This is a genomic window from Paenibacillus sp. FSL F4-0236 (assembly GCF_038000135.1).
Classification (GTDB): Bacteria; Bacillota; Bacilli; order Paenibacillales; family Paenibacillaceae; genus Paenibacillus_AQ.
This window is the reverse complement of record NZ_JBBOBK010000001.1, coordinates 1-115,343: the sequence shown is the minus strand read 5'-3', so window position 1 is coordinate 115,343 and position 115,343 is coordinate 1. Positions and strand designations below refer to the sequence as shown.

The window sequence follows — 115,343 nt, the reverse complement described above, 5'->3', positions numbered from 1 at the left end:
ACAGCTGATAAATGCCACAGAGCAGCCCATTTCTATAGAAGTGGCATTTAATCAAGCATCTGAGCAGGGGCGTTCACAGATTGTGTTAGCGGATCGTCTGCTTGCTTCATTATCCTCTTCTGCTACCTATTCACCAGCGGTCAAAAGAGTACGCCTAGCTCTTCCGCTTCCCAAAGTTTCAGAATAGGAGGGACGTTTCCTATGACCACACCCGATATCACACTTTGTATGATCATTAAGAATGAGGCGAACCACCTGGAGAAATGCCTGTCTTCTGTGCAAGGAATCGTATCAGAAATCATCATTGTGGATACCGGGTCTGAGGATAATAGCATAGACATAGCAACTAAGTTCGGTGCAAAGATCATCGATATGACTTGGGAGAATGATTTCTCGAAAGCACGAAACCTAAGTCTGAAGCATGCAACTTCCTCTTGGATTCTAGTACTTGATGCCGATGAGGCTGTAGATCATTGGAGGAGGGAGCAGCTCCAGCACCTGCTGGACGCAGCGCATATTCACGGATATTGGCTACCCATTATCCACTATATCGGTGACGCCCCTGAAGCGGATTTTGTTACCGATCATGTCTGCCGCCTGTTCAGAAACGATAAAAGAATCATCTTTCGTGGAATCATTCATGAGGAGACGGCCAGCAGCATTTGGGAGCTTCCTGCGGGGGAGATCGCTTACGCTGAATTGCGTATTTATCACTACGGTTATTTAGAGGATGAACTACAGCACAAAAATAAATACCAGCGCAATTTAGCTCTCATCAATAGTGGTCTGCAGCTTCAACCGAACCATCTAATCCTTCGTTATGCACTAGGGGTAGAGCATTATCAACAGGAACAATATCATGCAGCGGCAGATGTACTTCTTCCATTACTCGCTGATGTTCCAACCCAATCCGGGTATGCCTCCGATATTTATCTAAAGACTGCCTATGCCTTACAACGATGTAACAGGCAGCAGGAATCTGAGGAAGTCTTTCATGCGGGGAGCTTATTGTTTCCTGATTTCACTGATTTATTAGAGGGCTATGCTGCTTTGTTGCTCGAACAAGGACAGCTTAGACAAGCTAGACACTTCTTGCAGCAAGCACTGAAGAGCCGGGATACAGCACATCCATATCCATCTTCTTCGGGAAGTGGAACGTATCGAACAGAACTACTAGCGGGCAGAGTATGCGAGAAGTTATTTCTATATCCAAACGCGCGGAAACACTACGAGGCTGCTATACAATTCAAACCAGATTATACGGATGCGTGGAAACAGCTTGTCCCACTAAGCCTGCTATCTGGAGAGAGGTTAAGTATGATCGCATTGACCCGCTGCCATATCCACGCTCTCTCACCAATTACCTTAGGCTGTCTTGTGCCCGCGGCGCTCAATGCTCGTGACTTTGAATGGCTGGTCACTCTCTCTTTTGCTTCGCAGCTACCGTTAGCCGTTCAAACCATTGTGCAGGCTTTCCTTGATTGTACTCAGCAGCAAGAGGGGGAACACACCCTAGCACCGCTTGAGCAGCTGCTTCATAATCCATCTGTTCTCTCCGAACGTTCATCTATACTCGGTTATCTCTGGGCTTTGTCTTGCCGTGCTGGAGATACTGAATCAGCCATGAAGTGGCTTATCTCCATATCGCCATACAGACCGGGGATGCTAACAATTCATCATATCTTAACAAGCCGTTCTGACATTAAGCCTGCTCTTCCTGATCTGAGCTACGCTATACAATTGCTGCTTCAGGTCGGTGCTTGGGATAGTGTATTATCGCTTTATCGACAATCAGAGGGCTCTTTATTCCAGTGGTGCAAGCTGCCACAGCCCTTATACTATGGATTGCTTGAGGCTCCTATCCCCGTAAAGAAACAGTGGTGTTCCATCTATCTCAGTCAAACCCCTCATTATAATGCTTCGACGGACTGCGCCGAATGGCTATTATATGTGGCAATAGCTTACTCCTGTGGGGAAACTCCAAAGATCGCTCAATCAGATGAAATGGCTTTGGGCAGAATCGGGGGAACTACCGCTGCAGTCGGTCTCTCATACTACAAGCTCATACTCGCGGCAAAAGCTTATCCCCATGGGATTTCCACAGGTCAAATTCCATGGGGGCTGCTCGTTAGATCTGCCAGTCAGACCTAACCGACTGGCAGATTCGGATTTGAGAGCTATTCTTTCCATTCGATCAAATGGGGCTGCTCATCTAGAATGGACTGGTACTGCTCCAGACTCCCCCAGCGCCCCTCTGGATCAAGCTCCATATAACGCGAGTATTTAAGTCTAAGCTCTTCCGGCGGAACCGCCCATCCATAATGCTTCACCCGCAGTTCGGCAAGAAAACCCGGCAATACAGAGTAAGAAAGCGGCAGCCTAGGAACATGATGATCCATTTTCGGGAAGAAATAATGAAAATTCGGCAAATATCGGACAAGTGTACGAGTATGCTTCGTATGGATATTCCAATGTTCATCTTCACGATAATGGGTGGTGCCCCCCCAGAAATCAAATAGCCGGAAAGATACCCAGTCATACACATCCTGATCAATCAGCCGTCTCATCTCCCGTTTAGCTGCCTCTTCATAGAACTCATCAGCGTCTACAGACAGGAGCCAATCCGGATTCGTAGATACCGCCAAATCCCATAATATCTGCCTTAGCTCCCACTCCCGATTAAACAAGGAGGTCTCCAGTGTCACAAGCTTCGTAACCTTGGCAAAAGAACGACATAACTGTGCCGTATGATCTGTACTTCCATCATCAACAACTACAATATCATCCACAAACTCACTCAGTTCTTCAAGTACCTGCTCCAGATACCTTCCAGCTTCGTTTCGAACCTGCATCATAGCGGTCAAGCGGTTACCTGCTGTTTTGCGGAGAGGCCATCTATGACTACTCATTCCTCCACTCTCCTTTTCAATCGTTTTACCGCCTCTTCTAGATCTGCCATCTCTGATAAAAGCGGCCACGCCTGATTGTCTTGCCCTGCCGCATTCAAGAAGCTGCGTATAGCCTCATGTCGTCTGCCATGTAGCAAGTGTATTGTGCCTTCTATAACCCCATCTACACTTCCCTCCAAATCTTGCTGAAGCTCTAGCGCTTTCTCCCATTGGAAGGTCCGAATATAATTCTGAATCAATAACATCTTCGCCTCTGAGGTAGTGAGCGAACTCAGAATCCGTACTGCCGCAGCTTCATCCTCATTCAAGCGAAACAGCTCTGCCCGGACAAGTTCGTACTGCCCGGAGTGAAGCCAGCCCCGCAGCCTTTCCGCATCCCGCTTCTCCTCAGCTGTAAATGCCGTAATCGTATATTGTTGAACAGCTGTTTCCAAATCCCCAGTCTTACCCTCTATAGCCGAAAAAAAGCGAAAATGTGAATGAAGGCAATCTAAATATTCATACAGCACCATGAGCTCAAAGGATTGCGCCAGATAGCGGTTTGCTACGGAATCCCCCAACAAGTACAGATAGGAAGCTGCCAAGTAATGTACAACAGGTTGACTGGGCAGCTTAGCACACATGGAAATGTAATAGTCCGCCCGCAACTCAAGCTGTATAGTAACCCAATCAGCAGGTGATATCGTTGAATCCTGCCACAAGTTCACTATGGCCTTCCTCCACAGCACCTCATAATCCGTAAGAAAATACAGCCGATCTCCCTGAAAGGTAGCTCCATAGGATTCCTGCTGATCCCCGCCGAGATAGAGCACACCTTCCCTGCGTAAGCTCTGCTCTAGATATATCCGTTCAGATCGGGTGGCTACAAGGTCAGCTTTTGCGCCAAGCAAACCGCTGTATTTATCCCATAAACACTTCTTTTCTTCTTCCGGACAACGTTCTAGTAGAGCCACTACATAAGCTGCCTGCAAGGAGAGAACCTCTGAGAGCCAATAAGGAGAAGAGACAAGAATCGTGTATTGCTTCATGTTCAAAGAATAAATATCTGCAGCCGCAACTGCCCTAATCTGATTGTTAGTCTGCTGCTCATTGGTCATTCGTCCAGCAAAGCAGACCCCTTCCCGGTCGGGAAGAAGTTCTAGCAATCTTTTATATTCATAGTCCTCCCAAGAACCTCCGCTTAGAATTAAATATTTCATGGGTGTGCCTCCTTGGAATCGGACAAATCCCCAATATAGCCTATTACCAGAGAGGCATTAGGGTGAAGCAGCAATTGACGGGAAGTAAACTTCCTGTTGCTAATCATCCCAGGCACGATCCCTCCTTTGTAAGCAACACGTTCAAGAGGTAGTGTGAACGCTGAATCTCCCCCTGCAAGCAAATGAACCCCCGCTTCCTCCATTTCAGTCGATAAACTTACGATCAGATCAGCGGAGCCTTGGGTTATGGCCTTCACCACCCGCTCAATATAATGTTTCTCATATTGGATAGAAGTGGACAAATACAGAATGATCTCACTCTCATATAATGCAGATGCGTTCTTTAACGCCCGTAGCCATACATCCTCACCATGAACCGTTATCACTACATCATGTTCGCTAACCGGAAACTCAGGAGCAGCGTCCACCAAAGTATCTCTGATCCAAACCCAGCGAATATACTTGTAGCTCTGCTGCTCCCGTGCAGCTATCCATTGCTCCTTCAGCTCATCACAATCCCAAGCTTCATCACAATACACTATGGCCGTTACCAACGGAGAAGCCAAGGGTATCCTGCCCAATGGTATAACCGGCTGTGGAGATTTTAAGGATTCAGTAGGCGGTACTAAAAGTCCTTCGTTCTCTATCCCGCTTTCAAGTGCCCATTTCTTGTAGTATGTCTGCCAGCCATTCGTCTGTTTGGATTCGTCCTTCGTTCTCAGGTATCTATCCAGTGACTGAATAGCATGAACATACACAGCTTCACTCAGTGCCAGTTTCGCTCCAATCTGCCGCGCTCGGAGACACCAGTCAGCTATCATGAGATGCCGCGCTTGAAGCGAGGTGTCAAAGCCGCCAATTCGCTGAATCAATTCCTTAGTGAATAGAAGACAAGATCCGGTTAGCACTTCCACCTCGCGCCATTCGCCTTGATACCGCCCAAGACTGTAGCTTACATGCTCAGCTAATTCATGATGAGTACCAAAGTGAAGCCGTTTCTTCCCTTCCCCTCTCTCGGTAGAAGAACGCGGAGCAATGACTCTAACGGAAGCATCATCAAAGGAAGCCCACATTAACTCGCTTAACCAGCCAGGCGATACCATAATCGAATCTTCAAGCAGAACAGCAAAGGTGGTCTCGATATGGGCCAGAGCTAGGTTGGGCATATACTCCTCCTTCTCATAGGGTAGGAAGAGCACTGGTTCCTCTGGCGAGAACTGTCTTGCTAATACCTCCATGGGGAAATCGGGCGTCATTGAAACAGCAATAATGCGCACAGCCACTCCTGAGTAGCGCAGCAACAGGGGTAAACAGACCCTGGCACATTCCATACGGCTAAGCTCAACTACAATAGAAATCCCATCTTCACTTGGCAAGGGTAAAAGTCCGGCACGTTCAAGGAAACCATATCTCCCTGCCAAGCGTTCCATATTCAGCGATTCATGTGACATTTGGACTCACGCTCCATTTATTTAAAGCAACTCTACCTATAGTCTATGAGCGGTTAAGCACGATATCCCTTAATTCCCTCCATTTACACCTTTGCCGCCTTCTTCTGTATGAGCTGCGCCTGTATTCGAAGAATTGGGTGCAGCTGGTGATGAATTGCTATCCTCTTGGCTATTCCCAGGGGTATCCTTGCTCTGATCTGATACTCCATTTTTATCTCCACTTACAGATGGTGCAGGAATAGCAATTCCCGGGGCACTGCTGCCATTAGCTCCGACAGGCTGACCCTGATTATCGTAGTAATACATAGGCACGTCTCCGACGACCATCAAATATGACACAGGAATTTCCGTATCCACTACTTGGGGCTCCATGTCAAAAGGAATAACCACCGCTACCTCCGTAACAATATGGATATAGACCTCAACTAAAATCATATTAATTCCGGCATTTTGCTGGCGAGTGCTGAGTTCAACCTTAACAGCACCTTGCGGTTCAATCTTGATCGGGATATCAGGTCCATAAGAGGCGATGAGAGGACTACCTAGTGCCTGACCGAGCGGAATATATTCTGTCTGATTATGCAAATCCTGCAACGTGGTCTGGATTACCTCTGCTGCTTGCGAAGTAATACGCATATGCTCCGCATAGTTCAACATAAAGCCTGATATTTTCCCGTTCTTATCGGTCTTCCAGTCAATCAGTTCCTCCGCATTTCCTCCGTTCGCAACTTGTGAAGTAATCGCTTTATTTATCGACTCTGTTGCGATTTGCTTCACACGAATTTGCGCTAAATGCAAGATAGGTGGCTTCATGTGCAGCTCCACGTATCGCAGTGCTTGTAGCACAAGCACAATCAATACCAACGATGCAATCAACCAAAATTTGCGCCGGCTTCTTGGCTTGCGCGTGTTTCCGCCGGAAACGGTCATCTTTCTCTCTGCCCTACTGGATGATCTCATATGACTTCTACTTCGCTTAGCTTCAAAGCGTGCACTCTGTGGTCTTGCCGCTGCCCTACTAGGTTTTGACTTGAACGCGGAGCTTCTTCCAGAGAACCTCGGCGTCCCGCCCCCATTTATTTTTGGCAGCCGAAGCTGACCTAGATCAGGTAATCTTAGCCCTCGGTTCCCCCATTTTCTTAATCTCCCCATTGCGATAGTCCCTCCCACCTTACGTAGAGGTCAAGCCACCTCCACTTAGTTTAAGGTATTCGGAAAGAAGACAAAAAAGAAGAACGTTCCCTCCGGCGGATAATGCCAAAGAAACGTTCTTCATTTATTAAATGATCAATTAATATTAGTGCATTCTACTCCGTTTATCTTCCTGTAGATGGTCCCAGTGCCGCCGTATAAAGATACCGATTAGAATAGCGATAAACACGGCATACCAAGTAATATATCCATTCCATTCTTCCCTAGGGACAATTAGACTTGAGCCGATCGTACCGAATAGCCAAATGTAAGACAGATTCCCAAGCACGGTTCCCCAAATAAAAGATGATGCTTTTATCGGTGAAACAGCGGACATAAAATTGATTACATTGTTCGGAATAATGGGAATCGTACGTAGAAGGACCAGCGTCCAAATTCCATATCGGTCCAAGTAACGCTGCCATTTGTCATACCTTTTCAGCTTGGACCTCCATTTTCGATCAAACCAATTGTAAAGGTATCGTCGAATGAGGAAGTACATCAGTATTCCACCCAGATTACAAGCCAGCCAACTAATTATCATACCTCCAATAACGTTAAATACTGACACATGGAGGACAATCAAAATTACGAACGGAAAAAATCCTAATATACTCTGCAACAGCGCCAAAGGAATCGTCACAAATAAAATAGAGGGTCCACTAAGGCCAAGCGTTTGCAGCAGCCAATCTATCCAGGTATTTATGGTCTCTGTCATGAAGCAGTCTCCTCTCTTGACTCCTTGCAGCAGCTGCCTCCTGATTTACTTCGCTAAAGCATAAGTGTGAGCATTAAATATATGCAAAGTATAGATATTCCTTTTAATACTTTGCTTATATTCCCAAGAAAAACACCCCTTCCGGGGTGTTTTATTGAATGATTTTGCTTATGAAGTGCATTTGTAAAGAACAGTGGTTAGCGTACAAGTTACACTTTTGTAATCCATTGATTCTTCACATCATACCACAGAATTCTATCTACTTACAATTCTACACCTTGAATCCACGCATTCACTTTATCCGGGTTGTTTTCTACCCAAGTTTTAGCAGCTTCTTCTGGTGACTTCCCACCTTGAACCTCAACCATTACTTTCGCCATGTCTTCTGCTGTCCACTCGAATTGATCCAAGAACTTATAGACATTCGGCATGTCTTCTTTCAGACCTTGACGAACCATCGTATGGATTTGCTCATCCGCACCATATACACCTTTTGGATCTTCCAGATATTTCAGGTCCATATTGGCGAACATCCAGTGTGGTGTCCAACCCGTTACAACGATAGGCTCGTTGTTGTCATAGGCTTTTTGCAGCTCCTGAGCCATCGCTGCCGATGAACTTTCTAGAAGCGTATATTCACTAAGACCATATTCCGCAATAGCCTTTTCAGTCGTCGTCATAATACCAGCACCAGGCTCAATTCCGATAATTCGATTGCTCAATTTACCTGCCAGGTCACTGTTCTTCAAGTCTTCAATAGAATTAATATCCATGTACGCTGGAACCGCTAAACCAACTTTAGTTCCGTTCAAATTAGCACCTAAATCTTCGATTTTCGAACCATACTTCTCTAAATAAGCTGCATGCGTGCTTGGTAGCCAAGCTGCGACCATAGCATCCGCACTACCATCAGCAACCCCTGCCCACATTGGGCCTGCATCTACCTGTAGCATTTCAACGGTAGCTCCAAGCTTAGTTTCAAGTACTTCTTTAACAACATAAGTACTCGCAATTTCGGAATCCCATGCCACATATGCCAATTTCACTTTTTCTTTACTAGTGGATGAACATCCGGCAATAACAGTAATCATCATAATCACTAACAGGAATATACCTATATTTTTTTTCTTCATATCTATTTAAAACCCCTATCTCTGTTTTGGTTTTAGTGCGTTCTGCGTTAAACGGTCGAGTAGAATAGCTATAATAACGATAGCAATCCCCGCCTCGAACCCATCTCCTGTCTTAGCCTGCGATACCGCGCGGTATACATAGGCACCTACACCTTGCGCACCGATCATAGATGAGATGACAACCATCGAGAGTGATAACATAATCGTCTGATTGACGCCTGCCATAATCGTTGGCAGTGCGATCGGCAGCTGCAATTTAACCAGCTTCTGAGTTGGTGTTGAACCGAAAGCATCGGCTGCTTCAACTAACTCCTCTGAAACTTGACGAATACCGAGATTGGTCAAACGAATTGTCGGTGGAATCGCAAAGATGATCGATGCAATTACACCTGGAACAACCCCAAGTGAGAAAAAAGATACCGCTGGCAATAAATACACAAATGCCGGCATCGTCTGCATAAAGTCCAAAATAGGCGTAACTGTATTTCTAACCGCATTTCTCTGCGCACACAAAATACCAATCGGTACGCCGATTACTACAGCCAATATCGAGGCGGTTAGAACAAGGGCTAAAGATTGCATCGAAGGTCCCCATAATCCGAGATTATCGATTAAGAGCAGTCCGATTACCGCAAATAAAGCCATGCGCCATTTCCCAATCCAATAAGACAAGGCTGCAATAAGTACGATAAGCACTAATGCAGGCAGGAAGGTCAGCGCACCTTCAATTGCAGAAACCATTCCACCGATTATTGTAGCGATAAAGTCAAACAAGGGGCCACAATACGTAGTTAGCCAGTTTTCCAACCACTCGAGGGCCTTTCCTAAAGGCAGTTTTGGAATGTCCATTAAGATCCTTCTCCTTCCGGTACCGCGTTACCCGCGAGTGCGGAAAGAACGGCTCCCTTAATCACAATGCCTTTTAATTTATCCGCTTCATCTACGACGGCTACAGGCAAATGTGTCTCAGATATTAGTTCAAAGAAATCATTGAGCAGTGTTTCTGGATATACACGAGGGATCTCCCGCCGTGTAACCTCTAGGATGGATTTATTATCCTTTAGTGCCTGTGCTGCGTCCTCAGCTGTAATAACACCCAAGAGCTTGTTTTCTTTGTCTACCACATACAAGCTGAATATGCCGCTATCACGCATTAATTGAAGTGCTACCCGAGGTCCACGCTCAGGTCTAACCGTTTCCGGTTGCCGCATCACATGAGCTGCTGTTAGCACCTTGGACAAGTCCACATCCTCCACGAACCGCTCTACATATTTATTGGCAGGTTGAATGAGAATCTCTTCCGGTGTACCAATCTGCACGATAACACCGTCTTTCATCAATGCAATCCGATCACCAATCCGCAGGGCTTCGTCTAGATCATGAGTGATGAACACAATCGTCTTCTTCACTCTGGACTGCAATTCCAGCAGCTCCTGCTGCATGTCTTTACGAATCAGCGGATCCAGTGCACTAAAGGCTTCGTCCATGAGCAGGATATCAGGGTCATTAGCAAGCCCTCTTGCTAGTCCTACACGCTGCTGCATCCCTCCGCTGAGTTGATCCGGGCGATGATTCTCCCATCCCTTTAGACCCACTAGATGCAATGCCTCCATGGCCCGTTCAGTTCTCTTCTTTTTATCTACGCCCTGAACCTCAAGTCCGTATTCCGCATTCTCCAATACCGTCCGGTGTGGAAACAATGCGAACTTCTGAAACACCATGCCGATGTTCTTGCGCCGAAATTGCCGAAGCTCCTCCGGGTTCATTTTAACAACGTCTTTTCCTTTAAAAAGGACTTGTCCCCCTGTAGGCTCAATCAAACGGTTCAACAAACGAACCAACGTTGACTTACCGCTGCCGGACAATCCCATAATGACGAATATTTCTCCTTCTTCAATGCTGAATTCGGCTTTGTTGACTCCGACCGTCAACTTTAATTCCTGAGCGATCTTTTCCTTCGACCACCCTTGCTCTAATAATGGAATCGCCTTTCCCGCATCATGACCGAATACTTTGGTTAGCTTTTTCACCTCTATAATAGCCATGCCGTCCTCCTTCTCCCGAAAATATATCCGGGTTTAGTTCACTTATAGTAGTGTACCGGACTATTGAAAATTCATGCAAACACCATATACGGATAAAATTTAGTGTACAGTTTTAACTTTACGTACTTTATGTATAGAATACTCTGTTTTACACCAAATTCCTTTCTTCATGATTTCTTTACTTATGGAGGGGGATTTGATTACAATACATTGTATAAGGTTGCAGCAGTCTATCGACCTATTCCTCAGGAGGGACATCATGAACGATTTAGAAGGGTTAACACCCGAACAAATAGAGAAGATTAGTAAGGCCCGTGAACGCGTGATAGACTCTATCGGTAAAAATATGGACCTATACGGCATCACTTTATCCATTGGGCATTTATACGGTTATATGTATTTCAATCAAGGTCCAGTGACACTGGACGAGCTTAGCAAAACAATGGGAATGAGCAAAACGTCCATGAGTACGGGAGTCCGTACCCTCCTAGATCTGAAAATGATCGATAAAGTTTGGGGGAGAGGGACTCGCAAAGACCTGTTTACCACTGTGCCTGACTGGCATCAGAATTTCAGTGATTACTTCTCTATTAAATGGAGAAAAGCCGTCGAAGGAAATATGATTTCACTAGCGAAATCACTTGCAGAAATTAACGATATGAAAAAAGAGTATAGTGACGATAGTAAACTTATGCAGCTCTTAAATACAGATGAAGAGAAGATTACCGAATCCATTAATTACTACCGCTGGTTGCTAAAATTAATAGAATCCTTTGAGAATGGTAAGATCTTCGAATTTATCCCTAAAGAAGAATCTTAATTCCAAAACAAAAAACGACAGTGCTCCTGTAAAAAGGAAAACACTGCCGTTTTTTTCGTTTAACCTTCGATTAAGCTTACATCATCCAAATAGATCGTGCTGCCCGCACTAATTTCATTATTCGTCTCCGTACTGTTTCCATCAATAAGCCCTAGTAAAAATACCAAATGAGCCCCTGCGTCTGTCGCACCGTTCATGGTAAATGTGTAGCTGAATTCTTTCATACTCTGGGTCAAAGCTATAAGCTCAGCTTCCATATATTTGTTGTAGTCCCTGCCTTTATGCTCCACAGCTACCTGAATATTACGGTTTACCGTAGAACGGGCCTTAAACTTCAAGGTGTACGTCTTTCCCTGAACAAGCTTGAGGTTTTCGTAATCCACTTGTGCGCTGTAGGCAGCTTGCCCTGTGCCCGTCAGATCTATCGCAAATTCCCCATCTTTTACAGCAGCAGATCCAGTTCCATCAAAATACTGGCTCCACCCTTTAGAATCCACATCAAAGGTTCCATTATCCAGCGTACCGCTTGGTGGGTTCACTGGCGGACCACCTTGTACCTCCCGGACCACAATATCGTCAAAAGAAATCGTATGTGGCGTACTGTTAGCCGTAGGATCAGTGCCCAGCGATTTGCCGATCAGATAATTCAGCTTCAGCGGATTGCTGTTGGACACCATAAATTGTGCGCCATACGTTGCCCAATCGGCAGTAATATCAAACTTAGCTTGAGCGGAAGCTGCAGAAGTATTGGAGTATTCTAGGATGATCTGCCGCGGAACCGTTGATTTCGCCTTAAAGCTCACCTCATACGTTTTTCCGCCTTCCAGTAGGATACCCTCTTGGTAAAATTGTGTATGCCACGCCTCCCATCCTGCTGACGTAATCAAGATTTCTGCCACGCCATCCTTTACCTCAAACGCAGAAACACCACCTTCTCCAGACCATGTAGACCAACCCGTCTTACCACTGCCGAACGAGCCATTTATGACTAGATTGTTATCGTTAGCAAGTATCGTCTGAAGCACAGATCCATTTGCGTAATGGTCAGCTTCTACAGTGATTGTATAGCTGCCCTCGGATGGAAATACTGCTGCATCGATTGTGATTTTTCCAGGCTCAATGGTGTACTGTTCGGTTTCAAGTGTTATACCATTAACCTTCACTGCAATGATTTTCTTTCTCCAATCCTCATGGTCTATGAAGGTTAGCTCAATCGGCTGCGAAACTCTGTTATTGCTGCTATCGCTTAGTAATTCCTGCGGTTTGGCCGGTGCATTTTTGATTTCAAATTTCACATTATCGATGATAATATCATGGCTTTGAGGAATACTAATTCCCTCAACCTTTCCAAGCAGGAATTTAAGTGACAATGTGTCCTTACTGCCTTGACGGAATTCGAATGTGTAATGATTCGTTGCTGGTGTGAGCTCTACAATTTTTGTAAACGAAGCCTGATAAGACGCATTTTCAACATTCACACCGATTTTTCGGGCAATGGTTGAACTGGCATCAAACTCTAGCACATAATCTATTCCGCTTGCAGCTTTCAAGTTATTTTGAAACAACATCACGGAATATGGCTGACTTCCCGTATTCGTAATGTTAAACTTCGCTGTACTCTCTGTAGCGGTGGCACTGCTCTGACCGCCTTGCTCCGTCAGTAGACGATCCCAGGCATAAAATTCAGCGTTGAATTCACCATTTACCAGCGGGTAGTAGACAAGTGATGGATCATAATAAAAGCTCGTACGGAGCAACTTGAAGTTATCCAAGATGATTGTATCCACAGCACCATTCAGAAGTAATATGAATTGTCCCTCATGATCTGTTGTACCTGTAAGGTTGGTGAAGCTGGCTTTTATTTCTTGTTCACCTTGGGCTAAGTTAACCGATTGCTGTGCATGTACGCTGCCGTCTTTTCCAAGAAGTTGAACTGTGGCTGTACGTGCAGAGGATATTGCAGCATTAAAGGTAAGCTCATAATCTTGGCCCTGTATGAGCTGAATTCCCTTCTGAAGCAACCGAACTTCGCCACTTTCGCTGCCGCCAATTTTCACATTCAGCTTGCCTTTTTCATCTACTTTAGCGGCGGCCGTTGCACCATTGGCTGTTTCTATGTGCCAATAGCTCATCCGATTGGGCTCACCAAGATCGAAAGTGCCATTGTACAGATGATTACCGCTACCGAGCGGTGTCTTTATTCCGTCATGATCAAAAGGAATACTATCTACCTCTTCCAGACGGACATTACCTAACCAAACTGGAGAAGCGTTAGTTCCCATGTTGAACTCTAACCGTGCTGCAATATCAGAGTTATCCTTCATTTGAAACATAGTTTCGTAATGAGTCAGATCGGAAGTCAGCTCTGCCTTAAGCGCCGGAGAATAAGCGGCAAAGCCACGTGATTCTCCCCCCGTTAATTTAACGCTAATATTACGTGATACATCTGTTTTCGCATCGAAGCTGAGCTTATAGAATCTACCTTTAGCAACAGATACGATCGCTTGAGGTTGAACGGAATAGACATTGCCTCCAGCATTACTGATATTTACCTTTACGAAGTTTTGTCCTCCAATCGATACAGTGGATACTGCAGCATCAGCTCCTGGTTCTTTAAACAAAACCCAATGTGAAGTATTCGGTATACCCATCCCAGTATCTCCCGGAACCTGCTCCGTGAAGTTGTTATTATAGACAAGGTTACCGTCAGGAAGTGCTAGCTTTGAGCCTTCTAAGTAAGCTTCCTTCTCCAGCGTTACTGGCACCGGCTCACGATACTCACGGCCTGTCAGTTCATAGACTCTGACATAATCAACCTGCATTGATTTTGGAAACACGGTTTCTGGTGTTGGATCACCATCAAAGTTGCCGCCAACAGCCAGATTTAACAGCAGGTGGAACTCCTGATTGAATGGTGCTGGATAAGCATTATTCGCAGGCTGGCCATTGCTGATGCTGTACCAGTCATTTTTGGTCAAGAACAGCTCACCATCTACATACCAGCGAATTTCTCCCGGTTCCCACTCAATGGAGTACGTATGGAATTGTTCTATCGTGGAGCCTTCCGGGAACACGTACTCTTTGCCAGAGTATACATTGTTAGGCCATTCGCCGCCGTAATGAATGGTACCCGCTACCGTATTAGGACGGCTGCCCCAGCCCTCCATAATATCAAGCTCACCAGAGGAAGCCCAATTTCCGTACTCGTAGTTCTCCGGCAGCATCCAGATCGCTGGCCAGTATCCTTTTCCGGTAGGCGCTTTAGCCCGAATCTCGAATTTCCCATATTTCTTGCTAAACAGACCTTTCGTTTTAAGTCGCGAAGAAGTGTACTCCTTGCCACTTACTGCTTCTTTACGCGCGGTAATCACTAGATTACCATCCTGTACCTTTGCGTTCTTCTCATCACTTGTATACCATTGCTTCTCGTTGTTGCCCCAACCTGGATTGTTAAATTGCGAACCATCTCCAAGGTCATAGGTCCATTTCGTAGGATCAATGCTTCCTTCATTGAATTCATCTCCCCAAACCAGCGTCCACGGATCATTGGTTGGTGTTGCCGTTGGTGTTGGTGTTGGTGTTGGCGTTGGCGTTGGTGTTGGTGTTGGTGTTGGTGTCGGTGTCGGTGTCGGTGTCGGTGTCGGTGTCGGTGTCGGTGTCGGTGTCGGTGTCGGTGTTGGTGTCGGTGTCGGTGTCGGTGTTGGTGTTGGTGTCGGTGTCGGTGTCGGTGTCGGTGTTGGTGTTGGTGTCGGTGTCGGTGTCGGTGTCGGTGTCGGTGTCGGTGTCGGTGTTGATGTTGATATTGGTGTTTCGGTTGGTGTAGTAGTTGCTGTAGCTGTTGCTTCAGGTGTAGAGGTTGGCGTTGATATTGGACCAACATTACCAGAACTGCTTGAGGCTGAAGTTGCTACTGGCAGTGTCGTTTTACTAGCGTTTCCTTTCTTTAATGGCGAGCCGCCAATCGTTACTCCATCGGCTTTGTTATCTATTGAGGTTACGCTTCCGCTGCCTTGAATCGCTGTGCCTCCAGCGCTCGCAGTCAGGATTAACGCGGCCACCTGTGCATTATTCTCCAGAGTCAATTGCGTTGAGCTGCCCACCGTAAGACTGGCAACAGTTCCTGAGATTCTTAGCAAAGAACCGCTGACTGCTGAGTCTGTCGAGCGAACCGCTGCAAATATCCCTCGAAGTGAGATAATATGAGGAACGACGTTCATCTCAACATCCCCAAAGCCTGCTCCCGTAAGATCGCTACTCTCTTCCAAGATTGCTCCGGATTGCAGCTGCACAGTACCCATAGCTGTTGAACCGCTGGCATAAATTCGAACCTTCCCGTTAGGTTTGGCTACTTGAAGCGGCCCAAGAGAAGTATTGTGTAAGCCAATACTCTGCTCACCGCCACCTCGTACAAACGTAGTCCCTGTTACCTTTACCCCTTCAAGCTTCGCATTCCCTTCGGCGATGCCCTCGGTTAGATAAAGATTACCTTGGATGACCGTGTCTTTAAGAATCACATCGGCCTGATTAATGACTACATTGCCCTTTACTGTTCCAAGCGAAGTCTCTCCAGATTTTAAGATGAGTCCCGAAACCATTCGATCAGCAAGCTGAGCAAGCTCTGCACGTGTAATTCCGCCCTCAGGCTTAAACAAACCTCCTGGATAACCTTTAATAAAGCCAGCACCCGATAGGGCTGCTATCGCTTTCGCAGTTTCATCACTGACTCCGTTCAAATCAGTGAATGCTGCTGTGCTACTTTTGTCCGTATTGAAACGAAACACTTTCTCCAAGGATAGTGCCGCCTCAGCACGCGAAAGCGCATGTGAAGGATAAATATTGTTATTCTTATCACTGCTTAAATATCCAGCTGTAATCCCTTTGGCAATATCACTCTTATACCAGTCTGTAGCCAGCACATCCGCTGGAAGCTTATCCGATTGCTCCTGATAATTAAATATACGGTTCATAATAGCCGCGAACTCTGCCTTTGTGACTTCCTTACCCGGTCGAAACGACCCATCGTCATATCCACTTATAATCCCATTTGCGTTCCAACGCTGTAATGGACCTGCAGCCCAATGGCTTGGAGATACATCCGTAAACGCTTTCAATACATCGATTGTTTCATTTTCCACTTTCGTTGCCGCTGAATCAGGTGAGTTTCCCTTTAATGGCTCTGCCGCTGAAGCATTCATGCTCCCAACCGGTGATAGCAGCCTGGTGACAAGGAGCATAGCAGCTATTGCTGCCGTGAAATTCCTCTTCATCCTAAACATCACTCCTCGAATTTCGTAATATTCGTAATTCAAGCGAAGAATCGAAATCGGTTTCGACAATGTTATTGTTGCTTAGATTTCCATATTTGTAAAGATATAATTTTGAATTTTTTTACATTATTTTTTTCGGAATATATCTCAGTATTAAAATATCCGTTTGACTTGTTTCGGCAATAAGAATAGACTTAAAATAACTGTTTTACTCTTCACTCCATTCAAAAAAACTCATAAATAACCGCTCTACTACAGTCTTTCCCCCATATTCCAACTATTAAGCGGAGGGTGGCTTATACTACATATGAATATCAAAATGATTGCCGAAATGGCGGGCGTTTCTGTCTCGACCGTTTCGAAAATTATGAATAATTACAGCGATGTTTCGGAAAAGACCAAGAAAAGAGTCCTGGAGATCATCGAGCAAACTGGATATTCACCATCCAACTCCGCCAAGACACTTGCAACCAAAAAATCGAATCTGATCGGTGTGATTTTTGCGGGTGAGCTTAATGTAGAATTTACGCACCCTTTTTTCGTTGAGGTATTAAACTCCTTCAAAAAACAGATGGGTGTACTGGGATACGATCTCATCTTCTTTTCAAACGAAAAATTTATTAGCAGCGGAGATTACTTCGCGCGCGCTGTTCATTTTAATGTGGATGGCTGTGTCATTATATCTGGACAGAAGATGGAGCCAACGATCCACGATCTGGACATGAGCAGTATCCCTTGTATCGGGGTAGATCTCGAACTAAAAGGGAAGAAGTCAGGCTTTGTTATGTCAGATAACTTTCAAATATCCTCTAAGGTCGTAGAGCATTTTTACCTTCTTGGTTATAGGGAGCTTGGTTTTATAGGAAGTGCCGCGGATTCTGAAATATCCAATCTACGGGAAGCAGGATATACCAAAGCTATCGAAAGTTTCGGTCTCCCTTTGAACCGGCTTTGGTTTGTACATGGCGATGATTTCTTTGAGTCCAGCGGGTATACGGCTATGCAACAATTAATTCAAAGCGGCAGTTTACCAAAGGCCATTTTTGCTGCCTCTGATTTGCTGGCTTTAGGAGCCATCCGTGCATTAAAAGAACATGACCTCCGGGTCCCTGAGGATATCGCCATCATCGGCTGTGATGACATCGAAGCCTGCAAATATACTACACCAAGACTGTCTACCATCCGTCAGAACAAACAACGACTTGGTATCCTCGCTGCCCATATGCTCTATGACTTGATTAACAATCAGTCAGGTGGTGGTTCATTTGTTGTGGAGCCCGTACTTGTTGTGCGCGAGTCCTGCGGAAGCCAATTGAAATTTTAAGGTATAACATAAATAAATCCCCTCAAAGTTTACAACGTCTCAGACCTCGATAAGATGTCTAAGCATTGTCTAAATTGAGGGGATTTTTCATGTAGGGAACTTACAATTTCATTTTAGAATTTCGCAAGTAGATTTGAAATACTTTGAGCTGCCTCGGCACGGGTTGTCATCGATTGCGGAAGGAAGTTACCATCCTGATGACCCGTCAGAAGCATAGCTTCTAGCGCACCTTGTACATAGGTTACTGCCCAAGAACTAACTTTAGAGCTGTCATTAGTCGCATGGAATGAGCTTGCTTCCGGCTTAACGCCCGTACGATATGCATAGGCTCTTACCAGCATAGCTGCCATTTCCTCACGGGTAATCTGTTGATTAGGGTCAAAACGATCCTCGGATACGCCTTGAATAATACCTGCTTCAAAGGTTGCATTGACCGCCTCTTCGTACCACGATCCAGCAGCTACATCTTGGAATGAAGTCGGACGATTCGCAGTTAAGGAAAGCGCTCTGCTGAGGAGAGCTGCATATTCTGCTCTTGTGATGGAACCCGATGGGTTAAACATAGAGTCAGATTGTCCCTTCACAATTTGTTTAGCAGATAGTTCCTGAATAGTCTTGTATGCCCAGTGACTTTCAGGTACATCTCGATAGCTGCTTTGGAACGAAAGAACAACGTATTGGCTAAAATGATTCAAATCTACGGTAAGACTGGTTTTGGATGGATTCATCGTCCCCCCTAGATAGGTAAAGCTGCCATTTTCCTCAATACGATAAATACCCGCTAGAGCTGGATTGGTTCCATTTAGAATCGGTAGTGTTATCTTCACGGGTACTGGGAATTGCTTCAGTGAATATTTATTACCAGACTCATCTGACATGATTAATGAGAAGTCCATGATGTCACTAACCCGTGAATACGGTGTAGTTATTGTAAGTTGATTCGATTGAATGGCTTCCATCTTCAAAAGTATTGTTGCTGTCTTCGCAGTTGATGGCAGAAGCTTACGAAGCTCGTTCAATACTTTGGAGGACATAATGGCACAAACCCCATTCACTTGAATCTCTAGATCCCTATTGCCGATCTGATCGAGTTGATCGATCGGAATCATAACTTGATTCTTATCCGCTTGAAGCTGCATGATGATGTTTCCTTCAGCACTCTTCGTTAAGAGTTCATCTGGGATAACAACCGCCCCTGCAGGCAGCTCCGGCTTCACCACCACTGGCGGCGTAACGCTTGATCCTGGGTTCCCCCCACCCGTTGGTGGTGTTGTCGAGGTATCATTTTCGCGCATAACAGCAATAGTGTAAATCTGTTTGGTTCCATCTTGAGCTGTCACAGTTACGGTGATCATATTAGTGCCGACATGTAAATCTCCACTGCCTGTTATCGATACAGTAGCCATAGGATCCGCTGCTGTATAGGTTACTCGCGTAACGGTTGTCGAGTAAGGTACAGTCAGTTCGTAGTTGTATTGCCCAGAGGCAAATCCACGAATCGTAGTTCCATTAACGCGAAGATCTACCAGATCTGCATTGCTTGAAGACTCCGCTTCAGGCTGACGCGTAATGATGATCGTATAAATATTTTGTAATCCGTCTTGAGCTGTCACGGTAACCTTCACGACGTTCCTACCAACCTCAAGGGCTCCACTACCCGTAATCTTAACTACGCTAGTCGGATCGTATGCCGTATAGGTAATATCCGTTACCGACGTACTATAGGGAACCATTACGTTATAGTTCAACGTACTAGGTGCAAAAGCTGGTAGAGTTTCCCCATTCATTCGTAGATCGGACAGCAGAATTTGGTTAGGTAAGGATTCTGACTCACGGATGACGATAATGGTATACACATTCGAGCTGCCGTCTGGAGCTTGGACATGCACTTCCACCAGATTCTCGCCTACTTGCAGAGATTTACCACCTATGACATGAACGCTTAGTAAAGGATCTGCTACCTTATAAGTGACCTCTGCGACCGAAACATTATTCGGTACACGAATCGCATAGTTCATTTGATCCGGTGTGAAGCCGATCAACGATTGACCGTTTACCTGAAGATCTACTAGTGTTGCCTGAGAGATCTGTACTTCTTTAGTTGCAGTGGTCAAATTCGGCATCGTTTCATGCCCTTTCACATCTGCAATCATCGCTTGCGTAATTTGTACAGCAGTAGCCTTTTCTTGTGGTGATACTCGTAGCTTAAGAATCGGAGCATCTGCTTGAATGCCATTCGTTGAGGTTAGAATGATTCTTGTCATTCCATTAACCGTCTCTTTGCGCACAATCTTAACGCCAGGTTGAGCCGGTTCAATCGATGAGAAGATGAGACTGCTGGAGTCTACATTCAAATCGATGGCTGTCAAATCTGAAGTCGCATTGTTGATTGATACTTCATAACCGTTAACCTTTTGTGTAGCAGCATCAACTAATTTTGTGAATCGCAAGTCCGCAGCACCCGATTGTTTCTGTTCGGTTTGAGGTATGAACATACCGTCAATGACATGAGAATCTCCAATGGATGGGTTCAGGCCAAGTGCAGTTAGAACTGTTGCAGCCAAGTCTCTTGTATTCCCACCTTGCAATAATTTTTCCTTCCCGTCTTCGGTGGCTACTGTTCTACCATTCGCCGCGAAGAAGATTGTGGTGGCAAGGGGCTCATCTTGCCCATGACTTGTTGCCATGCCCAAAGTTCCGTCTGCATTCTCTTTACCCCCACCATGGTCAGGCAGCATGAGGATGAGCGTGTCTTCCAACAAATGATTGTTCTTTAAAGCATCATAGATGGTCTGGATGTTCTTATCCGTCTTCTTTATTTGCTCATAATACGACTTCGTATAGAATCCATCACCATGGCCCGCCCCATCCATATCATCCAATTGGAAGAAAATTAACGAGGTATCTTTCGCTTTGCCGCTAGCAGCGTATTGCGTGAACGCCGCTACATCAGCTTCATCTCCTAGGGAATAACCTTCGACACCAACAGAAGGTTCAATATGCCCCTGAACGATGTTGCTCCAGGTGGAGAATACCGTTTGCTTAGTAGCAGGCAATGCCTCCCTAATTTTTTTAAATACCGTTGGGTAGTCCCATGATTCACTGTATGTGTAGGCTGCGGTATCGTCATTATATAGACCATGCTTTTCATAACCAACACCATTAATCATCGAACCCCAGTTTGGAGATGAGCTGGAAGGTAAAGTAGTTTTAGCCGTATAGCTAATAGCTCCATGCTCGATAATGTTCCGAATGGCTGGAATTTGCAGGCGATCACCTACCTTTTCTTTCTTGGAGCTAGGCGTCTCCCAATAAGGCGCATCCTTGGAGACCGCTACACCCCCACCATCAATCCCGATGACAACTACACGTTTATAGGGCTGGTATTGGGCTTGGGCTGCCATATCTGCCAGCTCTTCATCCGAAATGCCTTTCGCAAGTGAAAGGTCACCTATCGTAACATAACCATCTGCATTAAGATCTTCGGAAGCTTTAGCATGGATCTGAATAACGGCAGGCGCCGAATCAAATGCCTTAATCGTTAGTTTTGTTGATCCAGTATAGAAATCCGCATGCTTAACTTCAATGATGCCTTGGCCGGAAGCACCAAGCGTATTGAATTTGAGCTCCGAGATTCTGGACTTTGCATACTCCAGCGGATTCTCGATGTTATAGACATTACCTCCTGGTAGTTCTAGTCTAACGATACCAGGGATCGAAGCGTCTGTCTTCGTTGCGCGAGATGCGCTGACAAATTCGAACTGTTCTGGATCATAGGCTATCTCAACGACAGCTTTGTCCACTTTAGTCGTCATATCAGGTGTACGCAAATCTAGATTATATCGGAATTGCGTACCTTGAACCGTGTGCTTAGCTCCAATCAGATTTAATGAACCTGAAAAATCCTCAATGGAAGCAAGCGGTGGAGCACTGTTATACATATTAGAAACTTCCTGCGCGGTTAATGTTCTTCCATACATATGAAGCTCATCAAGCTGTACTTGCAGCGCATTGCTGTAATTGCCTGTACCATCATTTCCGATCATGGTTGACAATCCTGTATCCAGCGTACCCGTTCGACCTGCAATGGTCATGGTGCTTGCTATACCCTGATAGTTCGTGCCATTAACTTTGGTCACATTTACAGGAACACCATCTTTATAAAAATCAACTCGCCCTGAAGCACGATCATGCGATATGGCGATATGATGCCAGGTGCCATCTACAACATTTGGAATTTGGGCATCTGCACGCGATTCGCCGGATGTATTAAAGTTCCATTGGAGTGCACTTCCCTTCAGCGCTAAGGCATAACCTACATTTGCACCGGAATCCCAATTTTTGTTGGATAGAATCGCAGGGTCTCCTGAGACAGAAGGCGATTTAACCCAAAATGCGAACGAGAAGTTCTTGTCCTTACCGAATTGCAGACTTGTTGGCTTGCCAAGATCAACATATTGCAGCGCTGAGCTCTTGGAATCGATACTCAAGGCTTGTCCGACGCGACCTTTCACGAACTGTGGATCTTTAACCGGTGTTGCCGGTATAGCATTTACAGATTGATCCTCCAAATTATTCTCGAAGGACATCTGTAGAAGTGTATCCGCAGAGAGCACTGAGCTACCAGTAAAATCGATTTCACTCATACTGGTGAATAAAGCGGTTGGGTTATAGGTGCTCGTGACAACAAATTTCACATATCTACCTTGTATCGCTTTATCCAAAATATTGAAGTCTTGATAGCTCGTGCCTTTCCAGGTTTTCTGGAATGTGCCGATCGCTTTATTCGCCGGATTGCTCAAGTACGCCGGATCGGTCAAATCCGATAATTGATCCGAGGCGTAGAGTTCAAAATCCTTTGGAAATTCCAGAGCCGTCTGACTTAAGCGGCTAGTGCGCCCAATACCAGTTAAGTTCTTACTACCCTTCATGTCGATAATCACCCAATGTGGAAATGAGGCTGCAGGCTCCTGCCATTTGGAATGCCAAATCGTAGCGGTATCGTTATCTAGGATGTTCGCAGCATTGGCATTTTCATTGTCCGCATAAGAACTAAAGGAGTTGATAGTGAATGCGTTCTTAGGAATAAAGGAATATATTGCTGCCTGTTGTATTTTTTTATAGACCCACTGAAGCTCGACATAAGCAAGGTCAATTTCGGTTGGGCTATTACTTGCCGTCAGTTGTCTGGCTTTCTGAATTTGCTTCGCAAGCTCGTCTAGCTGTTCTTTCGGGTAAGATACACCACTGACTTTATCGCTGTTCTTTTGGAAGGATGCAGCGTCATGAATTAATGTGGTGAGCTGTTCAAAGGTAAAGAGCTGAACACCCTTATAGGAATCCGACAATGCTTTGTTTTCCGTAGCTGTGAGCGATCTCTTCCAGATTCTCAGATCATCTATGGTAATCGTTGCTCCGCCATTTCCTTTGTTGCCATCCACACCAATCAGCGTGTTAAAGGTTGTATCTACACTTTGAGTACCAAGCGAGGCAATACTCCCCGATGCCTTCTCCGTCCCATCTACATAAACTTTTGCTAAGTTTTTTGTTCTGTCCGCCGTAATGGTAAAGAGATGCCACTCCGTTCCTACACTTGATGCTGTAATATCCGCTCTTTTCGTTCCATCACTAATATTTAAGGTCATACCATTGGTGGAGGCAGGTCCAATATACCAACCTAGATTACCGCCACTATTCCAGTTTTTATTGGAAAGGATAGTCTGATCCCCGGAAAGATTGCCTTTGTGCCAGAAAGACACGGTGAAGCTTCCTGCTCCGAATTTCAAATCATCACGCTTGCCCAAATCAATATAATTACTATTACCCGCTGCAATGAGCGCAGCTTTATTGGATTTACCATCGACATACGTTACATTGCCTGCTAGACTTGCAAGCCCTGTCACGTCTTTAGCTTCATCGGATAGGTTACCATCCAATTTCATATCGACCACTAGATCCTTCCACATGGTCGATGGATCAATTGGCGTCAGTTCAGGTGCTTCATTGCCGGGTGTGAACGATTGCTCTAGCGTTGCAGAGCGATTCCCGTAGGCATCAACAGCTGTCACTTGAACAATGTATGAAGTTTGAGGCGCAAGTCCTTCGAGTGGAATATTCATTGCATTCGGAATCGGGGAAAAGTAATAGTCAGAGAATACATTCACAGATTTGCTGCTAACTCCGGATCTTTTATCGATGACATTGATTTCATAATGATGCATAGATTGATCATCTTTCGCTTGCTTAAAGGAAAGTAAAGGTACCGTATCCTGATTCGTTATGTCGAGCTCACTATTGAATACAGGAGCAACCTTATTACGGTTAGCCGTCGTGTACTTGAAATTGCTCTTAATAGCTTCATTCGTCGAGCCTTTTAGCTGAATGACCCACTTATCTCCAGCAACTGTACCCGCACTGTTGAATGGAGGCTGCGGCTCAGCCGTCCACTTACCGTCTGTGTAGATATCTCCAGGATCTGCGTTAAACGCAATCCGATCCACTTCAACCCGATCCGCATATACCTCAACGAAGTCGGCCTGACTGACAGGAAATTCAAAACGTCCTTCAAGTCCCTTCTTAGTCACTTGGGAGTAACCGCGATCGGATTCAATGTAAGACATGGAGCCAAGGTTAACTGAAGTGAAATCCTTCTGGTAAATGGAGCGATCATCACTAATATTCAGATGGGAATGTCCGGAGAAGGTAATCACTTGAGGATAGTCTTTGAGATCCGTATAAAGATTAGGATTCGATGCCTGTTGCCCATCCATTACCGTATTCGATATAGGTTGGTGCACATTCACGAAGATGGGGGTATTCTGATTCTTCGGATCAGCTGTAAGTTCTGCAAGTCTACCCTTTAGCCAATTACGCTGACCTGTATCTGAGTTGTAGTTGTTCCCGTTTAAAAATAAGAAATGATAGCCACCGATTTCAGATTCATAATAGCCATTCGGCTGGCTTGTGAACCAGTCCGTGGGATAATGTTCGTTGACTTTAGCAACGGTGGAATCGTGGTTACCTATAGCCATTCGGATCTGGGTGTTATTCCACTGCTTTCTAGCTAAATTTTGTTCAAAAATTTCGCGAACCATCACATGGTCATTAGGCTTGTCGTTCCCATTATCATTAATCATATCGCCAACGACGAGTATCGCATCCGGGTTCGGGAAAATCGACCCTATCGTATCAAAGAATTGGGTATAACGTGCATCTGCTGAAGCATGTGAGCCCACATGTACGTCTGACATCGCTACAAACTGGAGCAATGGCTTTTCTTTGGTCTTGATGATATAAGAGAAGGTTACTCCTTTACTTGCCACACCATTTTTGATCGCAATGGCTGACAAATTCGTTGTTTTGGAGATCGAGATCGGCCCGTTATATTTCAAACTATGAACATCCGGAAGCGTGCCGTCGAGTGTATAGTAAATGTCAGCATTCTGCGTTGCAGTTGTGAGGTGGATCGTCTGTGCTTCTTCATATCGGCCGGTGGGTACAGAAGTCGTTGGTCGATCTACAGATAGAATCTCAGATTCTTCAGCTGCAAACACAGGGGTGATATTCGGCATCGTAGAACAAATCACTGTGAGTGCCAGTAATAATGCAACAAATTTCCTACCTTTTCTGAACAAAATCATCTCTCCCAAGCATTATTTTATAGTTTTGAATCCCATGAAAACTCTCCATCAACAGATGAGCTAGCTACCCTTATCTCGGATATATTCGATAACTCCTCCTTTCTTCATCCCATTCAACCCATACTTTTTTTGGGTAGACTGGAGTCTGCTGTGTATATTGTAGGTATGGTTTATTTGCCTAGCATTAAATATCTGTAAAATTCAAAAGATGCATCCTAAGACTGTGATATGGGTCAAAACGCCTAACTCAATCCCAAAAGATGCCTAATAAATGAATAACATCTGCATATCATTAGCCGAATATGATCACAACAGTAGCCTAATACATGCATAATATATGCCAAAAAAATACTTTTAGTAATGAAACAAAAACGACCATCCCTCGGAAAAATACCGAGAAATGGTCGTTGCTTTAACAATGTTTTATTATTTATGTTTACCTGAACAACTCACAATAAAGTCGGCTCCCCTGCTTGCTCATCCAAGTTCAGCTCTACCAGTTGACCGGCCTGCGTCAGCCCCGCACCAAAGCCATACATCAGAATCTTGTGCCCGTTCTTTACTTTGCCTTCACGAATGCCCAAATCAAGAGCTAAGGGAATTGTTGCGGCAGAAGTATTGCCAAAATTCACAAGACTATGCAGCACTTGCTCCATCGGATAGTTCATACGCTCGCAAATCGGCTCAATCATTCTCATATTTGCGCTGTGTGGAATAAACCAATCGACTTGCTCCAGACCCACTTCTGCTTTTTCAAGCAGCTGCTGTACACCGAGAGGAACGGTTCTGACCGCCCAACGAAATACCTCGCGTCCGTTCTGTACGAGCATCTGTGTATCTACCAGTTCAATATTATTCACCGTATGGGCTAGACCCGTGCGATACACATGATGCGCGCCGCTGCCATCACTAGCTAGCTGAAAGCCTAAAAATCCCGTCGATTGCTTATCACTCTCCACAAGCACTGCACCGGCCCCATCACCAAAAAGGATACATGTACTGCGATCAGTATAATCTGTAATCTTGGAGATCGTATCCGCACCAATCACTAGAACCTTACGGTGCATCCCTGAAGCAACATAGCTATGAGCCGTATGAAGTGCATATACAAAACCCGCACAGGCTGCACTCAAATCCATAGCTCCAGCAGTCTGCGGAATATTTAAGCGATCTTGAATCAAAGAAGCTACTGAGGGAAAGGAAAAATCAGGTGTACTAGTAGCTACTAGGACCATATCCACATCCTCAACGCTTTTTCCATAACGTTTCATTAGATCCTGTACTGCGGCTACACATAAATCGCTTGTGTATTCATCCTGCCGACTAATTCTGCGTTCACGAATTCCAGTCCGCCCCACAATCCACTCATTATCAGTATCCACCATCTGCTCAAGATCGGCATTGGTCAGTCTTTTAGCCGGGACATAAGTTCCGATAGCTGTAATTTTTGCACCTGTCATTCCAATCACCTCTTCATTTAGTATCTGATATTAGTACTTGGTACTAATTATAACTCTACACCTGCTATAAAGTAAAGAAAGCCGGTAAAGCAGCATGGCTTCCCGGCACTATCAATACATATCTCGAATCACTTAAGCACGATTTACTTTACGGTGTTTTCTTTTTCTGACGAAAAATAGAATCGCAGCAATGATCACCACCACTAGGATGATTAACACAATCACTATATTCCATACATTTGGCACATAAAGCTGCATTTTGATCGGCTCCGTATCCCCCAGGGAAACATTCCAGGTAAGTGTTCTGCCTTCATCAACAACTGCATTATTATCACCAATTAGATCTATTGGCAACGTTAGTATAAAATCAAATGCCAAGTTTTTCAGCACCGCCCGAATAATCGGCTTTGATAAACTCAATGTCCCCATGTTATCCATAATGGTATCCATATAACTATTAAATTGAGGCTGTGCCTCAACATCATACGTGGTATATAACAAATTCTTTTTAGTAACGAGCTGTAGATCCACAATATCCAGCCCCATAGAGGTTGAACCTATATCCTCAAATGAAGCGTAATTTTTCTGGATTTCATAGACTGTAGACTTACCTTCTTGTCGTTTTTCTAGCTGAATCCCTTCCTCCTTCAGTTTGTCTGTCAGACTCTTCTCCATTTTATCGCTGATCAATGCTTCTGTTCGGGAATCCAATTTCACATTCATTGCTAAATCTACGCTTTGATTCTTATTCACCGTGACATGAACGGTGCCATTAGAACATCCCGATATTAGTATCATCATTAAGAGCAGTGTTAGGATCGTCAAGCCTTTCCATTTTAACGGCATTTTCCTCAAACCCTTCAGTAGTATGTATTCATAAAACAGGTACCTATGCTCTAAAGGCTAACTCATTTATATCATAGAATCAAATTCTATATGAATGAATAATCAAATTTCAGAACCATCAAACTTAAATTTTATACTCGCACAAAAAAGAGGCTAACCCTTAAGTAATTATTTACTCATGGGTAGCCTCTCTCCAAAAACATCCCCCAACACCCACAGCTCGGTGGGCGATTGCGCAGCAGATGGGGATTGGTGCTGGGCGCACTTAGGGTGCTCAGTGGTGCTTGGAATGCTTGATGTTTGTTGTCGCTCGATGTTACTTGCAGTTCTCAAACTTTCTATTGGACTCGAGAGTCGCTATTTTCGAAAAAACGGCTCTTTTGGGCAACTATCGGACCCCAGAGACACTATTGCTATTGGTGCAAAAAGACATCATTACACTCCATTGCCCACCATGGTCGGCTTATAGAGTCCCGCTCATATAGTTAACGAAGTACTTCTTTTCCCGGCTCCATGTAGTGAGGCATTCCCTTCACTCAAACCGATATCCGCCTGACGGATAACTTTCCTCCCTCTCCAGCGCATTAGAACAAGCATCCCCCGCACAAATTCATCAGCAATCATACAGCAGTAGATCCCTGTGAGCCCCCAGCCTAAGCTGATTCCAAACCAGTAAGAACATCCCACTCCAATAATGGACATAGACACGATGGAAGTATACATCGTATAACGGGTATCGCCGATGGCGTTCAGCGCATTACCCATGCCCATATTCAACATTTTGCAAGGTTGCAGTAGGAGATTTAGGGCCAGTAGGGAAATCCCAATCGCAATAATCCGCGGGTCGGAAGTAAAATAACCTAGTAGATTCCTACCGAAAAGAAATAGCAGTAACATGTTCGCTGATACAATAGCCAAGCCGATATACAGCGTGCGATATGCACTACGATAAGCCTCTTTCAGCTTCCCCGCCCCGAACAAATGCGCGATCTGTATCTGTCCAGCCAGCGCGATTGCATACCCTAACGTGAAGCAAAAGGACTCTAAGGTATTGAGATAAGTCCGTGCGGCTAACGCTTCAGCCCCCAGTGCGGCTAGAAAGGAATAGACAATCAACTGCGAGAACACCCAGCAGGAAGAATTAATCCCTAGAGGCCAAGCAATCCTTATAATTTCCTTGAATAGCTTGCCGTTGAATATACGGAAGTCCCTAAGTCTAATCTTAATCTCGAAGGAACCTCTAAACATGGTATACAGCATGATCACACCGACCAGTCTACTGATAATACTTGAGATTGCGATTCCCGCAAGCCCTAGCTGTGGCAGACCGAACATCCCGAATATAAAGGTATAGTTCAGAATAATGTGAATGACATTTATGATGACCCCTGTGTACATTGGTCCTCTGGTGTTCCCTGTATTACGAATCGCTGTTCCAAGGGAAGCAATCATCCCCACCAAAAACAGACCGCCACCGACATACGAGATATAGATATTGGACAGTGATAATAGCTCAGGCGATATATTTAGAATCCCCGCTATTGGACCCGCATAGAAGAACAGGATGATACTCACGACAATACCAAGAATGAGACTAACCGATACGCCCATAATTGCAATCGTACGTGCTTCGCTGAATCGTTTTGAACCCATTCTTTGCGCGATTAGGATCCCCGCCCCGCCCGCAAAGGTGGTAAAAAGTGTGGTCAACGCACCGAACAATTGATTTGAAATGCCGACTACGGCGACTGCATCGTCTGAAATACGGCTGACCATGAGTGTATCTACCGTACCTAGCAGGGTCTGAAGAAACACCTCTATAAATATAGGCCAAGCCAATACCCATAGTCCAAAGCCCTGTCTTTCTTTTTTCACTAAATAAACCTCCCCTTAAACCAAACATGCATACTGGACCTATGAAACAGCATATTTTTTCTTTAGGTCAGACTAAATTATAGATGATATACTTTTGGTGATGGTACAGATTTCAAACCAATAATTTCATTATTTCAACCTCATAAAAGGAGATCTCTCCATGAACATTATTAATTTCACCGTCCCGCCAATGCCCTATTATATCGTAAGTGGATTGCACACCTTCTCACCAGGGCATTACCACATGAGCCGCCACAATATCAAGGTATTTGACTTACTTGTAGTCAAGCAGGGCTGCCTATATATGAATGAAGGAGGTCTTACCTTTCAGGTACGTGCAGGTCAGGCACTGCTTCTTCGTCCAGATAGCCATCATTTTAGTACGGACAGCTGCAAGGAACACACCTCTTATTATTGGCTGCATTTTCAGACAGTGGGCGATTGGAATATCTCCGAGGCTACGGCTACAGCACCAGAGACAGAACACAACAGAGTGGAGCATCCTCTTCATTCAGACGAATTTAATATACGCACTTTTACCTTACAGCTGCCCCAATATACCTCTCTGCTGCAACCGTCCAAGATGGAAGAACTGCTCTCGCAGCTGAATCAACTAGCGCCTAATTCCCATTTGAGCGATACTCCATTTCAGCAGCAGCTGCTATTCCAAGAGGTTCTCCAGCAATTATCTGCCTCTCTGCGCCATGAGCGTCCCTCTCCCTCCAAAATATGTGCAGAGCAAGCTGCCTCCTACTTGCGTAGTCATTTCCGTGAGCGTATCACAGCACAGCAGCTAGGGGAGAACCTGAACTTTCATCCTGTATATATCGCTCGTTGCATGAAAAAGGAATACGGCTGTGCACCTATGGATTACCTGCTGCACTACCGAATTCAGCAGAGTAAGCTATTGCTGATGCAGACCAGTTACACGATTGCCCGGATCGCCGAGGAGGTCGGCTTCAATCAAGCGCCTTACTTCAGCTCCAGTTTCGTCCGCATTGAGGGAACCACTCCGCGGGAATTCCGCCAGCGCTTCTCGTAGTCTCCTAAAATACAAAAAAGGGATGCTCCCCGCCTTTATGGCTTAAGGAACATCCCTTGCTCTTTTTATTACAGACCCTTCTCCTGTACATAAGCATTCCATTGCTTGATATATTCCGCCTGAATTTTCTCAAGGCCGGCTTGCTTAGCCTTCTCCATAAAAGTAGCTAGACCCGCATCAACATCCTCTACCAATCCGGCTTGCAGCGGATACAGGTATTGCTTTTCTACCTGTTCCAACGCCGCTTTTTCAGCCTGATAAGAGGTGTAATCTTCTGCAAATCCTGTGAAGATATCCGGCTTCTGAATCTTATCAAGCTCAGCGAAAATCTCTTTGACGCCATCATAGGATTTGTCGAATAACATAAATTCCGGGTTCCGCCATGCCCAGCCGTTCATCCCTTCACGAGTGAAGCCGTTCGTAGAAGCATCTCCAATAAGCTCATAATAGCCGTTTGCATCAACCTTATAATTTTTTCCCTCAACACCGTATTGTGTCAGCTGGTTATAACGTTTATCCAAAACCATCTTCTCATAAAAGGCTAATGCACGTTCCGGGTTCTTGCTGCCCTTCGGAATAGCAAATCCATTATGAATAGGATGCACCGGTGTTGCGTAACCGATCGTTTTACCATAAGGATAGTAACCCAACTCCCAATCTGGATGAGCTGCTTTAACTTTCATCAGCGTATCGTTGAAGCGAGTCGGGTTATCACCAAAGATGGATGCCGCTTTACCCGCAATAACCGGAGCCTGAAGAGTGTCCTTCACGTTCAATACATTTTTGGAGATTAGGCCTTTTTCCTGCCAACGTCTCATGGTCAGCAGTTCTTCTTTATGTTCCTCCGAGCCCCAGTAAAGATAAGCCTTCGAAGGATCGCTGTACTTGATTCCGATACCATAAGGCAGCGGACTTCCGACCATCGCGGTAAGTGTAGTGTAGACATCATGCAGATTGCCCCTCACATCACTGTTAAAGGATGCCGGCGACATCTTCGGTTCATTCTTCTTGATCCCTTCCATATAAGCCTCATAGCTGGCCAAGTCTGTTGGCTCAGGCAGATTGTATTTCTTACGTAGATCCTCACGCCATACGAAACCGTTAGTTACATATTCCTTATAGGTCGCAGGCACAGTGTAAATCTTGCCATCAATCTTAACTGCATCCCACATATCCTGCGGTACAAATTGCTGGAGCGCTGGAGCAGCCGTCGGCAGCAAATCATCTATAGCCAAAAAAGCTCCTTTTTTAGCATAAGCTTGATACTGTGTCCAATCCGCAGTAAAAATCAAATCAATCGATTGTCCAGAAGATAGTAGCAATTTGTACTTCTGATCCCAGTCTGTCCAAGTTGTATAGTTGAATTTAACGGTTGCATTCAGATCTTCTTCAGCCATCTTGTTAATTTGCGATTCAATACTTGAAAGATCTTTCGGAGCATCGCCCAGCATATAAAACTGCAGCTCGACCTTCTTCGATGTATCCAGCCCCGACTTCTCCTCAGTCTCAGCATTGGTGCTCTGAGCCGTATTCCCGCCGCTATTACTCTCTTTTACCGCTGCATTTTCCCCGTTCGTGGAACTAGAATTCCCCCCACAGCCTGCCAGTAGAGCCAAGCTCAGTACTGACGTGAGCAGAATAGACATGCTTTTGCCCCGTAGCTTATTCATCTGAATCCTCCCTTTTCACTATGCTTCTATGTTAGCCGACTTTACCTAAACCCGGGTAGGGGTAAGGTTACGGTTCTAACCTTTTACAGCTCCGATGGTCAACCCTTTGACGAAGTAACGCTGAACGAATGGATACAGAAATAGAATTGGTCCAGTCACAACAATCGCCATGGCCATTTTGGTAGACTCAGCAGGGACTTCTGTAGCCAGAGACACCCCAGTTCCAGCGCCCATCTGTGCAATGAACTGCGCTGAATTGATAACATTGTACAGATAGAACTGCAGTTGATATTTATGGGTATCATTAATAAACAGTGAAGATGTGAACCAGTCATTCCAGTAATACAATGCAAGGAACAATCCGACTGTAGCAATCCCTGGCATGGAGAGCTTGAGGACGATCTGCCAGTAGATTCTGAAATCACCGGCCCCATCGATTTTCCCAGAATCAAATAGCTCCTCAGGGACTGCTGATTTAACGAAATTCTTCATTAAAATAATTAAGAACGGTGTCATCAGGCCTGGTAGCACCAATACAGCATAGGAATCCAGCAGACCGAGGTATTTAGTAATCATGATGTACCAAGGAACAAGTCCTCCACCAAACAAGGTCGTAAAGTATATATAGAAGGAAAAGGTATTGCGGTATTTGAAATCCTTGCGGGCCAGCACATAACCAGCCATCGTCATGAAGAAGAGTCCTAATGTCGTTCCCACTACAGTGGTGACGATGGTGACCGTGTAAGCACGCAGTACTTCATCCGGGAAAATGAACACCGTCTTGTAGCCTTCAAGAGAGAACTGCCCCGGAATCAGATGATAGCCATCCCGGATAATAGATTCATTGCTGGTTAATGATGCGGATATAATTAGCAGAAAGGGCAGCAGGCAAGCAACCGACAGTCCAATGATGACCACATAGGCGATTGCATGAAGCATCCGTGTATATTTATCCTTTTGAATTTTCATTTCTTGTCCTCCTAGAACAGGGCGTAGTCATCATTTATTTTGCGAATAATATAGTTAACCGTCATGATGAGGACAAAACCGAACAAGGACTGATAGACCCCGGCAGCAGTAGCCATGCCCACATCAAACGTTACTTTAAGCGAGCGATAGACGTAGGTATCGAGAATATCCGTCGTATTATAGAGAAGCCCGTTGTTTCCTATTAATTGATAGAACAGATCAAACTGCCCTTTCATAATACTTCCGAGCGCAAAGAGCAGCAGCACCACAAAGGTTGATTTCAGCATTGGCACTGTAATATACCAAATCCGCTGAAAAATATTAGCGCCATCGATCTTAGCCGCTTCATAATATTCATCGCTGATCCCCGTAATCGCTGCTAGATAGATAACCATGCTATAACCGAGATTCTTCCATAGATAGAAGATAATAATCAGAAAAATCCAAGCCCAGGGTTTGCTGTAAACGTCCACCGGATCAAGCCCAAATTGTGTAAGCATTGTATTTAAGAAACCGCTGTCATAATTGAACAGGTTGTAGACAATAACACTTAGAATGACGAAGGATACGAAATATGGTAGAAACATTATCGATTGGCTAATCTTTTTAAACCATTTCCCATTCAGTTCACTTAAGAGAATCGCACAAGCAATCGCCAGCACATTCCCAAGTACAATAAAAGCGATGTTGTAACCTATCGTGTTCATCGTCAGCTTCACCAGTGTGCCGGATCTCCAAAGAAACTCGAAATTCTGCAAGCCGACGAACTTGGAATTAAACATACTGCTGTTGAAGTCAAATTGAGTGAACGCATAATAGATACCTACCATTGGAAAATAAGAATTCACTAAGAAAAAGATCAAGGTGGGCAGCAGCATCAGAAACATCATCCGATTGTGTATCAGTTCATAAATAAATCCCTTCTTCTTTCTTGTCGTCCGTAAGCGTGCTCTTCCATCGGCCTGGATGCCAAGTTCGACGGTTGAGATTCCTTTGGATGAGGTTTGGCTCAAGGTCTCTCACTCCCTTTAATGTAGAAACTGCATAATTCCACTATAGGGTGGTTCTTTTGAACACAGAAGTGAAGCTTCATAGCTTTCCTGCACAAACTGGAGAAATCGCTGTTGAACAATAAGGATGTTTATGAAGAAACGATGAATAGTGTTAATGCCAGTGTACATAGGGGAATGCACTCGAATATCCCGAAAATAATGATGATAAGTGCACAAATATTTATTTTCTTCACAGCTATATATTGGTAAAATACAACATTCTAGTGTTACTCCACTGTTCTGTTCACTCTAGGGCAATTATAATAAGAGGACTTCATATCTAGAGTTCATCCAGAGCCTTATCCAATAAGCCGCATATATTTCGGGGGAGGGCTATTATGAAGAATAATGATATACGGAGAAAAAGACTGCTGTATGGCAAGCTGCTAACAACGATTACACTATGTATTTCGTTAACTCTTCTGGTCTCTACAATCGTGTACTATACATACTACATCGGCGTCGAAAAGACTCAGACCTTCCGTTCCGATCTAAAAGATCTAACTCAGACTGGCAAAAAAGTAGTCAACATGGCTGAAGTAGCTCAAACGCTTTCATTTCAGCTGTACAGGACCTCCACTATTTCCCATCTGTTGTTCTACAACAAACCTTCCATTTACGAGGTTACGGCTGCAATGTCGGATCTCGGAAACTATCTGAACTCCATGCCATACATTGAATCCATCTATGTTTATAATCCAAATAATGACACTATATATATCTCAGCGGCGCAAGGGCAGAATGGTGTGTACTCCACAGGAGAGTTAGAGGACACTGAAATCATACAGATGTTGAATCATTATCAGGATTACAAAACATTCACTCCGATCCCACGCACCTATTCCATCGGCGAACCCAAATCAGAAGCTATCGCTGTCTATACTTATCTCTGCTATGATGCGATCAACTGGGACCGTGCCATCAATTCTGCAGTTATTGTTAATATATCAGCAGCTTGGATAAACAAGGAGTTGGCTAACAGTAATACCGCCGGTAGTGGTAATACTTATCTTCTTGATGACCAAGATCGGTTTCTATCGGGGAACAAGCTGACATTGGAGAAGCTCTCGGGGGATGAAAGCAGTTGGATAGAGAATAAAGTTAAAGCCCGCTCCGCAGGTTATTTCACAGCTCCTTTTAAAGGCCAGAAATCATTAGTGTCCTATACTTCACCAGATTCTCTTGGTTGGCAGTATGTTCGCATTACTCCATATAATGTGATCACAGAACAGACCAACCAAATCCGTAATACAACACTACTGATTTCTTTGATTATTTTAATATTCGGACTTATCATTTCTAGAATGCTATCCAAACACCTCTACCTTCCTATTGATTCCATTGTAAGCCGAATGAATAGCCTTGAAGCTGACAAGCGCAACAGTATGTTTACGATTAGACAGAATTCTTTACGTAATCTTGTTCTCGGTATTAAATCACCCCACAGCAGCCGGCCAAGTGATTTGGAGCAGCTGAGTATTGCCTTCGGCTTAAACGAGAGTTATCGGCTAGTATTGCTGCGTATTGATGAATACAATACCCTGCGACAAGAGCGAGGTGCTTATCTACTAGCATACAAGTTCGCGATCATGAATATCGCTTCGGAAATTTGCGGTCAGACTTATCAAGTGGAAAGCGTAGATATGAACGATGATAGTGTTGTTATGCTGCTTAGCAGTATGACGTCCACTGAACATCTCGATTCGGAATTAATCGAAGTGTTGCTAAGGCAAATACGTGTGGCTTGCTGCGATTATCTGAAAATAGGATTATCGCTAGTGTACAGTCCCGTTAGTGATAATCAAGATCGATTGAACCGCCTATATAACCAGGCCAAAGAAGCTTCTAAACATAGACTTTTTTATGGGCATGGCTGCCTAATCAACGCGGAGAAGATTAACGAATTGCAGAATAACCTATACTCTTACCCTGCGGATAACGAGAAAAAGCTGGTCGATGCCCTCACCAGTGGTAGAACAGACGAAGCCCGTAGCCATTTCTCTGACATCGTGCGCGAATTGGACCAATACCCCTACCATGTACTAGAACTAACGCTATCCAGGGTGACGCTAACGATTAAGAGAATCATCGATAATATCAAAAAGCTCAGCTCTACATCTGTGGAAGATATCCTCAAGATACCTTCACTTGAGAATTACGAGACGATGAAGGAGCTTGAAGAAGCTTTTTACCAACTCTTCGATGATATTCAGGAATTACAGGTCGATAAACGTAGCTCTAAGCAAAGTGATCTGATCCGTCAAATTAACCAAAAAATCAATCAATCTTACACGGACCCCAGCCTGGGCCTGAACCAGATTGCTGATGAGCTTAACCTGTCACCTATATATGTCAGCCGTCTTTATAAGCAGCAAACAATGACAGCTATTGTGGATGTCATCATGGATGTACGAATGCAGGAAGTATGTCGCCTCTTGAAAGAGAGCGATCTGTCCGTATCGGATATTGCTGAAATGACCGGTTTCACGAGCAGTTCTTATCTCCATCGGATGTTCAAACGCAACTTCAGCATCACGCCGATGGAATACAGGCGTTCTAATACTCGTTCATAAAACTGAAGGCTGAGTGAGAATGCGAACGGAGTACAGATCAATAACACTACTAAACTACTCTATCAAAAAGGCAGGCTACTGTATTAGCGGTGGCTTGCCTTTTTGATGTGGGTTCATGTGCATCGACTTCCAGCGTGATTACTGTAACAACTCAAGCTTCTCAGAATATGCTGATTGGGCAGGTTCCCAATTTTTAAAGGTATGAAAAGGAGAAGCTCAAGGAGGAGATACAGAAACATGTCGGATCATTATCATAGACCATTCAAAGGTGACGCTATCCTAAACAAACAAGGAAGAATAAGCAGTCCTGTTAGAAAAAGAGAGTGTGCTGCACTATTAAAAATAGTCACAGAGCTTGCTACAGTGGTCCCCCCCGCACTTACGAATCCCACTACACTTCATATTTCCAATCTTCAAAGAGTGTTAAGAGAGCTCATGGAATTCTTGCATGAGGCTAGGATATGCAGCCCTTTTAGAACGGAGCTTCTTTCTGTAGTAGAAATAACCATTGTATCTTCTGAAGTCAGTCCCTTCTCCGTCGTGAGCGTGAGTACTAATCTTCAACAGCTGTTAGCCGAGTTACTATCTTTTATTCTAGCTACGAAGATTGACCCTCATTGCAAAGATCAGTTGGTAATTCAAATCAGACATATTCAAGCTTCTATTACACAAGCGCTTGGCTTACCTATTAAAGGTGCGACGGGGCCACAAGGTCCTCAGGGACCCCAAGGACCTCAAGGATCTCAGGGTCCTCAAGGAGCCACTGGTGCAGGGCTGCAAGGTATTGTAGTCTTTAATCCGGCACAAAGCCCATTGTATCCAGCGGGTCAAGTAGTAACCTTTAATGGCAGCACTTATATAGCTACTGTTGCTGGACCCAAAGGAACTCCAGGTAGTTCATTAGATTATTTACTAATTGCTGGTGGAGCAACAGGTGCGACTGGTCCGCAAGGACCTCAAGGGGCGCAGGGTCTTCAGGGTCCTCAAGGTCTTCAAGGTCTTCAAGGTCTTCAAGGTCTTCAAGGTCCTCAAGGTCCTCAAGGTCCTCAAGGTCCTCAAGGAGAATATGGTGTTGGCGGGACAGGCGCGACGGGTGCGACTGGGGCGCAAGGTATACAGGGACCTCCAGGTCCTGGAGCAGGGGCAACTGGAGCGACAGGCGCGACAGGTACTGCCGGGCTGGCTGGCGCAACGGGCGCTACAGGTACAGCTGGAATTGCTGGACCGACAGGCGCGACAGGTACTGCCGGGCTTGCTGGACCGACGGGTGCGACAGGTACTGCCGGGCTTGCTGGAGCTACGGGGGTTACGGGTACTGCTGGACTTGCTGGACCGACGGGGGCTACGGGTACTGCCGGGCTTGCTGGACCGACGGGGGCTACCGGAGTTACAGGAGTTACTGGGGCAACCGGTGATGGCGCAATCATTCCACTGGCATCTGGTGGACCAATTATTATGACCACGGTTTTAGGTGGTTTGGTGGGAACAACAAGCCTTATAGGCTTCGGAAGTTCAGCCACAGGCATTTCTCTTGTTGGTGGAAATATAGATTTGACAGGTACTGTTCTTGGACCTCTTATCAACTTTGCAATGTCCGTTCCTCGTTCAGGAGTGATAACATCTATTGCTGCATACTTCAGTAATACCATTGCTTTATCGCTTCTTGGTACTACGATAAATGTAACAGCGCAATTGTACCAATCGGCCACACCAAATAACACATTTACTCCTATTCCAGGTGCAATAGTACCACTTCCATCTATCACTGGTACTATTAATTTAGGAACTTTTGTCAGCGGAATTACGAATGGTATCAATTTTGCTGTGACACCGCAGACACGTCTACTTATGGTATTCTCAGCCACTGCTACAGGTCTTACCCTTGTAAATACAGTCACTGGTTATGCAAGTGCAGGCTTTACTATTGTATAATCACTAACACAAACAAAAGCATCTGCCCTCCCCACTAAAGGAGTAACAGATGCTTTTGTTATAATATTCGATTAAAATTTCTTAATCTTTCGATCCGGAGAGACGCTATTGAGCAAACTTAGCTATCCCTGGCAATCCACTCACAACAAAAACTCTTTCAGCTTACCGCTAACCTCATCGATCTCCGCTTTAGTCGTATACCGTCCCACACTAAAACGAACCGCTCCCTGCCCAATACTTGCTGAGACATTCATTGCCTTTAGAACAGGTGAAATCAATGTTTCTCCAGAATGACAAGCTGAGCCTGTTGAGGCAGCCACATCTTCCAGCGAAGCAATCACTTCGTGACCCACCGCTCCAAGAAAACTAACGTTAAGCGTGTTGGGCAATCGCTTATGCCTATGACCATTCAGGTGAATTCTGTCGCCAAATGCCTTCTGCAATCTATCGTAGAAATAATCCGCTACTTCTTTCACACGCTCTCTGGATGCAGAGTCCGAAGCAAGCTCACAGGCTTTTCCTAATCCAATAATATAAGGGGTGTTTTCCGTTCCGGCACGTCTCCCCTGCTCATGCCCTGCTCCGTGAATTAATGGCTCGATGTGAATGCTCTCTCGGATGTACAATGCTCCAATCCCTTTTGGCGCATATAATTTATGGCCTGCCAGCGTTAGAAAATCCACCCCTAACTCAGCCACATCAAGCTCTACTTTTCCAGCGGACTGCGAAGCATCGGTATGTACAAGGACACCCCATTCATGGCAGACCTCAGCTATTTCTTTGATCGGCTGAATCGTGCCCGTTTCGTTATTAGAGTGCATAATGGAGACTAGTATAGTTTGGTCTGTAAGCTGATTTTTCACATCATCTACCTGCACCATTCCATACGCGTCAACAGGTACATAAGTAATCGTGTAGCCCAACTGCTCCAGATACTGACACGGTTTAATTACCGCAGGATGCTCCACAGCAGACACAATAATGTGATTGCCTTTATGTCGATACGTTTGGGCGACGCCCTTGATGACGGTATTATTCGACTCGCTGCCCCCGCTTGTAAAAAGCACCTCACCCGGCGTACAATTCAGGAAATTAGCCACCTGTGTTCTTGCTCGCTCGATTCCGACTTTAGCTTTTTGTCCCAAAGAATGACTGCTTGAAGGATTGCCAAAATGACCATAAAGATAAGGAATCATAACCTCTGCTACTTCCTTATCTACAGGTGTTGTAGCGTTATAGTCTAAATAGATCATTTGTTAAGCCGAGCCTCCTCTAAACCCCTCATACTTTACGGTACATAAAGCTTATACCTTCTGATTACTTAAAAAAGAGATTACCGCAGCCTCAGCTTCATCCAAATTGTTCACCTTAAAGGTAACTCTCTCAATGCCTTCATACTGAGTAGACGTATAATCGTATTTAGGATCATAGTAGTATTCTAACAGCAGCGCAACAGCCTCTCCGAACATATCAGCTTGCAAGCAACGCTCGATTTCCGTCGCAATGGGGATATGAATTCGCGATTTGATACTTCGAAATGCTGAAATGCACTGTTCTTTATATTCTTCTGGTCGATAATCCTCAAGGATTTGCTGCACTCTGGCTTGTAGTGGCATCTCAATCCAAATTTGTGTTCCAATCTCCTTCTGCTCGGCCATGAATGGGGGCATTACGACCTTCCCAATCTTTTTGCTCTCCGCTTCAAACAGTACATAAGGAGCATCCCCAAGCTTAATTAATTCCTCCATAAGAAGACTATCGAACGTTTTTTGATTGTTTGCATGAAGTCCGATCTCGCCAAAGATAGAACCGCGGTGACCTGCCATTCCTTCCAAATCCAAAACAGGATAGCTCTGTGCCTTCAGGCGGTGCAGCAGGTTTGTTTTACCTGTACCCGTATTTCCATGAATGACATAAGGCTTCGCCTTGAATTCATAGGACTCCAGTTCATCGAGTACCCATTTACGGTAAGCTTTATAGCCGCCAATCAATCGGTAAGCGTGAATATCCATTAAAGAAAGTACGGTCGCAGTTGTACGGCTGCGCATACCTCCCCTCCAGCAGAATACAGCCTTGTCCCCTTGAATCGCAGCAAATTCTTTGACAAAGGAAGGTAGCTTCGCAGCAGCAATCTCCAAACCGCGTTCTTTCGCAGCCTGCACACTTGTCTGTTTATACAACGTACCTACTTCAGCCCGTTCCTCATCATCAAAAAAGGGAATATTCAAGCTATCCGGCAGCGTTGCATCTTTATATTCAGAAGGAGATCGAACGTCGATAACGGTGATCTGCTTCTTATTCTTTAACACTCTTAGTTCTTCCAATGTAATATCCTGAAACAATGCGCTCTCTCCTCTGGTGGCTAACTTCTTAGGTCGCCTCTAAGCTGAACTCCAGCGTTATTGCGCAGCTATAACTGCAATCTGACCCGGATGTTCTTCCGTTACCTCTCCGATCAATGCTGCTTCTACACCTGCATCTACTAACTCTTTTAGCAAATCCTCACTTTGTTCAGGAGCAACAGAGATCAGCAATCCACCGGAAGTCACAGCATCACACAGAATATAGCGGCTTAATTGGTCCATCTCTTCCGGATAAAGAATACTGCCCTCCAAATGGGCAAAGTTATTCTTAGTGCCGCCTGGAACAAAGCCCTGCTCCGCGAGCTCTCTTACTCTTGGCAGCATCGGTACATCGCCTTGACGAATAATCAGTCCGTGATTGCTCCCCTTTGCCATTTCCGAGGCATGTCCAAGCAACCCGAATCCGGTAACATCTGTACAAGCATGTACATCATAGGGCTCCATGATTTCAGCCGCTTTTTTATTCAGTGTAGACATGACTGTCGTAAGGCGTGTAGTTTCTTCTGGGGATAGCTGATCCTTTTTAATAGAAGTCGTTAAGATGCCCACACCGATAGGTTTGGTCAAAATCAGCTTGTCTCCTACCTGCGCACCTGCATTCGTTCTTACTTTGTCCGGATGCACAAGGCCCGTAACGGCCAATCCAAATTTAGGCTCTTTATCGTCGATGGAATGTCCGCCCACAAGCGTTGCTCCTGCTTCCTGCACTTTATCTGCTGCACCGCGCAAAATGTCACCGAGAATGCTTTTGTCCAGAACAGAAATAGGGAAGGCCACAATATTAAGCACCGTAAGCGGCTTACCGCCCATAGCATAAATATCACTTAACGCATTAGCTGCTGCAATTTGCCCAAAGGAATAAGGGTCGTCCACGATCGGCGTGAAAAAATCAACAGTTTGCACTAACGCCAGATCATCACTTAATCGATATACCCCAGCGTCATCACTGGTATCCAGACCCACAAGTAGATCCGGATTAGGAACGGTTGGTGGTAGACTGCGAATAACCTGCATGAGATCGGCGGGACCGATTTTGCAGCCGCAGCCCCCTTTTGAAGATAATGAGGTCAATTTTATGGTTTCGGCTTGAGACATCATGACTCAGCTCCTTTAGATAGTTAGTATCGAATAACTTTAATCTTACATCAGTAGACAGCATTGTACAAAATACAGACATACAGAAGAACGCCCCGTAGCCAGTACATACTCCCCGGCTATGGGACGCCTCTCATTTCTCACTTACCATTAAGATTAACTAATCTGCTGAGTTTCCTGCTGTTTCTCCAAAAACCGCTGAAGTATAGCATTAAATTTCTCCGGCTGACACAGATTACTAGGATCTAATGCGTTAGGGATAATCACTAACTGAGCATGTGGCAGCTGAGACACCATATCCTTCATACAATTAACTCCAAATTCACTAAAGTCACCTACAATACATAAGGCGGGACGCTTAAAAGACTTTAAGCATCTAGTGTAATCCACATGGCTCGTAGCCAGCCTTTGCCGATACAATTCCCTTGGACGTTTATCGAGAAGTCCTCTTCTAATCTCGTTATAAGCCAGATTCCAGCGTTCCCGGTACATCATACGAATCGAAGGCAGTACAAGCTCACTTGGAGCGTAATACATTAACCAGCTACAATAAGCAGCCATAAGCTGGATTTTACCGATTATCGTTGACGCCTGACTTCTACAAAAGCTATCCGCGACAACAATCGCTTTTACTCGCTCTGGATATTGTTTCGCAATATGCTGAACGACGAGCCCCCCATAGGCACTCCCAACAAAAACAGCCTCACGAATACCCAAATCATTTAATAGCATTATTATATCTAGACATTGGGTTTCAATAATCTCGTTTGGGGCCTGCAGTAATTCACCTGATTTGCCATTCCCCCGTAAATCACACAGAATCACTTTATATTTATCAGAAAAATACTCTAATTGTGGCTTGAACATACTATGTGTTAATCCATGTCCATGGATAAACACAACCGGAGTCCCTGTTCCATTGATTTCGTAATAGAGCGAAGTTCCATTCAGTTTAGCAATAGGCAAAGTTAACACCTCTTTCATAGATAGGTTCTACAACTATATCTGCTTTTTAACGCAGCAAAAAACCACAGAGGGATTCTCTGTGGCTATTCATCATCAAATACGCCATTCATCCTCTCTCCATACGCTTACGAGGTTAGCTGTCGGATTCGGGCAGTGAGAGTTGCCCTACCTGCATGGATGCATTTATGCACCTGGAACAGGATTCACCCCATAACTAGTACCGATTGTTACACTGGTTCCCAGTTGTTGGTTCCCCCGCTTTCCTTAACGGAAATTAAGCGGACTTCTTATGTAATTGTCAGTTATGTGATGAATCATACTCCGTGTAAGGTTTCTTGTAAAGTTGAGCCGTGGGCAAAATAATGTTGAAAGCCATGCTTTTCATTTCATATTGAGCATACACTTCGTTTTCTCTTTCTTTTACTCTTGTTTACTCAATATATCTAAAAAAAGCCGAGCGGCCATCAGAGATCAATCCCTGAACCACTCGGCTTCGTTATACAATCATATGGCTACAACAGATCGGCGTTTTTCAATGCATGCTCCCAGCTCGGAAAAAAGAACAGCGCACTTCTCATAAGATCAGGATCGCTTTGCTTCACTTGTTTTTTGCTGATCGAGCTTCCATCAGTTTGAAGCTTTTTGATACGACTTAACACTTCATCAGCCTCCAAAGGAATTTCCATTGAAGCACTCCTTTCTCAGTGACCTGGTTTCCAATCATTTTCTCCATAATATGCAAATTTATTCTTCATTTCGGTTTATACGAATTAAACCAGCTGATAGACCGGTTGTTCAGCAATAAAATAAGTGGGAATCATTGGGTATTTATGTGCCAGAACTTCAGCTAAATATTTCATTCCTGGAGCTTCACTTTCCGCATGACCTAACATAATCAGCGCTTTTGATCTGCCTTGGTGGACAGCATCCCTCACATATTCTGGAGTTTCCCATTCGGGGCCCTCGCCAGCAATAATTAAATCAAGATTGTGCTGATTAAAAAGAGGAATAGCCATCGTCCCACCTCCTCTGTAACCTACTAATATCCCCACATGTCTGCATATCTGGGATAGGTCTCCGGCAGCACGTACATAGGAGATGCCTAGCTTTCTTTTTATATACAGAGCCGCTTCACTTACCGTCATAGCTGGAATCGATAGGATTGTAGCAGTGGATTGCTGCTCAACCACATAGGCTGACCATTCAAGCTCTCGTAGCAAGCCCACCATGATCCCATCCGGTTGATGCCGATGCCAATAATCATGATAACGAAATATAGCCAGTTCAGAACGCTCAATCAAACTCCGTTTCGCGCGATATACAGGGTCATCCTCTAACCACTTGTTCGTCTCATGATGACTGTAAAACACACCTTCATGTGTGATCATCAAATTGGCGTTCATAGCAATCGTTCGTCCCACAACATATTGCGTAGCGCAAAATGCCGTAACCATCCCTGTAATCACCATTTCCGGATTCCCCGGCTTAAGAGTATCCACAGTCCCATCTATCTGTTCCATGGCTCCTATTAAATCTTCCAGAATCCTTCTAATTGTCACGCTCACTTTAATCCGCCCTTTGAGATCTATTCTACCAATCTATCAACGTATAAATAACCCGCCCTTAATCGATATAAGGACGGGTTCACAGTTCATTATTTGAGCAGCTTGCCCACTCTATGATTTCGTGGCAGAGGTGATAATTCGATGGAAAGCTGGCTTCGGCTTATGCCCTTCATCGAATAGGAACGGCCAGTTCTTCCGCCCACGAACAGGGAAATCATCCAGCCAGGTATAGTCATCCGCTGCTCCCCAGAACGTAACCGAACTAATCACGTCCCGGTATTCTCTCAGCAGTGCGAACATCGCTTCATATCGATCTGCTTGAAGCTCGAGCAGCTCAGCAGGTACTGTCTTTAAGTCCATTCGTCTATCATCGAAACGGAACATGGATACATCCAGCTCTGTCAGTTGGAGCTGAAGTCCTAACGATGCATATTTTTCGATCGCTGCACGAATATCATCCAGACTAGGATCGTATAAATTCCAGTGTGCTTGCAATCCGACGCCATGGATTGGCACGCCTTCTTCCAGTAGCGACTTCACCAGTTTATAGATTTTGTCACGTTTTAATGGATGGGATTCGTTATAGTCATTGTAGAACAACAAAGCCTTTGGATCGGCCTCATGCGCGAATTCAAACGCCTTGGCGATAAAGTCTGGGCCCACAATGTCGAGCCACTTCGACTGGCGAAGAAGCTCTTCTCCCTCATCAGCGATTACCTCGTTTACAACATCCCAAGCATAAATTTCTTCCTTATAACGTCCTACAACGGTCTGAATATGTGATTTAACTCGTGCAAGCAGAATCTCTTTGCTTACAGGTCCTCCGCCCTTATCCTCAAACAGCCAGTCCGTAGTCTGGTTGTGCCAAATCAAGGTATGTCCGCGCATCGCCATCTTATATTTCCTGGCGAAGGCAACCAGCTGGTCTGCCGCCCTAAAGTTATAAATATCCTCAAGTGGATGTAGACTTTCAAATTTCATCTCATTCTCAGCGGTTATACTGTTGAAATGATAAGCAAGCAAGTGCTCCTGTGATTGGATAGTTAATGGGTTAACGGCTGCGCCAATCTTGAAATCCTCTGCGAACACTGTCTTTAGTGCAGGCTCTGTAAAATCACTAGCTTGTCTCAACAAGTTCCCTCCTAACAAACGCTATTCATTATGACCGATAATCGAACCAATCAAAGTGGGCAGGTACCTCAGCTACTTTACCATGACCTGTCGCATATAAACCAACAAGAACACCGGTAAATCCGTTTCCTTTGACAGCTTGAGGGGATAATGGATAGGCTAGAGCCCTAGATAGCTCGATCCATTCCTGACCATCCAAAGAATAAAGTAAAGTGTATTCCGTTAGCTCCGCCCGAATTTTCAGATATAAACATCCAGCAATCGTTGGAATCTCTGCAGCCACATGTGTTGTTCCATCAACAGTTAAATAAGCTGTAATCACTCTATGTCCATTTCTTTGCGATAGTGCAATTTCATAATGTGCATTCTCGTCCAATCTAGCACAGAGTCCAGCCTCTTCACCGTCCACGGTAGGGTTAAAATCTAGTAATGTACTCCATTCAGCTGAAGTATGCTGCTGTCTTCTGCCTATAAAGGCTACCTGACCCACTTCATTAAGGTCTTTCGATTGCCCTCGAAGAGCTAGAAAACCCGGACGTTGGCTTAGTGACCAGCTTCCCTCTGCCGGATTCCGCAGAAAGGATAATCCCAACGGCAATACAGGGTCATCAAAATCATATCTTCCGCTAGTCTCAGGTTTTGGCGAATGACCCGGTACACGCGGAACCTTCATATCCACTCCTACGATATCTTCGTTATTATCAATCATCGGCCATCCGTCTTCATTCCACGTTACAGGGGCAAGAAAGGTCTCTCTTCCTAGCACTGTATAATTGGAATCTACTAGACGTACTCCAAGGAATACGGCCCACCAATCCCCGTTACGATCTTCGATCAGATCAGCATGTCCTAGATACTGAATGGGACTATCAGTCCCGCGATGGGTCAATATCGGTTGCTCTAATCTTTCAAAAGGACCGTAAGGGGAGGAAGAACGACCGATAATTTCTCGGTGTTCCTTTGCCGTGCCGCCTGAAGCAGACATGATATAATACATTCCGTTAATTTTGTACAAATGTGGTCCTTCCGTCCAAGGTCCACCATCCCCAGTCCAGATGACAACAGGTTCTGTTAATGCTGCTCCTGTAGCAATGTCTATCTCATATTGAATAGCGTGGGAATCATAATCTGCTCCCTGCTGAGTGGTTACATATACCTTTCCATCCTCATCAAACATTAGGGAAGGGTCAATTCCTCCATAAGGAATACTAATCGGGTCTGACCACGGACCCGCTGGGTCCGTAGCCGTAACATAGAAATTCCCCTTCCCGTGTATTTCGGTCGTTATCATGTAAAACGTTCCTTCATGATACCGGATGGTTGGAGCAAATATACCTCCAGAGCTTTTGCTCTTACGTGTATCTAGCTGACTTACACGATCTAATACATGACCAATTTGTGTCCAGTGAATCAAGTCCTGGCTGTGAAAGATAGGCACCCCAGGAAAATATTCGAAGGAGCTACACACCAAGTAGAAATCATCCCCTGCTCGAGTGATACTAGGATCTGGATAAAAACCTGGAAGTATTGGGTTCGTGTATGTGATCGGAGATTGGGTCATAATTTAACAAACAACCTTCCTATTCCTTAATAGTGATTGCAAACTGCTTATTCCTTCACGCTTCCCACATTCATTCCAACTACAAAGTACTTTTGCATAAATGGATAAACTAGCAAAATTGGAACCGAAGCAACGATAGTAACGGCTGCACGAATGGACTTTGGAGTAACCATTGACCCCGCTGACTCTGCAGTTACCCCTGCCCCGTTAGCTACACTTGCGCTACTGTTCGCATTCATACTAGATTGTATTAGTTTCATTAATTCATACTGCAATGTACTCAAGTGCTGGCGGGAAGAGGTGTAGATAAAAGCATCAAACCATGAGTTCCATGCACCTACCGCGACAAAAAGGGCAATGGTAGCAAGAACAGGTTTACATAAAGGGAAGACTACTTTCATAAAAATCTTGAATTCCCCGGCACCGTCGATTCTCGCGGATTCCATAAGACTTTCATGTAAGCTACCAATATAAGTACGGATGACGATCATATTAAATGCACTTATCATAGTTGGTATTACATATACCCAAAACGAGTTTAGCAAATGAAGATCCTTAATTAGGAAATAGTTTGGAATCAGACCCGCATTAAAATACATGGTTAGAACGAAAACAAAGGTAATCTGCTTGCGGAAAACATATTCTTTCCGGCTTAAAGTATAAGCAAGCATTGTGGTTAAAAATAGATTCAGGATCGTAGATATCACTGTTCGTGCTACCGAAATCCAAAAAGCAGGAATAATTGTACCAGAGGCAAAAACGGCTTTGTAGTTCTGTATAGTCCACTCCCTAGGCAATAGATAAATGCCTCCGCGGATGGTATCATTCCCCTCATTTAAGGAAACTGCTATAGTATTCAAGAATGGATACAAGGTAACAATGACTAGACATAACATAAAGATAGTATTGAAGGTACCGAACACTACTGGTTCGATCCCTATAATTCTCATACGTTTTCTACTATTACTTTTTGGAGATTTCTGAGGTATTAATTGAGTTTTTTCCATGATTATAACAGCCTCTCTTCCCCTAGCCGCTTCGAAGTCCAGTTAGCTAAAAGCAGCAACGTTACACTTACGACTGTTTTAAATATGCCTCCCGCAGTGGCTAAGGAGTAATTCCCTTGCCCAATCCCGTATTTCAATACAAATATATCAATCGTATCCGACCAGTCTACAGTAAGCCCGTTCCCTAACAAGTACGGAACCTCAAACCCGACATCCAGTACATGTCCTATGGACATTATCATCAGGATTACAATGGTTGGTTTAATTCCCGGCAATGTTACATTGAACATTTTTTTGTACCGGTTAGCCCCATCAATCTCAGCAGCCTCATATAAAGCTGGATCTATAGAAGCCATAGCAGCCAAGTAGATGATTGTACTCCATCCAACCTCTTTCCAGACGGTTGAAGCACCCACAATACCCCAGAAATACTTCCCTTCACTCAACCAAAGGATTGGTGAATCGATAAGATGTAATTTCATGAGCACGATGTTGATAATCCCGTCGTTAACCGAGAGGGAGACACCTACAATCCCTGTTACAATAATCCAGGAAAGAAAGTGAGGTAGGTAGGATATGGTCTGCACGGTTCTTTTCCAAAATACATTTTTGATTTCATTAAGAAGTAAGGCTAATGTTATCGCGGTTATAAATCCTAGAAAGAAATTAATTAATCCCATAGCCAGTGTGTTTCGTAGTACCCTTAAAAAGGTATCATCCGTAAATAGAAACTTGAAATGTTTCAAGCCGACCCATGTCTGTTCGCCAAATGCCTTAGCTGGTTTATAATCCTGAAAAGCCATTGTCCATCCCCAAACAGGTACGTACGCAAATAGTACAATATACAGCAGCAATGGAACTGACATCCAAATCAGCTGTTTCTGATTCTTAATCAAGGTCATAGTAATCGGTTGCTTCTTTTTTCTTTTAGGATGCCGGTTAACTTTTTTTCCCGTTAAAATCTCATCCATATATTTTCTCCCCACATCATCCATATATTTCAGAAAGTGGTTGGCTAATAAGCCACCACTTTCTGATTTTTAAGCAAGCTCTAACTATTTAACACTCCAAGTATCAAATCTCCATTTAAGCTGTTCATTGATTCTGTCTTCGTAAGCTTTAATATCCGCTTTATGAAGTTCTCCAACAAATTCAGTCCAAACTTTATCGAAATCGGAAGGGCTAGCCAAGATTGCTTTTGGCAGGTACTTGGTCTTAACTTCTCCCATCTTCGTATCGGCAATTTTTGCTGGAGAATTTTCAACAAGATCTATCGACCAAGCAGGATAAGCCACTGGGTTCGGTCCAGGCTTACTGAAGAAATCTACATAACTGTTGAATCCATATGCGTCAAGAACTTCCTTGTCATACGCTTCCAACCCTGCTTTATATTCTTCTGGTTGGGCTGCCGCATCCGTTGAGTTACCGTCTGCAAAGTACCCTTGCATTTTCGGAGCGGTAGCATACCAAGCTTCTGCTTTGTTACTTAGCTTCCATGTAGCATCAACTGCGTTATCCCGTTGCTCCTGGTTTCTTATAAAGCGACCGTCTACCACTTGATAATCTTCGCCTTCAATCCCCCAAGTGAGGGTTCTTTGCCAATCTTCTTGAATCAATGTGTCCATAAGTTTAAGGATTCTCACTGGATCCTTAGCATTGACAGTAATCCCGAATCCATTATTCAAGTTAAGAGCAGGACGATCCAGATAATAATCTTTGGTGTTAGTATCATACACAAGAGGCAGACCTACATAAGTGCTCATATCTTTCCCTTGTGTCTTGAGTGAATCTTCTGCTTTACCAAAGTTCCAGTGCTGATCAAACATTCCCAGTACGGCTCCGCTAGACAATTTAGCTAAATATTGGTCATAATCCATTACAAATGCTTCTTTATCAATAATACCCAACGCATTCATATCATTAAGTTTTTTATAGTACTGCTTTGCATAGTCTTTATCCGCAAAGATTTCTGCTACGTTATCCTTAACTACTACTCCGCCATCATTAGGATGACCGATCAGATGCTGAGGAGCGTTAAACAATCCCCAGTTTCTCCAGTCTTTGTTATGAATCTCAAACCCAATTGTTGGTTGACCATCAATGGTTGGATTTTTCTCTTTATATTTCACGATAAGATCGAAATACTCGTCCAAAGTTTTAACCGTTGGATAACCGGCATCTTTAAGTACAGCTTTCTGAATCCAGAAAGCTGGGCCAGAGTAATAGGTTGTATTCATCTCACCATTGTACGCACCATAGTTTGGAAGTGTATAAATGTGTCCATCATTGGGATCCTTCATCATGTTCCAGTAAGCTGCGTAATGCGCTTTCAAATTCGGAGCGTGTTCTTCAATTAAGTCCTCGAGAGGAATAAATGCACCTGCTGCCGTCAGTTGGGTATTGGAACTCATCAGATCTGGATAATCCGAACCGGCAATCATAACGCCAAGCTTCTGTTTAAGGTCTCCAGCCAAGAATTCAAAATTGAATGATGCGCCTGTTTTTTCTTTGATCATCTTGTAAATTTTGTTATCTGGTGTGGGTTGCTGACCTGCTTCTCCAAGAAAGATACTAACTTCAAAAGGCTCTACCTTCTTATCATCGGTTCCAGTTGCAGTTGCAGCTGTTGTTTCTGCCGGTTTGTTTTCCCCCTTAGCAGTATTACCGCTGTTATTTCCACCGCACCCTGCTAGAGCAAAACTTAGGGATAACACAGCAATCAGACTAAGTTTGAACTTTGATATTGACTTGCCCCCCATAAAGCACCTCCATATTTTGTTGGTGTAACCATATTGTAAGCCCTTACAAGTTAAATTATAGAGGTGATGATGCCATTGATAATACACCAGAACTAAAGGTGTACCCCCAAAAAGTTTAGGTATTCGTATGTTTAAATTCATTAGGGCTCATCTTCATCTTCTTTTCAAATTGTTTGAGAAACTGACTATAATTGGAATACCCTACTTTCTCGGCGATCTCACAGTTTTTCAGCTTATTGTGTTGAAGTAAACGCGCAGATTCCTTAATCCGGAGGTCATGCAGCTGCTCATTAAAATGAATGCCATTCTTCTTGATCAATAATTGTCCCAGATACACTGGATGCAGGAAGAATACCTCCGACAGCTTTTTAATTGTAAGATTTTCGTGATAATGCGCTTCAATATAGTTGTTGATTTCCTGTACAATCCCCTGTGATTTTTGGATTTGTTCTTTTAGAAGAATATCAATACTCGCCTCACCACATGATAAAAGATTACGCATTAAATCGTTCAACTTCATCATCGAGTCCCGCATTTCGGGGATTGTTATTTGGGTTAACAAGGAGGATACCTGAACTTCACTAGCTTTCGAAGTAAACTCAACGATCTTATACATAATATGAATAACGATCTTCTTCACAACCTCTGGAGCGATGCGCATCTCACGAAAACTGCGAGAGGCCAAGCCCACAGCTTGTTTAAAGCCTTTTATGTCCAGTGTGTTAATGGGTCTCATTAAGTCATCCATCAGTTGAATTTGATCATAGTGATAGCTGAAGGGACTATCTTTGGTTCCCTGATAGGTCAAGAATCCTGAATGATCCGAATTATAAAAATAATACATTAACGCTTCCTTCGCCGTTCGGTAGCTATTCGCAATTTGAAGCAAAGAGCCCTCGCTATCCCCTACTGCAATATACATGGCTTGCTTAGGGTGTTCATTCAGCAAGGGAGCTACTGCAGGATATATTGCGGCACCCTCATCAGACTCCGAAGGATAGCCGTATACGATTCCAAAGCAAAAAGCCTCCAGATCGATCAGAAACATCGATTCCGTATTCGTTAGGAGAGCTACTGCTTTCTCTCTGATTTCCGTATACATCGTCGGGTCTGTCTGTAGTAAACAAATATTCCAAAGGCTTTTGCCTTCCGATAGACGTGTAAGAACTGTAAAGTCTGACTTATCTTCTGCCTTCTCATTCAGAATGCTCTTAAGAAGAGAGACAACTTCCTCTGAGTTTGCCATTTGATTTAAGCTTCGCTTCTGAGTTTCCTGTTCTAATTCCCGATATATCTCCTTCAATTCTTCTGACGCCTCTTCTTCGAAAAGCGGTTTCATCAGATAATGGTTAATGCCATAACGTATAGCTGTCTTAGCATATTCAAACTCACTATAACCGCTTAGTATGGCAAACTTAATCGGTTTAGTCTCCTCTTGCTGCCAGGCGGAAACCATTTCCAGACCATTCATTAGCGGCATATTTACATCTGTAATGACAAGATCCGGCAGTAGCTGCTTTATTAACTGTAAGCCCTCTTTGCCATTACTGGAGGTTCCACATACTTCAAAGCCAAGCGCCTGCCAGTCTATCCATAGCTGCATCCCCTCAAGAGCACTAGGCTCATCATCGATCAACAATACTTTGTATTTCATAGGCTCCCTCACCTTCTAGCTATTTTTTCGTTCCAGGAGCTTTAGCGGAATGCCAAACGTGACAACAGTCCCTTCATTCGGGACACTGCTGATTTCAAAGCGAACCTGATCTTCATAATATAGCTCCAGTCTGCGATACACGTTGCGGATTCCGATATTCGTTCCTGAGGAGGCTTCTTCATTTTGAACATTAAATAAAATTTCTTTAAGCTGGCTTGGTTCGATCCCTTTACCGTTATCTGAAATTGTAACTTGCAAACGACTATCCTCGATTTCCGTCTTTACTTTAATGATACCGAGTCCTTCTATGGCCTGCAGACCATGCTTACAGGAATTTTCTACTAAAGGCTGCATGCTTAGCTTTGGAATTTTATATTGCAGCGACTGCTCATCGATCTCAAATTGATAATCAAATTTATCTCTGAACCGGAATTTTTCTATTTTCAGATACATCTCAATGAACGTCATTTCTTCTTCCAATGTAACGAGATCTTCTTTCCAGCTAAGTAGTCTTCTGAGCAACTTGGATAAACTCTTAATGATGTCTGTAACGTCTGAATAATTATTTTTGGTACAGACCACTAAAATGGCATTTAAAGTATTGAAGAGAAAATGGGGATTCATCTGACTTTGCAAGAAATTCAGTTCAGCCCTTACTCTTTCCATCTCCAGATTATTCTTTTGAATCTCTAGTTTGTATACATCGTTAATTAGAGAATTAATTTTAGTGGTCATTCTATTAAAGTTATGAATCAAGTCACCAATCTCATCTTGTCCTTCATCGATTTGAATAAGATCGAATTTCTCATTCGTTACTTTCTGCATATGCCTAGACAACCGTTTCACCCGATAATTGTAGGATCTTAACATCACATATAGAAAGGCGGTTGTGAGCAAGGTGACAATGGACGCCAAAATACCCGCATAAATTCGAATCTCCAGAATGGCCTGAGCAATACGCTCCCCCTGCGTAACCCCTATAATTCGCCAGCTTTTTATATAACTAGCCCCGCCAACGGGTACAATATGTATGTCTTCCTTGCGCTCATCATCCTGAAGCTCGAATACAGGATAAGGATCCTTCGTACCTCTCTGATACCCGCTCTGAGCAGACATAATGATTTCATCCTGCCCGTTAACCAGGTAAAGACTCAAATAATCCTTTTCTCTAATTATAATGTCATATATTTTACTGATATCCAGGTCAATTCTAAGCAGCTTCTCATAGGTATTCAGTGAGCTGTATACATCCATTCGTTCAATTACACTTAAATACGGGGCATTAGAAGCCACATTAGGCGCTGAGCTCATTTGATAAGCAGCAAGAAACATATGTTTATTCGCAGCACTGAACTGCTTATACCACTCACTCTCCCTTACCTTGTCCGTGATGACCTGATAGTTACTCCCGGAAACAATGGAGTCATTATTCGTAAATACAGTAATTCGTTCAAGCTGATTGTTAACTGGCATATAACTGTTCATCCGATCTCGAAGCTGTTCGTCGAAGGTGTCATAAAATTCAATCATGTTCCCATACCTGCGCTCTAGCAATTCATACAGATTCTTATCGGAGGACAGCGTATAGCTAACTGCTACTCCACCCTCAATGAAATCCTGAATATCCTTTCTGGCCCTCTCTAAAGAGATTTCTAAGTTTTGCTGTTCTCTGGATTTGATCAAATCAGAAATCCGATCCAAAAAAACAAGGTTGATAATAATGATAGGGAGAAGCACACCAATAATATAAATGAGGGAAAATTTATAGTTCAGTGGAATGTCATTGACTACTTTTCTAAATCTGAATTTTTTTCTCTCCATACGAAACACCTTGCTTCCCCTAGAGCTATTGGTTTTTATTTTCATTTTTATAGACGGATGGGACTACCCCTACAATCAGCTTGAACTTGTCTATAAAATAGTCTGTATTTGAAAATCCCACCTGCACCGCAATATCCGATATTTTCAGCTGCGTTCGCTTAAGCAGACTTTTGGCTTCCTCAATCCTTTTGGCATTTAAATATTCACTAAAGCCCTGACCCGTTTGTTTCCTGAAAAGCTGTCCCAAATAGGTAGAATTGATATGAAATTGCCGCGCTAAATCCTGAAGCTTCAATTTATTCCGAAATTCACGATCCACATACTGAATCACCTTGTAAATCGTATTTTGTTCATTCTGCTGCTCTAATTCAGATAAATAGGCCGTCGCCAGCATACATAGACTTTGAACATAGCGGCTTAATGCAAAATAATCATTTAACTCCCCTAAATTTCCATATTCTTGCTGAATCTTTATCATCATCGTATCTGGAGTACCATTCATTTGGGCTATAAGTGTACAAATTGTAAGCTCCAAATGAGCCACTTGGGCTTGCACGATTTCAATCGTCAATAGATTCTCTACGAAAAAAGCAAACGTTTCTTTTACACATGGCTGTATCTGTTCTATATCGTTTGCCAGAACCTTATCCAGCAGCAGTTTGAAGTGATCCTCATGGTGTTCATTCTTCTTTAGAGCCCTAAGCTCACAATAATGAAAAACCCCCTTCTTCTGCTGATGTGTCTTGCGTTTCCATACATCAAGCGCCTGCATATAGATTTCTCGAATTGAACACACGCCTACCCCCCTAGTACTAATCGCCAGGAGTACCGGCTCATGTGATTGTTCAGCGAAATCCGAACGAATCTGGTTGACAATAGCGTCCAGACTCTCATTCCCAATAGAAGCAGACTCAAGAATGATCCCTGTTCTTCCCGATCGATCTTGAAAGAAATGTATACTTTCCTGAGGAAAGTAGTCGACGGTTCGTGGAAGAAATGGATTCAAAGATGTGGCTGGTTCGATAAGAATACACATTAATTCTGCATTCGCTTGAAGCTTCAACGTGCTCTGGGTTAGAAGCTCTAAATTTTCGTTGCACTCACCTTGAATTAGACGGTTGATAATATTGTTTACGATAAAAAATTGCTTCTTATCAAGCTCCTCGTTGGAAGCGATTTCATTTTGAATCATAGGCGTAATCCTGCTTAATAAGGACTCTATTTCATCATCATCAATAGGTTTTAATAAATAGTCATTCACTCGTTGCTGCAATGCCGTACGTGCATATTTAAAGTCATCATACCCAGTCAATACCACAAATTTCGGAGGCTTTGTCATCACTTCATTCAATTTTGCGATAAGCTCGAGACCGTTAATAACCGGCATATTAATGTCCGTTAGGACCAATTCAGGTTTATATTCTTGTATAAGTCTCAATGCTTCTGAGCCATTATGGGCTTCCGCGCACACTTCAAAGCCATATTTTTCCCAGTTAATCATCGTTCTCAGCCCTTCAAGCACCCAGGGCTCATCATCCACGATCAGAACCTTCAGCATGATGTTCACTCCAATCTCCTAAGATAAGGCTCGCTTTCTTATGAAAATATATATTATGCTAACACAATTGGATATTGTTGTGAATTCATAATTTTTCCTTCTTTTGCTTAAAACAGTACTTTTAAATCTGGCAAAAGCATAAAAAAACGACGTATCCAGACTTTCAGACACATCGAGTTCAGTATGGTTTTAGTTAATAAGCTACCTTCGAACTAAGGTTGTTCTCGTGATTGATTAACCATTCTTTTCTTGCCATGCCGCCGCCATAGCCCCCTAATTCACCATTACTATTGATCACGCGATGACACGGAACCAAGATCGATAATTGATTCGCTCCATTAGCTCTGGCTACAGCTCGACAAGCTGAAGGGTTGTTTATGTTCTCTGCAAGCTCCTTGTAAGAGACCGTCTGGCCTATAGGAATTCTTCGAAGTTCATTCCATACCTTTTGCTGAAAATCAGAACCTAAATAACGAATCGGTGATTTAAACACCGTAAGTTCCCCTTCGAAATAAAGAGTTAATTCCTCTTCAATTTGCTCTAGCACCGGTACTTTTTCAGGCAAAATAGTTGCATTCAAGCGAGTACGTAATTTCTTAATTTCGTTCTCAAGTCCCTTTCGATCCACAAATTCCAGCAGTAAAAGGCACTCTTCATCTGAGATCGCAAGCATAGACCCTAATATCGTTTCTATCCAGGTACAGTAGAGCACTTTAATCTGCTTAGAGTGATTCGGGACCGTTCCCATCGTTCTTGAAAAAGCATCCCTAAATCCATTACTCGAATCGTACCCGCTATCCAGTTGTGCGTTAATGATAGAATCCCCATTCCTGATATGTTTGAATGCCAGTCCTAAACGTCTGGAACGTGCATATTCAATAAAGGTCATTCCGAATTGCTTCTTAAATTGTCTGCGTGCAGTATTTGCACTAATCGACAGCTCATCAAAATCTTTATCTGTCCATTTCCTTTCCGGATTACGCTCTATAGCTTCAACAAGAAGCTTTACTTCTGAGGACATTTTTGTCGGATTGGACAAAGGCTGGCATCTTTTACACGGTCTATATGAAGCTAACAAGGCTTCTTTGGCTGTTGCGAAAAACTCACAGTTTTCTTTATATGGCTTTTTAGCCGGACAAGTTGGCCTGCACATGATGCCTGTTGTTTTTACGCCGACAAAAAATACACCTTCATAATTGGAGTTTTTTTCGACTAACATCTCATAATATTTATCGATTTGCTGTTTATTCGTGATCATAGTGTCGTTAGCTCATTTCTAAATAATGTGCGGGTGGCTGCAGAATGGACCGGGCATCGTCTTGAAGATGATGCAGTGCTTGAAAGTAACTATATGGACCATAGCTAATTCTTTTTACGCCAAGCTCCTGCAATTCAGCATTTGAAATCATACCATCCATCACCATAACATTTACAGGCAGTGGCGACTGCTGCACAAAATATTCAATCAAGTTTCGATCGGTGAGTCCTGGTATAAAAATTCCATCCGCTCCAGCAGCAGCGTAAGCACAGGTACGCTCAATTGCTTCATTCACTAAATCCAAAGAATGCTCCCCATTTTTGAAAAAGAGATCGGTTCTGGCGTTAATAAACACACTTTTTTGAAGTTTGGCTGCCACTTGCTGTATAGTTCGAATACGATGACTTTGTTCCTCGATTGCCCATAATTCATCATTCGGATGATTCACCTTTTGATCCTCGAAATTGATCCCACATATATCTAATTGGAATAATTGTTCTATGTTATTGGCTAAGGACTCTACATCTACAGCATACCCACCCTCAATATCTACCGTCAATGGCACAGATACATGTTCTGCTATTCTCGTAACAGCCCACAGTAGCTGCTCAAATGAGAGCTGTTCACCATCCGAATACCCCCATGCATCCGCCATAGCGAAGCTGCTTGTGGCTATAGCCTTTGAACCAGCTTTTTCTATCGCTTTAGCCGAAGCTACATCCCAGCAGTTATATAGCATTAGCGGATTTTCTTGATCGTGCAAAGACTTAAAATAGTCATAGTCATTTCTGTTCATCAGTGGTCATCTCCATTAAATAGAATAGCACCACTATATAATAGACAATGATTCGCCATACCAGAAAAATTAACACCAATCTTTTTTCGCAAAAAAAAACACCGATTGATGATCTCATCCTATAAGGACCTGATCATACCATCGATGTTAGTATACAGTTTAAAGTTCTACCTTACGGAGTGATGGTTTGGAGGAAGGTTTAGGTGACTTTTTCCCTGTTCGCATCGGTATGATTTGTGGTGCAGCAATTCCGATCAGAACAACGAAAATTCCAACCCAGCGAAGTAGGGATACTTCTTCTTGCAGGACTAACACGGAGGCTACAACAGCTGCCGGCAACTCCGCCGCACCAAGAATCGTTCCCAGACCTGATCCCAGTTTCGGAACACCAATAGAAAAGAAAAGCACAGGAATAACTATACCAAGCAACCCTAAAGGAAGACCATACTTCCAAAGTCCATCTGTAAGTGCTCCGTCATAAATAAAGGAAGGGGAAAAAACAACCATAATAATAATCATTGCACTTGTAGTCATATACAAGCTTTTATTCACAGCAGGTACCTGCGTAGCCACTCTCCCACTGACAAAAATATAAAAGGCAAACGACACCGCAGACATCAAACCGAAAACAATACCACTCGTAGTCATTTCGCCTACACTAGGTTCTAGAATCCCCCCAGCTAATATGGTTCCTATCAGAAGGATAACCATTGAAATTATTTTCTCTCGACTAGGCCATTTTCTATCTACAACAGCCTCCAGAATCACACCAATCCAAGTAAATTGGAATAAGAGAACGATCGCAATCGAAGCAGGTAATTGTTCAACGGCAAACCCATAGAAAATACCCGTCATACTAATGGTAATCCCCGCGCCTAATAACGAAGCACCTACCTTTAATCCGAGTTTTTTCCGGGAAAATAATACAACTAACAAGAGCAGCATGCACCATCCAAAAAAGTATTGCGCCCCGACCAGTTGCTGCATTCTAAATCCATCGTTCATTCCAAGCTTGACGATCGTTGACAGCGATCCATAACTACATGCTCCTATAAATACTAGTAAAGCATATTTGAGTAACTTCATATTCATCGTAATCTTCTTTCCTTTCTGTTGAACCGTCCTATTGAACCGTCCAAATCACATAATAAAGCCCCTTGTCATCGAAATGACAAGGGGCGACTGAAACCAAAGAATACATCTTTGACAAAATTCCGCCACTCCATCCACTGGATAGAGTTTGGTTTATTTACTTATAACAATACGAATTATAATATGATAAATCACACAGGGTGTCAACTTGAAATGTTTACAATAACTTTATTTCGGTTATATTTCAAACTCTTCTGTTGAATTTGAAAGACCACCATTCTGTACACCACTATTATTCGCTACAGCAAGAACATAAACCTTATATTTGACACCTTTAACAATTGAATCTCCGTTTACATCCCTAGTCGCAGTGAATATTGAAGGATTCGTCCCGTTAGGGGTTACAGACGTATAATACGAGGATCTCACCTCAATAGCATCCGCAGAGCCAAACCCTTGTTTGGAAGGAACCACCAATACTCGATATTCAGAAATATTGGACTCATTGGCTGATTTTACGAAACTAATCAGGATTCTCCCATTCTCCTCTTTATACGTTACATTGGTTACAGAGCTCACTGGGCTCTTAGTAGTAGACAACGTAATAACCGATGACTCCCAGGACAAAGCATTTGGACCGGCATAATTCCCACTACCGACAGATAACACATACACTTTATAGCTGGTTCCATCCTTTATCAAATTGCCACGTACGTCTCTGGCTGAGGCGTCTAAGACTTGACTCGTACTGTTGCCTGAAGTACTTACCAAAGTGTAGTTGGAACTGGATACATTATTCGCTTCGGATAGGCTGAAGCTGCTGTAATAGGACGTAGGCACCACCATAATTCGGTATTGGCTAATGTTCGTTTCATCTGTGGCATGGCTAAACGACACCTTTAGATCCCGGCCATCGCCATAGTCATTTACATCGCTGACACTCAAGTTTGTAACGGCTTTTACGCTAGAATCATTCAACAAAGTAATGACCGATGAAGCGGAAGAGAGCACATTCGAATCCCAATAAATCCCGCTTCCGATGGTTAACACATATACTCTATAGCTAGTTCCATTCTTTATCGAAGCTCCGAGAACGTCTCTAGTTGACGAATTCAATACCTGACTGGTAGAAGACCCAGATGTACTCACCGATGTATAGTTGCTACTTGATACATTATTCGCTTCAGCTAAACTAAAACTACTATAATAGGATGTGGGTACTACCATAATCCGATACTGGCTAATATAGGTTTCGTCCGTCGGATGAGTGAAGGACACTCTCAAATCTCGGCCATCACCATAGTCGTTAACGTCACTGACACTCAAGTTTGAGACGATACTCACACTAGAATCATTCAACAACGTAATGACCGATGAAGGTGACGAAAGCACATTGCCAGTATTACTGCTTCCAATAGATAAAATATATACTTTATAGTTGACTCCATTCTTTATCAAAGCTCCACGTACATCTCTGGTTGATGAAGTCAATACTTGATTGGTTGTAGTACCTGTTGTACTCACTGCTGTATAGTAGGCACTCGATATATTATTGGCTTCAGCTAAACTAAAGCTACTGTAATATGACGTCGGAACTACCAGGATACGATACTGGCTAATATAGGTTTCGTCCGTCGCATGAGTAAATGACACCCTCAAATCTCGGCCATCATTATAGTTGTTAACGTCGCTAACACTTAAGTTAGAAACCCCTATGTTGGACAGCGTAATTGCAGATGAAACAGAAGATAATACATTATTTGCTGCATTACTGCTATCAATCGCCATGACAAACACTCTGTAGTTCACGCCAGTTTTAACAAGAGCTCCGTCCACATCTCTGGCTCCTGAAGATAAAATTTGCGTGATATTATTTCCCGTCTTGCTGACTAACGTGTAATTAGCACTGGTCACATTATTTGCTGTAGCTAAATTAAAATTCGAATAATTAGTAGCTTTGACAACAAATATCCGATAAGAACTTACCTTCGACTCATCTGACAGCTTATTGAAGCTGACCGATAAATCTCTTCCATCTCCATAATCGCTTATATCATTTACTTGTACATTATTTATTGCCGCTACAGTCTTATTCACTAGTGTCATAGTGGAGGATCCACTAGAAAGTGCACTGGCGTTACTTCCTTTGCCAACCGTCAAGACATAAGCCACATACGCTTGATTACTCTTAATTGAATCACCATCAACAGTCCTCGAAGCAGAAGTTAATTTAATCGAAGGATTAGTACCTGTTGGTAATACCGTAGAATAATTGTAAGAGGTTATCGTTTGTGCGGACGACAAGTTGAGAATATTCCCTGATTTCACAATCAAAACACGGTAATGATCCACTAGTGATTCATTTGCCGCTCGAGTGAAACTAACCTGAAGATCACGACCATCACCGAAATCACTCACATCCTGCGCTACTACGTTGGATACTGGGCCTGCATTTCCAACGTTAGAGGCTGAAGTCGTTATAGTTACAACTTGCGTCTTGGGGTTCCATCCTACTTCATGGCCCAGTGCTTCACTGACGAACCTGGTTGGTACCATCGTTCTCCCCTTCAGATTCAAACCAGGCACGTCTAGAGTTACAGCCTTATTGTTAATGGTGGCGGTCTTTGAGCCAATCTTTAACATAATCGTTGTATCATCTTTAGTTGCAGTTACAGTTTGTGCTTTTTGATTCCACTTGATGGTGGCATTAAAGGCTTCAAAAATAGCCCGCAACGGCACCATCGTCCGCCCATTCACCATCACCGGTGCTTGATCTGTAGACAATCGAACCCCGTCAATAATAATACTGATCGGAGTAGCAGCCTTTACAGATGATTGAAACATCATCGGAAAGACTACTAAAACTACTAAAATTGAAATCCATAACTTCTTCACAGATCCACCCTCCTGGAATGACGAATACATTTTTTACCTACTCATCTGACGCTTCTAAGTATATAAAAGTTTCATGATTTATAGGTTACAAAAAAATAATCTAGACACCCATCAATCCATGATGAAAGACGAGCTAAGCACTCAAAGAAATAAAAAAGAGAGAGCAGTATTACCACTCTCTCCCCAAGGGTTACACCTTTCTGACTTGCGACCGATACATTAAAAATAGGAAATACGGAGCTCCGATCAACATTATTATAAGACCCGATGGAATTTCTTTCGGCGCCATAATGGTTCTTCCCAGCGTATCCGCAATCACGAGCATCAATCCGCCAAGTAATCCTGACAGAACAATAGATCGTCTCGTGTGATGCCCAATCATCATCCGTACAGCATGCGGCGCCATAAGTCCGAGAAACCCAATGGTTCCTACACTTGCAACAGCTCCCGCTGCAAGCATCACACCGATAATCATCGCCCAAAGCCGAGTTCCGCGAACGGGCAAGCCCAGACCTGTTGAACTCTCATCGCCAAATGCTAGTAAATCGAATCTACGTCCTAAATAATAAGCAAAAGGAACGAGTACAATCAGGAAGATAAACAAGCTATTAAATTGATTCCAGCTTCGTCCGTAAGTCGAACCCGTTAACCAAATTAAGGAGCTGCTGCTCCATAAACTGCCCTTGACGATCATGACCTGTATTCCCGCAGAAGCAATTGCTGATACTGCAATTCCAAGCAGGATAAGGACAGATGGATTCAAGGCTCTACGCCATGCCATAACAAACACAAAGGCTGCAGCCAAAGCACCACCCGCAATTGCTGCAATAGGGACTGCTAATACCGTCAATGCCGGAAAAGCGACCATTACGGTTAACGCCCCCAATCCAGCACCCGAGGTCACACCAATAATGGAGGCGTCAGCCAGCGGATTTCGGACAACGCTTTGAATCAAGACACCGCTAATGGCAAGCGCGATACCGCCTCCAGCCGCAACGAGTGTACGCGGAAGCCGTAAATTCAGCAGGACGGAATAAGATCCATCTCCGCTGTGGATAAGACTGCTCAGTAGCTCGCTAATCGGTATTCTCGTTCCCCCAAGTGACAAACTCACAAGGATAACCGCAACGAGCAGTACGGTCATGGTTATCACCGCCGGAACAAAGCGCATCCGAAGCGCAGTTCCACCTATATTCATAGATGACTGACCTGAGCCTGAACCCGATATATTTTTCATCTTGGTGAGCACCAGCCATATGAGCCAAGGCGCTCCAATAATCGCCATAACCGCCCCAACTGGCATCTCACCTACACTGCTACGAACCATACGCGCAAGCGTATCCGCTGCCGTAATGAGCAGTGCTCCCCACAGCGCACTTGCAGGAATGAGCAGGTGATGCTTTCGAATACCGCTAAGCCGAACCAGATGAGGAGCCACCAGACCCACAAATCCGATCGGACCGACCACGCTGACCACGACCGCAGCCAACAATACAGATAAACCTAGACCTAACCCCCGTGCCAATCCAACACGTTGCCCGAGTGAACGAGCAGTGGACTCATCAAGCTCCAACGCGTCAAACTGCCTACCTGCGAGCATAGCTGCTATTAGCAATGGAATAACAAAAGGCCAGGCATACTTAACACCGTCCCAATCTAGCTGAATCAGTGAGCCGGAGCCCCATAAAAATAGGTTTTGCGTTTCGTTCTTGTTAAAAATATGTAGGGCCGATGTAAACGCGCCGAGAACCATAGACACGATCATACCTGATAAAGCTAATCGGACAGGCGTGGCCCCCTTACCACCACTCAACAAATAGGCAGCCAGTGCAGCAAGCAGCCCCCCTGCTACTGCAAGCAAAAATGGGAACTCATGCTGCAAAGCTGGAAAAGTAACCATACCTAGAACAACCATAAAATAAGCTCCGGCATTAATCCCCAATGTATCTGAAGAAGCAAGCGGATTCTTCGTTATCGTTTGCAATAATGCTCCAGCCGCAGCTAGAGCGGCCCCAGCCAGTAGGCCAATTACCGTACGAGGCATCCGGATATCCCAGAGCAGATTATGTTCCATCACATCCTGGCGATTTAGCAATCCCTCCAATACCGTAGCTGCAGGAATTTTGGCTTCGCCGAAGCCTAGGCTTAGAATGGACAGAACAAAGAGGACGGCAAGGCCGCCCCCAAATATTCCAATGATTCGCCAAGTCATTCCACTTGAGGCTTCTTTGCTGCTCTTCCCGTTCATAAAAGCACTCATTTCGCTAATGTATTTACTACTTCATCCACGATAACTTTGGAGGAAATCGGACCGCCAAACACCCAAGTAGTACTGCTCAATCCGAAGGTACGATTTTCTTTCACAAAGTTAAGGCCGTTCCACACGGAGTTATCCTTCAGTTCTTTCGTGAAAATATTATCATCCTTCTGAACGATATACATCAGGTTAGTATCCTGAACAGCCGGCAATGCTTCAACTGTTGATGTAGTGAAGCCGTAAACTTCGAATTTTTCGGGTTTCCAGTCGTTCTTTAGACCAATCCGTTCCAATGTTTGTACAGCAAGTGAGTTGTCTGTAAAGAGACGCAATGTTGCTGCATTCTGATAGCTGTAAGCTTGCGTCAGCACGTAATTCAAGCCTTCTTTACCTGCTTCAGCCAGCTTTGCCTTCGCTTCCGCATAATGTGCATCCAGCTCAGCAAGAACCTTGTCGCCTTCCGCAGTTTTACCTACAGCCGCTGCAATCGTTTTGAAAGTATCTTCCATCAACGTATACTGATTGCCTTGTCCTTCTTCCGGATACAGACCGAAAATCAGTGTTGGAGCGATGCCTTTTAATTGATCATAAATTCCTTCGTGTCCACCCGTATTCGCAATAATCAAATCCGGCTTTAATGAAGCAATGGTCTCTAGATCCGGCTCGTCGCGTGAACCAACATCCGTTACGCTTGCATCGAGTGGTACTTCAGAAGTTACATATAACTTGTAGTTTTCGTTATCGGCATTCCCCACCGGCTGCATTCCGAGCGCAATAATATCTTCCGTAAATGTCCACTCCAGAACTACAACCTTTTGCGCAGGCTTATCCAGCTTAACCTCGCCTTTAGAATCTTTTAATACGATCGGACCGCTTGTAGATTCACTACTTGCGTTTTCAGAAGCTGGTTTGTCATTTGCTCCCGCGTTTGATGTTGAATTATTCTTTTGGTTAGTACCACAGCCCGATACTACCAATATGATAGCAATAACCATAAATAAACTAATTAACCTTTTGTGCATTCTCTTTATCCCCCTGTATATAACGCTCGAAGTTATATTCTATGATAATTGTTATCATTCTATTGATAATGATTATCATAGATAACATAATAGTTATCTTATACGTGATTCCACCGAAAGTCAAAGTTAAAATTTAATATAGCTGGACTTTTTTCTAAAAAAAATCCTAATAAATCAAGGGCTTCCTTGATCATTAGGATGTTTGCTACTCCATTTTTTGGTTTGTAATTCTTTCAATGTGTATGGTAAGATACAGCATTTCATCATTTGTTAATTCACGATTGTATGTTTTATCAATATAGATTTTTATTTTCTCAACGCTGGCGAAAGCTTCTTTGTATTGCTCCTTCACTATATTAAATAAGCCGTTCTCATTATCTGGCGGTGGAGTGCCGTTGATGAGACGTTGGGCAAAAAATTTCAAGTGAGTGATAAACCGATAATAAGCGAGTGACTCCTCATCATACTCTAGTCTAAAATGATGCTTCACTATATTTAAGATGTCATTCATAATCTTCGTAATATTGACCATATTCGGCATCTCTTCATTCAGTTCAGCATTCACCAGATGGAGAGCAATATGTCCAGCCTCATCCTCGGGAAGCATAATGCCAAACTTTGAATGAATAATTTGAAGTGCAGCTTTCCCAACCTCATATTCTTCCTTATAGAACTTTTTGATCTCCCATAGCATGGCGTTTTTAATCTTCATCCCTTTTGAGAATCGCTCTAACGCAAAGCTGATATGATCGGTCAGACTGATGTAGATACTATCATCCAGCATTTTACCTAGTTGCAGCTTGGCGAAATTGATGATCTCTTCTGAAAGCTCCATATGCTCTATTGGAATCTCAGAAAGAAGCGTTTTTAGCTTATCTGAAAGCTTTTGATTGCTTAAAGTGAAGATCTTTTCAACTTTGTCTTCTTCTAGATAGTCCCCTTGTTTTTTCTTAAAGGCAAGTCCTCTTCCCATGACTACCAGTTCAAAATTAAGATCATCTATGACAGTAACAACATTGTTGTTTAACACTTTTTCGATCCGCATACGGCAACCCCTTGTACCAGAAATTAAAAAAGGCAAAACCAAAAGTAACCATTAAACAAATGGCTTAACTTCGGGTTTTGCCTGCACGACCAGTAACAATCCACAATTATTAATTAATAAAAATCATACCATGGACTTATTTAATCGACAAGCATCTAGCAATCCTTTCCATTATGCGCAACTAGCTATATTTTTATTATGTTTTTCATAAAAAATCGACCTCTCAGCATCCATACTAAGAGATCGATTTCATTTTAATTCTTATGGCCAGCCACTAAATCAAACGACAACAGACATCAAATCTTCCCCCGGAGTGATCGCTGCTTTCTTGGTGCCAATGACGTCACTATAGTTAGCTGTATTGGTAATAATGATTGGCGTTGTGCTTTGATAGCCTTCATTTTTTATTTGTTCGAGATCAAATTCAATCAGTAGGTCACCCTGTTTAACCGTTGCTCCTTCTTCCACTTTCACATCAAAGTATTTCCCTTTTAACTTCACAGTTTCTATACCGATATGGATCAGGACTTCAACGCCATCATCCGATACGACTGCAATACAATGACCTGTTCTGAAAATGGTGGATACAACCCCACTTACCGGGGAGTACAGCTTACCTTCTGAAGGTTCGATTGCCATCCCCTTGCCCATTGCTTCAGAAGCAAATGCAGCATCATCTACTGAGGATAAAGGGATTACGTTACCAGCTAGAGGACTTACAATAGTTGTACTTTTCACAGCGTGTGGGAGAATAACTTCGCTCTTTTCAGTATTCGTCTTTTCTTCTACACCATTCGATGTTTCTTCCACAGCATTCGCTTTCTTTTTGTCTTCAAAACCAAAGAACATCGTAATCACCGTAGCCAATATAATCGTCCCAAGAGCTATGATCGCTTGAATAGCCAAAGGATTGAATGCTGGAAGACTTAATACGCTCACAAATGCGAATACTTCCATTTTTACGCCAGCAAGACCCGACATTGCTCCACCTAGACCACCGGCAATGGATACATAAATAAAAGTCCGTTTGTAACGTGTCAACAATCCGTAAATAATAGGTTCAGTTACGCCTGAGAGCGCGCCAGGTAAAAAGGTACTTCCGGCCAATGTTTTCAACTTTTTGTCTTTTGTTTTCAAGAAAATCCCTAAAGCTACACCAAGTTGGGCGAAAATAGCCATACCTGCCATTGCATAGATCGGATCTCCACCCTTAGCAATGTTTTCAAGAATAATCGGAACGAGTCCCCAGTGCAAACCGAGCACGGTCAGGTACGTCCAGGAAATCCCCACAATTGCACCCGTAATAATACCACTCTTACTGCTGAGGAACACAATAGCGTCTCCGATTAAGTTCCCTACATTCACTCCAAACGGTCCGAAAACCAAAATGGTTAAAGGAACAATTAACATCAAACATAACATAGGTACCAAGAACAATTGTAAATCCTTGTGTATAAATTTTCTTAGTTGCTTATCTAGTAAAGCATATATACAGATGGCGATGAAAATCGGAAAAACGCTCGATGAATAATCCGACATTACTAAAGGAATACCTAGAAAATGTGGAGATTCAACACTGGCTAATCCCGTAATATTAGGTTCGAGTAAGGCCGCACCGATAGCGCCCCCTACATAAGCATTTACACCAAGTCTAATCGATAACGTAATGCCTAGGAAAATTGGCAGAAAGTAAAACACAGCATTACTAGCGCCGGCTAGTACTTTGTAAGTCTCTCCATCCGCCGCTAAAACATGTAACGAAGTCAGTACAGTTAATAGCGCTTTCAACATACCCGCACCCGCTAAGGCACCAATTAAAGGCGAGAAGCTTCTAGAAATCACATCAAAAATCAGGGTTCCTATAGGTTTCTTAACCGTATTATCGCCAGAATTATTACTAGGGGATATGGATTTGCTTATCTCTTTATAGACATCAGCAACATGGGTACCCACAATAACTTGGAATTGTCCCCCTTTGCTAACCGCACCAATAATCCCTTCCATTTTATCCAGCTTTTCTTTATCAACTTTCTGTTCATCATTAAGCGTGAATCTTAGTCGAGTAGCACAGTGAATTACGTTGTTAATATTTTTCTCTCCACCGACAGATTGAATGATGTCTTTACCTAGCTGTTCATAACTCATTATCCTACACCCCTTTGGTAACCGATATATTAATCAATCGAGAAGGAATGAACGCAAAAAAACCTAAATCACATTCATGCACGAGAGAGAAATCTCCCGTAAACATAAATGAAACTTAGGTTTTGCCTGCTATGCAGTAGCAATCCTGATATCCGATTAATTGTTATTTACAAATTAACATGTTCAATTCATGATGTCAACCGACATCCTAGAACAGGTTCTGTCCATTTGATTCAATCACTTCTTTGTACCAGTGGAAGGACTTCTTCCGGTATCGTTCAAGAGTACCTGAACCATCATCATGACGGTCCACATAAATGAAGCCATAACGTTTCTTTAGTTCGGCGCTCGTTGCGCTAACCAAGTCGATGCAGCCCCAGCTTGTATAGCCCATGACTTCCACTCCGTCGGCAATAGCCTCCGCGACCTGAACCAGATGATCTCGTAAATAATTGATCCGATAGTCGTCGTTTATTACCTTTTCGCCGTTCCCATCTAATACCAGCTGATCGACAGCGCCAAGACCATTTTCCACGATAAACAGCGGTTTCTGATATCGGTCGTAGAACATATTCATAACATAACGCAAGCCTTGTGGGTCGATCTGCCAGCCCCATTCGCTCGCTTCCAGATACGGATTAGGCACCCCACCCAGCAGGTTCCCTTCTCCTCTGATCTGTTTCTCTGGATCAGCCGTTTCACAAGTGCTCATATAGTAACTGAACGATATGAAATCCACAGTATGCTTCAGAATCTCTTCGTCCCCTGGTTCAAAATGAATGTGAATCCCATTTTCTTTGAAGAACCGCTTCATATAGCCAGGGTAATACCCTCTAGCATGAACATCCGCAAAGAACATATTTTTGTGATCACTTTGCATTGCCTTGATCAAATCGTCCGGATGCGGAGTGAGCGGATAAATCGGCATACTGAGCACCATACACCCGATTTGGAAATCAGGATTGATTTCATGGCCGATTTTCACAGCCAGAGCACTTGCTATGAACTCATGATGAATAGCTTGATACAGATCCTGCTTACTCAATTTCTCTAACGGCGTATTGATCCCGCCACTCATAAATGGGAACTCAAGAATGGAGTTAATCTCGTTAAAGGTCAGCCAATATTTAACCTTGTTCTTGTAACGATTATATATCGTTCTCACATAGCGCTCGTAAAAATCCACCATCTTACGGTTAACCCATCCATCATATTCTCTTGCCAGATGTAGCGGAGTTTCATAATGGGAGATAGTCACCAGTGGCTCGATGCCGTATTTATGACACTCATCGAATAGGTCGTCGTAAAACTGCAGACCTTTTTCATTGGGCTCCAGCTCGTCCCCTTTTGGAAAAATCCGGGACCAGGCAATGGACGTCCGGAATACTTTAAAGCCCATTTCCGCGAACAGCTTAATATCTTCTTTATATCGGTGATAGAAATCGATTCCCACCAGCTTCATATTATCGTCGGTAGGAACCTCTGTAGGCGCAGACTTAATCCCCTTCGGCATAACATCTTGGGTGGACCATCCTTTACCATCCTCCTGATACGCCCCTTCAAGCTGATTGGCTGCTACAGCACCGCCCCATAAGAATCCTTTTGGAAATTGCAATTCCATATTTTTTCCCGCCTTTGCTATTGTGATAGTATAGGATTACTGCTCTAATTTGAATCCTAAACCTTGGAACGCGTTACATGTCAAGTATTATTCATGCGAAGGAGAACAAACCGATGTCCACTCTTGACGAAATTGCTAAGCTATCGGGCTTTTCCAAAGCCACGGTGTCCCGCGTCCTGAACCAATCGCCTCATGTTAGCAAGGAGACTCGTGAGAAAATTCTCGCCATCATGAAAGAAACGGACTATGTTCCTAACCGAAATGCCATTTCTTTATCCAAAGGTCAAACACAACAAATCGGCATGATCACCATGGACCTAAACGAGCTTATTCTGAGTTTTATGAACAGCTTCGTCGAAATTTCAGGTCGTTACGGATACCAGACGATTATTTATACTACCGGCGGGGATAAGCAGAAGGAGCTTCAGGCTTTTGAAGATCTCAAAATGAAACGGGTCGACGCCCTGCTCATCCTGACCTCCGTCAACGAACAGAATGTTATCTCTTCCTACTGCAAATACGGATCCATCGTATCCTGGCAGCGTATGGACCATCCTGAAATACCGTCCGTTGCCATGAACCAATATGATGGATACACACTCGCTTTGGAGCATTTGATAGAGCGGGGGTATAAGCGCATCGCTAATGCTTTTGGCCGTCCCAGCAGCATTAATACCCACAGTAGACGCCTGGCCTATGAGCAAATCATGGCCAAATATAATCTTCCCGTTATGGAGAAATGGTATTACTCCATGATCTATGGAATCCGAGATGGAGAGCAATTGGTGCAGACCCTAATGGGACAACCTGATCAGCCGGATGCTATTCTGTGCGCCAATGATTTGGTTGCCGTAGGCGTCCTTAGCGAAGCACGCAGGCAGCAGTTAAATGTGCCCGGCGATCTGGCCATCTTTGGGTTTGACAATTCTGAGCTGTCGCAGACGCTCGGAATTACCACTGTACGGAATCCGATTGCGGGGCAGGCGGAGAATGCGTTTCTTCTGCTGGCTCCAGCGCTGCTTGGTCGGGACATGGAGCTGCAGCCGCTGTCGTTTCAACTAATCCAACGGGAGACAACCTAGTTTGCCCATTAATATAGTATTACCCGGGTGTATGAAAATAAAAAAGTCCTGATTGATCAAAGGTTTCTTGATCATCAGGACTTTTTTGTATAAATACTAATATTTTGAATATCTACTCTCACCATCCAGCTACTGAGAGTTATTCACCTTGATAATCCAGACGAGACATTTTTATGATCTAGGAACACTTCGCTTTGCTTATCCCGGATAAAAACATCATCTTCATAGGATTCCCATACACCTCTTCAGGATTTCTTTAGAATTCTCACCACTAAATCCTCAGAATTTTTCGTTAAGATTTCTGTATTGAACTGAGCGAAAGAGGTGTCATATTGGCCAGTAATACGATCTTAGAGCTAATCAATCAGTATGGATATCTGATTTTTTATCTTGCTTTCACTCTAGGACCTTTTGGAATTCCAATCCCTAATGAAATTACAATCCTCACAGGAGCAACCCTGAGCCACATGGAGGTAATTAATTCATGGATGACTTACTTCTGCATTTTGTCAGGGCTAATAACAGCCTTTACACTTGCTTATTTTGCAGGTAAATTCTCCGGTCAAAAACTGAAGAACAGATTCCAGCAGAATAGACATTTTCAAAAAGCAGAGCAGATCTTGAAAAAATACGGAAATATGGCTATGTACATTGGCATGTTTATCCCAGTTGTACGATATATCATCCCTCTATTAATCGGACTAAGCGGTACAAGTTATAGACGATTTGCTCTTATTTCTTATACCAGTGCTTTAGGTTGGACCTTAATGTTTTTCTCGGCAGGTACGTACTTCGGGGATCACATTCTATCAAATTTATTCAATCCCTAATTTCAATTAAATCTTAAATTAATGGAGGAAAACTAAGTGAGCTTCAATGAAAATATTTTATTTTTACGAAGTTTTATTCAACATCCAAAACGGGTTGGTAGTGTTATACCAAGTTCACGGTTTCTCGCAGATTCCATGGTTAAACAAGCGAAATGGCCCGAGGTTAAGGCCGTTGCTGAACTTGGATCAGGGACAGGTGCAATCACTCGTGCAATTAGCACTAAGGTAAATAAAACAACAAAAGTATTATTGTTTGAAATGGATGAGACAATGAGAAATAAAATAAAAACAGAATACCCTGACTTCTCATGTTATCCAGATGCTTCTCAATTAGTAGAAACAATGAAGGATTTACATGTTCATCAGCTAGACTGTATTTTTAGTGGTTTGCCCTTTTTTAATTTTGAGCTTGAACTGAGAGAAACCTTAGTGGAACAGATTTATCAAGCGCTAAAACCAGGAGGATTATTTGTTGCATTTCAATATTCACTTCAGATGAAGAAGCAATTATCCGAATATTTTAGTATTGAAAAAATAGAGCTCGTGCCTTTTAATCTCCCCCCTGCTATAGTCTATGTCTGTCGTAAAAAGGGAACTATTAGAAATAAATGAAGAAGGGGCGTTGTAATTAATGAATACAATCCTTATTGTAGATGATGATTCTGAAATTCGAGATGTTATTCATGTTTATTTACGGAATGAAGGTTACCAAGTGCGTGAAGCAGCAGATGGTCAGGAGGCACTGATTGCAATACAAACAACATCCATTCAATTGGTTATCCTTGATGTCATGATGCCGCGAATGGATGGTATCATAGCCTGTCTCAAAATAAGAGAGATATCAAATATTCCTATTATTATGCTGTCAGCCAAACAAGAAGACATTGATAAAATCACAGGTTTAACTACTGGGGCAGATGATTACATGATCAAACCATTTAATCCACTGGAACTACTGGCTCGTGTAAAAGCCCAGTTACGCCGCCAGTCCTTAATTGGGAAGGAAAAATTCAATTCAATACTTATAATTAAAGACCTGATAATAGATAAAAATAAACATTCCGTGAAGTTAAAGGGAGCTAATGTTTCATTGACTCCACTAGAATTTTCGATTTTAACGCTACTTGCAAGCCGACCTGGGCAAGTTTTTAGTTCGGAAAAAATTTACGAGAATGTATGGAAAGAACCGTATGGGTATTCTGAAAATACCGTAATGGTCCATATTCGTAACTTAAGAGAAAAATTAGAGGAAAACCCAAGAGAGCCTCTGTACATTAAGACAGTTTGGGGAGTTGGCTATAAAATTGACTAAAATTATGCGAAATTCAGAAAAAAACAAACGAATTCAGACCAATATTTTAATCAAGATGGTGTTGAGCTTAATAATTGCCATTACAATAAACATCTCAGTTAGCCTCTTATTCTTTCACTTAGGAAATGTAACAAAATGGGGATGGCTATTCAAATCTCTGGCCTATCTTCTTACACCCATGTTTTTAGTTATTTTTGTTATTACATTTTTTACATTGACCCGAGGAATTGTCAAAGATTTAATTGCATTGGAGCACGGACTTCAAATTATTTCTGAAGGTAATTTAAGTTACCGGGTAACTATCGAACGACAAGATGAACTGGGATCGGTGGCGTTAAACATCAATCGGATGGCCGAACATCTAGAGAAACAGATCATCAAGGAACGTGAAACTGAAAAATCAAAGATGGAGATGATCACAGGTATTTCACATGACTTACGTACACCACTTACAAGCATTATCGGATACATTGAGCTTTTACGAACAGGTTCGTTTAAAGATAAAGAAGAATACACGCGTTTCATTCAAAACACCTACAACAAAGCGATTCATATGAAGAAGCTACTTGATGATTTATTCGAATATACCCGGCTTACTTCAGTTGAATCCCAGATAAAACTAGAAAAAATCGATTTATCTCAGCTTTTGAATCAGTTGTTATTTGAATTCGAACCGATCGCTCAAGAAAATAGCATGAATCTCGTGAAAGATTTCTCTGACTTACCACTATTCACTTTAATTGACAGCGAAAAAATTGCCAGGGCTATCGATAATCTTCTTATGAATGCATTAAAATATTCCTTCAAGCCAGGAAGCATTTACATACGGATGACAACCAATAGTGACATTTCCATAGAAATTGAAAATAAAGGGACTCCTCTTACACGAGATCAAGAGAAAAGACTATTTGACCGATTTTATAAGGTTGACCATTCAAGAAATAGCGAAGGAATTCAAACAGGAGCTGGACTCGGTCTTTCCATTGCCAGAAATATTGCTGAGTTGCACGAAGGAACCTTAACACTTAAACATACTAATGATGTCTTCACATTTCAACTGAGATTGCCCCTTAAAGATAATTAATACCGCTAAGCAAAAAAGTGCCCGATCGGATACTTACGCCGAGGGAGTTTAGGAAGAACGCAATGGAATCTAAAGAACCGCTAAAGACTTTGTCTTTAGCACTTTTATCAATTAGAATTATGGGGAAAAGGGTCAAATCCGAAACCTATTGGAGTGAAACCATGATTAAGATCCTCGTTGTGGAAGACGATAAGCATGTCAGAAAGTTGATGAACGCTGTCCTGAAACGGGAAGGTTATGAAGTGTTAACAGCCGAGAATGGAATCCAGGCACTGGAAGTTCTTGAAATCCAGCACATTGATCTGATTATCCTCGATATCATGATGCCGGGGATGGATGGTTACGAATTTGCTGAAGAGCTAAGGAATGCGAACAACATGATCCCGATCCTCATGGCCACGGCCAAACAGCTTCCAGAAGATAAGAAAAAAGGCTTTCGCCTCGGAACCGACGATTATATGACCAAACCTGTAGATACAGAAGAAATGCTGTTGAGAATACAAGCCCTACTGCGCCGCTCGCAGATTGTAAGCGCCCGTAAGCTTGTAGTCGGTAAAATTATTCTTGATTTTGATACGTTAACAGTAACTCGAGACAATGAAAAACAGATGCTTCCCCAGAAGGAATTCCATCTCCTTTATAAGCTTTTATCCTATCCGGAGCGCATTTTCACTCGAATCCAGCTGATGGACGAAATCTGGGGGATGGACAGCGAGACTACGGACACTACGGTTAATGTACATATCAACCGATTGCGGAAACGTTTTGAAAACTATCCGGAATTCGAACTTGTGTCCGTCCGCGGTCTCGGATACAAGGCGGTGAGAAAATGATCAAAAAGCTAAGCAGCAAAATCAGTCTGCCAATCTACTTCTCGCTTGCTGTATTCATTATTTTCCTCATTACAGTGTTAATCACCGGAATTCTGACCTACTTGTCCTTGGCCTTCGGCCTACTTGATGAGCGGATTCTTCAGGACAAAAAAATTCTCACCTTGATTATATTGATTGCCTGCATTATTATCGGCACCGTCACATCAGTAATTACCAGTCGCAGAATGCTGAAATCAATCCGCACATTTATTGATGCTATTGACCAACTGGCCGGAGGCGATTTCTCCATGCGTCTGCAGCTCAAGCACCCTCCGGAGTTCAAGATTCTTTCCGAGAATATTAACCGGATGGCCGAGGAACTGGGTGGCATTGAAATTCTGCGAACAGACTTTGTAAACAATTTCTCCCATGAATTCCGTACTCCGATTGTATCGATTAAAGGGTTCGCTGAAATCCTGAAGGATGACGAGCTGAGTAAGGATGAACGGAATGAATATCTGGATATTGTTATCGAGGAATCTACCCGTCTGGCTACACTGGCCTCCAATGTATTGAACCTCTCCAAAGTGGAAGCACAGGCCATATTAACCGACCGGCAGCCCTTCAATGTCGGAGAACAAATTCGCCAATGTGTCCTGCTACTGCATACTAAACTTACGAAAAAGCATATTTCCTTCAAAGCAAACGTACAGGACTATATGGTACCTGGGAATAAAGAGATGCTGAACCAGGTCTGGCTGAATTTATTGGACAATGCGATTAAATTCACTCCCGAGCACGGCGAAATCGAAGTTACTATGAGGCAGTTGAAAGATCAGGTTGAAATTACGTTCCGTGATAATGGAGCAGGCATCAGTCCAAGTGCACTTCCCAAGGTCTTCGACAAGTTCTATCAGCAAGATACCTCTCACTCTACTGCCGGTAATGGCCTGGGGCTTACGATTGTCCGAAAAATCATTGAGCTGCACGGCGGAACCGTCACCTGCGACAGTGTTCCAATGCAAGGAACCACTTTTACCGTGCTGCTCCCCGATTTTAAAAAGGTAAATAAAGAATTGGGGGTTACCAGTAAATGAGTGTACATTTCAAAAAACTGAGCGGCTTTAACCGGGGAATTCTCCTTGAATTATTGACAGATGCGTATTCATTTGATCGCAGATATGAACAAAACTCTATTTCTGATTGGCAGGATTTTGACAACTTTTTCTTTGACCATTTACAAATTGCAGATAAATATGCTTTTATCACAACTGTAAATGATGAACCCATCGGATTTGTGGTGTGGGACCCGAGAAACATGCCTGAGTATGCAGAAATTGGGCATAATTGCATTGCTTCAAAACATAAAGGCAATGGCTATGGTAAAATCCAGCTTCAAGAGGCGGTTAATAGAATCACCCAGAATGATGTAACAAAAATTATTGTAACCACGAATGACGATTTAAACCCTGCTCAACGGATGTACGAAAGTGTTGGATTCACAATGTATCAAAAAAGGAAAAGTGAAACTGGCGCAGATTTTATTGAAGAATTCATAGATTATGTATATTTTTTATAAAATGCTAATGTGTTCACGTATATCTGCTCAAACACAAGAGACCACCCCAAGTAGTCATTCTATGGCTTAAGGGACGGTCTCTTCTTTCTTTTCATAGCAAAAGTTAACTTTCAGTTTATCATTCTTCGTTAAGATCATAGCAACGATAATGCAAAGGAGTCATTCTTATGTTGAAATTACTCAAGAATCTGGAACCCAAAGAATGGTTCTTATTCGGTATCAGTCTCATGTTCATTATCGCTCAAGTCTGGCTGGATTTAGAACTGCCTGACTACATGAGTGATATTACCCGGCTGATCCAGACACCAGGGAGCGAAATGAATGAAATCCTTGTCGCAGGCGGTTGGATGCTGCTCTGTGCTCTTGGCAGTCTGGCGACCTCGGTTGTTGTAGCGGGCATTGCTGCAAGAATAGCAGCCGATTTGTCTGCAAGATTGCGTTCCAAATTGTTCGATAAGGTACAATCCTTTTCGATGGAGGAGATCAGTAACTTCTCAACAGCCAGTCTAATTACCCGTTCCACGAATGACATCACGCAAGTACAAATGCTGATTGTGATCGGCTTACAGCTACTTGTGAAAGCACCCATCCTCGCAGTGTGGGCGATACTCAAGATTTCGGGCAAAAGCTGGGAGTGGACTCTTACGACAGGTGCCGCGGTCGCATTGCTAGTAGTTATTGTCGCAGTCTGTATCGTGCTCGTCCTGCCTAAATTTAAAAAGCTGCAGCTGCTTACAGATAATCTGAATCGTGTATCCAGAGAGAATCTTAACGGTCTTCGTGTCATCCGGGCATATAATGCCGAGGAATATCAAGAACAGAAGTTCGCTGTAGCTAACAACGAGCTTACCAGCACCAACCTATTTGCCAACAATGTAATGACCCTATTGATGCCGAGTATTACTTTGATTATGAGTGGACTCAGTCTCTCCATCTATTGGGTGGGTGCAGTGCTCATTCAAGCAGCCGAGGGTACTGCCAAGATGGGCTTGTTCTCAGATATGATCGTATTCTCATCTTATGCCATGCAAGTGGTTATGGCCTTTATGATGCTGATTATGATCTTTATTCTACTGCCCCGTGCTCAAGTATCGGCTAAGCGTATCAATGAAGTGCTAGAAACAGTACCTAGCTTGAAGAATGGATCAGTAACTCAATTCCCTGTGAAGCGAGAAGATGAAATTGAATTCAGGGGGGTTAGCTTCAAATATCCAGATGCAGAGGAATATGTGTTGGAGAACATCAGCTTCACGGCGAAGCAGGGGGAGACGGTTGCTTTTATCGGATCTACAGGCTGCGGGAAAAGTACACTTGTTAACCTCATTCCCCGTTTCTATGATGCTACAGAAGGCGAAGTGCTGGTAAATGGTATCAATGTCAGAGAATACGACCAGCAAGCGTTGCGGAATAAAATGGGCTATGTCTCTCAGAAGGCTGTTCTATTTGGTGGAACAGTGTCCTCCAATATTGCATTTGGTGAGAACGGATCCGGTCAGGTCCTCATTTCAGATATTGTAGATGCGGTGTACACTTCCCAATCCTCTGAATTTGTAGAAAAGCTAGAGGGGAACTATGATGCCCATATCGCCCAAGGCGGAACGAATCTGTCTGGCGGGCAAAAACAGCGGCTGTCGATTGCCAGAGCGATTGCCCGGCGTCCAGAAATATTAATCTTTGACGATTCTTTCTCCGCGCTTGACTATAAGACTGACCGCAAACTGCGCAGTGAGCTTAAGAAAGACGCGCATGATTCAACGATGCTGATCGTTGCACAGCGTATTGGTACGATTAAAGATGCCGACAAGATCATTGTGCTGGAAGCCGGACGAATCGCAGGTATGGGAACGCATGACGAACTAATGCAGTCCTGCGACGTCTATCAGGAAATTGCTTATTCTCAGCTTACGAAGGAGGAGCTTGCATAAATGAAAACCAAAAATAAAGGCCAGAATACATGGAGCAAGCTGCTCCGCTACTGCCGTAAATATGTTCCGGTTATTGTGATTGCGCTAATCTGCGCGGCAGCTGGAACGGTGCTCACGTTATTCGGTCCGGACAAACTCTCCGAGATCACCGACAAAATTACAGCTGGTCTTGCCGGCAGCATCGATATGGACGGCATTACTACCATTGGCATTACCCTCGTCGTAATTTACGGCGTCGGTGCGTTGTTGTCACTCTCGCAAGGCTTGATCATGTCGATTATTACCCAGAAGGTCTCGAAGAAATTAAGAACTGATCTGGCTCATAAAATGAACAAACTTCCAATATCCTACTATAATAAATCGGCCACAGGTGATATTTTATCCCGGGTAACGAATGATGTAGATACCATCGGGCAATCGATGAATCAGAGTATTGGTAATGTCGTAACCGCCTTAGCTATGTTCGTCGGTTCGATCGTCATGATGCTGAAGACCAATGTAATTATGACCCTTACCGCTATCGTGGCAACGATCATCGGCTTTGGCCTTATGGTGGTCATTATGAAGAAATCGCAGAAATATTTTGCTAGCCAGCAGGAGTATTTAGGTAAAATCAACGGTCATGTCGAAGAAGTGTACACAGGACATAATGTAGTTAAAGCATATAATGGCGAAGCGCAGATGCGCACTACCTTCCAGGAATTAAATCAGGGACTGAAGAACAGCGCCTTCAAAGCGCAATTCCTCTCTGGGCTGATGCCACCCCTGATGGGCTTTATTGGTAATCTAGGATTCGTTGCCGTCTGTATCGTTGGAGGTGTACTCGCCATGAACGGTACGATTTCATTTGGGGTTATCGTCGCCTTCATTATGTATGTACGTTACTTTACCCAGCCGTTGTCCCAGATTGCCCAGGCCGCGCAGAGCCTGCAAGCTGCATCTGCAGCCGGCGGACGCGTGTTCGAATTTCTGGAGGCTGAGGAAATGGAAGACGAGAGCCATAAAGAGAACACACTGCCAACTGCTAAAGGTAAAGTAAAATTTGACCAAGTACAATTTGCGTATGAGACTTCAGAAAAACTGATTATCAATAACTTCTCGACAGATGTAAAACCTGGGCAAAAAGTGGCGATCGTTGGTCCTACCGGCGCAGGCAAAACTACGCTGGTCAATCTGCTCATCCGGTTCAACGAAGTGACGGGCGGAGAAATCTACATCGATGACACGCCGATCAGCAGCCTGACGAGAGAGAACATTCATGATTTGTTATGTATGGTCCTGCAGGATACCTGGCTGTTTGAGGGTACCATCAAAGAGAACCTGATTTATAATCAGCAGAACATAACAGACGAGAAGCTTATAGAGGCTTGCAAGTCCGTTGGCCTGCACCGCTTCATTAAATCCTTAAGTGACGGATACAACACCGTACTGAACGATAAAGTTAATCTGTCCGCCGGACAAAAGCAGCAGCTGACCATCGCTCGCGCGATGCTGAAAGATGCGCCAATGCTCATTCTTGATGAAGCTACAAGCTCAGTGGATACCCGTACAGAGCTGCTGATTCAACAGGCGATGGATAAGCTTATGGAAGGCAGAACCTCTTTCGTTATCGCACACCGGCTCTCAACGATCAAGAATGCTGATGTGATTCTGGTCCTGAAGGACGGCGATATCTTGGAAAGCGGCAGCCACGCAGAATTGCTGGCTCAGAACGGATTCTATGCAGAGCTCTACAATAGCCAGTTTGAGCAGGCTTCTTAAAAACGACAAAAAAACTGCAACTCAATCATGAGCTTGCAGTTTTTTATCGTCCGTTCCTTTTTTAGAAGCAGCTTATACCTCTCGCTGTCGCATCCCCTCAAACAGCAAAATCGTCGCTGCCATCGCCGCATTCAACGATTCAGCGCGGCCTGCCATCGGGATAATGATACTCTTGTCCACGAGTCGAGCAGTTTCCGGCGAAATACCTTTGCCCTCACTGCCAATCAACAGCCACTGACTGCCGTGAAAATCATGCTGATAGCACGATTCTTCTCCCTGCAGCGAAGTACTTACTAGCAGTGCCCCGCGTTCCCGGGCCTGTGGCAAAATCTCACTTAAATCTCCCTCAACCACAGGGAGATGGAACATCGATCCCATTGTGGAACGAATGGTCTTCGGATTGTAGAGGTCGGCACAGCCTTGGCCTAGGATCACTCCGTCTGCTCCCGCTGCATCCGCACTACGGATGATGGTGCCGACATTACCAGGGTCCTGGACACCGTCCAGGACAACCACCAGACTATCCTTCTTCGCTAGGATAGCCTCTACCGCCTGCTGTTCCTTCCGCACGATGGCGAACACCGGCTGCGGTGTATTAGTGCTGCTGCATTTCGAGATGATCGCCGTTGTTACGCCGATCACATCCATGCCCTGAACGGACTGAAGAATCCCCTTGAGTTCAGCGGGCATTCCCTTGTCCAGGTCATAAGCAAGGCATTCCACATCTGCTTCAGCCAGCAGCGCTTCCTGTACCAGATGAACGCCTTCTACGATATATTTACGAGCCTTGTCACGGTGCTTTTTCTCCTGCAGCCCGGCCCACTCTTTAACCCGCGTATTTTGCGGAGACATGATTTCCATAAAGTCTTCCTTTCTTATGCCTTGCCAGTTATTCTTGCTCTTATATTTTTTGCTCTTTATCTTTATTCTTCTTCTTTTCTACTCCCCTATAAACCTGATGATTACGTTATGGAGAGGAAATTTGGAACTGTAGGAGCGTAAGCGTTCGCCTTTGTCTCGGGATTTTATCCGCAGCAAGCGGTTCAAATCAAAAATCTGGAGACAACAGCGACCGGAAGTCCAACTTTCCTCGGAATAACGTACTCTATCAGGATACTCACCTACTGATACGCGATCTCCAGCTTCGTCAGGTTATCTTTATGCCCAACGATTACAAGGATATCCCCATCGATCAGGCGATCCTCTGCGCGAGGGGAGATGTTCATCTCTTCACCTTGGCGAATAGCCATTACGTTACAGCCATATTTTGCACGGATATCGAGCTCTTGTAGATTTTTCCCGAGCATCGATCCGGATACCTTCATGTCCAAAATACTATAATCAGGCGACAGCTCGATATAATCTAATATATTAGGCGAAGCCAAATGATGCGCAACCCGCATTCCCATATCCCGTTCAGGATAAATCACCTTGTCTGCACCGATTTTCCCTAATACTTTGCCGTGCAGCTCACTTTTTGCTTTTGCGATAATTGCTGGTACACCAAGGTCCTTCAGGATTAAAGTTGTAAGAATGCTTGCTTGAATGTCCTCTCCAATAGCCACAACCACCACATCAAAATTGCGAATACCAAGTGCGCGTAGCGCTTCTTCATCCGTTGAATCTGCAGATACGGCGTGTGTTACTATATTTGAAATCTCCTGTGTCCGCTGCTCGTCCGCATCAATCGCAAGTACGTCAAACCCCATACCGCTGAGTGCTCTCGCAACACTGGATCCGAAACGCCCCATGCCAATGATGGCATATTGTTTTTTGGCCATGTCTTATGTACCTCCCGTAGCATTTCTATATCTAAAACAGTATAGCATACACGAACAAAAACTTGAATTTCCAGCACCTATACAGGGTACATTAAAACGAAGTGAATATCACTATATTTCAAAAAGGAGGTACTTTATGCCGGTTACTATTGACTTACGCCAGGCGATTATTCATAAAGTGCATGGTCAATCTGAAGAAGATTTGCGGCATATGATTGAAGGCTCGGTAGACGGACCGGAAGCAGCACTCCCGGGACTTGGCGCCGTGTTTGAAATGATATGGAAGGACTTAGACACCGCTAAGCAAGACAATTTGGTTTCTATGCTGCATGATCACCTGGAGACGATTACTCCCGGGAATATCACGTCATAGGTAGCCGCAACTAGTCAAAAACCTCCGCTTTCCCATTGTGCAGTTGCACGCTGAAGGCGGAGGTTTTTATTAACAATCAGAAAGTTGTAGCTTCCTTACTATAGCAATGCTTTTGGAGCCATCTCTAGGAACGTAGCTGTCGGGTTCTTATCCATCGCTGTCCGCATAGCATATTCATTCTCGAACAACACGACAAAATTGCCCTTCTTATCTGTAACGAGCGTAGAGTTAATTCGGAACTTACTCGCATCCGGTTTAGCATCATCTACGATCCAACGCGCGAACTGGTATGGCATACGCTGCAACTGAACATCCACACCATATTCACCCTTCATGCGGTACTCGAACACTTCAAACTGCAGTTGTCCAACTACGCCGAGCAGAATATCGTCAAAGTTAACCGTACGGAATACTTGAATCATACCCTCTTCAGTCAGCTGATCGACACCCTTTTGGAACTGCTTCGATTTCAAAGCATTTTTAATACTCACTTTAGCAAAAATCTCTGGTGAGAATGTTGGCAGCTCATCGAATTCCAAATCTCCGGCCTGACTCAGTGTATCTCCAATTCTAAAAATACCTGGATCAAACAACCCGATAATATCTCCCGGATAAGCTTCCTCTACGATATCACGGTCTTGCGCCAAGAATTGTTGCGGTTGGGCCAGCTTAATGTCCTTGCCCGCACGTACATGCTTCACGCTCATACCTCGTTCGAACTTCCCGGACACAATACGTAGAAAAGCAATCCGGTCACGGTGAGCCGGGTTCATATTGGCTTGGATTTTGAACACATAGCCAGTAAACTTCTCGTTCATTGGTTCTACCAAACCTGTAGTACTACGGCGTGGTTCAGGCTTCGGTGCCAGATCCAAGAAATTATCGAGGAAAGTCTGTACGCCGAAATTGTTGATCGCACTACCAAAGAACACAGGTGTGAGTTCACCACTTAGTACTTTTTCATAGTCAAAAGCATCGCCTGCTACATCCAGCAGCTCCAGATCCTGACACAGTTGATCATGCAGATATTCCCCAGCCATTTCACGAATGATTGGATCACGATATCCGTCAACCTTTTGTACCTTGATTACGGAGTGATCGTCACCTTGGAACAGCTCCACCTGATTCTTCATCCGGTCATATACGCCGCATAGCTCACGTCCACTACCAATCGGCCAGTTCATAGGCACAGAGCGAATACCCAGTACCTGCTCCAGCTCTTCCATTAGATCAAACGGACTGCGTCCTTCACGGTCCAGCTTATTGATAAAAGTAAAGATTGGAATCCCACGTTTAGCACATACCTGAAACAGCTTGGTCGTTTGGGTTTCCACACCTTTTGCCACGTCGATAAGCATGACCGCACTATCCGCTGCCGTTAGTGTACGGTAGGTGTCCTCACTAAAGTCTTGGTGACCTGGTGTATCCAAAATATTCACGCGGTGATTCAAATAATCAAACTGCATCACAGAGGAAGTAACAGAAATCCCCCGTTGCTTTTCAATTTCCATCCAGTCACTCGTTGCATGCTTGTTCGCCTTACGGGCCTTAACCGTTCCCGCCAGACGGATAGCACCACCGAATAACAGTAGTTTTTCCGTTAAAGTTGTTTTACCCGCATCCGGGTGGGAAATGATCGCAAAGGTTCTGCGTCTGTCCACTTCCTTTTGCAGCTTCTGATCTATTGCTTTGTTCATTACACATATCCCTTCATATATAAAATTCCTGCTTCTGCTTCAATTACACTGGGGTTATCTTCAAATCGGTGCTCTGCTCATCGTTCATACCCCTTCATTTCTGAATGAATAGCTATCTTAGGTCTAGCTCCAGTCCGCTTCAAGTGAAAGCATCCTCTAAAGTATATCAAAATCCGGCAGACATTATCTACTAAAAAGCTATTGCAGCAAAATATCTCCCAAATCAGGTCTATATGCTGTTCACCAGTTCCCGTAGCTCAACAAGAAAAACGCCTGACTGCGTCCTTATTGCACTTATTCCCTAATAACAAGCCCATTCACGGGTGATTCAGGGCAGATAACAGCGCTAGCTCGTTTACGTTACCGGAGGCACACTATATTCGGTTTTTCGCATACATTTGGCTCGTTTACGTTACTGGCGGCACATTGTATTCGGTTTTTCGCATACATTTGGCTCGTTTACGTTACTGGCGGCACATTGTATTCGGTTTTTCGCATACAATCGGCTCGTTTACGTTACCGGCGGCACATTATATTCGGTTTTTCGCATACATTTGTCCTTAAGCTCGACTAAAACATGCATTTCGGAGGATAAGGTCCGTTCGGTCTCCCAAAGAGGTGTGTATTAATTGAAACAGGGCTCCCCATGGCCCCCCGTTGAATATAGGCCCCTCCCTTGATTTCGTTTCACATTTTTCCACAGTCTCTTATAATAAAATAGTTGTATTTCCTACACTTATAAGAAGTATTAGCATTTCCAATCGCCTTTAGTTGTATTTGATGCAATTAAAAATTCAATGTGCTAGCTTTTCGGCCTTATGCGGAGAAAATAGTTGCAGAGAATACACTTAAAAGACTAATTTCCACCCAATATGTGATTTTAATTGTACAAAGTGCAGTTATTTAAAAAATGCTCCTGTCGCCCGAGCGGCATTTGGAGCCAGAGTGGCCTGGGGAGGCTGAGTGTTCTCTAATCTCAGCATTACAAAAAATCTCCCTGCATCCTCTGCAGGGAGATAGCATTAAAGCAAAGTTTAGTTATTCTTCAGCCATACTACATTATCTTCTTCCTGACCGTTTACCGGCCACCAATGGAAGCCATCCTGAGCAAGCAATTGATCCGCTTCAACCGGACCCCAAGTGCCAGCAGGATAAGCAGATAGATCACTCGACTCTTCCTTCCAAGCCTTCGCAATACGATCCACGAACGACCATGCCGACGATACCTCATCCCAACGAGTGAAATAAGTGGAATCTCCACGTGCCGCGTCATGAAGCAAACGCTCGTAAGCTTCCGGGGAATTGATTCCAACCAAGCAGCTCTGACAGAAGTCCATAGCTAATGGTTGAATTTCAGACTCGGAACCCGGCTTCTTGGCATTAATCTTTACATAAATGCCTTCCATAGGGTTCACACGGATAACAAGCAGGTTAGGCTCCAGCGTATGCTTTTGTCCCAAATAAACATTGGTTGGCATTCCCTTGAACTCAACTACCACTTCCGTTGTCTTCACCGGTAGACGTTTACCTGTACGAATATAGAAAGGAACTCCAGCCCAGCGGAAGTTATCTACAAACACACGGGCAGCAAAATACGTCTCAGTACTCGATTCAGGATCAACCTTATCTTCCTGACGATAAGCAGGAAGGGTTTTTCCATTATGCAAGCCTTGAATATACTGTGCTCTCACGACGTTCTCACGAACTTCGTCAGACGTACCATAAGGACGAAGTGAACGAAGTACCTTCACCTTCTCGTCACGAATATCTTCTGCAAGCAGACGGCTTGGTGGTTCCATTGCAATCATAGTCAGCAGTTGCAATATATGATTCTGGCCCATATCCCGTAACGCTCCAGCATGGTCATAATAACCACCACGCTCTTCAACACCTACGGTTTCGCCAAGTGTAATTTGAATATTGGCAATATGCTTATTATTCCAAAGCGGCTCGAAAAAAGCATTTGCAAAACGAATGACTTCAATATTTTGAACCATTTCTTTACCAAGATAATGATCGATCCGGTAGATCTCCTCTTCCTTGAACACCTCACGGATCTGCTCGTTCAGCTGCTCAGCTGATTCCAGATTATATCCAAAAGGCTTCTCGATGACGAGGCGATTCCAACCTGTGCTATCCAGCATGCCGCCAGCCTTAAGGTTGAACGAGACACTGCCGAATAATTCAGGTGCCAGCGCAAGATAGAACATCCGATTGCCCGGAATTCTGAACTTCTCTTCAAGAGCTTCTGTTTGAGCTCTTAATTCACGGAAGCCATCAATATCGTTGATGTCCAGAGATTTGTATTCAAAATGCTGTACAAACTCATTCCATTCATTCTCTTCTCCCGCTTTATAACGGCAGAATTCAAGGATGGATTCCTTCACATCACTTCTAAATTCTTCCTGAGTACGCGGGCGCCGCGCCACGCCAATTACCGCAAAATCATGTGCCAGCTTACCTTCACGGTACAAGCTGTAAATCGCCGGGAAAAGCTTACGCCGGGCTAAATCTCCGGTTGCCCCAAAGATAAAAAAGACAGCACCGGGTGTGTGCAGTGCATCAAGGGTTTGATTTTCAGCCATGGCTCCTCATCTTTCTGTATGTAATATAGTTTATTGACATTCTCAGCGTCGAGAAAACGACGTTATGTCATTTTAGCATATTCCTAAAAAGGATGCTATCACATTCCTGACAAATACTCTCGGGATTTCGCAAATTTCAATTAAAATTTCTTATTACTATTTTACTTCATCTTATTAAACTATCTATATTGACGAAGTGTTTGTCACTTTATCCATTAATATAAGTGAATCGTTTTGTTTCTCAAGCTGTGCAGACGAACCTCCTATACCAATTAGTTACTTTCATTCAGGAATATTCTGCAAATCATCCGGGAACGTTAAAAGAAAAAAATTCGAAAGTCGAGCGCCCTTTAATGACTAACAAAACTCAGATCTCATTCACTACTGTAGATCAAAATGCCGATTACATCGAAGCAGCCTTGTTCTATACAGATGATCTCAAAAAAAGAACAATATCCTTTAACGGATCTGAAGGAATTCTCTTTTATCTGGAGTCCGTGGCAGACACAGAACTGATTGAGCGGAATGTGATTGCTCCCATTGACAATAACAAAGACAAAGAGCTTTCCAAGCTATTTACAACGCTCAGCTTCGGTATGGAAACAGAACTAACCAACGGCATTCAGGGACTTATTAACGGCGGATGCCTCTACTTTGTAGAAGGACTATCTGAATTTTATATCTTCTCCACTCCTGTCAAGCACGAACGAACCATAACCGAACCTTTAAATGAAGCAGTTATTCGGGGGCCGCATAACGGTTTTATTGAAGATATGACGGTTAACTTATACCAGATTCGTAAACAAATCACTACTCCAAACCTTACTATTCGCTACTTCACTCTTGGGAAAATCGCTCCCAAAAAGGTAGCTTTAATCTATATGGAGAACCTTGCCAATCCTGAATTGGTAAAAAAAGTAGAGTCTAGAATTAAAAAAATCACTCTTGATTCGGTGCTCTCCACCGGCTTTATTCAGGAATTAACGGAGGATAATTCGTACTCTATATTTCCGCAACATATCAATACAGAGCGTCCAGACCTTACCTCCTTCTACTTGCTGAAAGGATACGTCACAATCCTGCTGGATGGAGATCCCACAGCTCTGATTGTACCTGCCAGCTTCTTTACCTTCTATCAGACGCCGGATGACTATAGCAATCGATGGCTTATTGCCTCTTTTGTCCGCTTTATCCGTCTAATTGGTTTTATAACAGCATTTCAACTGCCCGCGCTCTATATTGCCACCGTTTCTTATCACTCCAGTGTCCTTCCCTTGCAATTGTTTTTTACGATTCAAGGTTCACTGACCCGGATCCCATTTCCTCCGTTGGTTGAAGCAATGCTGCTTGAACTCATATTCGAATTGCTGCGGGAGGCGGGGCTCCGTCTGCCCAGCCGTGTAGGTCAAACCATTGGGATTGTAGGCGGTTTGGTCATCGGGGATGCCATTGTTAAAGCTGGATTGGTCTCTTACACAATGATCATCGTTGTTGCATTGACTGCCATATCATCCTTTCTCATCCCTTCCAACGAGATGAGCTCCGCTATCCGATTTATGCGGTTTCCACTTATGGTTGCGGCCTCTTTGTTCGGATATATTGGGATATCATTTGGTTTGACACTTATTTTTGTACATTTGTGTAAGCTTGAATCTTTTGGACAACCTTACCTTACACCGCTAAGCCCGATAAATATTCAAGGCTTGAAAGACACCTTTTTGCGCCTTCCGATATGGTCCATCCGCAAGAATACAAGCAAATCAGGGGCAGAAGAAGAATAATCATTTAATCTGAACTGACAGGAGTTACAACAATGACTCAAAAAGAAAAAATGATAACAAGGGGGCAGCTTTTTTGTTTTATGGTTCAAGCCCAAATTGGGGTTGGCATTCTGTCTCTTCCCTTCAAGCTTAACGAAGCGGCCCAGGGTGGAGGAGCACTCTCTGTTTTGATTGCGGGCATCATTACCCAACTTTTTATCATTCTTCTATGGGTTCTGCTGAAAAATTTTCCCGGACTCAACTTATTTTCTATATGCTTAAAGCTCGGAGGTCCAATTATCGGCAGGATACTTATAATTGCTTACATCGGCTATTTTATTCTGCTAGGCTCCAATATTATGTTCAGTGCGGTAGAGGTTCTGCAGAGGTGGATGCTGCAATCCACACCAAGATGGGCAATATTAGCCCTTTTCTCGATCATGACTATCTATTTGGCAAGGGAAAAGCTTACAGTATTGGCCAGATTCTTTACACTGGCAACAGTTCTCTTTGTCCCGCTTATCCTATTTGTCAGCTACGGTTTAACTCAAGCCCATCTGGAATTTATGCTCCCCCTTTTGGAGAACGGGTTCTGGAATATCATGAAGGGAGTACAGGATTCAACTATATCTATGTATGGTTTCGAAATGATGCTGATCGTCTATCCGCTTTCCGAAGGTACAAATAAACAAAGATTAATATCCATTAGTTTAGCCAGTGGGTTTGTAACCCTGCTCTATGTCTTCGTGGTCTCTACCTGTCTAATGGTATTTAACTCCGAGCAAATCAAAATGATACCCGAGCCCGTCATCTACTTAGTAAAATCTCTTAACTTTTATATCGTGGACCGTGCAGATATCTTGTTTCTGCCGATCTGGGCCGTTACGCTTGTTTGTTCTATTGTTAGCTACTGCTACGCAGCATCCATTGGACTCAGTGTTTTATTTAGTCGAAAAAGCCATAAACGTTTTACTCCTTTTGTAAAAATCATTTCATTTATGATTGCACTTGCACCTGTAACTCCTGCTGGTGCTCATCTTTTTGATACAGTTACAACCTATGCAGCCTATGTGTTTATTGCCGGATTTTCGATGGTATTACTGATGCTTTCCCTATTTATGAAGAGAAAGTCAGGTGGTTCTGCATGAAGTTTGATATGAAATTCAAGTCACATGTACTTTTAATTACCCTTATTTCCATCTGCCTTACTGGATGTTGGGACCGGGAATATTTGAAAGACCTGCATCTGGCTTATTGTGCAGCAATTGATTATACAGAGAATGGAGAGGTCAAAGAAACCATCGAATTAATCATTCCGCCCGATATTGAGCAAAGCGCTACCAAGAACGAAATCCATTCGAGTTTCGGACCGACCGTGCGCAATGCGAGCGATCAATTGCGAAATAAAGTCAGGGGAAACATTAGATTTATTAAATATGGCTTTGAGCTTATGGGAAGGACTACGGCTGAGAAAGGCCTGTACCCTATTCTGGATGTGAATTACAGGGATCCAAGCAATCCGACATCCAACGTTCGGCTAATTATTACGGAAGGTGAAGCTTCCCAAATTCTTGAACAAAAAAAGGTTGGGGAATTACAGATCGGTGAATTCCTTAAGCAAAAGATCGATAGTCTGGAAGAAATGAGTATTTTTCCAAAAGAAACGGCAGATACCGTGTTCCGCTCCCTGATGGATCCAGGGCATGACTTTGCTCTTCCATATCTAGGCAGAGATGGGGGCGAAATAATCACGAAAGGGGTAGCTCTTTTTCATGATCAGAATTACAGCGGAATGTTGAACCCCGATCAGTCAATCATGATGGTTCTGTTGATGGGACAAAAGGGGAAAAATGCCCGCTTCACTAAGAAACTTGATTTGGGACATTCCGATGATATTCGGAATTTCATTACTATTAATGTGGGTTCAAAAAAAATAAAGCGGCAATTCAAGGTAACCATTGCTGATGATGAAAGCATTGATGTAAATTTGGGCTTGGAGCTGCAAGCCGTCGTAGAAGAGTTTACAGATGTACTTGACGAGAAAGAACTTAAAAAAGTCAGTCAAGATCTTTCGGATTTGCTTACAAAGGAAGCCAAGACAGTTGTTAATGAAATCCAAAAGGCAAACTGTGATATCTTTGGTGTAGGAAGAAAACTTATTGCTTATCATCACAATGTCTGGAGCAACAAAAATTGGTCTGAGGATTACCGGAAAGTAAAATTCCATACCAAGGTTGATGTTAAAATTGTAAGTACGGGCATTCTACAATAGATCCTTGATTGGTCTTTTTCAATATTCTATTGTTATTAATGGTAATCCAATCGTAACGCGGCTGCTGCCCTCTTTTGCATCCTGATGAATAGCTGCCTGTAGGACTACCTCGTGGTTTCCGCTGATTACGGAATGCAACAATGCCGATGTACTATAAGTATGGCTGGCTGTTGTTTCGTCTTCGTAGCTTTCCTGTACTTTAAGATCGGGCAGCTGTGCGTACATATTCTGCTCCGTTAACAGTAGAGCCTTCTGAGGGTGCTCCTGCTCCTTCGCAGCCCCCTGAAGCGAGGTATTCCATTCCGCTGTGATGCCGATCTTCTGTAGTTTCGCACCAGCTTCTTCTGCTTCAGCTTGCAGATCCGGAGTATTTAACAAATCAGGTGTCTCCAGGGTTACAATCACATAACTACGTCCGTTTCCAAGCTCACTCCAGAACATGGTGGTTTGGAAACCGGCTCTGTCGGCGGCCGAACGGTAAGTAAGATGTTCCCCCCCGTCTTCCCGGCTTGTTTCTCCCAACCCAAGATCATCGGATAGGTTAGTTGCAGTGACACCAGCCTCTAGACCATCACCATTGAATTCTCCCTGCCATTTTAAAACTAAACGAAGAGGGGAGCCGGGTACTGTAACACTTTTACCAAGGGAGGTCAGGAGAGGAAGTGACTTTTTCAATTGGGCGATCTGGCTCTCTTTTTCACCTTCACCCCGAAAACCTGCCAAAAGTAACGCTGTACAGCATAGAATCAATACCAGCAACGTTCCTTTAATACCGCTTTTTCGGCCTGCACCATGTCTCTTTCCCTTACTTTCTTCCACATACCCCACAATCCAACACCCTCTCAATCCGGTCTATTAATCTACTAAACAGGATGTCCGCTTTACAAGATTTTATACGGAGACAAGTATTTTCATATACTCGTGCACACAAAAAAACCAGCCCTTCTTACTCTGGCCAGTTCTTGTACTCACACCAATTGGGATATCCAATTATTCAGCTAGTCCATTTTTATATGCATAAATTGCTGCTTGGGTCCGGTCTTCCACACCCAGCTTCGCGAGAATATTCGTTACATGAAATTTCACAGTCTTGATCCCAATAATTAGTTGGTCCGCGATATCCTGATTCGATTTACCTTGCGCCAGCAGGCGTAATACTTCCATCTCGCGCTCCGTAAGCTCTTTATAAGCAGGGGATTCACCCTTTGCATTGTTTCGAAAACGATTCATCATTTTAGAGGCGACCTGTGACTCCAGTACAGACTGGCCTCTTGCCGCAGCGCGTATGGCATCTGCCACTTCACTAGCTCGTGAGGTCTTTAGTAGATAACTGAACGCACCTGCTTCAATCACCGGATACATTTTTTCATCATCCAGATAGCTTGTCAACACAATAACTTTGATTTCGGGATACTGCTTCATTAAGTGTTTGGTCGTTTCAATCCCATCCATCCCATCCATTACGAGATCCATCAGGACTACATCCGGATTGTACTCTTGTGCCAGGCGGATACCTTCTTCCCCACTTCCAGCTTCCCCTACGACTTCAATTCCGTCTTCAGTACCTAGAACAGCAGCTAGTCCGATCCGCACCATTTCATGATCATCTACAAGCAATACCTTAATGGCTTCCTCCATCTCCATGGTCACTCTTTCCTCCTATTATTCATTGACTAACGGAACGGTAATTTCAATCCGCATTCCTTTACCCGGAGCGGTAATAAACTGAATGGAACCTCCGATTTCATTCATCCGCTCCTGCATATTCGACAAACCGTAGGAAGTTTGTTTACTATCATCCAATTCAAAACCAATCCCATCATCACGGAGCGTCAAACGAACCGTATCTCCTCGCCGATGCAGCCTGATTTCCATCTTTTCTGCTTTCGCATGACGAAGCGTATTGGAGATTGCCTCCTGCACAATACGGAATAAGTGATTCTCTACCCCTTTTAGCAATTGTACATCAGGGTCCATCTCAAACACGATTTCAATCGGAACCTTAACCTTAAGTTCCTTGATCAACTCCTGCAGCCCCTGCTCTAATCCCTTACCTTCCAAATAAACAGGTCTTAAATGAAGCAATAGTGCTCTCATCTCTGATTGGGCTACAGCAGACATTTCTTCGATAAGTGCAATTTGCCGTTGCGCCTTGTCAAAATCCTTCTCCAGCGTCCGGCCTACAGCCGTGGCGGTCATAGAGATCGCGAACAACTGCTGTGAGACTGCATCATGCAATTCACGCGCAAGCCGCTGGCGCTCTTCCATAATAGCAGATACTCGTGCTTGCTCCGCGAGCTTCGCGTTATTTGTAGACAATCGCTGCAGTGTTGTCACTTGGTTTTCCCATTTTCCACTAATTCGGCCTAATTGTTCTCCGAGCCTTCCCAGCTCATCGTCACCCAAGTCAGGCATAGATAGCGTTAAGTTTCCCTTCTCCCACAATACGAGAGTTTCTCTCAGGCGTTCCAACTTTCGCTTTACTCGGAAGCTCTGATAGAAACCAAAGCCAACCCCGAACCCCATGGGCAGCAGAATTAGAGTAAATGCCGTGCGTAATCCAATCATCCAGCTTTCAAAAGGCTTTAAATAGCCATATGTATACATGGTGTACAATATCACAAGCAGCATGACAAAAGAGAACAGAGCCCCCTCACCCATACTGCGTGACATCATATTTTTGTTCTTTTTATCCATACGGGGACCCTCCCTTCTGTATCAAACTAATCAGGATAATCGCACATCCAAATCTCCCATCAAATAAGACACACTAAACTTTACCTTATATTCACTGCTCTCATAGTTAGGGGACTTCCAATTCAGACGGTTTAGCATACCAGTATCGCGCCCATTACCGAATTCAATCGATCCAAAAAGCACAAAGGCTTCTATTTCTACACCATAATCATCTGACAATTGAATGTCCATATCACCAAAGATTCCTTGAAACAGCATAACCGTTTCCTTTTGCTCCGCCATAGCCAGTGAAAGATCAAGATCGGCCTCTCCAAGGATATGCCATGAGCTGAGGCTATGCATCACCCAGGGTGAGCGATCCCAGTCAAATCTAGACGAAAAGTTTTGCTTCTGCATAAACCCTTCCTTACGCTGAACTCTTTTGGATTTAGTAAAAAACATCCCCAATGAAATCAAACAAATCCCCAGCACGAGCACCAAATGATCCAGCAAAAGTAATATAGCGCCAATCCCGAGCAGCTTATAACCCTGCTTCACTTTTCCTGACGTCGTGCGGTAGACCCCTAGGAACAGGAATAGAAGCGCGACAATGGAGAAAAAGCCGAGCCATCTACCAAAAATCATCATGCAGCCAACACCGATCAGTCCGATGGCAATCAAACGGTTTCGTTTATCCATTTCGCACCTCCCAAAAGTTTTGCGTAGCAAAACTAACTTTGTAAGCAAAACTACAACCATCAATATATTATAGCCAGCCGCTACAAAAGCCATATCGGTATGGAGATCCATACCGTATGGCTTCTTCTTGTCCAGCATATCATATCTACTTAAGTTTTAGGAACAGGATTTATTCTTCTTTTTTGTTTAAAGAAGGAGCAGCCGGTGTATCATTCAGCTTGCTTCTCAGTGCAGCCAGTTGCTCATCCACTTTCAGTTGCTTCTCAACATCGACTGGTTTAGTGTAGGCAGCGGATGGGCTGTAAGGTGCACGCATTACATCTGCTTCTGCTTCAAGCTGCATAATCTTCTCTTCCATCCGGTGGAATCCGAGTGACGCACTGCCACTTTCGATGGAATGTACGCTGCTGATTTGCGTCATTTGTTTCTTCGCTTTAGCCATTTGAGCACGGGATACGAGCTCGTTACGCTTGTTGCGCAACTTGTAGAATTCATCCTTCATATCATGCAGCTGCCCAACCAATTCCTTCGCTTGCACTTCAGCTTGAGCATGAAGATCGCTGTATTCCGCTTGTTTTTGATCGAAGTAGATTTTTTCTTCCAACAGCTTGCGAGTCACTTCTTCTTGGCCATTTTTCAGTGCCAATTCAGCTTGTGCTCCACGTTGTGCGGACATTTTTGCTGCTTCTTCCACGCGTTGTTTCATGCGGCGTTCGTTCGCCATTTGCTTGGCAACTGTAACTTCCGCTTCGTGGATTTCAGCCTCCATATCGCGCAGATATTGGTTAAGCATTACGATTGGGTCCTCTACCTTATCCAACAAGTCATTTACCGACGCCTTAGTCATATCTTTAATTCTTTGAAATACTCCCATGATTTACAATTCCCCTTTCTCATATTTAGACAGTTTTTGTTTGAGTTCTTCTACTTCTTTTTGTAAAGCCTTTTTCTCGATATCCTTCATCATCGCATCCAAACCGGAATCCGGAGCTGAATATGCGTTGTTCTTCTCAAAATTAGGATTGTAGTTAGGTTGGCGTCCATAAGGTCCATGTCCGCCATTAGCATGCGGTCCGTGTCCATGTTCCGGTCTACCTGAGTAAGGACCATCGAATGGGCCACCCGGTGCACCAGGGCCTGGTCCGAAAGGATTATAATGCGTAGGCTCCTTCGGAATGACCAACGCTGCAATGAAGTACACTGGAATCACGGCACCTCCTGTAAACGGAATGCTGACCAGTAACAAAATCCGGAATAGCGTGGAATCAATACCGAGTGTCTCAGATAATCCACCTGCAAGACCCGTCATCACTTTATCTCTGGTTGAACGATATAATCGACTCATAGCGCTACTCCTTTCCACCATTGTTCAGTTTCTCCTTTAAGCGAGCCATTTCTCTTTCGAGTACGGTTGCTACAGTCTCACCTGCTTGCACCGCATATTCCTGTCCCATGCGACGCACATCGCGCAAGCTCTTCGCTTCTAATTCCCAATCTGACATCCGATCTTCCAGACGTCCGAACATTTTGGGAACATCACCGCCGTTACCATAAGCACTTGCTCTTTGGTTCATACGTTGCTGCAGTCTCAGCGACTCCATACGTGCTGCGTAATACTGACGTTTGCTATAAACTGTCTGGTACTCTATTTTCAGCTCATTCAGCTGTCCCTCAAGTTCAAACAAGGATTGCTTACTTTGTTCTAGTAGCCCGCTGTACTGCTCCAACTTTTCCTCGTGAATGATCTTTTCTTGCAAAGCCAGCTTTGCAAGATGATCTTCTCCTGCCTTTAATGCGAGTAATGCCTGTTCCTCACGTTTATTTCTCATGGCAGTCGCTTGGTTCACTTGCTGTTGCAATTGCTTCGTATGGGAAGCGTATTGCTGATACAATCTTTCAGCTTCACTGATTTCCTCGCGAGTTGAATGTAGAAATTGATCAATTAGCTTCACAGGATCTTGGCTTTGCTCTAGACGTTCATTTAGATTAGCTACTGTAATATCCCTCATGCGACGAAAAACACTCATAATCTCCTGCTCCCTCCCTGCTTCTTGTTTAAGTACAATCCTTCTTAATAAGTACCATTTCTTCTACCCTTTAAAGCTGACACTCCCCATACGATCAACGCCACACCTAGAAGTGGTCCGATGATCCAGGAAAGCTTCGCGATCAAGGTCATGACACCAATGAACATTAGTACCCAACCGATAACCTTGCGTCCACTCTTAATCCCATAGTACCCGAGAACAACCAGCAATACTGGGAACAGTAGTCTGAAAATACCGTGAATCAGAGGAAGTGCTAAACCGAGTAGCATTACCGCACCAATCACAATCAGCACAACCGCCAATCCGTTTCCTTGTCTTCTTTGCATTATTTTCTCACCGCCTTTCGTTGTCCTTAACCTTATAGCCTTATTCTAGAGCAATTCGCAGACTTTCAAAACAGACCAACGACGGTTTTTGGTACTGGACCTTAGTCGAGGTAGCTGTGCGACTGCAGACCACTATAGGGCTAGCAAAGCACTTTTCCTCCATGAAATAGCGACTTTAATGAGAAAAACCCCCAATTTAGGAGGCTAAGCTTCGAGTACATTCAGAATCAGCGTAACGGCAAAAATATAGAAAAAACACTGCCTTTACTTAACTCCGATCTCACTTTTATATATCCACCCTGCTCGGTCACAATTTTACGGGCTAAATAAAGACCTATGCCAACACCTTCTGTTCCATTACAACCCGCTCCTCGGTAAAATCGTTTGAAAATGTCATTCATCTCAGCGACAGGAATTCCTATTCCACCATCAGCAATATCAATCCTTGCAAAAAGATCATATCTGCGAATCGTAATTCTAACACTGCAGGACCCGAGCGTATATTTCAGAGCATTATCGATGATGTTATAGATAGCTTCTCCCGTCCACTTGGGATCATGTTGCAGCGTAATCTCCTGATCCATTTCCAGTAAGATCTCTATATTCTTTTGCTCGGCTGCTGGAAATGCCTGTTTGATGGCTGACAGCACAGTATTCTCAAGATTATGCTTCTCCGCAGCATGAAGCTCTATAATACCGGATTCGAGCCGTGATAACTTGATCAGATTCTCCATAAGCCAAGACAGCTTCTCAATCTGACTACCCATATGGCGAGTAAATTCACTGCGTGTTTCAGCGGGGAGCCCTTCATCCATAAGAAGACTGTTATACATCCCTAAATTGGCTAAAGGGGTCTTCAGTTGATGAGAGATATCAGAGATCAATGTTTTGACTTCATGACTCTCTTCACGGTAGCGCTGCTTCTGCGAAGACAACAGCTCAGATAATTGAATAACCTGATGCTGTAATTTAGAGAGGAGTGTATCCTTCTGCACCGGGAACATCTGAGTCATTTGTCCATTAATAAGATCTTGAATCAATCCCGACAATGAAGATAGCGTGTTTAGCATTTCTTTACGAAGCGCGAGCACAAAGCTTATAAACAGCAGAACCATCACGCTAATAAACACCACGCATCCAATAACTACATGCTTCTCAGGCATATAATAGATAAGCATAGATACAAACAACACAACGACTACTGCCAAAAGGGTGAACGAGCTCCAAATAATTTTTCTAAAAGGGTTCTTCATCCTTACTCTCCCCATGTGTAGCCAATGCCGAATACGGTTTTAATGTATTGACAATCTTTAGGATCATCCTCAATTTTGGCCCGTAGCCTACGAATATTTACGCTTAGCGTATTCTCATCCACGAAATTACCTTCTATATCCCATAGCTTCTCCAGCATTAACCTCCGAGTAAGGACCTGACCGCTATTCTCGGTTAAGATAGCAAGGAGACGATACTCATTGGTGGTTAGTTTTATTTCTTGCCCATATTTATAAACCTTCATTTTGGCTGAGTTAATTGTAATATCCTTGTATTGAAACAGCTCTGAGCCACCATCAGTGCCTGTTCGTCGAAGAACAGCCTTAACACGCTGCAAAAGTACGACCATGCTAAATGGCTTCGCAATATAATCATCAGCTCCTAGCCCAAATCCAGCTACCATATCCTGCTCAGTATCGTTGGCAGTTAGAAATATAACCGGAATGGAACTCGTTCGCCGAATTTCCTGGCACAGTGCAAGACCACTCCCATCTGGGAGGTTAATGTCCAAAAGGACCAGACTGATGGTCTGATCCTGAATTCTAGAAGCCGCCTCCTGAAAAGAATAGGCCTGAATAATATTATAGTTTTCTTTTGCAAGCATGAACTTCAGCCCCTCGTTTAAGAGACGGTCATCCTCTACAATTAGAATGGTTGTCATTAAACTCACCTCTATACTTATCATTGTAACAAGCATAGGAAGGCTACGCTGTTAATTAATTAGCTCTATTCCATTTGCCGCAGACGTTCCACAATGCTGTCCTTTTTGATTTGCTTATAAGCAATAAGCGGAACACTCAGGCAAACCGCAAAAACGAGTACAATCGCAATAGAAAGCGGAAGGGTTGGGAAGCTAAATACTGCATAAGTAGCCTCTTGGCTGAACAGGCTATAAACACCGTAACTGATTAATGTGCCTATTGTTGAGATTAGCAGTGTCGATATGATCGCATAACCTGCCCCTTCAAACAGCAACAGCTTTCTCATCTGCTTAGAGGTCATCCCGATACTCTCCATCACTGCGAACTCCAGCTTCCGAGCTACAACCCCTGTATACATAATATTAACGTAATTCAAAATTCCAATCAGCGCTAGAATGAGCGCAATTCCGCCACCCATAATGTAAAAGGTTAGCTTAGCCGATTCCATGAACTTTTCCATATACAGCTTCGACTCCAGCTTCAGCTCACCATCTCCGCCGATGAGTCCTTCCAATTGATCGGTAATCGGCTTCCAGTCTTTTGGGTCTGCATTAATATATACTTTACTTATAAGTGGGTCATTCATGAGTTTCTCCATAGCAGTATGGCTAATGTATACATTCGGAGCTACAAAGTGTGACGACTCTAGAGAGCTGAAATCAGCAAGCCCTCCAATTTCGAAAGATTGTGCTGCATCGCTATTTATAGGACTAATTTGAAAGTTATCTCCAATCTTAATACCTCCGAGATTAAAATTGTCCAGCAAGGCAATCTCACCCTTTTCAAAACGTTCCATATCCACAGTGATTCCTAATTTTTCTTCCATCTTCTTAACCTGATCTGCATCTACCCCAATAACATGGGTCATTGAGAACATGCTTTGAGGCTCAGCCAATTGTTCGTCGGTAGGGCGATCTGTGTGATATGATTTTGCGAATTCATCCACATACTTACTGAACACCTCAGGATCATACTTGATCTGACCTATCCCACTATAAGCTTTAAAGACCTCTTTTACTCCCTTTATATCCTGAATTTCCTTGATCATATCCCCTGTAATCTTGGCTTTCTCTTCCCCCTCAAATCCAAAGGACATCGTTTGATTGGACAGCGTGAAATCGTTATCCATGTATTCAGCAATAAAATGATCTGTACTCATACTAAGCACAAGTGTATTGATCACCAGAAAAGTTGTCAGTCCCAGAAATAAAGAGAGAAACACAACCATCGCCCGTTTTTTCACTCTAAAAATATTACGCCAAGCCAGTCGGTGCAGCTTAGATCCGCCAGTTCCCCGCTTCGTCTTAGCTTTAACCATCGTCCCTGTATATCTCACCGCTTCTATTGGAGAAACTTTGCCAGCGATAGAGGCAGGTTTGATAGCGCTAAACATGGTGGTCATCCAAGCAAACAACGCAGCTCCAATAAAGATTAACGGGTGAAAAGAAATCACCACGCCCGTATCCAAATCCATTGTACTCATGGCCAGCGGCACCATTACGAAGGAAGTCACAGCTCCTGCGGCAAGTCCCAGTGGGATAGCGATAAGTGCTAACCGTGAAGCCTGTGCCCTAACTATTTTTTTAATCTGCCGTTGTGTAGTTCCTAGCGTTCTAAGCAGACCATAGAACCTGGTATCCCGTGAGACAGAAATATAAAGCACATTATAAATCAATAAATATCCGCTCAACATAACAAATAATATAATTCCAGCGTAACCAATCAAAGTTGCTGTTCTATCCGAAGAGGTAGACGATTGGTTAGAGACAGGTTCAAGCTTTTGATTTTCTCCCAAAGGAATATCCTGTTGCAAACGTGAGATAAGTCCATCCGTATTTTTCTCATTAAATAGAATAGTGGCATTTTTGGGATTCTTAAGATCTACGCCATGAGCTGTAGCAAAAGCCCCCGATACCAGCATAGCTCCAGAATTTCCGGTACGAACATGACTGTAATCGGTAAACCATCCACTTAGTACGAAATTGCTACTTTGCTGAGATTTCACCCCATCACGGGTAAAAGAGTAAGTTAACGGCAAGCTCATACCAATCTGTGGATCATCCATCCCCATTGACTGTAATATCCATAAAGGAACGGCGATTTCATTTTCCTTATCTGGATAAGTTCCCTTTAGACCATCGATCACTGGCTTACGCATCTCTGTCCATTCTGTAGAGTCATACCAGAACAGAGCTAAATTAAGATCTCCTATTTCTGGCGTATTGATCACATTACCTACTCTGGACTGGAGTCCGATGGTCTTAATATAGGAGAGTTCCTTTAACTTGTTCATTTGTTGTTCTGACGGGGAGGTTAAGTAGACATCAGCCATGGTTCCGTTTATTTTCAATTGCTGCATTTCGAAGGTCTTATAGTTGCTCAGTCCAATACTAAAAAAAGAAGTAATGAGCCAGGTAGTAAGCACGATGGCCAGAATCACAAAACGATTTCGGGTCCGATTGGCTTTCAGGCTTCTGCTCGTCAGCTTTTTAACAACGGGCTTATTACTGTTTGGAAACATCATCACAATGCCCCTCCAGTAATTTTACCGTCCTCTATCCGGATGGTCCGGTCTGCAAGCTGAGCAATCTCTTCATTATGAGTAATCATTAGAATCGTCTGATTAAACTGTCTGCTTGTTACTTTGAGTAATCCAATGACCTCCTGGCTAGTGATGCTGTCCAAGTTCCCTGTAGGTTCATCTGCTAGGATAATGGAAGGTTTAGCTGCCAAGGCCCGTGCGATGGCTACCCTTTGCTGCTGACCGCCTGAAAGCTGACCAGGGAGGTTGTCCAATTTTTGCGAAAGACCTAACGTATTCACAATATGATCCACGAAATCCTTGTCTATTTTGTTTCCATCCAGCTCTATGGGCAACACAATATTCTCGTATACATTAAGAATCGGCACTAGATTATAGTTCTGAAACACAAATCCGATCTTTCTTCTTCTAAATACCGTCAACTCATCATCCTTCATCCCAAAAATATTTTTACCATCTATGATCACCTGACCCTCTGTCGCCCGATCAAGCCCGCCTAGCATATGTAAGAGCGTTGATTTGCCACTTCCTGAAGTCCCGACAATCGCTATAAATTCACCGTTGTGTACCTCTACGTTAATACCATCCAGTGCCTTGACCAGGTTAGTACCCTTACCGTAATGTTTTGTGAGATTAATTGCACTGAGTACAGACATATTTCCCATCTCCATTCCGCTTTGTTATTCTACAACCCATTATATAGAGAAGTTCTTACATTCTAGTGACACACCAAAATATCCCCACAAAGCGGGGCCTCCCAATACATACTTTCTGATATGTAAAAAAAGACTTGCCCATAATGGACAAGTCTCGTTGAATTACTAATCTAACTATTTAAGCTTATTTAAAAGCAGGCAACGCGATATCCGCATAGTTATCTTCAAGGAATTTCTTCACTTCTGGTCCGCTAATCCGTTTAGCTAGCTTCTGGATCGCATCAGAGTCCTTGTTGTCTTCACGCGCAACCAAGGTGATCGTGAATTCAGAATCCGCGCCTTCAGTAATCAGTGCATCTTTCTTTGGTGTCAATCCAAGCGGGCTGGCATAAGCCGGAGTCATTGCCACTAGATCTCCATCATCCAGCATACGGGCCAACATCAATAGATCCACTTCCTCAAACTTAAAGTTTTTTGGATTCTCAGTAATGTCTGCTTGTGTAGCCTTAATGCCTACACCTTCTTTTAGCTTAATCAAATCGGCTGCTGCGAACATTTGTAAAGAACGGCCGATATTTGAAGGGTCATTAGCCATTACTAGTGTTGCGCCTTCCGGCAGATCCGCAACATTCTTGTAACGCTTGGAGTATCCACCGTAAATAGCGTCATAGACAGGCTGTACCTCTACTAGATTGGAGCCTTTGCTTTCATTAAACTGCTTCATATAAGGAACATGTTGAAAAAAGTTAGCATCTACCTCTTTATTCGCCAAAGCCTCATTAGGCTGCACATTGTCAGATAGCACAACGATTTCAAGATCAATGCCATCTTCCTTCAGAAGTGGCTTCACAATATCCAGAATTTCCGTCATTGGTGGAATCAATGTAGCAATCTTTAATTTCGTTAGCTCATCGCTACCTTTTGCAGAATTGTTCTCGGCTGCTTTATTAGAGCCACAACCCGCTACGACCAATACCATTAACATAAGCACAACTATCATTGATTTTTTCATTACTACAACTAACCCCCAGTTTATATATTCAATCATTTTGTATTACAAAATTTGATGTACGGGTTGAACGATTAACGCTTATCTAACAGCCGTGAGATCGTACCTCCTGTGAATTGAACCAACTGAACCAATACAATCATCACAACAATCGCATAGATCATCACTTCAGTCTCAAAACGCTGATATCCGTAACGGATCGCAAAATCACCAACCCCGCCCCCTCCAACAACCCCCATTACGGTCGAGTAAGAGATAAAACTAATGGTGGAGGTAGTAAGTCCGAGCACTAGACCCGAACGAGCCTCTACATACAGAAACTTAAAGATCAACCCCAGCTTCGAGGCTCCCATAGACAACGCCGCTTCTATGACTCCTTTAGGAACCTCCAGCAAAGACTGCTCCACCAGACGAGAGTAATAAGCAATGGCAACAATGGATAACGGAACCGTGGCAGCCATTGTTCCAATCGCAGTTCCGACGAGGAAACGAGTGACCGGAATGAGTGCAACCACAAGCAGCAGGAATGGAAATGAACGGATAATATTTACGATGCTGTTGAGTACCAGTGACAATGTTTTATTCTCATAGAGCTGCCCTTTTCGGCAAAAAAACAACAACGTCCCGAGTGGAAGCCCCAGCAGCAGTGCGGCACCAACAGAAATACCGACCATTATAAAAGTTTCTCCGATCGATTCCCACATCTGTGCCTGATATTGAAGTACACTATCAAACATGCGTTTCCCCCGCTTTACCCAGAATTTGATCCCGGTAAGATCCAGTACGGACTGCAGCAGGCCGGAAATCACCATCTTGGCGTGAGAATGAATCTACGATTCGACCATTTTCCATCACCGATACGTCAGTGCATATGCTTTTGACAACATCCATCTCATGCGTAACAATCACTACCGTAACCCCAAGGCCCCCATTAATATGCTTCAGGACGTCTAGAATATCCGCAGTTGTTCCTGGATCTAGTGAGGATGTTGGTTCGTCACATAGCAATAGTCCTGGACTGTTCGAAAGCGCCCGGGCGATCGCCACACGTTGTCGCTGTCCTCCACTTAGCTGTGCGGGATATTGCTCTGCCTTATCAGCCAATCCGACAAAATCGAGACATTCCTTCACCCGCTTCATCCGTTCACGCTTCGGCACCCCCGCCAGTTCCAGAGGGATCGAAATGTTGCGGCTTACCGTGACGTTATTGACCAGATTAAATTGCTGAAAAATCATCCCAATCTTTTCCCTAGCTTTCCGTAGCTGTTTACTCGGCATTTCGGTTAAATTATGCCCTTCTACGGTAACTGTCCCTTGATCCGGCTTTTCCAGCAGATTAATCAATCGTAGCAGCGTGGATTTCCCTGCCCCGCTTTCACCAATAATCCCGTGAATCGATCCCTTCTTCACATCAAGCGATACATCATCTACCGCCTGATATGTGCCGTCCTTCAGCTTGAATCCTTTACTCACCCGACTCAGCGATAGGATTGCAAACTCCCCCTTCCTTTCCGTTTATTCTGAAACCTTCTAAGCCAAGGTTTGTACTATAATTATTTAAAAACTGTTTTACTAAAAATCTCTTTAAATAATAAGGCATTTTATGTTCTGTGTCATCATTTTTATTTTAGTAATATATCAGATTAAAAGGATTAAAGAATAAAAGCCCATTATATCGGACTATTTTCACGTGCTTCTCTCCCAATAAATGACTGAGCTTAATCCCTCTTCAAATCAGGATTCTCCTGTTACCTAACTCCTAAACCCGCTGTTACATCTATTTTAAGAACTAGATCGCCACGAAAAAAAGGATGTCTAAGCTCGATAGCTTAAGACATCCTTTCATTCTTTTCGTAATCCTTGATCTAAGACTTTTCGCCAAGCTCTCCTCGAATCTTCAAGAAGACCTGATAGCTGCGCTCCGCGCATTCCGAAATCGCTATCGGATGAAAACCAGGTAGATCCGCATATAGCGTATCATGGAGCGGTTCAATCCACGAAGCCGGCAACACACTTGCTCCAAGCTTCGCTCCCATAATAGAACCCACTGTAGCACCATTACAATCTGTATCCATTCCTCCGTAAACGGATGTAACGACCGCTTTTTCAAAATCATTCCCGCCATAGACCAGCGAAGCAGCTACAAGAGCAGCATTATTATTGGTGTGCACCGCATCATAGTGGCTGAATGTATCCCAAATCTTACTTACCAACTCCCGCTCACTTTTGGCCTTCTGCGCAATATCTATACCTCGTAGAACGTCACTTGCCAGACGACTAGTACTAGGGATCTCACTAAGACCAATCTCAAGAATACGCTCGTTATCTTTTTCAGCAAAAGCAGCCGAAATCATCGCCGCATTAAACATCTCGCCATAGATCCCATTCTTCACATGTGAAAAAGAAGCATCACGCCAACCTAGCTCCGCCGCAAGCTCAGGATGGCCTGCTGCACCATACGCCAGTCCGTCTGCGCGTATAGCCGCACCAATCCACTCCCGGTATGGATTTAAGTGCATCCGCACTCTTTCCTGCCGCGCCAGCCAATCCGCAGGCTTCTCACCATGCAGATGAGACGTTTCCTGCGCAAAATTCATATACGACTGTGTCTCTGCCGTACATACCTGGGCGTATGTCAGATGTTTATGCCAGAGCTTCCCGATATCCCAAGAATCCCAGTTCAGTCCCTTTTGCTCCAGCAACATAAGGCCTAGAACCGTGTAACGAATATCATCATCGCTCTCCATAAACTTAATAGTCTCGCTGGTACTCGCATACGTCCAATCACTTAAACCAAGACTATATTCTGCCTCTGCCCGTGAATGCCCAGGCGTATAGCCAGTAATAGGCCATGCATCGGCACCCCGGAACCAAAGCTCGATATTCTCCCAACCCGGACGTCCATCTTTACCGTAGAGGTAGTCCCAATACTCCAATGGTTTGCCAAGTGCGCAACCGACGCTTCTACCTAGCCAAGCTCCGTAGAACTTATCTCTCCATTCTGCTTCGCTCCAGTCAGCCTCAAGCTTGCGTGGACCTTCTGGACGAAGACGACGAATCTCCTCCAGTGAAGACGGCTCTTTATAAGGAAAGTCCTCAGCAACCGTAAGCTCCATCAACTCGTTGTATACTTGCATCAGCTTGATCTCATCGGCACCTGCAGCTGCTAGTTTATCCGCGAAGCCGTCAATCCTGCAGCCTTCTTCTCCACGCTGAACCAATTCAAACTGAACCGTCTCCTGAAGTCTCTCCCATCCTGCCATAGGTTAGTTCCCTTCAGCCGCAAGCAGCTCTTGATCTAGCTTTTCCAGTGAATCAAAAATCAACTTCATAAATGCTTCCCGGTCTACTCCCACCAGGACTTCTACATTCGCTGGGCGATCCGTCTTCTTTCGTTTGTCTGCAACCGTCATTCCCCGCGACAGCTTGCCTTCTGTCTCTACCGTTACATATAGATGCTCGGATTCGAACAGTTCTGGGTGCAAGAGCCAAGCTACGGCGCATGGATCATGCAGTGCACTACCGACATAGCCCATTTTCTTTCCGAAGATCGAATAGAAATCTAACAGTTCTCCGACCATAGTGGACACTGGCCCACGCTCTTTCAATGCTACGATCTCATCTTCGAAAATGGCTGCCTTATCGGTCACATCCAGACCACTCATGGTAATCGGAATACCCGATTCAAACACGATACGAGCAGCTTCAGGATCTACATAGATGTTAAACTCCGCAGTAGAGGTTACATTTCCATAAGAAATTCCTCCGCCCATCAGTGAAATCTTTTCAATTCTTTCCTTAATCTCTGGATAAGCAGTGATTAGCAGGGCGATATTTGTTAAAGGAGCCATCGGTACGAGCGTAATCTTCTCCTCCGAAGAACGGATAATATTCAGCATGAATTCCACAGCGCCTTCTTCTACAGGCCGGAATTTACTTGGTGGCAATAGTGGGCCGTCCATGCCAGATTCACCATGCGCTTCCTCACCTGTAACAAGCTTGCCGAACAGCGGACCCGCAGCCCCTTTGGCTACAGGAATATCAGCATTCACAAAGCTGATCACTTTAAGTGCGTTTTCTGTGATTTTATCGAGGATCTGATTTCCACCAACCGTTGTAATCCCGCGCAGATCCAGCTTCTCCGAATTTGCTATTGCAAGCAGGATAGCGATTGCGTCATCATGCCCTGGATCGCAGTCAATAATAATAGGTGTTCGCATAGTCATTCACTCCTTAGTTGTATAAATCCTCGTTACTCTTATCGCTATTTCACTAGCGGGCTTTTAAGTTTTTTATTCTTTTTCCGTGTCTCAGATACGGCATAGATCACTAGTCCAATTACCGTTGCTACATAAGGAAGCGTCGCGATCAGTTCTGCAGGAATCTTCAAGACCTGTAGCGCATTCGACAAGGCGTCTGCCGTACCAAATAATAGAGAGGTCAGCGCCGTACCCACTGTCGTACTTCTCCCCATAGACTCTGCGGCAATCGCAATCCAGCCCCGACCAGCGATCATATCGCGAGTGAACAGTGACAGGTAACCCATCGACATGTAAGCTCCACCCAAACCAGCGAAAAATCCACTAAGCAGCAAAGCCATATACTGTATTTTCACAACACTTACTCCCACAGATTGAGCCGCATGTGGATTTTCACCCACTGAACGAATGCGCAGACCAAGCGGTGTACGGTTTAAGAGATAGTAGACAACAAACACAGCAATAATAGATACATACGTCAAAATGTGATGTCCTGATAGAATAGGCCCCAGCACCGGAATGTCCTTCAGTAAAGGAATCTCTACACTAGGTAGCACTTTACTCGCCAGAGAAGTAGAAGAACCCTTGTCTCCACTCAGCAGATAAAGAATAAACACGGTTCCTCCTGAAGCGAACATATTAATAGCTACACCGCCGAGAATAATATGTGTTTTAAATTTCAGTGTGAAAAAAGCTAATATTCCAGCGATCAGTGTTCCGGACATCACAGCCCCAAGTAAACCTACCCACGCACTATGCGTGTAGCTGCTTACAATGACACCGGCTAACGCCGCGACAAGCATGATGCCTTCCATACCAATGTTGATGATGCCAGCCCTATTAGAGATTAACGCTCCCAAAGCGGCGAATAGAATCGGTGTCGTCACTCGAAGAACAGAAAACGCAAAGTCAGTCGTAAAAATTACATCAAACAAGCTGTTCACGCTTCCTTCGCCTCCTTCAAGAGCATCCGATTTTTCCAGAACTTCAGAAATTGTTCAGCCGAAATCAGAAGAATGATAATCGCCTGTATAATAGAAATCATCTCTGAAGGTACATCCGATAGACGTGCCATCATGTCGGCTCCGATCCGGATATATGCAAGGAACAATGCAGCGCCGATTACGGATAGCGGATTATTCTTGGCTAACATCGCTACAAGAGCACCATCTAAGCCATAACCTGGTAACGATGTCCATTGGAATCGATTGTACATCCCTAGCACTTCTACGGAACCACCCATTCCCGCGATAAAACCAGCAATCAAGTGAACCAGTATAATAACCTTCGCAGTCTTCATGCCTGAATAACGTGCAAAGTTCCGGTTGATGCCTGTCATTCGCAGCTCATATCCCCATTTAGTCTTGTATAGGAATAAATGCGCTGCAATAATAAGCACGATAACGATAATAAGTCCGGTATGAATACGGGTGCCAGGTACCATTTTACTCAGCAGTGCCGTTTTCTCGAATTTGTAGGATACATTGGCAAATGCTTTTGCATCACGTAAGTGATAGTTCAGTAGATATAAACCTACTCCAAACAAAATATTATTGAACATCAAGGATGTAACGAGCTCATTAGCATTCCATTTGGCTTTGAGGATCCCGGGTATTGCCGAGAGCAACGCACCAACAATAGAACCCGCAGCAATAGCTACGATCGGATGAAGCCACCCGTCCAGCGTTAAATGAATAGCCAACACGGAAGTTACAACACCGGAGAAATAGAAAATCCCTTCAGCTCCCAAATTGAACATATTTGCCCGGAACAACAAGGAAACTGCTAGCCCAGTGAACATGAGCGGAATGGCCATCTCAATCACATTACCGATATGACCTTTACTAGATAGCGGCTCAAATAGGAATATCCCAATCGTCTTCACCGGCTGATTGCTGACCAATGAGATGATCAGAAAAGCAATAGCGAGTGCAATTACGATTACTGCCGATGTTCGAATGTATTCAAAATATTTTACTTTAAACATGATTTACGGCCCTCCTGATTTGCTCCTCGTCCTGTCGATGAATCCCTAGCATATAAAGCCCTAATTCTTCTTCACTAACCTTGGAAGGCTCCTCGAAAAAGGCAACAATCTTTCCTTCATACATCACTAGTAGACTATCGCTGATCTCCAAGATCTCATTTAAGTCTGCTGACACTAGCAAAATAGCGCAATCGTCTGAGCGCAGCTCCAACAGCTTTTGATGTATGAACTGCGCCGCGCCTATATCCACGCCCCGTGTCGGCTGCTCTGCAATAAGCAGTTGCGGTTCTGTAGAACACTCTCTAGCTACGACAACCTTCTGCATGTTACCACCTGATAACATACCTATTGGCTGAGAAGGTCCCGAACAGCGGACTTTAAATTCTTCTACAAGTGATACTGCAAGCTTGGCAATTCGTGATCCATTTAAAAAGGGTCCTTTATTCATAGCTTTTGTACGATACTGAGTGGACAGCAGATTATCCGCTATGCTCGCATCACTGGCTATCCCTTGATGCATCCGATCCTCTGGGATATAGGAAACGCCTAGCTTACGAATATCTAAAATATCCGATTCACGAATATCTTTTCCCTTCACTAGCACAGAGCCTTGGCTTGAGACCCCTCTTAGGCTACCCGTAAGAGCCTCAATGAGCTGTGTCTGCCCATTCCCTTCTACACCTGCAATCCCGATAATTTGTCCTCCGCGTACTGCAAAGTTGATATCTGTTAGCAACGCTTTGCCGTGTGCATCATTTACACTTAAGCCCTGCACAGTAAGTACCGGCTCCCCAATAGACAGAATCTCCTTGTCATATTTCAACACGACGTCTCTGCCCACCATAAGGCGTGAGATTTCTTGCTCCGTGACATCCTTCGTTTGGAAGACACCTTCACTACGTCCACTACGCATGATCGTAATTCTGTCACAGATCGCTTTAACTTCTTTCAACTTGTGTGAAATAAAAACAATCGTATGACCCTGCTCTCTTAACTGCTTAAGCTCCCGGAACAATTCCTCTGTTTCCTGTGGGGTCAACACTGCGGTCGGCTCATCCAGAACGAGGATTTTTGCACCACGCAGCAGCGCCTTCAGAATTTCAACCTTTTGCTTCATACCAACCGTGAGATCCTGCACTTTTGCTTTTGGATCCACTGCCAGATTGTATTTCTTCGCAGTCTCTTCGGTCATGCGTACAGCTTCTGCATAATTGATGCCGACGCCCTTACGAGGTTCCATGCCCAGCACCATGTTCTCTGCTACTGTAAAAGAAGGGACCAGCATAAAATGCTGGTGAACCATACCAATCCCTCTATCAATGGCATCCTGAGCAGATTGCAGCTTCACCTTTTCACCCTTGATAAAGATTTCACCTTCACTAGGCTCTTCCATGCCGAACATGATCTTCATTAAAGTTGATTTACCAGCGCCGTTCTCGCCCGCAATCGCATGAATTTCTCCCTCACGTAAAGAAAAATGCACGTCTTTATTTGCAACGACACCATTGGGATACACCTTGGTAATTCCCCGCATTTCCAGCAGAGCTTTGTTCATAGGTCTCAACGCCTTTCGACTTGGAGGTCTGCAAAAATATACAGCTGGAATTCTTCTAAAAGAAGAATCTCCAACTGTAGGTTTATCACTTTATAGCTATACTTAAGGCTTAACTGCGTTACGAATGGCTTCTACTTCAGAGGTTTCCATTCCCATCGCGTTATCTACTGTAATTTCTTTATTGATCAGCTTTTGCTTCACTTCTTCAACTTTAGCCTGAAGATCAGCAGGAAAGATATTTTTATAGATTTCATTCTCTGCAATGCCTACACCATCATCTACAAAGCTCAACACATCACGTTTACCCATCTCAAGTGTACCGTCTTGTAATCTCTTCACGGCACCCAGAATAGCACTATCAATCTTTTTAATAGAAGAAGTAACGATCAAGTTTGCTTTTTCGCTATCTGTATCGTTAAGCAACATCGCCTGATCGGAGTCTACACCGATAGCATATTTCTTCTTCTCCTTAGCTGCATCAAAGATCCCAAGACCTGTACCCCCAGCCACGTTAAAAATAACGTCCACACCGGAGTTATATTGAATCAGCGAAAGCTCCTTGCCTTTAGCCGGGTTAACGAAATCGCCAGCATATGATACAGCGACCTTCACATCAGGATCAACATATTGAGCGCCCTGAATGTAGCCTACCAAGAAAGCGTTAATTCCTGGAATGTCCATGCCACCTACAAAACCGATCACATTCTCAGGATTAGCATTTTCCATATCCGATTGTGTAGCTAGCGCCGCTACAGCACCTGCTAGAAAAGATACTTCATTTGTTGCATAAGACATGTTGTACATATTCTCTGGTGCTTCATCTATATCGGTATCATAGTTAATGAACTTTTTGTCAGGATATAATTCAGCCGTTGCATTAAACATCTCTGTAATTTCCGATCCGCCAGAAATAATAACATCCCAGTCCTCAGCGGCGATATCGTTAAACGTAGGCTCCCATTTCGTTTTATCGACACCCATTTCTACAACTTTTGTTTCTGCACCCAGCTCATCCTTAACCTTTTGCAAACCGCTATTCGCAGAGTCAAAGAAAGATTTATCCCCAAGCGTTCCTGGAATCAGTAGTACAACCTTGAGCTTATCCCCTGAGCCCGTTGCTCCACCTTCAGCTGCATTAGATCCTGCATTCGCGGAAGATCCATTACTCGACGTATTATTTCCACAGGCTGTGACCATTACCATTACTACTAGTAACAACAAAGAAAGAACTTTCTTTTTCATTTTTCTATTCCCCCTATTTATAGTTGGTTAGTAATTTGAGAGGTTCTCCTTCTTAGTCCGTTGTATATTTCACGATTTAGATGGAAACTCTCATTTTTCATGTAACATTGTCAAAATTTTAATGATTTTAACGAATACACTCAAAAAAAGAGATAAAATTATAATTTTTACGAATAATCCGACTAATTTCCGAACGAGATGGCCAGTCAGGTTGCTAATCTTCGGATTTCTTGATACGATCATATCAAATATTAATGAAAATAATTATATGATTTCGGTCATATTTTTGTACGATTCGGCTAAAACATAATTATTGGAGGGTCATCATGGATCGTGTTCTATATATTGTAAATGCAGCACATGAGGTTAATACCTATATTCCACCACACCAGCATGAATGTTATGAACTAGTCTATTATTTAAACGGCTTAGGAACTACCAATGTAGGTTCGCGAAGTTATCATTTTCGTTCTTCTTCATTCGCGCTGATACCACCCAATCATAAACATGATGAGAATCATCGCGAGGATGCTACTATACTATTTGTAGGCTTCCATTCAAATCACCCAAATATGGAGAATTTGCAAGGCGTATATGAAGATGATAAAGACCATACTGTTCTACAAATCTTGCTTCGAATGAAAGCAGAGTTTACGCGCAAACAAGATGGATTCTCTGAACTATTGAACCTGCAAATGAGCGAAATCACTGTTCATCTGATACGGCTTCTTAGTGCCTCTGGGTTTCAATCACCAACGGAAGACAGAGTCCAATATGTTCTAAACTATATGAATGAGCATTACCGCCATAAGCTATCGGTCGCAACACTTTCTGAGATGTCTGGATACAGCTATGATCGTTTCCGCCATTTATTTAAAGAACGATTCGGTTCTTCACCTCTGCGCTATCTACTATTGAAACGTCTGGATTATGCAAAGTCTCTCTTGCAACATACCCAAATGCATATCTCTGAAGTATCAGCTGCTGCTGGGTTTGTGAATGACGCCCAATTCTGCAATATGTTTAAACGTGAAATTGGTCTCACCCCACGAGCATTCCGACTAAGCAGTCAATAAAACAAAACTCCACACAAAAAGGCCGTTGATTAGAGACGCCTCTAATTCAACGGCTTAAGAATAAAAGCTCAAAGACAAAGAAAAAAGGTTTGTAAAGTTGCTTATACAAGCGACTTTACAAACCTTTTTGATATACCGGCGAGAGGACTCGAACCTCCACGGTTTCCCTCTCGATTTTGAGTCGAGCGCGTCTGCCATTCCGCCACGCCGGCACATATTAAATTAATGGAGGCGCCACCCAGATTTGAACTGGGGATAAAGCTTTTGCAGAGCTTTGCCTTACCACTTGGCTATGGCGCCATATGAAAACTTTGGAGCGGACGACGGGAATCGAACCCGCGACCCTCGCCTTGGCAAGGCGATGCTCTACCGCTGAGCCACGTCCGCATAAAATGGCTGGGGATATAGGATTTGAACCTATGCGTGACGGAGTCAAAGTCCGTTGCCTTACCGCTTGGCTAATCCCCAATAACATTTTAAAATAAAAGGGGCGACTGATGGGTCTCGAACCCACGAATGCCGGAACCACAATCCGGTGCGTTAACCACTTCGCCACAATCGCCATATTAAACTAATATTGTTGCTGTTCTTCTTAAAGTAAATGGGGCGACCGATGGGACTTGAACCCACGAATGCCGGATCCACAAACCGGTGCGTTAACCCCTTCGCCACGACCGCCATATTAAACTTTAGAGAAAGACTTTAGATAAAGATTGGCAGGGGCAGCAGGAATTGAACCCACACCAACGGTTTTGGAGACCGTTGTTCTACCTTTAAACTATGCCCCTAAAAAAATGGTGGGGGATGATGGATTCGAACCACCGAACACGTACGTGAGCAGATTTACAGTCTGATGCGTTTGGCCACTTCGCTAATCCCCCAAAGATGGTGCCGGCGAGAGGACTTGAACCCCCAACCTACTGATTACAAGTCAGTTGCTCTACCAATTGAGCTACACCGGCATATTAAGTTGTATACTATATGGTGGCTCGAGACGGATTCGAACCGCCGACACGAGGATTTTCAGTCCTCTGCTCTACCGACTGAGCTATCGAGCCAAGGTAAAAATGGCGGAACCGACGAGATTCGAACTCGCGATCTCCTGCGTGACAGGCAGGCATGTTAGGCCAACTACACCACGGTTCCAAAAGATATAATTTCTTAATGAAAATTGGTTGCGGGGGCAGGATTTGAACCTGCGGCCTTCGGGTTATGAGCCCGACGAGCTACCGGGCTGCTCCACCCCGCGTCGTTCTTAAATGAATATGGTGGAGGCTGAGGGGATCGAACCCCCGACCCTCTGCTTGTAAGGCAGATGCTCTCCCAGCTGAGCTAAGCCTCCATAAACAACAATAGTTATTGTACCAAAGTCCACTATGTAAAATCAAGTGAAAATTTGGTGACCCGTATGGGATTCGAACCCATGTTACCTCCGTGAAAGGGAGGTGTCTTAACCCCTTGACCAACGGGCCATACTAAGTAAAATTTGTGGCGGAGAGAGAGGGATTCGAACCCTCGAGACGCTTGTGGCGCCTACACGATTTCCAATCGTGCTCCTTCGGCCAAACTCGGACACCTCTCCATATGGCTCCCCGAACAGGACTCGAACCTGTGACAACTCGATTAACAGTCGAGTGCTCTACCAACTGAGCTATCAGGGAATATTCATACCAGGCTTGATGCCTGAAAACTGAATCCGAATTGAATTTGCGTTT

General features: G+C 43.8%; 86 protein-coding genes, 16 tRNA genes and 1 riboswitch (1 of these 103 running past the window's edge). Of the genes, 22 read left to right on the top strand and 80 right to left on the bottom strand.

The genetic code is table 11. The features are described from left to right. Both NSQ29_RS00510 and NSQ29_RS00505 read left to right on the top strand, forming a co-directional pair. On the top strand, positions 1 to 187 hold the 3' end of the coding sequence (locus tag NSQ29_RS00510; protein ID WP_341124078.1) for a tetratricopeptide repeat-containing glycosyltransferase family 2 protein. Its footprint begins 1,235 nt before the window's first position; only the last 187 of its 1,422 coding nucleotides appear in the window; the start codon falls outside the window, past its left edge; the stop codon is at positions 185 to 187. A 14-nt stretch (positions 188 to 201) separates the two neighbouring features. Beyond that, positions 202 to 2,151, top strand: coding sequence for a glycosyltransferase (locus NSQ29_RS00505; RefSeq protein ID WP_341124077.1), 1,950 nt, complete (start codon positions 202 to 204; stop codon positions 2,149 to 2,151). A gap of 26 nt (positions 2,152 to 2,177) precedes the next feature. Here NSQ29_RS00505 and NSQ29_RS00500 read toward each other — a convergent pair whose 3' ends face one another. The 8 genes from NSQ29_RS00500 to NSQ29_RS00465 form a co-directional block, all read right to left on the bottom strand. Beyond that, positions 2,178 to 2,909 (bottom strand): glycosyltransferase, encoded by a 732-nt coding sequence (locus NSQ29_RS00500; RefSeq protein ID WP_149645025.1) that lies wholly within the window; start codon positions 2,907 to 2,909, stop codon positions 2,178 to 2,180. Then, positions 2,906 to 4,108 (bottom strand): hypothetical protein, encoded by a 1,203-nt coding sequence (locus tag NSQ29_RS00495; protein ID WP_341124076.1) that lies wholly within the window; start codon positions 4,106 to 4,108, stop codon positions 2,906 to 2,908. Before NSQ29_RS00495 ends, NSQ29_RS00500 begins: the two co-directional genes overlap by 4 nt. After that, positions 4,105 to 5,559 (bottom strand): glycosyltransferase family 2 protein, encoded by a 1,455-nt coding sequence (locus NSQ29_RS00490; RefSeq protein WP_341124075.1) that lies wholly within the window; start codon positions 5,557 to 5,559, stop codon positions 4,105 to 4,107. Before NSQ29_RS00490 ends, NSQ29_RS00495 begins: the two co-directional genes overlap by 4 nt. Positions 5,560 to 5,628: 69 nt before the next feature. Further along, positions 5,629 to 6,711 carry a sporulation protein YunB gene (gene yunB, locus NSQ29_RS00485; protein WP_371915736.1) on the bottom strand — a complete coding sequence of 361 codons (1,083 nt, stop codon included), beginning with the start codon at positions 6,709 to 6,711 and terminating at the stop codon, positions 5,629 to 5,631. Between the two features lie 145 nt (positions 6,712 to 6,856). Beyond that, positions 6,857 to 7,468 carry a TVP38/TMEM64 family protein gene (locus NSQ29_RS00480; protein WP_076285278.1) on the bottom strand — a complete coding sequence of 204 codons (612 nt, stop codon included), beginning with the start codon at positions 7,466 to 7,468 and terminating at the stop codon, positions 6,857 to 6,859. A gap of 263 nt (positions 7,469 to 7,731) precedes the next feature. Continuing rightward, positions 7,732 to 8,601 carry a glycine betaine ABC transporter substrate-binding protein gene (locus tag NSQ29_RS00475; protein ID WP_042191671.1) on the bottom strand — a complete coding sequence of 290 codons (870 nt, stop codon included), beginning with the start codon at positions 8,599 to 8,601 and terminating at the stop codon, positions 7,732 to 7,734. 15 nt (positions 8,602 to 8,616) lie between these two features. Then, the gene (locus NSQ29_RS00470; protein ID WP_042191673.1) at positions 8,617 to 9,450 is read right to left on the bottom strand and encodes an ABC transporter permease; all 834 of its coding nucleotides are present in this window, start codon (positions 9,448 to 9,450) and stop codon (positions 8,617 to 8,619) included. Next, complete coding sequence (locus NSQ29_RS00465; protein ID WP_042191675.1) at positions 9,450 to 10,646, bottom strand: quaternary amine ABC transporter ATP-binding protein; 1,197 nt, start codon at positions 10,644 to 10,646, stop codon at positions 9,450 to 9,452. The genes NSQ29_RS00470 and NSQ29_RS00465 overlap by 1 nt, the downstream gene beginning before the upstream one ends. A gap of 259 nt (positions 10,647 to 10,905) precedes the next feature. Here NSQ29_RS00465 and NSQ29_RS00460 point away from each other — a divergent pair, with 259 nt between their 5' ends. Beyond that, a complete protein-coding gene (locus NSQ29_RS00460; protein WP_042191677.1) occupies positions 10,906 to 11,466 on the top strand; it encodes a GbsR/MarR family transcriptional regulator in 561 nt (186 codons plus the stop codon). 59 nt (positions 11,467 to 11,525) lie between these two features. Here NSQ29_RS00460 and NSQ29_RS00455 read toward each other — a convergent pair whose 3' ends face one another. Beyond that, positions 11,526 to 16,733 (bottom strand): carbohydrate binding domain-containing protein, encoded by a 5,208-nt coding sequence (locus NSQ29_RS00455; protein WP_341124074.1) that lies wholly within the window; start codon positions 16,731 to 16,733, stop codon positions 11,526 to 11,528. A gap of 307 nt (positions 16,734 to 17,040) precedes the next feature. On the opposite strand from NSQ29_RS00455, the gene NSQ29_RS00450 reads away from it, so the two are divergent. Next, positions 17,041 to 18,057: a LacI family DNA-binding transcriptional regulator gene (locus NSQ29_RS00450; protein ID WP_341124073.1), complete on the top strand. Its 1,017-nt coding sequence runs from the start codon at positions 17,041 to 17,043 to the stop codon at positions 18,055 to 18,057. 113 nt (positions 18,058 to 18,170) lie between these two features. On the opposite strand, the gene NSQ29_RS00445 is transcribed toward NSQ29_RS00450, so the two are convergent. The 4 genes from NSQ29_RS00445 to NSQ29_RS00430 form a co-directional block, all read right to left on the bottom strand. Next, positions 18,171 to 25,691 (bottom strand): S-layer homology domain-containing protein, encoded by a 7,521-nt coding sequence (locus NSQ29_RS00445; protein ID WP_341124072.1) that lies wholly within the window; start codon positions 25,689 to 25,691, stop codon positions 18,171 to 18,173. 455 nt (positions 25,692 to 26,146) lie between these two features. Further along, positions 26,147 to 27,157, bottom strand: coding sequence for a ketoacyl-ACP synthase III (locus tag NSQ29_RS00440; RefSeq protein ID WP_341124071.1), 1,011 nt, complete (start codon positions 27,155 to 27,157; stop codon positions 26,147 to 26,149). 132 nt (positions 27,158 to 27,289) lie between these two features. Beyond that, positions 27,290 to 28,003: a hypothetical protein gene (locus NSQ29_RS00435; RefSeq protein WP_341124069.1), complete on the bottom strand. Its 714-nt coding sequence runs from the start codon at positions 28,001 to 28,003 to the stop codon at positions 27,290 to 27,292. Between the two features lie 477 nt (positions 28,004 to 28,480). Then, complete coding sequence (locus NSQ29_RS00430) at positions 28,481 to 29,878, bottom strand: MATE family efflux transporter (protein ID WP_042191684.1); 1,398 nt, start codon at positions 29,876 to 29,878, stop codon at positions 28,481 to 28,483. A 160-nt stretch (positions 29,879 to 30,038) separates the two neighbouring features. On the opposite strand from NSQ29_RS00430, the gene NSQ29_RS00425 reads away from it, so the two are divergent. Further along, positions 30,039 to 30,920 (top strand): helix-turn-helix transcriptional regulator, encoded by an 882-nt coding sequence (locus NSQ29_RS00425; protein ID WP_341124068.1) that lies wholly within the window; start codon positions 30,039 to 30,041, stop codon positions 30,918 to 30,920. Between the two features lie 68 nt (positions 30,921 to 30,988). Here NSQ29_RS00425 and NSQ29_RS00420 read toward each other — a convergent pair whose 3' ends face one another. The 3 genes from NSQ29_RS00420 to NSQ29_RS00410 all read right to left on the bottom strand — a co-directional run bounded on the left by NSQ29_RS00420 (position 30,989) and on the right by NSQ29_RS00410 (position 34,449). Then, positions 30,989 to 32,590 carry an extracellular solute-binding protein gene (locus NSQ29_RS00420; protein ID WP_445739149.1) on the bottom strand — a complete coding sequence of 534 codons (1,602 nt, stop codon included), beginning with the start codon at positions 32,588 to 32,590 and terminating at the stop codon, positions 30,989 to 30,991. Positions 32,591 to 32,665: 75 nt separating this feature from the next. Next, positions 32,666 to 33,559: a carbohydrate ABC transporter permease gene (locus tag NSQ29_RS00415; RefSeq protein ID WP_042191692.1), complete on the bottom strand. Its 894-nt coding sequence runs from the start codon at positions 33,557 to 33,559 to the stop codon at positions 32,666 to 32,668. A gap of 11 nt (positions 33,560 to 33,570) precedes the next feature. Continuing rightward, positions 33,571 to 34,449, bottom strand: coding sequence for an ABC transporter permease (locus tag NSQ29_RS00410; RefSeq protein WP_143759548.1), 879 nt, complete (start codon positions 34,447 to 34,449; stop codon positions 33,571 to 33,573). 500 nt (positions 34,450 to 34,949) lie between these two features. Between NSQ29_RS00410 and NSQ29_RS00405 the strand changes: the two genes are divergently transcribed. After that, positions 34,950 to 37,184: an AraC family transcriptional regulator gene (locus NSQ29_RS00405; RefSeq protein ID WP_341124067.1), complete on the top strand. Its 2,235-nt coding sequence runs from the start codon at positions 34,950 to 34,952 to the stop codon at positions 37,182 to 37,184. A gap of 237 nt (positions 37,185 to 37,421) precedes the next feature. Then, positions 37,422 to 39,116 carry an exosporium glycoprotein BclB-related protein gene (locus NSQ29_RS00400; protein ID WP_341124066.1) on the top strand — a complete coding sequence of 565 codons (1,695 nt, stop codon included), beginning with the start codon at positions 37,422 to 37,424 and terminating at the stop codon, positions 39,114 to 39,116. Positions 39,117 to 39,256: 140 nt separating this feature from the next. Here the strand turns inward: NSQ29_RS00400 and NSQ29_RS00395 are convergent, their stop codons facing one another. From NSQ29_RS00395 to NSQ29_RS00285, 23 genes are all read right to left on the bottom strand, one after another. Next, entirely contained in the window at positions 39,257 to 40,369 is a 1,113-nt protein-coding gene (locus tag NSQ29_RS00395; RefSeq protein WP_341124065.1) for a cysteine desulfurase family protein, read from the bottom strand. Between the two features lie 51 nt (positions 40,370 to 40,420). Continuing rightward, complete coding sequence (gene mnmH, locus NSQ29_RS00390; RefSeq protein WP_341124064.1) at positions 40,421 to 41,458, bottom strand: tRNA 2-selenouridine(34) synthase MnmH; 1,038 nt, start codon at positions 41,456 to 41,458, stop codon at positions 40,421 to 40,423. Between the two features lie 57 nt (positions 41,459 to 41,515). After that, positions 41,516 to 42,574, bottom strand: a complete 1,059-nt coding sequence (selD, locus tag NSQ29_RS00385) for a selenide, water dikinase SelD (protein ID WP_042191699.1) — start codon at positions 42,572 to 42,574, stop codon at positions 41,516 to 41,518. Positions 42,575 to 42,730: 156 nt separating this feature from the next. After that, on the bottom strand, positions 42,731 to 43,558 hold the full coding sequence (locus tag NSQ29_RS00380; protein WP_081383015.1) for an alpha/beta fold hydrolase: 828 nt from the start codon (positions 43,556 to 43,558) through the stop codon (positions 42,731 to 42,733). An 88-nt stretch (positions 43,559 to 43,646) separates the two neighbouring features. Next, positions 43,647 to 43,831, bottom strand: a riboswitch (cyclic di-AMP (ydaO/yuaA leader). A gap of 221 nt (positions 43,832 to 44,052) precedes the next feature. After that, on the bottom strand, positions 44,053 to 44,226 hold the full coding sequence (locus tag NSQ29_RS00375; RefSeq protein ID WP_170880375.1) for a hypothetical protein: 174 nt from the start codon (positions 44,224 to 44,226) through the stop codon (positions 44,053 to 44,055). 84 nt (positions 44,227 to 44,310) lie between these two features. Beyond that, on the bottom strand, positions 44,311 to 45,105 hold the full coding sequence (locus NSQ29_RS00370) for a Nif3-like dinuclear metal center hexameric protein (protein ID WP_341124062.1): 795 nt from the start codon (positions 45,103 to 45,105) through the stop codon (positions 44,311 to 44,313). Positions 45,106 to 45,216: 111 nt separating this feature from the next. Next, positions 45,217 to 46,236 carry an endo-1,4-beta-xylanase gene (locus tag NSQ29_RS00365; protein WP_341124060.1) on the bottom strand — a complete coding sequence of 340 codons (1,020 nt, stop codon included), beginning with the start codon at positions 46,234 to 46,236 and terminating at the stop codon, positions 45,217 to 45,219. Positions 46,237 to 46,264: 28 nt separating this feature from the next. After that, positions 46,265 to 47,797: a glycoside hydrolase family 43 protein gene (locus NSQ29_RS00360; protein WP_341124059.1), complete on the bottom strand. Its 1,533-nt coding sequence runs from the start codon at positions 47,795 to 47,797 to the stop codon at positions 46,265 to 46,267. Between the two features lie 47 nt (positions 47,798 to 47,844). Then, positions 47,845 to 48,747 carry a carbohydrate ABC transporter permease gene (locus tag NSQ29_RS00355; RefSeq protein WP_340975000.1) on the bottom strand — a complete coding sequence of 301 codons (903 nt, stop codon included), beginning with the start codon at positions 48,745 to 48,747 and terminating at the stop codon, positions 47,845 to 47,847. 59 nt (positions 48,748 to 48,806) lie between these two features. Next, positions 48,807 to 49,775 (bottom strand): ABC transporter permease, encoded by a 969-nt coding sequence (locus NSQ29_RS00350; RefSeq protein WP_076285296.1) that lies wholly within the window; start codon positions 49,773 to 49,775, stop codon positions 48,807 to 48,809. Positions 49,776 to 49,859: 84 nt separating this feature from the next. Then, the gene (locus NSQ29_RS00345) at positions 49,860 to 51,563 is read right to left on the bottom strand and encodes a sugar ABC transporter substrate-binding protein (protein ID WP_341059509.1); all 1,704 of its coding nucleotides are present in this window, start codon (positions 51,561 to 51,563) and stop codon (positions 49,860 to 49,862) included. 115 nt (positions 51,564 to 51,678) lie between these two features. Further along, entirely contained in the window at positions 51,679 to 53,217 is a 1,539-nt protein-coding gene (locus tag NSQ29_RS00340) for a response regulator transcription factor (RefSeq protein ID WP_149645044.1), read from the bottom strand. A gap of 15 nt (positions 53,218 to 53,232) precedes the next feature. Then, complete coding sequence (locus tag NSQ29_RS00335) at positions 53,233 to 55,038, bottom strand: sensor histidine kinase (protein ID WP_042194513.1); 1,806 nt, start codon at positions 55,036 to 55,038, stop codon at positions 53,233 to 53,235. A gap of 25 nt (positions 55,039 to 55,063) precedes the next feature. Then, complete coding sequence (locus tag NSQ29_RS00330) at positions 55,064 to 56,596, bottom strand: response regulator transcription factor (RefSeq protein WP_341126709.1); 1,533 nt, start codon at positions 56,594 to 56,596, stop codon at positions 55,064 to 55,066. Positions 56,597 to 56,789: 193 nt separating this feature from the next. Then, positions 56,790 to 57,854, bottom strand: coding sequence for a bifunctional transcriptional activator/DNA repair enzyme AdaA (locus tag NSQ29_RS00325; RefSeq protein WP_341124058.1), 1,065 nt, complete (start codon positions 57,852 to 57,854; stop codon positions 56,790 to 56,792). 7 nt (positions 57,855 to 57,861) lie between these two features. Further along, a complete protein-coding gene (locus tag NSQ29_RS00320; protein WP_341124057.1) occupies positions 57,862 to 58,650 on the bottom strand; it encodes an isocitrate lyase/PEP mutase family protein in 789 nt (262 codons plus the stop codon). Between the two features lie 159 nt (positions 58,651 to 58,809). Beyond that, complete coding sequence (locus NSQ29_RS00315; RefSeq protein WP_339267131.1) at positions 58,810 to 59,736, bottom strand: EamA family transporter; 927 nt, start codon at positions 59,734 to 59,736, stop codon at positions 58,810 to 58,812. A gap of 243 nt (positions 59,737 to 59,979) precedes the next feature. Next, positions 59,980 to 62,637 (bottom strand): copper amine oxidase N-terminal domain-containing protein, encoded by a 2,658-nt coding sequence (locus NSQ29_RS00310; RefSeq protein ID WP_341124054.1) that lies wholly within the window; start codon positions 62,635 to 62,637, stop codon positions 59,980 to 59,982. A 190-nt stretch (positions 62,638 to 62,827) separates the two neighbouring features. Then, positions 62,828 to 64,897, bottom strand: coding sequence for an iron ABC transporter permease (locus NSQ29_RS00305; RefSeq protein WP_341124052.1), 2,070 nt, complete (start codon positions 64,895 to 64,897; stop codon positions 62,828 to 62,830). After that, the gene (locus NSQ29_RS00300; RefSeq protein WP_341124049.1) at positions 64,894 to 65,916 is read right to left on the bottom strand and encodes an ABC transporter substrate-binding protein; all 1,023 of its coding nucleotides are present in this window, start codon (positions 65,914 to 65,916) and stop codon (positions 64,894 to 64,896) included. Before NSQ29_RS00300 ends, NSQ29_RS00305 begins: the two co-directional genes overlap by 4 nt. Before the next feature lie 205 nt (positions 65,917 to 66,121). Then, complete coding sequence (licT, locus tag NSQ29_RS00295) at positions 66,122 to 66,961, bottom strand: BglG family transcription antiterminator LicT (RefSeq protein WP_341124046.1); 840 nt, start codon at positions 66,959 to 66,961, stop codon at positions 66,122 to 66,124. A gap of 279 nt (positions 66,962 to 67,240) precedes the next feature. After that, positions 67,241 to 69,106, bottom strand: a complete 1,866-nt coding sequence (locus NSQ29_RS00290; RefSeq protein ID WP_341124045.1) for a beta-glucoside-specific PTS transporter subunit IIABC — start codon at positions 69,104 to 69,106, stop codon at positions 67,241 to 67,243. A 208-nt stretch (positions 69,107 to 69,314) separates the two neighbouring features. After that, positions 69,315 to 70,727, bottom strand: a complete 1,413-nt coding sequence (locus NSQ29_RS00285; protein WP_340972803.1) for a glycoside hydrolase family 1 protein — start codon at positions 70,725 to 70,727, stop codon at positions 69,315 to 69,317. Between the two features lie 113 nt (positions 70,728 to 70,840). On the opposite strand from NSQ29_RS00285, the gene NSQ29_RS00280 reads away from it, so the two are divergent. The 10 genes from NSQ29_RS00280 to NSQ29_RS00235 all read left to right on the top strand — a co-directional run bounded on the left by NSQ29_RS00280 (position 70,841) and on the right by NSQ29_RS00235 (position 81,112). Continuing rightward, positions 70,841 to 71,809 (top strand): LacI family DNA-binding transcriptional regulator, encoded by a 969-nt coding sequence (locus NSQ29_RS00280; RefSeq protein ID WP_341124044.1) that lies wholly within the window; start codon positions 70,841 to 70,843, stop codon positions 71,807 to 71,809. 332 nt (positions 71,810 to 72,141) lie between these two features. Continuing rightward, positions 72,142 to 72,639, top strand: a complete 498-nt coding sequence (locus tag NSQ29_RS00275) for a DedA family protein (RefSeq protein WP_341124043.1) — start codon at positions 72,142 to 72,144, stop codon at positions 72,637 to 72,639. A 36-nt stretch (positions 72,640 to 72,675) separates the two neighbouring features. Next, positions 72,676 to 73,251, top strand: a complete 576-nt coding sequence (locus tag NSQ29_RS00270; protein ID WP_341124042.1) for a class I SAM-dependent methyltransferase — start codon at positions 72,676 to 72,678, stop codon at positions 73,249 to 73,251. 19 nt (positions 73,252 to 73,270) lie between these two features. Then, the gene (locus NSQ29_RS00265) at positions 73,271 to 73,951 is read left to right on the top strand and encodes a response regulator transcription factor (RefSeq protein ID WP_341124040.1); all 681 of its coding nucleotides are present in this window, start codon (positions 73,271 to 73,273) and stop codon (positions 73,949 to 73,951) included. A 4-nt stretch (positions 73,952 to 73,955) separates the two neighbouring features. Continuing rightward, the gene (locus NSQ29_RS00260) at positions 73,956 to 75,035 is read left to right on the top strand and encodes a sensor histidine kinase (RefSeq protein ID WP_341124038.1); all 1,080 of its coding nucleotides are present in this window, start codon (positions 73,956 to 73,958) and stop codon (positions 75,033 to 75,035) included. A 161-nt stretch (positions 75,036 to 75,196) separates the two neighbouring features. Further along, entirely contained in the window at positions 75,197 to 75,868 is a 672-nt protein-coding gene (locus NSQ29_RS00255) for a response regulator transcription factor (protein WP_076285307.1), read from the top strand. Beyond that, positions 75,865 to 76,944, top strand: a complete 1,080-nt coding sequence (locus NSQ29_RS00250) for a HAMP domain-containing sensor histidine kinase (protein WP_341124036.1) — start codon at positions 75,865 to 75,867, stop codon at positions 76,942 to 76,944. The genes NSQ29_RS00255 and NSQ29_RS00250 overlap by 4 nt, the downstream gene beginning before the upstream one ends. Continuing rightward, positions 76,941 to 77,426, top strand: coding sequence for a GNAT family N-acetyltransferase (locus NSQ29_RS00245; protein ID WP_341124033.1), 486 nt, complete (start codon positions 76,941 to 76,943; stop codon positions 77,424 to 77,426). The genes NSQ29_RS00250 and NSQ29_RS00245 overlap by 4 nt, the downstream gene beginning before the upstream one ends. 167 nt (positions 77,427 to 77,593) lie before the next feature. Then, positions 77,594 to 79,351 carry an ABC transporter ATP-binding protein gene (locus tag NSQ29_RS00240; protein ID WP_341124032.1) on the top strand — a complete coding sequence of 586 codons (1,758 nt, stop codon included), beginning with the start codon at positions 77,594 to 77,596 and terminating at the stop codon, positions 79,349 to 79,351. Further along, complete coding sequence (locus NSQ29_RS00235) at positions 79,352 to 81,112, top strand: ABC transporter ATP-binding protein (RefSeq protein ID WP_341124031.1); 1,761 nt, start codon at positions 79,352 to 79,354, stop codon at positions 81,110 to 81,112. It begins immediately after the preceding gene. Positions 81,113 to 81,184: 72 nt separating this feature from the next. Here the strand turns inward: NSQ29_RS00235 and NSQ29_RS00230 are convergent, their stop codons facing one another. Together NSQ29_RS00230 and NSQ29_RS00225 are read right to left on the bottom strand one after the other, a co-directional pair. Beyond that, positions 81,185 to 81,973 (bottom strand): TrmH family RNA methyltransferase, encoded by a 789-nt coding sequence (locus NSQ29_RS00230; protein WP_341124030.1) that lies wholly within the window; start codon positions 81,971 to 81,973, stop codon positions 81,185 to 81,187. Positions 81,974 to 82,233: 260 nt separating this feature from the next. Further along, positions 82,234 to 82,893: a potassium channel family protein gene (locus NSQ29_RS00225; protein WP_076285312.1), complete on the bottom strand. Its 660-nt coding sequence runs from the start codon at positions 82,891 to 82,893 to the stop codon at positions 82,234 to 82,236. Between the two features lie 136 nt (positions 82,894 to 83,029). Between NSQ29_RS00225 and NSQ29_RS00220 the strand changes: the two genes are divergently transcribed. Next, a complete protein-coding gene (locus NSQ29_RS00220; protein WP_042130985.1) occupies positions 83,030 to 83,266 on the top strand; it encodes a small acid-soluble spore protein SspI in 237 nt (78 codons plus the stop codon). A gap of 98 nt (positions 83,267 to 83,364) precedes the next feature. Here the strand turns inward: NSQ29_RS00220 and NSQ29_RS00215 are convergent, their stop codons facing one another. Next, a complete protein-coding gene (locus NSQ29_RS00215) occupies positions 83,365 to 84,963 on the bottom strand; it encodes a peptide chain release factor 3 (RefSeq protein ID WP_076285313.1) in 1,599 nt (532 codons plus the stop codon). Between the two features lie 1,034 nt (positions 84,964 to 85,997). Beyond that, entirely contained in the window at positions 85,998 to 87,548 is a 1,551-nt protein-coding gene (zwf, locus tag NSQ29_RS00210; protein ID WP_042191750.1) for a glucose-6-phosphate dehydrogenase, read from the bottom strand. A gap of 353 nt (positions 87,549 to 87,901) precedes the next feature. On the opposite strand from zwf, the gene NSQ29_RS00205 reads away from it, so the two are divergent. Genes NSQ29_RS00205 through NSQ29_RS00195 form a run of 3 tightly spaced genes read left to right on the top strand, consistent with a single transcriptional unit; the run spans position 87,902 to position 91,580 of the window. Further along, positions 87,902 to 89,329 carry a spore germination protein gene (locus NSQ29_RS00205; protein WP_340972814.1) on the top strand — a complete coding sequence of 476 codons (1,428 nt, stop codon included), beginning with the start codon at positions 87,902 to 87,904 and terminating at the stop codon, positions 89,327 to 89,329. Positions 89,330 to 89,361: 32 nt separating this feature from the next. Next, entirely contained in the window at positions 89,362 to 90,456 is a 1,095-nt protein-coding gene (locus NSQ29_RS00200; protein ID WP_341124027.1) for a GerAB/ArcD/ProY family transporter, read from the top strand. Beyond that, complete coding sequence (locus NSQ29_RS00195; protein WP_340972818.1) at positions 90,453 to 91,580, top strand: Ger(x)C family spore germination protein; 1,128 nt, start codon at positions 90,453 to 90,455, stop codon at positions 91,578 to 91,580. The genes NSQ29_RS00200 and NSQ29_RS00195 overlap by 4 nt, the downstream gene beginning before the upstream one ends. Positions 91,581 to 91,598: 18 nt before the next feature. On the opposite strand, the gene NSQ29_RS00190 is transcribed toward NSQ29_RS00195, so the two are convergent. From NSQ29_RS00190 to NSQ29_RS00090, 21 genes are all read right to left on the bottom strand, one after another. Beyond that, positions 91,599 to 92,408, bottom strand: a complete 810-nt coding sequence (locus NSQ29_RS00190) for a YwmB family TATA-box binding protein (protein WP_340972819.1) — start codon at positions 92,406 to 92,408, stop codon at positions 91,599 to 91,601. Between the two features lie 162 nt (positions 92,409 to 92,570). Further along, positions 92,571 to 93,224: a response regulator gene (locus tag NSQ29_RS00185; protein ID WP_179085807.1), complete on the bottom strand. Its 654-nt coding sequence runs from the start codon at positions 93,222 to 93,224 to the stop codon at positions 92,571 to 92,573. 18 nt (positions 93,225 to 93,242) lie between these two features. Beyond that, on the bottom strand, positions 93,243 to 94,277 hold the full coding sequence (locus NSQ29_RS00180; protein ID WP_042191761.1) for a sensor histidine kinase: 1,035 nt from the start codon (positions 94,275 to 94,277) through the stop codon (positions 93,243 to 93,245). 30 nt (positions 94,278 to 94,307) lie between these two features. Continuing rightward, positions 94,308 to 94,955 carry a cell wall-active antibiotics response protein LiaF gene (gene liaF, locus NSQ29_RS00175; RefSeq protein WP_042191763.1) on the bottom strand — a complete coding sequence of 216 codons (648 nt, stop codon included), beginning with the start codon at positions 94,953 to 94,955 and terminating at the stop codon, positions 94,308 to 94,310. 169 nt (positions 94,956 to 95,124) lie between these two features. Further along, positions 95,125 to 95,829, bottom strand: a complete 705-nt coding sequence (locus tag NSQ29_RS00170) for a PspA/IM30 family protein (RefSeq protein WP_042191765.1) — start codon at positions 95,827 to 95,829, stop codon at positions 95,125 to 95,127. 3 nt (positions 95,830 to 95,832) lie between these two features. Further along, entirely contained in the window at positions 95,833 to 96,300 is a 468-nt protein-coding gene (locus NSQ29_RS00165) for a PspC domain-containing protein (protein ID WP_042194525.1), read from the bottom strand. A gap of 4 nt (positions 96,301 to 96,304) precedes the next feature. After that, entirely contained in the window at positions 96,305 to 96,982 is a 678-nt protein-coding gene (locus NSQ29_RS00160) for a PspA/IM30 family protein (RefSeq protein ID WP_042130994.1), read from the bottom strand. Positions 96,983 to 97,026: 44 nt separating this feature from the next. Then, on the bottom strand, positions 97,027 to 97,329 hold the full coding sequence (locus NSQ29_RS00155; protein WP_042191767.1) for a LiaF transmembrane domain-containing protein: 303 nt from the start codon (positions 97,327 to 97,329) through the stop codon (positions 97,027 to 97,029). 227 nt (positions 97,330 to 97,556) lie between these two features. Then, positions 97,557 to 98,582: a sensor histidine kinase gene (locus NSQ29_RS00150; protein ID WP_341124023.1), complete on the bottom strand. Its 1,026-nt coding sequence runs from the start codon at positions 98,580 to 98,582 to the stop codon at positions 97,557 to 97,559. A 2-nt stretch (positions 98,583 to 98,584) separates the two neighbouring features. Continuing rightward, positions 98,585 to 99,262: a response regulator transcription factor gene (locus NSQ29_RS00145; RefSeq protein ID WP_341124022.1), complete on the bottom strand. Its 678-nt coding sequence runs from the start codon at positions 99,260 to 99,262 to the stop codon at positions 98,585 to 98,587. Positions 99,263 to 99,327: 65 nt separating this feature from the next. After that, positions 99,328 to 101,826: an ABC transporter permease gene (locus NSQ29_RS00140; RefSeq protein WP_341124020.1), complete on the bottom strand. Its 2,499-nt coding sequence runs from the start codon at positions 101,824 to 101,826 to the stop codon at positions 99,328 to 99,330. Beyond that, a complete protein-coding gene (locus NSQ29_RS00135) occupies positions 101,826 to 102,500 on the bottom strand; it encodes an ABC transporter ATP-binding protein (RefSeq protein WP_042191775.1) in 675 nt (224 codons plus the stop codon). The genes NSQ29_RS00140 and NSQ29_RS00135 overlap by 1 nt, the downstream gene beginning before the upstream one ends. A gap of 184 nt (positions 102,501 to 102,684) precedes the next feature. Next, positions 102,685 to 103,512, bottom strand: a complete 828-nt coding sequence (locus NSQ29_RS00130; protein WP_042191777.1) for a MetQ/NlpA family ABC transporter substrate-binding protein — start codon at positions 103,510 to 103,512, stop codon at positions 102,685 to 102,687. 71 nt (positions 103,513 to 103,583) lie between these two features. Continuing rightward, a complete protein-coding gene (locus NSQ29_RS00125) occupies positions 103,584 to 104,246 on the bottom strand; it encodes a methionine ABC transporter permease (RefSeq protein WP_042191779.1) in 663 nt (220 codons plus the stop codon). Next, complete coding sequence (locus NSQ29_RS00120; RefSeq protein WP_340975006.1) at positions 104,239 to 105,000, bottom strand: methionine ABC transporter ATP-binding protein; 762 nt, start codon at positions 104,998 to 105,000, stop codon at positions 104,239 to 104,241. Before NSQ29_RS00120 ends, NSQ29_RS00125 begins: the two co-directional genes overlap by 8 nt. A 374-nt stretch (positions 105,001 to 105,374) precedes the next feature. Then, positions 105,375 to 106,772: an ADP-ribosylglycohydrolase family protein gene (locus NSQ29_RS00115; protein WP_341124018.1), complete on the bottom strand. Its 1,398-nt coding sequence runs from the start codon at positions 106,770 to 106,772 to the stop codon at positions 105,375 to 105,377. A gap of 3 nt (positions 106,773 to 106,775) precedes the next feature. Then, on the bottom strand, positions 106,776 to 107,729 hold the full coding sequence (locus NSQ29_RS00110) for a nucleoside hydrolase (protein ID WP_341124017.1): 954 nt from the start codon (positions 107,727 to 107,729) through the stop codon (positions 106,776 to 106,778). A 44-nt stretch (positions 107,730 to 107,773) separates the two neighbouring features. After that, positions 107,774 to 108,712 (bottom strand): ABC transporter permease, encoded by a 939-nt coding sequence (locus tag NSQ29_RS00105; RefSeq protein WP_042131005.1) that lies wholly within the window; start codon positions 108,710 to 108,712, stop codon positions 107,774 to 107,776. After that, positions 108,709 to 109,755, bottom strand: coding sequence for an ABC transporter permease (locus NSQ29_RS00100; RefSeq protein WP_042131006.1), 1,047 nt, complete (start codon positions 109,753 to 109,755; stop codon positions 108,709 to 108,711). The genes NSQ29_RS00105 and NSQ29_RS00100 overlap by 4 nt, the downstream gene beginning before the upstream one ends. Further along, entirely contained in the window at positions 109,748 to 111,310 is a 1,563-nt protein-coding gene (locus NSQ29_RS00095) for an ABC transporter ATP-binding protein (protein ID WP_341124015.1), read from the bottom strand. The genes NSQ29_RS00100 and NSQ29_RS00095 overlap by 8 nt, the downstream gene beginning before the upstream one ends. A 102-nt stretch (positions 111,311 to 111,412) precedes the next feature. Further along, positions 111,413 to 112,552: a BMP family ABC transporter substrate-binding protein gene (locus NSQ29_RS00090; RefSeq protein WP_076300396.1), complete on the bottom strand. Its 1,140-nt coding sequence runs from the start codon at positions 112,550 to 112,552 to the stop codon at positions 111,413 to 111,415. Between the two features lie 326 nt (positions 112,553 to 112,878). On the opposite strand from NSQ29_RS00090, the gene NSQ29_RS00085 reads away from it, so the two are divergent. Next, the gene (locus NSQ29_RS00085) at positions 112,879 to 113,628 is read left to right on the top strand and encodes an AraC family transcriptional regulator (protein WP_042191790.1); all 750 of its coding nucleotides are present in this window, start codon (positions 112,879 to 112,881) and stop codon (positions 113,626 to 113,628) included. A 133-nt stretch (positions 113,629 to 113,761) separates the two neighbouring features. On the opposite strand, the gene NSQ29_RS00080 is transcribed toward NSQ29_RS00085, so the two are convergent. The 16 genes from NSQ29_RS00080 to NSQ29_RS00005 all read right to left on the bottom strand — a co-directional run bounded on the left by NSQ29_RS00080 (position 113,762) and on the right by NSQ29_RS00005 (position 115,289). After that, positions 113,762 to 113,840, bottom strand: a tRNA-Leu gene (locus tag NSQ29_RS00080). 14 nt (positions 113,841 to 113,854) lie between these two features. After that, a tRNA-Cys gene (locus NSQ29_RS00075) sits at positions 113,855 to 113,928 on the bottom strand. Positions 113,929 to 113,940: 12 nt separating this feature from the next. After that, positions 113,941 to 114,015, bottom strand: a tRNA-Gly gene (locus NSQ29_RS00070). Between the two features lie 6 nt (positions 114,016 to 114,021). Next, positions 114,022 to 114,096: transfer RNA gene (locus NSQ29_RS00065), tRNA-Gln, on the bottom strand. A 21-nt stretch (positions 114,097 to 114,117) separates the two neighbouring features. Then, a tRNA-His gene (locus NSQ29_RS00060) sits at positions 114,118 to 114,190 on the bottom strand. Between the two features lie 40 nt (positions 114,191 to 114,230). Continuing rightward, a tRNA-His gene (locus NSQ29_RS00055) sits at positions 114,231 to 114,306 on the bottom strand. A 36-nt stretch (positions 114,307 to 114,342) separates the two neighbouring features. Then, a tRNA-Trp gene (locus tag NSQ29_RS00050) sits at positions 114,343 to 114,416 on the bottom strand. Positions 114,417 to 114,423: 7 nt separating this feature from the next. After that, positions 114,424 to 114,509 (bottom strand) — tRNA-Tyr (locus NSQ29_RS00045). A 5-nt stretch (positions 114,510 to 114,514) separates the two neighbouring features. After that, positions 114,515 to 114,590, bottom strand: a tRNA-Thr gene (locus NSQ29_RS00040). 20 nt (positions 114,591 to 114,610) lie between these two features. Next, positions 114,611 to 114,686 (bottom strand) — tRNA-Phe (locus tag NSQ29_RS00035). 10 nt (positions 114,687 to 114,696) lie between these two features. After that, positions 114,697 to 114,774: transfer RNA gene (locus NSQ29_RS00030), tRNA-Asp, on the bottom strand. 26 nt (positions 114,775 to 114,800) lie between these two features. Further along, a tRNA-Met gene (locus NSQ29_RS00025) sits at positions 114,801 to 114,877 on the bottom strand. A 17-nt stretch (positions 114,878 to 114,894) separates the two neighbouring features. Further along, a tRNA-Val gene (locus tag NSQ29_RS00020) sits at positions 114,895 to 114,970 on the bottom strand. A 55-nt stretch (positions 114,971 to 115,025) separates the two neighbouring features. Continuing rightward, positions 115,026 to 115,100 (bottom strand) — tRNA-Glu (locus tag NSQ29_RS00015). A 17-nt stretch (positions 115,101 to 115,117) separates the two neighbouring features. Beyond that, positions 115,118 to 115,210 (bottom strand) — tRNA-Ser (locus NSQ29_RS00010). 3 nt (positions 115,211 to 115,213) lie between these two features. Continuing rightward, positions 115,214 to 115,289, bottom strand: a tRNA-Asn gene (locus tag NSQ29_RS00005). Between the last annotated feature and the right edge of the window lie 54 nt (positions 115,290 to 115,343).

Bases quoted from the DNA above. Each gene is read 5' to 3' on its own strand.
- NSQ29_RS00435 (WP_341124069.1), bottom strand. From the start codon at position 28,003: ATGCCGTTAAAATGGAAAGGCTTGACGATCCTAACACTGCTCTTAATG.
- NSQ29_RS00185 (WP_179085807.1), bottom strand. From the start codon at position 93,224: ATGGAGATGGAGGAAGCCATTAAGGTATTGCTTGTAGATGATCATGAA.
- NSQ29_RS00425 (WP_341124068.1), top strand. From the start codon at position 30,039: ATGAACATTATTAATTTCACCGTCCCGCCAATGCCCTATTATATCGTA.
- NSQ29_RS00135 (WP_042191775.1), bottom strand. From the start codon at position 102,500: ATGTCTGTACTCAGTGCAATTAATCTCACAAAACATTACGGTAAGGGT.
- NSQ29_RS00235 (WP_341124031.1), top strand. From the start codon at position 79,352: ATGAAAACCAAAAATAAAGGCCAGAATACATGGAGCAAGCTGCTCCGC.
- NSQ29_RS00495 (WP_341124076.1), bottom strand. From the start codon at position 4,108: ATGAAATATTTAATTCTAAGCGGAGGTTCTTGGGAGGACTATGAATAT.
- NSQ29_RS00305 (WP_341124052.1), bottom strand. From the start codon at position 64,897: ATGAGTGCTTTTATGAACGGGAAGAGCAGCAAAGAAGCCTCAAGTGGA.
- NSQ29_RS00320 (WP_341124057.1), bottom strand. From the start codon at position 58,650: ATGAACAGAAATGACTATGACTATTTTAAGTCTTTGCACGATCAAGAA.
- NSQ29_RS00280 (WP_341124044.1), top strand. From the start codon at position 70,841: ATGTCCACTCTTGACGAAATTGCTAAGCTATCGGGCTTTTCCAAAGCC.
- NSQ29_RS00505 (WP_341124077.1), top strand. From the start codon at position 202: ATGACCACACCCGATATCACACTTTGTATGATCATTAAGAATGAGGCG.
- NSQ29_RS00330 (WP_341126709.1), bottom strand. From the start codon at position 56,596: ATGCTGAAGGTTCTGATCGTGGATGATGAGCCCTGGGTGCTTGAAGGG.
- NSQ29_RS00265 (WP_341124040.1), top strand. From the start codon at position 73,271: ATGAATACAATCCTTATTGTAGATGATGATTCTGAAATTCGAGATGTT.
- NSQ29_RS00260 (WP_341124038.1), top strand. From the start codon at position 73,956: ATGCGAAATTCAGAAAAAAACAAACGAATTCAGACCAATATTTTAATC.
- NSQ29_RS00300 (WP_341124049.1), bottom strand. From the start codon at position 65,916: ATGCACAAAAGGTTAATTAGTTTATTTATGGTTATTGCTATCATATTG.
- NSQ29_RS00220 (WP_042130985.1), top strand. From the start codon at position 83,030: ATGCCGGTTACTATTGACTTACGCCAGGCGATTATTCATAAAGTGCAT.
- NSQ29_RS00455 (WP_341124074.1), bottom strand. From the start codon at position 16,733: ATGAAGAGGAATTTCACGGCAGCAATAGCTGCTATGCTCCTTGTCACC.
- NSQ29_RS00205 (WP_340972814.1), top strand. From the start codon at position 87,902: ATGACTAACAAAACTCAGATCTCATTCACTACTGTAGATCAAAATGCC.
- NSQ29_RS00450 (WP_341124073.1), top strand. From the start codon at position 17,041: ATGAATATCAAAATGATTGCCGAAATGGCGGGCGTTTCTGTCTCGACC.
- NSQ29_RS00100 (WP_042131006.1), bottom strand. From the start codon at position 109,755: ATGTTTAAAGTAAAATATTTTGAATACATTCGAACATCGGCAGTAATC.
- NSQ29_RS00150 (WP_341124023.1), bottom strand. From the start codon at position 98,582: ATGAAGAACCCTTTTAGAAAAATTATTTGGAGCTCGTTCACCCTTTTG.
- NSQ29_RS00255 (WP_076285307.1), top strand. From the start codon at position 75,197: ATGATTAAGATCCTCGTTGTGGAAGACGATAAGCATGTCAGAAAGTTG.
- NSQ29_RS00245 (WP_341124033.1), top strand. From the start codon at position 76,941: ATGAGTGTACATTTCAAAAAACTGAGCGGCTTTAACCGGGGAATTCTC.
- NSQ29_RS00085 (WP_042191790.1), top strand. From the start codon at position 112,879: ATGGATCGTGTTCTATATATTGTAAATGCAGCACATGAGGTTAATACC.
- NSQ29_RS00410 (WP_143759548.1), bottom strand. From the start codon at position 34,449: ATGATGTTTCTGATGCTGCTGCCCACCTTGATCTTTTTCTTAGTGAAT.
- selD (WP_042191699.1), bottom strand. From the start codon at position 42,574: ATGTCTCAAGCCGAAACCATAAAATTGACCTCATTATCTTCAAAAGGG.
- NSQ29_RS00475 (WP_042191671.1), bottom strand. From the start codon at position 8,601: ATGAAGAAAAAAAATATAGGTATATTCCTGTTAGTGATTATGATGATT.
- NSQ29_RS00155 (WP_042191767.1), bottom strand. From the start codon at position 97,329: ATGCAAAGAAGACAAGGAAACGGATTGGCGGTTGTGCTGATTGTGATT.
- NSQ29_RS00335 (WP_042194513.1), bottom strand. From the start codon at position 55,038: ATGGAGAGAAAAAAATTCAGATTTAGAAAAGTAGTCAATGACATTCCA.
- NSQ29_RS00400 (WP_341124066.1), top strand. From the start codon at position 37,422: ATGTCGGATCATTATCATAGACCATTCAAAGGTGACGCTATCCTAAAC.
- NSQ29_RS00380 (WP_081383015.1), bottom strand. From the start codon at position 43,558: ATGAAAGAGGTGTTAACTTTGCCTATTGCTAAACTGAATGGAACTTCG.
- NSQ29_RS00460 (WP_042191677.1), top strand. From the start codon at position 10,906: ATGAACGATTTAGAAGGGTTAACACCCGAACAAATAGAGAAGATTAGT.
- NSQ29_RS00345 (WP_341059509.1), bottom strand. From the start codon at position 51,563: ATGGGGGGCAAGTCAATATCAAAGTTCAAACTTAGTCTGATTGCTGTG.
- NSQ29_RS00095 (WP_341124015.1), bottom strand. From the start codon at position 111,310: ATGAACAAAGCTCTGCTGGAAATGCGGGGAATTACCAAGGTGTATCCC.
- NSQ29_RS00240 (WP_341124032.1), top strand. From the start codon at position 77,594: ATGTTGAAATTACTCAAGAATCTGGAACCCAAAGAATGGTTCTTATTC.
- NSQ29_RS00340 (WP_149645044.1), bottom strand. From the start codon at position 53,217: ATGAAATACAAAGTATTGTTGATCGATGATGAGCCTAGTGCTCTTGAG.
- NSQ29_RS00130 (WP_042191777.1), bottom strand. From the start codon at position 103,512: ATGAAAAAATCAATGATAGTTGTGCTTATGTTAATGGTATTGGTCGTA.
- NSQ29_RS00225 (WP_076285312.1), bottom strand. From the start codon at position 82,893: ATGGCCAAAAAACAATATGCCATCATTGGCATGGGGCGTTTCGGATCC.
- NSQ29_RS00465 (WP_042191675.1), bottom strand. From the start codon at position 10,646: ATGGCTATTATAGAGGTGAAAAAGCTAACCAAAGTATTCGGTCATGAT.
- NSQ29_RS00470 (WP_042191673.1), bottom strand. From the start codon at position 9,450: ATGGACATTCCAAAACTGCCTTTAGGAAAGGCCCTCGAGTGGTTGGAA.
- NSQ29_RS00350 (WP_076285296.1), bottom strand. From the start codon at position 49,775: ATGGATGAGATTTTAACGGGAAAAAAAGTTAACCGGCATCCTAAAAGA.
- NSQ29_RS00500 (WP_149645025.1), bottom strand. From the start codon at position 2,909: ATGAGTAGTCATAGATGGCCTCTCCGCAAAACAGCAGGTAACCGCTTG.
- NSQ29_RS00360 (WP_341124059.1), bottom strand. From the start codon at position 47,797: ATGACCCAATCTCCGATCACATACACGAACCCAATACTTCCAGGTTTT.
- NSQ29_RS00490 (WP_341124075.1), bottom strand. From the start codon at position 5,559: ATGTCACATGAATCGCTGAATATGGAACGCTTGGCAGGGAGATATGGT.
- NSQ29_RS00195 (WP_340972818.1), top strand. From the start codon at position 90,453: ATGAAGTTTGATATGAAATTCAAGTCACATGTACTTTTAATTACCCTT.
- licT (WP_341124046.1), bottom strand. From the start codon at position 66,961: ATGCGGATCGAAAAAGTGTTAAACAACAATGTTGTTACTGTCATAGAT.
- NSQ29_RS00440 (WP_341124071.1), bottom strand. From the start codon at position 27,157: ATGACAGGTGCAAAAATTACAGCTATCGGAACTTATGTCCCGGCTAAA.
- NSQ29_RS00140 (WP_341124020.1), bottom strand. From the start codon at position 101,826: ATGATGTTTCCAAACAGTAATAAGCCCGTTGTTAAAAAGCTGACGAGC.
- NSQ29_RS00115 (WP_341124018.1), bottom strand. From the start codon at position 106,772: ATGGCAGGATGGGAGAGACTTCAGGAGACGGTTCAGTTTGAATTGGTT.
- liaF (WP_042191763.1), bottom strand. From the start codon at position 94,955: ATGGATAAACGAAACCGTTTGATTGCCATCGGACTGATCGGTGTTGGC.
- NSQ29_RS00315 (WP_339267131.1), bottom strand. From the start codon at position 59,736: ATGAAGTTACTCAAATATGCTTTACTAGTATTTATAGGAGCATGTAGT.
- NSQ29_RS00200 (WP_341124027.1), top strand. From the start codon at position 89,362: ATGACTCAAAAAGAAAAAATGATAACAAGGGGGCAGCTTTTTTGTTTT.
- NSQ29_RS00125 (WP_042191779.1), bottom strand. From the start codon at position 104,246: ATGTTTGATAGTGTACTTCAATATCAGGCACAGATGTGGGAATCGATC.
- NSQ29_RS00480 (WP_076285278.1), bottom strand. From the start codon at position 7,468: ATGACAGAGACCATAAATACCTGGATAGATTGGCTGCTGCAAACGCTT.
- NSQ29_RS00415 (WP_042191692.1), bottom strand. From the start codon at position 33,559: ATGAAAATTCAAAAGGATAAATATACACGGATGCTTCATGCAATCGCC.
- NSQ29_RS00420 (WP_445739149.1), bottom strand. From the start codon at position 32,590: ATGAATAAGCTACGGGGCAAAAGCATGTCTATTCTGCTCACGTCAGTA.
- NSQ29_RS00405 (WP_341124067.1), top strand. From the start codon at position 34,950: ATGAAGAATAATGATATACGGAGAAAAAGACTGCTGTATGGCAAGCTG.
- NSQ29_RS00375 (WP_170880375.1), bottom strand. From the start codon at position 44,226: ATGGAAATTCCTTTGGAGGCTGATGAAGTGTTAAGTCGTATCAAAAAG.
- NSQ29_RS00290 (WP_341124045.1), bottom strand. From the start codon at position 69,106: ATGAGTTATGAACAGCTAGGTAAAGACATCATTCAATCTGTCGGTGGA.
- NSQ29_RS00215 (WP_076285313.1), bottom strand. From the start codon at position 84,963: ATGAACAAAGCAATAGATCAGAAGCTGCAAAAGGAAGTGGACAGACGC.
- zwf (WP_042191750.1), bottom strand. From the start codon at position 87,548: ATGGCTGAAAATCAAACCCTTGATGCACTGCACACACCCGGTGCTGTC.
- NSQ29_RS00285 (WP_340972803.1), bottom strand. From the start codon at position 70,727: ATGGAATTGCAATTTCCAAAAGGATTCTTATGGGGCGGTGCTGTAGCA.
- NSQ29_RS00395 (WP_341124065.1), bottom strand. From the start codon at position 40,369: ATGATCTATTTAGACTATAACGCTACAACACCTGTAGATAAGGAAGTA.
- yunB (WP_371915736.1), bottom strand. From the start codon at position 6,711: ATGGGGAGATTAAGAAAATGGGGGAACCGAGGGCTAAGATTACCTGAT.
- NSQ29_RS00230 (WP_341124030.1), bottom strand. From the start codon at position 81,973: ATGGAAATCATGTCTCCGCAAAATACGCGGGTTAAAGAGTGGGCCGGG.
- NSQ29_RS00250 (WP_341124036.1), top strand. From the start codon at position 75,865: ATGATCAAAAAGCTAAGCAGCAAAATCAGTCTGCCAATCTACTTCTCG.
- NSQ29_RS00325 (WP_341124058.1), bottom strand. From the start codon at position 57,854: ATGATCACGAATAAACAGCAAATCGATAAATATTATGAGATGTTAGTC.
- NSQ29_RS00160 (WP_042130994.1), bottom strand. From the start codon at position 96,982: ATGAGTGTTTTTCGTCGCATGAGGGATATTACAGTAGCTAATCTAAAT.
- NSQ29_RS00170 (WP_042191765.1), bottom strand. From the start codon at position 95,829: ATGGGAGTATTTCAAAGAATTAAAGATATGACTAAGGCGTCGGTAAAT.
- NSQ29_RS00355 (WP_340975000.1), bottom strand. From the start codon at position 48,747: ATGAGAATTATAGGGATCGAACCAGTAGTGTTCGGTACCTTCAATACT.
- NSQ29_RS00090 (WP_076300396.1), bottom strand. From the start codon at position 112,552: ATGAAAAAGAAAGTTCTTTCTTTGTTGTTACTAGTAGTAATGGTAATG.
- NSQ29_RS00145 (WP_341124022.1), bottom strand. From the start codon at position 99,262: ATGACAACCATTCTAATTGTAGAGGATGACCGTCTCTTAAACGAGGGG.
- NSQ29_RS00165 (WP_042194525.1), bottom strand. From the start codon at position 96,300: ATGAGTCGATTATATCGTTCAACCAGAGATAAAGTGATGACGGGTCTT.
- NSQ29_RS00180 (WP_042191761.1), bottom strand. From the start codon at position 94,277: ATGGATAAAAAGAACAAAAATATGATGTCACGCAGTATGGGTGAGGGG.
- NSQ29_RS00110 (WP_341124017.1), bottom strand. From the start codon at position 107,729: ATGCGAACACCTATTATTATTGACTGCGATCCAGGGCATGATGACGCA.